At 66.1% G+C, this 115,343-nt stretch carries 87 protein-coding genes and 1 riboswitch (1 of these 88 running past the window's edge); of the genes, 36 read left to right on the top strand and 51 right to left on the bottom strand.

Going from position 1 to position 115,343, the window contains the following annotated elements; all coding sequences use genetic code 11:
- Nucleotides 1-1,160, bottom strand: the 5' portion of a protein-coding gene (locus MAY35_RS04210) for an AAA family ATPase (RefSeq protein ID WP_238419510.1). The gene continues 1,291 nt to the left of window position 1, outside the view; the window shows 1,160 of its 2,451 coding nt (coding positions 1-1,160); the start codon lies at nt 1,158-1,160; its stop codon lies beyond the left edge, outside the window.
- A 93-nt stretch (nt 1,161-1,253) separates the two neighbouring features.
- On the opposite strand from MAY35_RS04210, the gene MAY35_RS04205 reads away from it, so the two are divergent.
- Together MAY35_RS04205 and MAY35_RS04200 are read left to right on the top strand one after the other, a co-directional pair.
- Nucleotides 1,254-4,331, top strand: coding sequence for a DUF3427 domain-containing protein (locus MAY35_RS04205; protein ID WP_238419509.1), 3,078 nt, complete (start codon nt 1,254-1,256; stop codon nt 4,329-4,331).
- Nucleotides 4,332-4,482: 151 nt separating this feature from the next.
- Nucleotides 4,483-5,166: a hypothetical protein gene (locus tag MAY35_RS04200; RefSeq protein ID WP_238419507.1), complete on the top strand. Its 684-nt coding sequence runs from the start codon at nt 4,483-4,485 to the stop codon at nt 5,164-5,166.
- Between the two features lie 560 nt (nt 5,167-5,726).
- Here the strand turns inward: MAY35_RS04200 and MAY35_RS04195 are convergent.
- Nucleotides 5,727-7,523, bottom strand: a complete 1,797-nt coding sequence (locus MAY35_RS04195; RefSeq protein WP_238419505.1) for a DUF2075 domain-containing protein — start codon at nt 7,521-7,523, stop codon at nt 5,727-5,729.
- A gap of 426 nt (nt 7,524-7,949) precedes the next feature.
- Here MAY35_RS04195 and MAY35_RS04190 point away from each other — a divergent pair, with 426 nt between their 5' ends.
- The 4 genes from MAY35_RS04190 (at nt 7,950) to MAY35_RS04175 (ending at nt 17,033) form a co-directional block, all read left to right on the top strand.
- Nucleotides 7,950-10,583 carry a hypothetical protein gene (locus MAY35_RS04190; RefSeq protein ID WP_238419504.1) on the top strand — a complete coding sequence of 878 codons (2,634 nt, stop codon included), beginning with the start codon at nt 7,950-7,952 and terminating at the stop codon, nt 10,581-10,583.
- The gene (locus MAY35_RS04185; RefSeq protein WP_238419503.1) at nt 10,580-12,127 is read left to right on the top strand and encodes an AAA family ATPase; all 1,548 of its coding nucleotides are present in this window, start codon (nt 10,580-10,582) and stop codon (nt 12,125-12,127) included. The genes MAY35_RS04190 and MAY35_RS04185 overlap by 4 nt, the downstream gene beginning before the upstream one ends.
- 158 nt (nt 12,128-12,285) lie before the next feature.
- Nucleotides 12,286-14,427: a site-specific DNA-methyltransferase gene (locus MAY35_RS04180; RefSeq protein WP_238419502.1), complete on the top strand. Its 2,142-nt coding sequence runs from the start codon at nt 12,286-12,288 to the stop codon at nt 14,425-14,427.
- Nucleotides 14,424-17,033 carry a DEAD/DEAH box helicase gene (locus MAY35_RS04175; RefSeq protein WP_238419501.1) on the top strand — a complete coding sequence of 870 codons (2,610 nt, stop codon included), beginning with the start codon at nt 14,424-14,426 and terminating at the stop codon, nt 17,031-17,033. The genes MAY35_RS04180 and MAY35_RS04175 overlap by 4 nt, the downstream gene beginning before the upstream one ends.
- A gap of 51 nt (nt 17,034-17,084) precedes the next feature.
- Here MAY35_RS04175 and MAY35_RS23325 read toward each other — a convergent pair whose 3' ends face one another.
- The 4 genes from MAY35_RS23325 to MAY35_RS04155 form a co-directional block, all read right to left on the bottom strand.
- Entirely contained in the window at nt 17,085-19,994 is a 2,910-nt protein-coding gene (locus MAY35_RS23325; RefSeq protein WP_238419500.1) for an ATP-dependent DNA helicase, read from the bottom strand.
- Nucleotides 19,995-20,241: 247 nt separating this feature from the next.
- Complete coding sequence (locus tag MAY35_RS04165; protein ID WP_238419499.1) at nt 20,242-21,549, bottom strand: McrC family protein; 1,308 nt, start codon at nt 21,547-21,549, stop codon at nt 20,242-20,244.
- Complete coding sequence (locus MAY35_RS04160; protein ID WP_238419498.1) at nt 21,546-23,351, bottom strand: AAA family ATPase; 1,806 nt, start codon at nt 23,349-23,351, stop codon at nt 21,546-21,548. The genes MAY35_RS04165 and MAY35_RS04160 overlap by 4 nt, the downstream gene beginning before the upstream one ends.
- Before the next feature lie 304 nt (nt 23,352-23,655).
- Nucleotides 23,656-23,979 (bottom strand): hypothetical protein, encoded by a 324-nt coding sequence (locus MAY35_RS04155; protein WP_238419496.1) that lies wholly within the window; start codon nt 23,977-23,979, stop codon nt 23,656-23,658.
- 375 nt (nt 23,980-24,354) lie between these two features.
- On the opposite strand from MAY35_RS04155, the gene MAY35_RS04150 reads away from it, so the two are divergent.
- Nucleotides 24,355-24,957, top strand: a complete 603-nt coding sequence (locus MAY35_RS04150; RefSeq protein WP_238419494.1) for an EcsC family protein — start codon at nt 24,355-24,357, stop codon at nt 24,955-24,957.
- Between the two features lie 261 nt (nt 24,958-25,218).
- Here the strand turns inward: MAY35_RS04150 and MAY35_RS04145 are convergent, their stop codons facing one another.
- Entirely contained in the window at nt 25,219-26,034 is an 816-nt protein-coding gene (locus MAY35_RS04145; protein WP_238419493.1) for a hypothetical protein, read from the bottom strand.
- Nucleotides 26,035-26,560: 526 nt separating this feature from the next.
- On the opposite strand from MAY35_RS04145, the gene MAY35_RS04140 reads away from it, so the two are divergent.
- The 3 genes from MAY35_RS04140 to MAY35_RS04130 are packed head-to-tail and all read left to right on the top strand — an operon-like array spanning nt 26,561 to nt 32,976.
- Nucleotides 26,561-32,059: a DUF3320 domain-containing protein gene (locus MAY35_RS04140; RefSeq protein ID WP_238419492.1), complete on the top strand. Its 5,499-nt coding sequence runs from the start codon at nt 26,561-26,563 to the stop codon at nt 32,057-32,059.
- Nucleotides 32,059-32,598, top strand: coding sequence for a hypothetical protein (locus tag MAY35_RS04135; protein WP_238419491.1), 540 nt, complete (start codon nt 32,059-32,061; stop codon nt 32,596-32,598). The genes MAY35_RS04140 and MAY35_RS04135 overlap by 1 nt, the downstream gene beginning before the upstream one ends.
- Before the next feature lie 60 nt (nt 32,599-32,658).
- Nucleotides 32,659-32,976 (top strand): hypothetical protein, encoded by a 318-nt coding sequence (locus MAY35_RS04130; RefSeq protein WP_238419490.1) that lies wholly within the window; start codon nt 32,659-32,661, stop codon nt 32,974-32,976.
- A gap of 90 nt (nt 32,977-33,066) precedes the next feature.
- Here the strand turns inward: MAY35_RS04130 and MAY35_RS04125 are convergent, their stop codons facing one another.
- From MAY35_RS04125 to MAY35_RS04105, 5 genes are all read right to left on the bottom strand, one after another.
- On the bottom strand, nt 33,067-35,016 hold the full coding sequence (locus MAY35_RS04125) for an SIR2 family protein (RefSeq protein ID WP_238419489.1): 1,950 nt from the start codon (nt 35,014-35,016) through the stop codon (nt 33,067-33,069).
- 142 nt (nt 35,017-35,158) lie between these two features.
- Nucleotides 35,159-35,716, bottom strand: a complete 558-nt coding sequence (locus MAY35_RS04120) for a zinc ribbon domain-containing protein (protein ID WP_238419488.1) — start codon at nt 35,714-35,716, stop codon at nt 35,159-35,161.
- A 362-nt stretch (nt 35,717-36,078) separates the two neighbouring features.
- Nucleotides 36,079-39,423, bottom strand: a complete 3,345-nt coding sequence (locus tag MAY35_RS04115) for an ATP-binding protein (RefSeq protein WP_238419487.1) — start codon at nt 39,421-39,423, stop codon at nt 36,079-36,081.
- Nucleotides 39,420-40,298 (bottom strand): DUF4194 domain-containing protein, encoded by an 879-nt coding sequence (locus tag MAY35_RS04110; protein ID WP_238419486.1) that lies wholly within the window; start codon nt 40,296-40,298, stop codon nt 39,420-39,422. The genes MAY35_RS04115 and MAY35_RS04110 overlap by 4 nt, the downstream gene beginning before the upstream one ends.
- Nucleotides 40,295-41,809, bottom strand: a complete 1,515-nt coding sequence (locus MAY35_RS04105) for a DUF3375 domain-containing protein (RefSeq protein WP_238419484.1) — start codon at nt 41,807-41,809, stop codon at nt 40,295-40,297. Before MAY35_RS04105 ends, MAY35_RS04110 begins: the two co-directional genes overlap by 4 nt.
- Before the next feature lie 139 nt (nt 41,810-41,948).
- On the opposite strand from MAY35_RS04105, the gene MAY35_RS04100 reads away from it, so the two are divergent.
- Nucleotides 41,949-43,064: an alpha/beta hydrolase gene (locus MAY35_RS04100; RefSeq protein ID WP_238419483.1), complete on the top strand. Its 1,116-nt coding sequence runs from the start codon at nt 41,949-41,951 to the stop codon at nt 43,062-43,064.
- A 238-nt stretch (nt 43,065-43,302) separates the two neighbouring features.
- Here MAY35_RS04100 and MAY35_RS04095 read toward each other — a convergent pair whose 3' ends face one another.
- Nucleotides 43,303-43,989, bottom strand: a complete 687-nt coding sequence (locus MAY35_RS04095) for a ZIP family metal transporter (protein WP_238419482.1) — start codon at nt 43,987-43,989, stop codon at nt 43,303-43,305.
- Nucleotides 43,990-44,477: 488 nt separating this feature from the next.
- Between MAY35_RS04095 and MAY35_RS04090 the strand changes: the two genes are divergently transcribed.
- The 13 genes from MAY35_RS04090 (at nt 44,478) to MAY35_RS04030 (ending at nt 55,615) form a co-directional block, all read left to right on the top strand.
- On the top strand, nt 44,478-45,002 hold the full coding sequence (locus tag MAY35_RS04090; RefSeq protein WP_238419481.1) for an MSMEG_0572/Sll0783 family nitrogen starvation response protein: 525 nt from the start codon (nt 44,478-44,480) through the stop codon (nt 45,000-45,002).
- Between the two features lie 14 nt (nt 45,003-45,016).
- Nucleotides 45,017-45,916 carry a carbon-nitrogen hydrolase family protein gene (locus tag MAY35_RS04085; protein WP_238419480.1) on the top strand — a complete coding sequence of 300 codons (900 nt, stop codon included), beginning with the start codon at nt 45,017-45,019 and terminating at the stop codon, nt 45,914-45,916.
- On the top strand, nt 45,909-46,226 hold the full coding sequence (locus MAY35_RS04080) for an MSMEG_0570 family nitrogen starvation response protein (RefSeq protein ID WP_238419479.1): 318 nt from the start codon (nt 45,909-45,911) through the stop codon (nt 46,224-46,226). The genes MAY35_RS04085 and MAY35_RS04080 overlap by 8 nt, the downstream gene beginning before the upstream one ends.
- A complete protein-coding gene (locus MAY35_RS04075) occupies nt 46,223-47,494 on the top strand; it encodes an MSMEG_0569 family flavin-dependent oxidoreductase (protein WP_238419478.1) in 1,272 nt (423 codons plus the stop codon). The genes MAY35_RS04080 and MAY35_RS04075 overlap by 4 nt, the downstream gene beginning before the upstream one ends.
- 67 nt (nt 47,495-47,561) lie before the next feature.
- On the top strand, nt 47,562-48,617 hold the full coding sequence (locus MAY35_RS04070; RefSeq protein ID WP_238419477.1) for an MSMEG_0568 family radical SAM protein: 1,056 nt from the start codon (nt 47,562-47,564) through the stop codon (nt 48,615-48,617).
- 1 nt (nt 48,618) lies between these two features.
- Nucleotides 48,619-50,079: an MSMEG_0567/sll0787 family protein gene (locus MAY35_RS04065; protein WP_238419476.1), complete on the top strand. Its 1,461-nt coding sequence runs from the start codon at nt 48,619-48,621 to the stop codon at nt 50,077-50,079.
- A gap of 61 nt (nt 50,080-50,140) precedes the next feature.
- On the top strand, nt 50,141-50,989 hold the full coding sequence (locus MAY35_RS04060) for a carbon-nitrogen hydrolase family protein (protein ID WP_238419474.1): 849 nt from the start codon (nt 50,141-50,143) through the stop codon (nt 50,987-50,989).
- A complete protein-coding gene (locus tag MAY35_RS04055; protein WP_238419472.1) occupies nt 50,986-52,113 on the top strand; it encodes an MSMEG_0565 family glycosyltransferase in 1,128 nt (375 codons plus the stop codon). Before MAY35_RS04060 ends, MAY35_RS04055 begins: the two co-directional genes overlap by 4 nt.
- Entirely contained in the window at nt 52,110-53,069 is a 960-nt protein-coding gene (locus tag MAY35_RS04050; protein WP_238419471.1) for an EamA family transporter, read from the top strand. Before MAY35_RS04055 ends, MAY35_RS04050 begins: the two co-directional genes overlap by 4 nt.
- On the top strand, nt 53,066-53,476 hold the full coding sequence (locus tag MAY35_RS04045) for a nuclear transport factor 2 family protein (RefSeq protein WP_238419470.1): 411 nt from the start codon (nt 53,066-53,068) through the stop codon (nt 53,474-53,476). Before MAY35_RS04050 ends, MAY35_RS04045 begins: the two co-directional genes overlap by 4 nt.
- The gene (locus MAY35_RS04040) at nt 53,473-54,507 is read left to right on the top strand and encodes an LLM class F420-dependent oxidoreductase (RefSeq protein WP_238419469.1); all 1,035 of its coding nucleotides are present in this window, start codon (nt 53,473-53,475) and stop codon (nt 54,505-54,507) included. The genes MAY35_RS04045 and MAY35_RS04040 overlap by 4 nt, the downstream gene beginning before the upstream one ends.
- Nucleotides 54,507-54,971 (top strand): SRPBCC family protein, encoded by a 465-nt coding sequence (locus MAY35_RS04035; RefSeq protein WP_238419468.1) that lies wholly within the window; start codon nt 54,507-54,509, stop codon nt 54,969-54,971. The genes MAY35_RS04040 and MAY35_RS04035 overlap by 1 nt, the downstream gene beginning before the upstream one ends.
- Nucleotides 54,972-55,000: 29 nt before the next feature.
- Nucleotides 55,001-55,615: an FKBP-type peptidyl-prolyl cis-trans isomerase gene (locus MAY35_RS04030; RefSeq protein WP_238419467.1), complete on the top strand. Its 615-nt coding sequence runs from the start codon at nt 55,001-55,003 to the stop codon at nt 55,613-55,615.
- A gap of 304 nt (nt 55,616-55,919) precedes the next feature.
- Here the strand turns inward: MAY35_RS04030 and MAY35_RS04025 are convergent, their stop codons facing one another.
- The 3 genes from MAY35_RS04025 to MAY35_RS04015 all read right to left on the bottom strand — a co-directional run bounded on the left by MAY35_RS04025 (nt 55,920) and on the right by MAY35_RS04015 (nt 60,055).
- Complete coding sequence (locus tag MAY35_RS04025; RefSeq protein ID WP_238419466.1) at nt 55,920-57,335, bottom strand: cytochrome P450; 1,416 nt, start codon at nt 57,333-57,335, stop codon at nt 55,920-55,922.
- 100 nt (nt 57,336-57,435) lie between these two features.
- On the bottom strand, nt 57,436-58,716 hold the full coding sequence (locus MAY35_RS04020; protein WP_238419464.1) for a glycosyltransferase 87 family protein: 1,281 nt from the start codon (nt 58,714-58,716) through the stop codon (nt 57,436-57,438).
- A gap of 67 nt (nt 58,717-58,783) precedes the next feature.
- Entirely contained in the window at nt 58,784-60,055 is a 1,272-nt protein-coding gene (locus MAY35_RS04015; protein ID WP_238419463.1) for a reverse transcriptase family protein, read from the bottom strand.
- Nucleotides 60,056-60,464: 409 nt separating this feature from the next.
- Between MAY35_RS04015 and MAY35_RS23200 the strand changes: the two genes are divergently transcribed.
- Complete coding sequence (locus tag MAY35_RS23200) at nt 60,465-60,983, top strand: GNAT family N-acetyltransferase (protein WP_238419462.1); 519 nt, start codon at nt 60,465-60,467, stop codon at nt 60,981-60,983.
- A gap of 258 nt (nt 60,984-61,241) precedes the next feature.
- The gene (locus tag MAY35_RS04005; RefSeq protein ID WP_238419461.1) at nt 61,242-62,498 is read left to right on the top strand and encodes an HNH endonuclease signature motif containing protein; all 1,257 of its coding nucleotides are present in this window, start codon (nt 61,242-61,244) and stop codon (nt 62,496-62,498) included.
- A gap of 116 nt (nt 62,499-62,614) precedes the next feature.
- On the opposite strand, the gene MAY35_RS04000 is transcribed toward MAY35_RS04005, so the two are convergent.
- From MAY35_RS04000 to MAY35_RS03980, 5 genes are all read right to left on the bottom strand, one after another.
- The gene (locus tag MAY35_RS04000; protein WP_238419460.1) at nt 62,615-65,023 is read right to left on the bottom strand and encodes an excinuclease ABC subunit UvrA; all 2,409 of its coding nucleotides are present in this window, start codon (nt 65,021-65,023) and stop codon (nt 62,615-62,617) included.
- A 233-nt stretch (nt 65,024-65,256) separates the two neighbouring features.
- Complete coding sequence (locus tag MAY35_RS03995) at nt 65,257-65,667, bottom strand: VOC family protein (protein ID WP_238419459.1); 411 nt, start codon at nt 65,665-65,667, stop codon at nt 65,257-65,259.
- A 19-nt stretch (nt 65,668-65,686) separates the two neighbouring features.
- On the bottom strand, nt 65,687-66,118 hold the full coding sequence (locus tag MAY35_RS03990; RefSeq protein ID WP_238419458.1) for a helix-turn-helix transcriptional regulator: 432 nt from the start codon (nt 66,116-66,118) through the stop codon (nt 65,687-65,689).
- A gap of 25 nt (nt 66,119-66,143) precedes the next feature.
- Nucleotides 66,144-67,808 (bottom strand): phospho-sugar mutase, encoded by a 1,665-nt coding sequence (locus MAY35_RS03985; protein WP_238419799.1) that lies wholly within the window; start codon nt 67,806-67,808, stop codon nt 66,144-66,146.
- Nucleotides 67,809-67,885: 77 nt separating this feature from the next.
- Complete coding sequence (locus MAY35_RS03980; RefSeq protein ID WP_238419456.1) at nt 67,886-69,115, bottom strand: glucose-1-phosphate adenylyltransferase family protein; 1,230 nt, start codon at nt 69,113-69,115, stop codon at nt 67,886-67,888.
- A 99-nt stretch (nt 69,116-69,214) separates the two neighbouring features.
- On the opposite strand from MAY35_RS03980, the gene MAY35_RS03975 reads away from it, so the two are divergent.
- Entirely contained in the window at nt 69,215-70,336 is a 1,122-nt protein-coding gene (locus tag MAY35_RS03975) for an NAD(P)/FAD-dependent oxidoreductase (RefSeq protein WP_238419454.1), read from the top strand.
- Between the two features lie 34 nt (nt 70,337-70,370).
- Here MAY35_RS03975 and MAY35_RS03970 read toward each other — a convergent pair whose 3' ends face one another.
- The 4 genes from MAY35_RS03970 to MAY35_RS03955 form a co-directional block, all read right to left on the bottom strand.
- Nucleotides 70,371-71,387, bottom strand: a complete 1,017-nt coding sequence (locus MAY35_RS03970; RefSeq protein WP_238419453.1) for an oxygenase MpaB family protein — start codon at nt 71,385-71,387, stop codon at nt 70,371-70,373.
- A gap of 244 nt (nt 71,388-71,631) precedes the next feature.
- A complete protein-coding gene (locus MAY35_RS03965) occupies nt 71,632-72,288 on the bottom strand; it encodes a VOC family protein (RefSeq protein ID WP_308192433.1) in 657 nt (218 codons plus the stop codon).
- Nucleotides 72,285-72,608, bottom strand: a complete 324-nt coding sequence (locus MAY35_RS03960; protein ID WP_238419452.1) for a hypothetical protein — start codon at nt 72,606-72,608, stop codon at nt 72,285-72,287. The genes MAY35_RS03965 and MAY35_RS03960 overlap by 4 nt, the downstream gene beginning before the upstream one ends.
- Nucleotides 72,609-72,659: 51 nt before the next feature.
- Nucleotides 72,660-72,881 (bottom strand): DUF3263 domain-containing protein, encoded by a 222-nt coding sequence (locus MAY35_RS03955; RefSeq protein WP_238419451.1) that lies wholly within the window; start codon nt 72,879-72,881, stop codon nt 72,660-72,662.
- Here MAY35_RS03955 and MAY35_RS03950 point away from each other — a divergent pair.
- The gene (locus tag MAY35_RS03950) at nt 72,880-73,029 is read left to right on the top strand and encodes a hypothetical protein (protein ID WP_238419450.1); all 150 of its coding nucleotides are present in this window, start codon (nt 72,880-72,882) and stop codon (nt 73,027-73,029) included. The two genes, MAY35_RS03955 and MAY35_RS03950, sit on opposite strands and share 2 nt — an antisense overlap.
- A 58-nt stretch (nt 73,030-73,087) precedes the next feature.
- Here the strand turns inward: MAY35_RS03950 and MAY35_RS03945 are convergent, their stop codons facing one another.
- Together MAY35_RS03945 and MAY35_RS03940 are read right to left on the bottom strand one after the other, a co-directional pair.
- Nucleotides 73,088-74,245, bottom strand: coding sequence for a DUF475 domain-containing protein (locus MAY35_RS03945; RefSeq protein WP_238419449.1), 1,158 nt, complete (start codon nt 74,243-74,245; stop codon nt 73,088-73,090).
- Nucleotides 74,242-74,523, bottom strand: a complete 282-nt coding sequence (locus tag MAY35_RS03940; RefSeq protein WP_238419447.1) for a hypothetical protein — start codon at nt 74,521-74,523, stop codon at nt 74,242-74,244. The genes MAY35_RS03945 and MAY35_RS03940 overlap by 4 nt, the downstream gene beginning before the upstream one ends.
- 255 nt (nt 74,524-74,778) lie before the next feature.
- Here MAY35_RS03940 and MAY35_RS03935 point away from each other — a divergent pair, with 255 nt between their 5' ends.
- A complete protein-coding gene (locus tag MAY35_RS03935; protein WP_058250448.1) occupies nt 74,779-75,123 on the top strand; it encodes an RNA polymerase-binding protein RbpA in 345 nt (114 codons plus the stop codon).
- Nucleotides 75,124-75,219: 96 nt separating this feature from the next.
- Here MAY35_RS03935 and MAY35_RS03930 read toward each other — a convergent pair whose 3' ends face one another.
- The 5 genes from MAY35_RS03930 to MAY35_RS03910 form a co-directional block, all read right to left on the bottom strand.
- Nucleotides 75,220-76,038 carry a polyprenol monophosphomannose synthase gene (locus MAY35_RS03930; RefSeq protein WP_238419446.1) on the bottom strand — a complete coding sequence of 273 codons (819 nt, stop codon included), beginning with the start codon at nt 76,036-76,038 and terminating at the stop codon, nt 75,220-75,222.
- Nucleotides 76,022-77,692: an apolipoprotein N-acyltransferase gene (gene lnt / locus MAY35_RS03925; protein ID WP_238419445.1), complete on the bottom strand. Its 1,671-nt coding sequence runs from the start codon at nt 77,690-77,692 to the stop codon at nt 76,022-76,024. Before lnt ends, MAY35_RS03930 begins: the two co-directional genes overlap by 17 nt.
- Nucleotides 77,689-79,323, bottom strand: a complete 1,635-nt coding sequence (locus MAY35_RS03920) for an amidohydrolase (protein WP_238419444.1) — start codon at nt 79,321-79,323, stop codon at nt 77,689-77,691. The genes lnt and MAY35_RS03920 overlap by 4 nt, the downstream gene beginning before the upstream one ends.
- Nucleotides 79,324-79,359: 36 nt before the next feature.
- Nucleotides 79,360-79,863 carry an FxsA family protein gene (locus tag MAY35_RS03915; protein WP_238419443.1) on the bottom strand — a complete coding sequence of 168 codons (504 nt, stop codon included), beginning with the start codon at nt 79,861-79,863 and terminating at the stop codon, nt 79,360-79,362.
- Nucleotides 79,864-80,012: 149 nt separating this feature from the next.
- The gene (locus MAY35_RS03910; protein WP_238419442.1) at nt 80,013-83,780 is read right to left on the bottom strand and encodes a cobaltochelatase subunit CobN; all 3,768 of its coding nucleotides are present in this window, start codon (nt 83,778-83,780) and stop codon (nt 80,013-80,015) included.
- A gap of 68 nt (nt 83,781-83,848) precedes the next feature.
- A riboswitch (cobalamin riboswitch) is annotated at nt 83,849-83,930 on the bottom strand.
- A 60-nt stretch (nt 83,931-83,990) separates the two neighbouring features.
- Between MAY35_RS03910 and MAY35_RS03905 the strand changes: the two genes are divergently transcribed.
- From MAY35_RS03905 to cobJ, 3 genes are all read left to right on the top strand, one after another.
- Complete coding sequence (locus MAY35_RS03905; protein ID WP_238419440.1) at nt 83,991-85,166, top strand: nitrite/sulfite reductase; 1,176 nt, start codon at nt 83,991-83,993, stop codon at nt 85,164-85,166.
- Nucleotides 85,167-85,179: 13 nt separating this feature from the next.
- Complete coding sequence (locus MAY35_RS03900) at nt 85,180-85,803, top strand: precorrin-8X methylmutase (RefSeq protein ID WP_238419435.1); 624 nt, start codon at nt 85,180-85,182, stop codon at nt 85,801-85,803.
- Between the two features lie 85 nt (nt 85,804-85,888).
- Nucleotides 85,889-87,469: a precorrin-3B C(17)-methyltransferase gene (gene cobJ, locus MAY35_RS03895; protein WP_281063086.1), complete on the top strand. Its 1,581-nt coding sequence runs from the start codon at nt 85,889-85,891 to the stop codon at nt 87,467-87,469.
- Here cobJ and MAY35_RS03890 read toward each other — a convergent pair.
- Genes MAY35_RS03890 through MAY35_RS03875 form a run of 4 tightly spaced genes read right to left on the bottom strand, consistent with a single transcriptional unit; the run spans nt 87,458 to nt 91,024 of the window.
- Nucleotides 87,458-88,216 carry a cobalt-precorrin-6A reductase gene (locus MAY35_RS03890; protein WP_238419433.1) on the bottom strand — a complete coding sequence of 253 codons (759 nt, stop codon included), beginning with the start codon at nt 88,214-88,216 and terminating at the stop codon, nt 87,458-87,460. The genes cobJ and MAY35_RS03890 overlap by 12 nt on opposite strands.
- On the bottom strand, nt 88,213-88,989 hold the full coding sequence (gene cobM, locus MAY35_RS03885; RefSeq protein WP_238419431.1) for a precorrin-4 C(11)-methyltransferase: 777 nt from the start codon (nt 88,987-88,989) through the stop codon (nt 88,213-88,215). The genes MAY35_RS03890 and cobM overlap by 4 nt, the downstream gene beginning before the upstream one ends.
- A complete protein-coding gene (gene cbiE / locus MAY35_RS03880; protein ID WP_238419430.1) occupies nt 88,986-90,233 on the bottom strand; it encodes a precorrin-6y C5,15-methyltransferase (decarboxylating) subunit CbiE in 1,248 nt (415 codons plus the stop codon). The genes cobM and cbiE overlap by 4 nt, the downstream gene beginning before the upstream one ends.
- On the bottom strand, nt 90,230-91,024 hold the full coding sequence (locus tag MAY35_RS03875; protein WP_238419796.1) for an SDR family NAD(P)-dependent oxidoreductase: 795 nt from the start codon (nt 91,022-91,024) through the stop codon (nt 90,230-90,232). The genes cbiE and MAY35_RS03875 overlap by 4 nt, the downstream gene beginning before the upstream one ends.
- Nucleotides 91,025-91,088: 64 nt before the next feature.
- Here MAY35_RS03875 and MAY35_RS03870 point away from each other — a divergent pair, with 64 nt between their 5' ends.
- The gene (locus MAY35_RS03870; RefSeq protein ID WP_238419428.1) at nt 91,089-91,490 is read left to right on the top strand and encodes a PPOX class F420-dependent oxidoreductase; all 402 of its coding nucleotides are present in this window, start codon (nt 91,089-91,091) and stop codon (nt 91,488-91,490) included.
- A 46-nt stretch (nt 91,491-91,536) separates the two neighbouring features.
- Here the strand turns inward: MAY35_RS03870 and MAY35_RS03865 are convergent, their stop codons facing one another.
- Nucleotides 91,537-92,703, bottom strand: a complete 1,167-nt coding sequence (locus MAY35_RS03865; RefSeq protein WP_374237920.1) for a M24 family metallopeptidase — start codon at nt 92,701-92,703, stop codon at nt 91,537-91,539.
- 85 nt (nt 92,704-92,788) lie between these two features.
- Here MAY35_RS03865 and MAY35_RS03860 point away from each other — a divergent pair, with 85 nt between their 5' ends.
- Complete coding sequence (locus MAY35_RS03860) at nt 92,789-93,745, top strand: 5'-3' exonuclease (protein WP_238419792.1); 957 nt, start codon at nt 92,789-92,791, stop codon at nt 93,743-93,745.
- A gap of 33 nt (nt 93,746-93,778) precedes the next feature.
- On the opposite strand, the gene MAY35_RS03855 is transcribed toward MAY35_RS03860, so the two are convergent.
- From MAY35_RS03855 to dop, 11 genes are all read right to left on the bottom strand, one after another.
- Nucleotides 93,779-94,732 (bottom strand): DUF4333 domain-containing protein, encoded by a 954-nt coding sequence (locus MAY35_RS03855; RefSeq protein WP_238419427.1) that lies wholly within the window; start codon nt 94,730-94,732, stop codon nt 93,779-93,781.
- Between the two features lie 211 nt (nt 94,733-94,943).
- Nucleotides 94,944-97,790, bottom strand: a complete 2,847-nt coding sequence (locus MAY35_RS03850; protein WP_238419426.1) for an RNA helicase — start codon at nt 97,788-97,790, stop codon at nt 94,944-94,946.
- Nucleotides 97,787-98,773 (bottom strand): twin-arginine translocase subunit TatC, encoded by a 987-nt coding sequence (tatC, locus tag MAY35_RS03845; RefSeq protein ID WP_374237919.1) that lies wholly within the window; start codon nt 98,771-98,773, stop codon nt 97,787-97,789. Before tatC ends, MAY35_RS03850 begins: the two co-directional genes overlap by 4 nt.
- Nucleotides 98,774-98,793: 20 nt before the next feature.
- Nucleotides 98,794-99,057 carry a Sec-independent protein translocase subunit TatA gene (gene tatA / locus MAY35_RS03840; RefSeq protein WP_238419425.1) on the bottom strand — a complete coding sequence of 88 codons (264 nt, stop codon included), beginning with the start codon at nt 99,055-99,057 and terminating at the stop codon, nt 98,794-98,796.
- Between the two features lie 76 nt (nt 99,058-99,133).
- Complete coding sequence (locus MAY35_RS03835; RefSeq protein ID WP_238419424.1) at nt 99,134-100,105, bottom strand: YafY family protein; 972 nt, start codon at nt 100,103-100,105, stop codon at nt 99,134-99,136.
- On the bottom strand, nt 100,105-101,112 hold the full coding sequence (locus tag MAY35_RS03830) for a YafY family protein (RefSeq protein WP_238419422.1): 1,008 nt from the start codon (nt 101,110-101,112) through the stop codon (nt 100,105-100,107). The genes MAY35_RS03835 and MAY35_RS03830 overlap by 1 nt, the downstream gene beginning before the upstream one ends.
- A gap of 68 nt (nt 101,113-101,180) precedes the next feature.
- Nucleotides 101,181-102,539: a Pup--protein ligase gene (gene pafA / locus MAY35_RS03825; RefSeq protein ID WP_238419421.1), complete on the bottom strand. Its 1,359-nt coding sequence runs from the start codon at nt 102,537-102,539 to the stop codon at nt 101,181-101,183.
- A gap of 72 nt (nt 102,540-102,611) precedes the next feature.
- Nucleotides 102,612-103,403, bottom strand: a complete 792-nt coding sequence (gene prcA / locus MAY35_RS03820; RefSeq protein ID WP_238419420.1) for a proteasome subunit alpha — start codon at nt 103,401-103,403, stop codon at nt 102,612-102,614.
- Nucleotides 103,400-104,281, bottom strand: a complete 882-nt coding sequence (gene prcB, locus MAY35_RS03815; protein WP_238419419.1) for a proteasome subunit beta — start codon at nt 104,279-104,281, stop codon at nt 103,400-103,402. Before prcB ends, prcA begins: the two co-directional genes overlap by 4 nt.
- Nucleotides 104,278-104,469 (bottom strand): ubiquitin-like protein Pup, encoded by a 192-nt coding sequence (locus tag MAY35_RS03810; protein WP_004019064.1) that lies wholly within the window; start codon nt 104,467-104,469, stop codon nt 104,278-104,280. The genes prcB and MAY35_RS03810 overlap by 4 nt, the downstream gene beginning before the upstream one ends.
- 179 nt (nt 104,470-104,648) lie before the next feature.
- A complete protein-coding gene (gene dop, locus MAY35_RS03805) occupies nt 104,649-106,148 on the bottom strand; it encodes a depupylase/deamidase Dop (RefSeq protein WP_238419418.1) in 1,500 nt (499 codons plus the stop codon).
- A gap of 67 nt (nt 106,149-106,215) precedes the next feature.
- On the opposite strand from dop, the gene glgP reads away from it, so the two are divergent.
- Nucleotides 106,216-108,789 (top strand): alpha-glucan family phosphorylase, encoded by a 2,574-nt coding sequence (glgP, locus tag MAY35_RS03800; protein WP_238419417.1) that lies wholly within the window; start codon nt 106,216-106,218, stop codon nt 108,787-108,789.
- A gap of 44 nt (nt 108,790-108,833) precedes the next feature.
- Here the strand turns inward: glgP and MAY35_RS03795 are convergent, their stop codons facing one another.
- The 3 genes from MAY35_RS03795 to MAY35_RS03785 all read right to left on the bottom strand — a co-directional run bounded on the left by MAY35_RS03795 (nt 108,834) and on the right by MAY35_RS03785 (nt 114,290).
- Entirely contained in the window at nt 108,834-111,365 is a 2,532-nt protein-coding gene (locus tag MAY35_RS03795) for an FHA domain-containing protein (protein WP_238419788.1), read from the bottom strand.
- 117 nt (nt 111,366-111,482) lie between these two features.
- Nucleotides 111,483-113,279, bottom strand: coding sequence for a proteasome ATPase (arc, locus tag MAY35_RS03790; RefSeq protein WP_238419414.1), 1,797 nt, complete (start codon nt 113,277-113,279; stop codon nt 111,483-111,485).
- 180 nt (nt 113,280-113,459) lie between these two features.
- Complete coding sequence (locus tag MAY35_RS03785) at nt 113,460-114,290, bottom strand: tRNA (adenine-N1)-methyltransferase (RefSeq protein ID WP_238419411.1); 831 nt, start codon at nt 114,288-114,290, stop codon at nt 113,460-113,462.
- A gap of 157 nt (nt 114,291-114,447) precedes the next feature.
- On the opposite strand from MAY35_RS03785, the gene MAY35_RS03780 reads away from it, so the two are divergent.
- On the top strand, nt 114,448-115,343 hold an 896-nt coding region (locus tag MAY35_RS03780; protein WP_238419787.1), incomplete at its 3' end, for a RecB family exonuclease.

The following is a 115,343-nucleotide window of genomic DNA, read 5'->3' as shown; positions in this document are numbered from 1 at the left end:
TGTTCCCAGGCAACGGTCAAGACTCCCTCCCCACAGACTGGGCAGGCCGGAGCTTCATCGTCATGCGCGCTACGGAATTCGAGTGCACGCTGCAGCAAATCGGAGCGTTGCTCGGTGGTCCGCATCGCATCGTCCGCGAGGGTTCGCGCGCTGGCCAGCGAATCTCGCAGTCCGGCAGCGATCAGCCCGGCAGCATTGATGTCCGGCAGCTCCTTTTCCGCAATCGCCTCGAGGGCAGCCACTCTCGCGTGTTCGGATGAGTTCGTCCCTGCCACCAGTTCGGCGATCGCGTCGAGATCGGGAGTTCGGGAGCGCACGAGCTTCGTAAGCGCGGACACACGTTCATCATCTACACTGACAAGCTTCTTTTTGAGCGCCACCAACGCGTCTCTCGCAGTCTTACGCGGACGCCGACGCTCCGTGTACTCCGCGTTCAATCGCCTCTCAGCGTCCTGCACCTCATCGAGTGCGAGCAACTTGTCCAGCTCGTCGTAGAGTTTTGACGGCTCCCGCTCCAGCAGGCCGCCGATCTCGTCGTAGCTCAGAATCGGGCGATGAATTTCGATCGCCGTAGTCCAGCCAAGCGCATCGACGCCATCCTGGCGCTTCTCGCCCTCGCGCTGAGACCAATGCTGGGCGTCGTTGAGCTCGGCTCCACCTGACCACTGCGCGCCGATCGAAGTCTTGGGTCCGTTCTCTGTGGTGAAGTCGACGCGCACTTCACACGGGTCGCCCTGGTGCAGATTGCGCCAGGCGTCGACCCAAAGTTTGGCCTTGTGCTTCCAGCGGTAGCTCTGACCGGTGAGCGCGTACTCGAGGGCCTCGGCGAAACTCGACTTGCCGGATCCGTTTCGTCCGCTGATCACGGTAATGCCGGGGTAGGGCGTGATTGTCAGGCTCGCCTGCGGACCAATTCCGCGGAAGCCGGCAACACGGATCTCGCGCAGAAACGCACCAGCAGGTTCCTGCGCTTCCGGCGTGGAGTCGGGCCGTTGGTGTGTCACTGCCCCACCGCCGAGCTGCTCCGATAGTGCGTCCTCGCTGTCGAGGGCGGCAATCACCACGTACTTAGCTTCGTCACTCAGCTCGTCGTCGGCGTCGAGCAGCTCCCAGACGGTCTCGAGCAGAGACATCTCACGGATCGACTTTGACTCGGTCACCACACTCCCCTTCGACGGAACTAACGCCGACCTTCGCACACCGTAGAGACAGACTTACCGCTGTTGTCGTCACGTTGTGATCTACTCCGATTCGTGCATGATCCCTTAGTCTCCGGAATTTATGAGTCGGTTGTCACGCGACGCCTGCACGCCCGTCTCATTTTGAGCGAACTGTCCGCGGAGTTCCAGGCGGTGCCTGCGGACGACCAAGCTCACGTCTACGCACGCCACATCGCCGGTCTAGTCGAACGCCACCTCTCGCAAGTCGACGCGGCCGATCGACTCAGCGCCGCGAACGAGATCATCGCACGACTAGCCGACGGCGACCTGGACGCTGTAGTACAACGGGATCTCTTGGCTTCTCTGCAGCCTGCTCACCGTCAGGTTCCAGCCCGACCTGTCACCCCGCTGTCAGAGGTTGCGCTGCTTACCAATACGCGCGACGAGCCGAATATGGCGAGTGAGATCTCCCGCGAGCTTCAGAGCGCCGACCGCGTCGACCTGCTGTGCGCGTTCATTAGGTTTGCCGGTATCGCAGTCATCGGCCGAGAGCTCCAGGCCCTCCGCGATCGCGGTGTTCCGCTGCGGGTGATCACTACGACCTATCGCGGTGCCACCGAACGGCGCGCTATCGATGAACTGGTCACCAAGCACGGCGCTGACGTGCGGATCCGGTACGAGACGGCGTCGACGCGCCTGCACGCCAAAGCCTGGTTGTTTCGTCGTGACTCAGGATTCGGTACGGGTTACGTGGGGAGCTCGAACTTGTCGCGGTCGGCGATGGTCGACGGTCTCGAGTGGAATGTACGCATCTCGAACGTCAGCACGCCGGCGCTAGTGCGCAAGTTCGAGGCCACCTTCGACACGTACTGGAACGACCCGGCGTTCAAGCAATACGATCCGCGCACCGATGCAGATCGTCTGGACACCGCGCTTGCTGAAGCAGGCGGGTCCGGATCTGGCCGCGAAACCATCACCGTTTCCGGTTTGGACGTTCAGCCGTATCCACACCAGGAACGGATGTTAGAGGCGCTATCAGTAGCCCGCGAGGTGCATGGTCAGCATCGCAACCTGCTTGTCGCGGCGACCGGCACCGGAAAGACGGTCGTTGCTGCCCTCGACTACCGCCGGCTGTGCGCCGATAACGGCAAACAGCTCAGTCTGCTGTTTGTGGCGCACCGGAAAGAAATTTTGGAGCAGTCGCTGCGCAAGTATCGGGAGGTCGTCGGGGACGGCAGTTTCGGCGAGCTCTACGTCGACAGCTATCGCCCCACCGAGTGGAAGCATGTGTTCGCCAGCATCCAGTCGCTGTCGAGTCGCAGTGCCGATGACATCGACCCCGCATCCTTCGACGTCGTGGTCATCGACGAGTTTCATCACGCGGCAGCGTCGACGTACACCTCACTGCTGTCGCGGATCGACCCGACAGAACTACTCGGGCTGACCGCAACCCCCGAGCGATCCGATTCGCTCGACATACTGCACTGGTTTGGCGGTCGCTCCACCTACGAGCTGCGCCTATGGGATGCACTTGAGCAGGACCTGTTGTGCCCTTTCCACTACTTTGGCATCGCCGACAACACCGACCTCCGCAACATCAGTTGGTCGCGGGGAGACTACAATCGCTCCGATCTCGAGAACGTGTACACCGGCAACGATGCACGTACTCGCTTGATCCTGAACGCGGTGCGTGACTATGTGACGGACCCGGCCGCGATGCGCGCGCTCGGATTCTGTGTGTCGATCGCGCACGCCGAGTACATGGCCCGCGAGTTCTCGCGTCAAGGTGTTGCCGCCCAGGCAATTTCCGCGGGCACCGCAGGTGTTGAACGCGCACAAGCGTTCGCCAATCTCCGAAACGGGACGACGAAGTGCCTGTTTGCCGTGGATATCTTCAACGAGGGTCTCGACATCCCCGACGTCGACACGCTGCTAATGCTGCGACCTACACAGAGTGCGACGGTCTTCCTCCAGCAGCTGGGTCGCGGGCTGCGGCGAAGCACCGGTAAGGCGGTGCTGACCGTTCTCGACTTCATCGGGCACCAGCGGGCGGAGTTCAATTTCGCCCCGCGGTTCACTGCGCTGACCGGTGCGCGCGGTCGAAATCTGATCGACGAGATCGACGATGGCTTTCCGTTCCTACCTGGCGCAAGTCGACTTGTGCTGGACCGCCAATCTCAGCAGATCGTCCTCGACTCGGTAAAGCGTGCGCTGCCGTCCAATCGTCGGTCCGCGCTTGTGGCGTCCGTTCGAGAAGTCAACACCAGCAATCTCGCTGAGTACCTGCAAGTAACCGGAGGCGAACTTACCGACATCTACGCCGGCAGCGGAACGCGGGCGTGGACCCCGCTGCTACGCGACGCTGCGCTGCCCGCACCCGAACCAGGTCCGGACGAAGATGTGCTCATTCGACGAGTGCGCGCTCTCGCGCATGTTGACGACTACGAACGGGCCTCGTTGTACCGACGCCTGGTATCTGCCGGCGGTCCACGCTACGACTCATTGAGTCCCCGTGAACAGATGCTGACCCGCATGCTGTTCTTCACGCTCTGGTCAGACCTGGGCGGATTCACCAGCTACGAGGAGGGTTTCGACGTCCTTCGCGCGCATCCCGCGGTATGTGAAGAGATCGAGCAGCTACTTACCGTCGCCACCGACGGTATTCACCATGTCCCTCGCCCGGTCGCTGACGCTGCCGACGATCTGCCGCTCCTTACGCACGCCCAGTACCGCCGAGAAGAAGTGCTGGCAGCCATCGGCTTCGCCAACCTACAGCGCAAGGCGCGTGGACAAGCCGGCGGAGTGACTTGGAGCGGCGACACTGGTGCACTGTTCGTGAACCTGCACAAGGATGCGCGTGAGTTCAGTCCCACGACGATGTATCGCGACTACCCCATCTCGCGTACCGAGTTCCATTGGGAGTCACCAAACAACACCTCGATCGATTCCGACATGGGCCGCAGATTCGTGGAGCAACGCACCAACGGCTGCGACATTCTGCTCTTCGTCCGCGACCGGCCCGATGGCGATTTCGGAGCGGCGCCGTTCATCTACCTCGGCCCCGTGGACTACGTCGCGCATCAGGGCGAGCGCCCGATCGCGATCACGTGGCGCCTGCGGAGGGCAATGCCCGTGGATGTCTTCGAGAGTGGGTCGGTGGTGGCAAGTTGATCCCGACGCAAGTTGCCGTAGGAGTCGTTTCCTCTGCACTGCATGTACGGCTGGTGGCGATCGTTCGAGCACTTCTCATTTCGAGTCCTCCCCTGTCGCTACGTCCGCGGAACTTGCACGCGTTGAGCGACATGCTCGGGACAACTGGCACGTGACCACGAAGAGACCGGTCATCGGCAGCTACGACGACGGTACCTGGTCACTCGAGTACCGAGTCGACGCATCAAAACTGCACCGGCAGTCCGATAGCCAGCGACTGAAGTACGACCGGGCCCGCAGAGGTGGCTCTCGCGGAAACCTTGGTCCCATTCCACCTAAAGCCGAGCTGTTGATCCGGTCTATCGATCTTGATACCGACCGCAACCGTGACACCGAAATCGAGCCGCAACAAGCACCCTCGGCTCAAACTCAGACGGCAACGTCTACCCTTCGGCCGGTCAATGGCAACGTTGCAGAGGTCTTTGAAATCACCACAGACAGGTCGACCGCTGAACGACTGCGCCGCGAAGCCGACCTACAGGAACGCTACCGACAGCACCTCCTCGCCCGCGGCCACGAAGTCATGAGGTACGAAATCCGCACCCCGTCTGGAGCTGTGCTCGCCACGGATCTACACGACATCACCGACGACGATCTGATCGAAGTCAAATCATCGGTAGACCGCGAAACCATGAGGCTCGCTCTCGGGCAGATTCTCGACTACGCCCGCTTTGTCAACCCGAAACGTCGCACCCTCCTCGTGCCGGAAATGCCGCCCCACGAGATGGCTGACCTATTTTCGACACTTGCCATCCGAGTCGTTCGGCCGACGGAGGGAACGTTTTCAATTCTCTGAAGAGGTTGGTTATGCGTTCTTATCGGAATTGCTCCCGCCCGCATTCCCTAGCCGCCAAGGGAATTAGCGTGTCTGGCGACCCCGCATTTTTACCTCAGCCACAAGCTCGGACCACTTAGCGTCGCTCAGAGACACTATCGATTCCGCTTTCGGGTTTGATGCTCGACGAATTCCGTCCGAGATCGCCCTCGGGATCGGGTCGTCGTAAGCAGTCGGCACCTGCATCGCCTGCGCGACCAGCTCGGTATCGAACCGATAGGGATACTTCAACACCGACTCGGCTGTTTCGTCCGGCCAAAAGCATTCCGACTCGCACCTGAGCGGCGATGAGACCCGGAAGAGGTACACGTCGACCGCACTCGTCACCCACTCTTCAGGCTGGCACCGAGGGCCGCGCCGCAGACCGCTGGCACGGCCGCCGATGACGTGCCAATCGAAGCCAATCCCTCTTGTCCAGTCCTGTGGCTCTCGACGAAGTCCCCAGCGGCCATGCTGAATTCCGAATCGAAGGTTCTCCTGGACCGCCGGCGCGATACCCGAATACGTGGTCAGAATTCGAGTCAACGTCGTGATCCTTCAACCAGCGAACGCAGCATTTCCTGTGTCTCGGCGTCTGTGGAGTAGATCCGCATGCCGCGCATCCCACGGGTAAGAAGCACCTTGTAGGTGTTGCGGACGGCTCGATCGAACGCGGCTCGGTCGGCCGTCTTGACCTGTTTGTCGTAGCTCTTCTCGGGCTGCGCTACCCATCGATCCGTGCGCCAGACCAGATCTGGTCCGAAAATGACCGCACCATAGTCATACTCGAAACCCTGAGCGGTATAGACGCATCCGATCTGGTGGAAACCCGCTGGATCGGTGGCCCAGAGTTCCCGCCCGGGTGCACCCTCGTGCTTCGTGGTCTTTGGGTTATTCCAGGGCCGGCGCCAGCCGCCAATCGCGACGTCGTCCGCGAGCGGTTCTCCCTTTTCTGGCGTGCTCCACTGCCAGCAGTAGCCTGCGACCATTCGAGCGGAGTAGCCGTCGTCGAGCATCCGCCGAAGTTGACTCTCAACCACGGACGGCGTGTCATCGACGGACACGTCGAAGGCCTCGTCCCCCTCCCACCGAATAGGTCCGCCCGGTTTGAGTTCAAGCAGCCTCCGAACCCAGTAGTCGTACGCTTGGCTACCACCGCACCGGAACTGGCCATCCAGTCGAATAACCTTAGCGGTGCATCCCATTCGCTCGGCCGCTCGTTCAATCTCATCGACGCTACCTCGCTCCGACGGTTTGACGATCTGATCCTCGTCAAGCAGGAACACAGGTACGCGTGCCGCGTCGATCAACTCTTCGACCTGTGGGCGACCAGTGCGATTGATCGCGCGAGTGAACCGGTTGGTCGAGGTCTCGCGAATTCGGTGCGCTTCGTCGCAAATGAGGACTTCCAGATCGTTCGGTTCCGAATTAATGAAGTTGTTGTAGTAGGTGAAAAGCTTCTGGACTCGTGGCGCTCGAGCACCGGCGACTTTGCGGAGAGTCTTGGTGAACGCGGATGACCCCGTGGCGTGGACTACGGCCCTCCCCTGACGAGCAAGCTCGCCGAGCAAACTCAGAGCGATGACCGACTTTCCCGAGCCGGGACCGCCGACCACGATGATCACTTCTTTCGTGTTCTGTCGGGCCGCCGCCTGCACAGCGCGCATCACGAGCGAGTAAGCGATCTTCTGTTCGTCGAGAAGCACGAATTGCTCTCGGCGCTGGACCTCGTCAGCGGCCAGAGCCATAAGCTGCTTGCTCGGTCGGATCGCAGAGGAGATCAACTGGTCAGCGGCATCGGCGCCTGGCTTGTCGGCGATTCGCGAGCGAAGGAAATCGATCAACTCGTTGCGTCGCTGCCCCGTGAACATGCGGCCAGTGGGTGACTCTGGGTAGTCCCACAGCGCTCGGACGCTGTCGTCGGTCGCGTTGTGCAGGTAGGCGACGCCAGCGAGCTGCTCGGAACTACCGGCCAGCGCGGCAACAAAGTCCGCGATATGCGAACAGTAGCGACTGACCTGCTCAATAGGGTGAAGGCGTTCGCGGTCACCGTCGTAGAGGACGACGTCGTCCGTACCGTCCAGGACGCGTGCATTGGTCCACTGTTTCAGCTCGACGACGACATAGGAGGCCTCGCCGGTCTTCGGATGAACGCCGCACACGACGACGTCGGCACGCTTGCTGGTGAGCGGAAGCCGGTACTCGAGTAGTAGCTCGGCCTGTTCCAGGCCCGCATCCTCGAGGTCGCTGACCAGTACTGCAACGCTGCGCTCCCACGAGCGCACTTCGGCCTTCGACGCGTGGTAGCCGTACTCGAAGAAATGTTGCTCGGTCAACATAGGGACAAGGGCGTTGGCAGTGATCTGGGCGCGAACGCCCGACACTGAGGCTCGAAAAAGCGACACTGCGGCTCCAGGAAGACACGACGGACTTCCCGCTCGGGTTGGAGCCTTGTCACGGTGACGCGTCTGTCGGGCCGAAGCGGATTTCGGTGTTAACGATAGTGGCTAACGCCGACACAACTCGTGCGAGCACCCGGCGGTTCGAGGATCTGTCCGCTCGACGCCCAAATGGTCGCGGATGTCGTAACGATCGGTTAGCTTCCTGTCGACGTAAGTTCTGCCTGCGGGGGAACGGACAGCTTCGAAGATGAGAGATTGAAACAAATGGCGTTGCAAGTAGTCGGCGGAGGGTCGAGTGCCGTCGCGTCCTCGTCTCACGCTGCGTGTGCCCGCTTCCGCGGCACCGATCCACTGATCACAGGCTTGACCCGCCGCAATCTCGCAACCGCGGTCGGGTTTGACGACGCGTCCGGCGCGATCCCGCAGGCGCGGTGGATGCGCGCGATGACGTTCGAGCGGCTGGTGCGCAACGAGGACTTCGCCGGGCGAATCGCCACACGGACTGTCGGTGCGCTGAACCTCGACCGACCGAAGGAAGTTGTCACGGTCGACGCGCACGCCAACCCGGACACCACCGCCAAGGTGCTCATCGCAGCGCACGAACGAGCCGTCAACGAAGAGTCCGTCACCCTCGTCTATCAGCTCGCGGTCCCATTCGTCGGCTTCGAGGCCAACGACGCAACCAACGTGAAGCCGGACTTCGCGGTCGTCGGGCCATCAGTCGAAGACCCAGCCGCGTCGTGGCTGGTGATGGGCGACGCCAAGGACTATGAGCGGGTTCGCTCACAAATTGACGACGCTCGGATGCTCAAGGGGTTCCTACAGGTTGCCGTCGGCGCAGAATCCGCGCGCACCTGGTCTCGACTGCCCGAAGGTATGTCCGTCCACACCTTTGGGGTCCTTGCTGTGCCGCGCAATGCATTCCTACAACCGGAGCCGATCGTCGAGAACCTCCATGACTACGCCGAGGAGGTCAACCTCCGCATAGACGAGCGCCGACGTGAAGCGGCCCAGTCGGGTTACGCCGCTGGCCAAGACGTTAAGCCCTTCGTCGAGCACCTCGAGGCCACCTTCGACCCGGCCTCGTGTCCGACTTGCACGCTCTTCACTTACTGCCGCGACGAGTTACGTCGCTCGACCGAAGCTAACGATTTGTTGATCGAACTGGGCATAGGCCGACAGCTGCGGAGCGCAGCCGTCGGCCTCGTCGACGGAGTGACGGATGTCGGTCGCGTGCCCGCGTCGACGGCGGCGAACATCGAGGCAACGCTAAGCGGGGTCGCACAGCACTCCGGCCAGCTTCGCGTGGACCAGGCCGGCAAGCCGGGGACGATCAATGTAGTCCTCGCGAAGTCGGACGCTGCAGCGATCGGCCTCCACGGAATCGGCGTTCAACGGGTTACGACGAGCGGACGTGAGGACTGGCGGTTCACTGCCTTCACCGACCCGCAATCGTCCGACACTCGCCGTCGGGCGATGCGAATCATCGGCAAAGCGCTCAGTAGTTCAGTCGGCGACCAACGAAGGGCGGCCGGCCTCGGCCCCCTCGACTCAGTGCATCTAGTGATGCCCGACCAGGCAACCGCAGACGTGCTCGTCACGATTGCAGACAATCTAGCTGGCATCGAACTGAGCCGTTTGCGGTGGAGGCGAGACGAGCACGAGGGCCGACCCGCGCTGACCTACGACGGTGAACCGGCAACCATTCCACGCGCAATCACTGAAGCCGAACGCACGGCGATTGCGTTCCTTCTCGAGGACGACCGCTCGCGCGGGTTCTCCCTGCGCTGCCCCGTCATCGATGTTCGCGAAGTGCTCGCGCGCCACTTCGTGACTGGTGGTCCGACGGTCAACGCGGGCCGACTCGACTACCTAGTCGGTTGGGCCGAAGCAGAGGGCTCCCAGCCGATCGATCACAGGGCGTTCGCAGACGGGATAGAAGATTCCGAACACACTCCGGGCGCGCGCCTCACCAACTCGATGTCCGACGCAATCCACCAGGCCCTCGTCGGCAAGGGGCGGAAATCCGACGGGAGTGGAGCGGCAGACCCAGCGCAGTACGAGAGACTCGTACTCGAGGAATTGCAGTACAAAGCCCAAACTCTGGAGCGTGGTCTGGACGCTCTCGAGTCCATTGCGCCGTCAACCCTGCGTGCTGCATATCGCGCGATTGAGTCCGACGCTCAGGAAGTGTGGCGCCGACGTCTGACGCTGCACGCGTCAGATCTCGTCCGCTTCGGCCGTACATACCGTCCCTGGCGAAACTCGCTCGTCTCGATGCTTGAGAGCGACGGCAAGTGTGCGTCTCAGTTACTCCTACTGTGCAATCCGCAAGCGGCCCGCGACATGGCCGCGGACGCCGGCAATCGGTTCGTCGCATCTGCCACGGTCGTGTCTGCTGCGCCGCTCATTCTCGACGTCGACTCGCGGCGCATCGTCGACGGGTCGCGGATCGTGATGGTGACGCGTAACGGCATGGCCTGCGCGGAGATGACTGGCGTAATCCTTGACCCGCCCAGCGGTGGAAAGTTCAAGATCGACGGCCTGTCGATCGGCCCCCTCGCGACGGACGACCCAGACATCCCGACCAGATTGCGGTGGACCCCGCAGACGAAACCACATCTGGAAGTCGGCGACTCGCTCGTCGTCGCCGACTTCGCCTGGTTCGACAAGCTCACGGGCAACCGCAAACTTCCGGTGTGCAAGCCAAAGTCCGACACGACGTCAGCGCCCACTCCCGATTGCCGATACGACTCGTATGAGTCTGACCCGGTGGCCCATAGGTGGTGCTGTCGATCGCACGAGTTCAGCGAAGCCGAGTTCTCCGACCTGCTCGCGGAACGACGCGCGCGAGGCGAGCTGAACCCCGAGACGTGGCCGCCGGTGCGTGACGAAGACGCGTTCGAGGTAGCCGCCAGCGGTGCGTCCGAGGGAAACGCCTACGTAGCCGCGCCGGAGACAGTACCTGTCCACCAGACCATGGATGACCTCGAATGACCGCCCAGCAGATAGAAAAGTCGAGCCACTTCCAGGAACCGCTCGACGTTGCCACCAGCGCCAAGCATCACGAGGACGCAGCCGCACTCAATGAGCACGTCACCGACGAGGCCAGTGTCGAACTCGCTGCCATTCTGTCTGGCACGTCGACGAACGAACGGATCTTGTTGAAGGCCGCGGCCGGAGCGGGCAAGTCGTACGCGCTTAAACGACTGGTCGTGGAGGCAACTCAGCACGCTCCGGGTCAACGAGTCGCGATAACCGCATTCACGAACAAACAGGTTCGACCGCTCGCCGTCTCGCTCGCAGAGACCCTTGGCAAAGACGCTGTTGCGTTACTGGCGGGAAAGGATGCTTATTTCGACATCCCACAAGAGGTGCTCGACGCAGCGACCGTGGTGACGTCAACGGCTAACCTGTCATTGAATGTGCACGTCGTGATCGGGACGGTGGCACGGTTCGGCGCAATCTCAGAGCGTAAGAGACTCCTCGATCACCTCGGCTCAGCATCGGACGGAGCTTCCCCGTTCGATGTGCTGTTCGTCGACGAGGCGTGGCAAATCGCACACCACTTGTTCGACCAGATCACCAAACTCGCCCCGATCTGGGTCGGTGTGGGCGACGTGGGACAATTGCCGCCACTCGAGATCGGGCAGAACCCGTGGCGTGGCGATCCGGCCTATAACCCATACCGCGCGTGGCCGACCGAGTACGACGACGATGCCCGCACGTGGTCGCGCGAGCTCCCGACGGTGTGGCGTCCCGCGGCCGGCCACCTCGCACTGTGGCGCGCTTTCTACCCCGAATGGGAGGGCTCCCTCGACTGTGTCGCAGCCCCAGGCGACCGTTCGATCGATTTCGGACCGATGGACGACGGCGCAGCCGAGATCTGGAGGCAGGTCGGGACGGGCGTACCAACGCTACTCGAGGTAGACGGGCTACCCGATGCGGAAGCAGCTGACATCGACTTGCCTCTGATGAACTTCCTCGAGGCCCTGCTCGACGAATTCATCACCGCCGAGCCGACGCTGACGTCCGCCGTGTACGACCGGAACGTCTCGGGTAGGCCGACGGGCGGATGGGAGACGGTGGCTCTGCGCGGCCCTCATTCCGATCCTCTGATCACCATCTTGGCAACCCGTAATCAATCGGTGGACGATGCAACCGAAGTGGTTCTACGGTTGCAAGAGCGGCACAACCTGACCGACCGTGACGTCGTTGCTTCCACTGTCGATTCGTGGCAGGGCCAAACAAACGGCATCACGATCGCGGTACACCCCTTGAACGGCGCAGCCGAGCTGGACGTGTTCAACTCCGCGTTCGGCCGTCTTGCGGTCGCATGCACCCGTGCGACGCACGGGCTCCTCATGCTGGCTCGCCCCGGCCTCGACGAATTACTAGCCGAAGCTCCCGCTCGCCCAGGGACACCGTTCGGTGAGCCAGGGACGCGTCAACTCCCCCGGCAGACGCACGCGAGAATCCTCGCAACATTCGCACGCAGCGCAATCGACGTATCGGACGACGACTTAGCGCAGCCAGAGTAAACAAGCAGACGCCTAGACTGAGACCAGGGCTGCCTGGGAGTGCTCCGAACCGCCGCCCGTCCGCCAGGGCGCCCGCCGCGTACTTAGACGCAACACCGCATCCCGCTCGTTGCCCGGGCGGTAACAGTCGCCCTGACCACGTAGGAGAGAATCGAATCGTGTCACGTCTCAACGACCTCCTCCGCCAAGTCGCCAAAACCGATCCCCAACTGGCCAAGGATCTTCGACGCGAAACCGATGCGCTCGCGGATCGCCGGGCGTTCGGATTGAATTTCGAGCGGCATACTCCTGAGGCAGTCGAGCTGCCGGGTCGGCCAGTACGGAAGAACGACAAGGTTCGGATTCTCCCTGAGCGGGGCAAGATGCCGAAGAAGGAGAACGAGCGGTTATATCGGGTCACGAAGGTCTACTCGGAGGACGGTGAACGCTGGGCTGACGTCGCCGCCGTTGACGACGCCGGCAATGTGTGGTCCGTGATCGTCGACGACCTCGTCGTCGTCGCCGAGTTCCGTGATCCTATCTACCCAGGGCTTGTTTCCACCGGGAAGGTAGAACGCGGTGGCGACAAGCCGTTCCACACCGTGATCAACGCCGAGAATTACCACGCCCTTCAAACTCTGCTATTCACCCATCGCGGGAAAGTCGATTGCATCTACATCGATCCGCCCTATAACACTGGCGCGAAGGACTGGAAGTACAACAACGACTACGTCGAATCCGACGATCACTACCGCCATTCAAAATGGTTGGCAATGATGGAGCGACGACTATTTCTCGCCAAGGAGCTTCTCAACCCCAATGACTCGATTCTCATCGTCACCATCGATGAGAAGGAGTACCTTCGACTCGGCCTCCTTATTGGGCAAGTATTTCCCGAATCTTCAACTCAAATGGTGACTTCTGTTATAGCCCCATCTGGTCAACCGCGAGCGAATCAGATGTCGAGGGTAGAGGAGTATCTTTTCATTACATATATTGGAGATGCTTCGGTGGGGCGTGAAATCGTAGATGAGAACAGCGCTGGCGGAGCCACAGAGCGCCCCGTTGCTTGGGAGAACCTAATTCGTCGCGGTACGAGCGCGAGGCGCATCGATCGACCCAACCAGTTCTACCCCCTGATGATCGACACCGAAACCCGTCGAATAGTTGGTATAGGAGACGCTCTACTGCCTCCGAGTGCAGCGCGAGGCGATCTTGCTGCTCCTGAAGGTCTGAGCATGGTTTGGCCGATCCGCTCCGACGGCACTGAGGGCAGGTGGCGCATCTCTGCGGACGCCGCCCGACGGTTGCTCGAGCGAGGACTCTTGCGTCTAGGGCGGCAAAACCGTTCATCGGGTCAATGGGCTGTAAACTATGTTTTACAATCTGATGTAAGCCGAATTGAATCCGGCGAGATTCGTATTGACGGTTATTCGGAGGACGGGTCGGCGATCCTGGTCCGAACTGACGTCTCAGCCTCGCGCAGAGTTGTACCCAAGACCGTCTGGTCTAAAGATTCGCACAATGCTGGAAACTACGGAAGTTCCTTCCTTAGACAGCTTTTACCTGGGCGCTCCTTTCCATTTCCAAAGAGTTTATACGCGGTCGAGGACGCACTTGGTCTGTTCGTCGGAACGAAGCCGGAGGCAACTATCGTGGACTTCTTCGCGGGTTCGGGTACGACTTGCCATGCGGTGATGCGTCTAAATCGTCGTGACGGCGGGCGACGGCGGTCAATCTTGGTGACTAACAACGAGGTATCCGCCGACGAGCAGCGTACGTTGCGCGCACATGGGCATCGGCCAGGCGATCCAACCTGGGAATCGCTGGGAATTTATGAGTACATCACCAAACCGCGTATCGAACGAGCCGTCACAGGCAAGACGCCCGCCGGCGATTTACTCGAGGGTGACTACAAGTTCATCGACAAGTTCCCGATTTCAGACGGTCTCGAAGAGAATGTCGAGTTCTTTACCTTGACTTATGAGTCCGCAATGCGCCTCGCTAGCAACCGCGATTTTACGAAGATCGCTCCTTTGCTATGGCTTCGAGCTGGATCTCAGGGTCGACGTATCGACAGCGTCGCGTCTGGATGGGACGTTGCCGAAAAGTACGGTGTGATCGCGGACTTGGACCTTAGCGAGCCGTTCCTCAAGGCCGTTGAGTCTCAGGTGGGGCTGACTAACGCATTCATTGTCACTGACGAGGATCGTCTATTCGAAGCGTTGGTGCGGCAGCTGCCGGAACATGTAGAACCGGTTCGCCTGTACTCCTCTTACCTGCGCAACTTCGAGATTGAGGCCGGGAGGACCGCGCGTTGAAGTTTACTCTGAAGCCGTATCAGCGCACCGCACTCGAGGAAATGCTCGCGGCACTACAGGACGCCAATACAATCTGCGAACGCGAGGGGACCCCGACGTCAGTGTCGCTGGCTGCAACCACCGGCGCCGGAAAAACGGTCATAGCGGCGGCAGTAATCGAATCGTTGTTCTACGGCAACGACGACTACGACTTCGAGCCGGATGACGGCGCCGTCGTAATCTGGTTCTCGGACCAGCCAAGCCTCAATGAGCAGACACGGTTCCGTATTATGGAGGCGTCCGACAAGGTCGTGTCGACGGACCTGGTGACAATTGAGCCGCCATTCTCGCGACCGAAGCTCGAGGCCGGCAAGGTGTATTTCCTAAATACCCAGAAGCTCTCCAAGTCGTCGCTTCTGACCCGCGGTCACGAGTCCGTTGCTGAGCAAGATGTGTTTGAAGGCATGCACGCCTCCGTTCAGCCCGACATGCAGGGCTACACGATATGGCAGACGATCGCTAACACGATCGACGACTCGGAATTGACGCTATATCTGATCGTCGACGAGGCACACCGAGGTTTCGGCACAAAGGCAACCAAAGATAAGTCCACGATCGTCCAAAAGCTGATCAATGGACATGCAGGGTACCCGCCGATCCCAATTGTGTGGGGAATATCTGCCACTATTCGCGATTTCAAGGAAGCGATGGACGATGCTGATGTGTCGGGCGACCGTCGCTACCTACCGCCGGTAGAGGTCGATGGTTTCCAGGTGCAGGAGTCTGGACTCGTCAAGGATGTAGTCAAAGTTGACATTCCAGCTGAGGCGCAGGCGATCGACATGGTCTTGGTGCGTCGAGGCGCGAAGAAGCTCAAACACTCGTCCGAGCGGTGGCAGACCTACTGCGAGGCACAGGGAAGGCCCGACGTCGTCAAACCCCTGCTGGTCTTGCAAGCTCCTAACACGCCGGACCACGACAAGATCGGTGAGGCGCTCGACGTCATCTTCGACGTCATGCCCGAGCTCGGCTCGGCCTCAATCCGGCACGTCTTCGACAAACACATGATGCAAACATTTGGGGCCCACCAAGTCGATTGGATCGAGCCGCAGCTCGTCGAAGATCGCACGGACGTCCGGGTACTCATCGCAAAGGACGCAATCTCCACGGGATGGGACTGTCCACGCGCCGAGGTGTTGGTTTCATTTAGGCCTGCGAAGGACCACGATCACATCCAGCAGCTGCTAGGACGGATGGTGCGCACACCCCTCGCTCGGCGAGTTCCAGGCGACGACGAACTCAACTCGGTCGACTGCCTGTTGCCGTTCTTCGACCGAAAGACCGCCGGAGATGTAGTACGGCTGCTAACCGCCCAGATCGATGGCGTTCCCGAACCGACACGAAGAATCGTCCGCGAAGAGTGCCTTATGACGCCGAACAAGTCGGTCCCGGAAGCAGTCTGGCGTGTGTGGGACACCTTACCGTCCATGACAATTCCGCAGCGAGGCACGTCTCCTGTAAAGCGGCTCGCTACTCTCGCGTTTTCCCTATCGACCGATGGTGTAACGCCGGGTGCGCTGGCGGAGATGTCTGGCCAAATCCATGTGTTGCTCGATGAGGCGGCCGTCTCGTACAAGAGTCGAGTCGAGGCAGCAATTACTGAAGTCTTGGCAGTGCGGCTACAGGAGATCTCGGCGAAGTTCGGTGCCAAGGGCGTCGCGTACGCCGACATCGTCGAGGTGGCAGATGATCGGGCCATTCGCGCCGCGTTCGAGGACGCGTGCAAGGCGTTTGGCGCCGACATTGCGCACGGCTACGTCGACCACCTGACGACCGATGATGACAGCGACGACGCGCTCCGCGAAGCATTCGTTCGGACCGCTGCTCTCGCATGTGTGCCAGAGATTCGAGAAGCGGTCGACAAGAGATCCGACCAAATAGCTGAAGGTCTGTTTGTCGAACACGCTGATGCCATCCAGCACCTTCCAGACGATCGGCGGCAGGAATACCGCGAAATCCACGCGCTCGCCGCGACGCCCCAACGCGAACCGCTCGGTCGACCGCGAACCCGCATCGAAGACTACGTCGAGGAGAACGAGGACCGACAGCTCTTCCGAGCCGAGCTGGTGAAGTTGCACCTTATGTCCGACGAGAACGGCAATGCGCCGATCACCAAGCTGAACGAGTGGGAAGCCGAGATCGTCAAGCGCGAAATCGCGCGCGATGGTGCGCTCGGCTGGTATCGGAATCCGCCGCGCCAAACCGCCGACTCACTCGGAATTGCTTATCGCGATGAGACGACGGGAAATTGGCGATCGATGCACCCGGACTTCATCTTCTTTCACGATATCGACGGCAGGGCAAGGGCGTCGATTGTCGACCCGCATGGTCACTACCTCGATGATTCATTGGTCAAGCTTCAAGCTCTCGCGACGTTCGCCGAGAAGCATGGGTCCGCGTTTCATCGAATTGAGGCACTGAGCAAAGTCGGCAGCGTGATGAAGGTACTGAACCTCAAGGACGAGGGTGTTCGTGCCGGCATCATGGCCGGCGGTCACTCGGTCGACTGGTATTACAACAGCAAGTTCGCCACCAACTACTACGCTGAGAGTGCACTCGGGGGTTAAGTCCCAGTCAGTCTCAGAGTTACACGGCGCGGCTCGTTACTGGTGGGCGCATCACGGTTTCGCGGCGGCCGAGCAGACCTTCCGCACGTCGCACTGGCGGCACTTGCGGAGGCCCGGCCTCGGCTCAAAGTCGCGGCGGCGCAAGCTGTCCGCTGTAGCGATGATCAGTTCTTCGGCTTTGCCGATCGATTCCGCGTCTACCTGGACGTCGTATCGTTTCTCGGCACCGAGGTCCTGAATGAAAGCTGCTCCAACGTCGAGGCCTTCTCGGCGTCCAGCCTCGGTGTAGATCTGCAACTGAAGAGGGTCGACCTGCCCGCCGGTCGACGTCTTGTAATCCACGATCGCTAGGCGCCCGACCTTGCCGTCCTCGTTGTCATAGATGACGTCGGCGCGGCCTGAGATCACCGCACCATCGAGGTAAAGCTCGAACGGTCGCTCGGTCGCCCACGTGCGTAACAGGTCTGCCGAGTACTCGTTCACGTACCTCATCACGAGTCGGCGCGCCTTTGCGCGCATTTGCTTGTGGCCGGCCTTGTTCGCATAGGGAAGGAAGAACTCAGAGTTGAGCAGCTCGTCTATCTGCTGTCGTGTCGGCACCACGCCAGTCGCCTGTGTGCGCTCCGCCAGCACGCGCATCGTGTGGTGCACAGCGTTGCCGTAACCGAGCTCCTGCTGAATCGTCGGCATGAACCCGAGCTCGTTCTTGAGTAAGTAGCTGCGCGGGCATGTTTCATACAGTGCGAGTTCGCTATACGTGATCGCGAGGTCGGCATCCGACGCAGTTCCCTTGCCCGTCGCTGACGTCGGAACGCCGGCCTTGGCGTAGGCGTTTGCAACCTCGTCATAGTACGGAGAGGCGCTGCGATTCTTGCCAGCTCCTGTCAACGAGAAACTGGACAGCAGTACCGCGTCGCGAGCGCGCGTGATCGCGACGTAAAACAGGCGCCGCTCGTCGTCGTCGGTACCTTCGTACCGTTGCCGGTCGAAGCGACCGAGCAAATCGTGGGGGAAGTCTTGCGCGCGGCCGTTGCGGCTCGATGGAAACCGGGTCTTCACGAGCGATGGCAAGAACACGACCGGCCATTCGAGACCCTTAGACCCGTGCACAGTGCCTAAGGCGACCCCGTCGTCCAGGTGCCCTTCCTCGCCGGCGAAGTCGTCATAGCTTCCCACTGCATAGTTGGTGAGCAGAATCGCGAGGTTCTTGTAGAACCACAGCCCGCCGCTTCGGCCACCGACCTGCTCCCCCGCGTTGTTTGGGTCTTTGCGCGCTCGCCAGCTGACGCCCTCGTAGTCCGCGAGTACCGTCGTAAAGCGCGCGATTGTCCCGAGGCGGTTACGCGTCGTCTCGTCGGAGAGATCCCAGGCATTTGCACCGAGCAACTCCATCAGGCCATAGAAGTCACGAACGAGGCTCTCGTTGAAGTCGCTATCACAGGCTTTCCGCTTCCACGCCTCGAGGTGGACCGACAGCACTGACCGCTGATTGTCAGAGAGACCGAACGTCGTGGTGTAGCTGTCGAGCAGTCGCTCCAGTGTGATGATCTCCGGCTGGGCGTACTGTGCCGGCCGCCAGCCGATATCCCCGATCCAGGCGTACGTCTCGCCGAACACACGAGGTTCCGGCTGCGCGAACAGCCCTGATCGTCCGCCTGCCTGTACAGGGATCCCGGCCTTCTCGAGGGCGTCCATGATCGCTGGGTACGATGAACGACCTCGCACGAGTATCGCAATATCGCGGTATGCGAGTCCGCCCGAGTGGAAGTCGCGGATCTGCCGGGCGATCTCGCTCGCAGCGTCAGTCTCGTCTCCTGGGTCGCGAGCGAGCGCGACGCTCGGACCGTCCGCCGGTCGGTGCGGGAGCATTTGCTTGTTTATGCGGCCGGAAATCGTCTGCGCAAAGAGGTTCGCGACCTCGACAATGCCTGGCCGCGAGCGACGGTTGGTGAGGAGCTTGAACTGAGCCACGTCCGGATATCGGTCGACGAAGGTGACGATGTTCTGCACAGCTGAACCACGCCATTGGTAGATCGCTTGGTCATCGTCACCCACGACTACAACATCGGCGTTGCCGTTTGGCTTCGCGAGCAGTTCGACGAGCCGTTCTTGAGCTGGGTTCACGTCCTGGTACTCGTCGACGATCAAGTGCCGCAGAGGCGCACTGACTGCGGTATGGACCTCGGGGTCGGCGAGTGCCTCGACGGCCCGCGCAATCTGGGTCCCGAACGACATGAACTGGTAGCGGTCGAGAGCGGCGTAGTACGCCAGCGCGGCGTCCTTGAAGCTGCCCGCCGGGAGTGTGGCGACGTCGATCAGCTCGTTCTCGATGACGTCGATGCCCCGCTGGAACCTGTCAATGTTCTTGAATGTCCCGTCGGTTGGCGCGAGGTCCTTAATACCGATCAGACGGTTCTGTTGATACAGGAAGTTGGTGAGCTGGTTCGCGTCGAGTGGCGTGTAGGTCTCGTACCGCGGCACATAGGTCTGCAGCATGCGGAAGCAGTACGCGTGAATCGTGCCGACGAAGAGTCGCCCGAGTTGATCAGTTGCAGCAGAACCCATTCGGGCTGTCACGCGCTCCCGAATGCGGTCCTTCAGCTCCGCGGCCGCCTTTTCTGTAAACGTAAACGCGACGATCGACTCTGGGGGCTCGCCGTCAGCGAGGAGCGAAGCCACGCGCTGCGATACGACCTCCGTCTTGCCGGACCCGGCCGCCGCGATGATCTGGATGTGGCTCCCGTGGTGCGCCACCGCTTTCGCCGCATCACCTTCGAGTCTCGGTATATCCGCTGAGCTCGCTACCGGGCCGGTCGTCACCGGGCCTACGCGAGCTCCGGGTTTGACGGCAGCGGGGGGTGGCGTCACGACACGAGCAGTTTTCCGGGGTGTCGGCGCTGCAGCGAACGGCTTCGGGACGTGACGCGGCGGCTGCGAGGGAGACACCCACTTGAACTTCACGTCATCAACCTCCTCGTCGCCGCGGGCTCATCGTATCGGCTTCAGGTCCTTCGCTGAGGGTGGGAGTCTAGAAGTAAGGGCTGATCCCCCAGCGACGCCGTGCCTGATTATGAGTCTCGCAACGTTCTCGCGGCTGCCAATTCCCCACGCACAGCCGAAACGACCGGCACTCAGTGACGTGCGTACCTCATCTTGCTAGCGTTTTCATGATCCAGCCATCTCGATCTCTACGGACCCGGGTGCAGCCTCATCCCTGCGAGGAGGGACCGATGATCGCCCTCAACGCTGCCGCACACTGGGTCTCCTCTGTCGGTAGCCGCGCGAAGTGCACAGTGTTGTCCTGCGATGTCTTCCACGGTCCGAGGGCCTCTGCTCGAACGTCTAGAAGCTTCTCAGATGCTGCTGGGTACGCGAGAAGGCCAACGGGTGGTGGGACCCCTGCCTTCGAGTTTGTCGCTAGGTAGGCAGCCAGCTGGTAGAGGTCCCCTCGATCGGGATCTCGCCGGTCGTTCGTCAATCGCTTGTATTTTGCATCGATGATGGCCAAGGGGCTGCCGGCTGGGCCGACGGTTATGTCTGGGAGCAATCGACCGAGGCCGGACGTACCGTCTCGAGTCGATCGCAAGAGGTACGATTTGTCACCTCCGAGGTTGCCGTGTGCCACCGTCTCGGTCGCGAAGGCCTCCCGGGCGCAGGCGAGGACGAAGAGTTCCCACAGTTCTGCAACGTCGATGAGCATGCCTTCGATGTTGTCTCCCGCGGGGGTGTTCTGGATGCCTCCGAAATTAGCTATACGCCAGGATAGTTCAGCCGTTTGCCTGAAGGGAAGGCGAATAGGCGTGTATCGCACACGATCGAGCTCGCGTCGCTTTGGAAGACGAGGGCGATTACCAGTGCTGTAGCGCAAACGCATCACGATTTCCTCCACCCGGGACCCTCTCCAGTCGGGAGCCCACGAGTCGAGAAGACCGCCCAGCACATTGTCTGCAGCCACGATCGACCGGCTGACAGAGTTGTCTAAGGACTTTTGACGCTCCGTCCACGCGACCGACGCGACACCGCGGGCTGCGAAAGCAGCCGTGAGCCTCCCGTTGATGCGCCCCTTGACTGTTGTTCCGAAGGCGTCGACTTCGCGTCGAAACGACGGCAGGCCGTGCAGCGACGACTGAGTTACCGAGTTAACCCACAATCTTGCGATAACAGGCGCAACCAGCAAATCTGAGGACTCTTCGAGCCCTGCCGTCTGCTTGACCGCGACGACGCCCGTGACCGCCGTCATCCACCTACCGATCGTGTCGATTCCCAGTCGTGGGCTGATCTGGAGTATCCGATCGCCCCTCCGCAGTTGCCCGATGTAGCGGCCAGCACGCCAACCCGGACCGGACCGTTCGACAACCGATCCTGGATGTTCGTCAGGGTGGCGGTGAGCGAATGGCACGACGAAGGCGTCCGGTTGTGCCACCTTCGCGAGGTCGGCGAGCCACAAGTCGTCTTCTGCGGATAGAGCGGTCGTCGGTCCGTCGAGATCGAGAAACTCGATTGTCTTCAGGGTCATGGCTTTGTGAGGAACGCTTGCTCGAGGCGCTTCATCTCCTGGTCCCGATCTTCAACACTGGCCAGGTACTGTTCTAACAGCGGTTGGAGACTCAGGCTCCATAGACCTCTTAATGGAGGGCGAGGCTCATTCTTCGATGTCCACAGATAGGTGCCGGCGTTTGGCTTCTTGTTCAACGTTCCCAGCCAAAGAATTAAGAACTGGGTAATCTCCGCGAAATACGTATGACCGATCTGGAACTCGCTGCCTAAACCGCGAATTTTCGAAATCTCCGCGTTCAAGTTGCTCGCGCACTCGCAAAGTGCCGCGATCTCCTCCTCCAATGCGGCAAACGTCGTATTGGACAGGGCCTTGCTCGCGTGCTTGTGGTCCTCGTTCCAGCGGCTCTTCACTATCTCGGCGAGCGACTCTTTATCAAAACCGACTGCGCTCCAGAGGAATCTGCGCCGTAGAGCGAAGTCCAATGACTCGACTGATTGGTCAATGTCGTTCATCGTGCCAATCATGTAGAAATCGGCCGGTAACGAAATCTCGTCGATGCCGTTTTCGCCATGCGACGGGAGTCTTCGCGTCTCACCTCGCTTGTCACGTTCGAGAAGACTAAACAGTTCACCGAGCATCGCTGAGAGATCGGTCCGGTTGATCTCGTCGAGTATCAACACGATGGGCAGTGGATCACAGCCGACGGGTGGCACCTGACTTTTCAACTTTTCCAAAACGGTGAAAATCTCTCCCCTTTTCCAGGTGGTCTTACCATCCTCGAGATTTAATCCAACGACGAAATTGGAATAGTCCCATCCCGGGTGCAATTGCAGCTCGTGAATGTTTTCCTTGACAATATTGTCGACCTTTGCGGTATTGCTGAAGTATGTATGAGCTCCCCACCGCACCAGCGCTTCGTGACGTATAAGCGATTCGGCGATCTTTTTCGCCGAGTACGACTTCCCGGTGCCTGGTGGCCCGTACAGACAGAGGTTCTTTTTCCACCTCAGGGCTTCGAGCTGGCCGACATTGTCGTCGTCGCTGGGCCGCCAGACGGCCAGAAGTGGTGGTCCGTAGAACTCTACACGACCGGTAGAGCCGAGAATGCCCTTCTCCTCGAGGCTTCTGACAATCTGGCGTAGCTGTACGTCGGGGTGCGCCGTTTGGTCTGGCACGAACTCCGAGAAGGTCGACATAAGTTGGCGCCTGTGGTTTCCTGCCGCGACCGAGACGTAGTCGGTCGGAATCAGGAAATGCAACAACATGTTGCGAGCTGCTCCGACGCTACGGTCGGTTTCATCCGCGAACTCCGTGAGTCTGTCGGGATCCGCGACGATCTTCTCGAGCTCGGCCAGCCCAACCTGGTTCGCACGGTGCGCAAAATCTATCAAGTATCCGACGTGGAGATCCGGACGCTGGAGGTAGTTCTGCCCCGGTCGCCACGGGCCTCTCCTCAGCGCTTCGACTGCGTCGCTGTCTGGAAGGTCCTCGCCTAGAACGCGCTCGATCATGGAACATTTGCGCGACCAACCAACGACGCTCGTATGGGGCACCAGGTAGTACAACCAGAGCACCTCGGCAGCGACGACTCTCACATCGGCACTCGAAGAAGCGAGCTGCTTGTCGAGCTTGTCCGCGAACGAGCCGCTCCCCACCAGCGGCTGGTGATTGAAGACTTGGTCGAGCTCTGCAAGGTTGGCAGGACTCCATGCAGCACGTTCGGGGAAGAGAAGAGACCTGCCCCCGAACAGGCATCGCTCTTTCCACACACTGGTCGTGTCATAGACCGGCTGCACACTCGGGTTGCCGTAAGGATCCATAGGCCATCTCTACGTTCCCCTAGCTATGCAGTCAACAGTCCGCTTGATGTGTCGTGACGACTACCTGGCGCGTTCGAGGTCGCACCAGAAGAATCGTCCGTTCGGACGAAACTGGCCCGATCCAGCGCCCGCGCGAACTGTCTGCGCCTCCGACGCAGAGGCTGTGTGTCACAGAACTACCACAGCCGTGTCCTCGGTCGTTAGGTCTGAGGTACGCGGTGCATATTCTCAGGCTGTCGGGGTCCGATCCTGCAGACCAGCTCCTTCGAGTGAGGTTCCCTGCGATAGCGCACAAATTGTTGAGTCAGTACAGCGGCTTGGGGTATATCCGCAATCGAGCCGGGGCCTCGTGAGTTTCGACGTGTACTGAAATCGAATCTATACCGGCGAACGCACTGTCACTAATCAGATGCGCTTCAGTTCCCACAAGCTGATCCTGCTTGTTGTACACACCTACAACGACCTGCACGGGGGAACTTAGCGAGGCAGAAGCACCGATCACATCGCAGTTGACAGTAACGCCCACCTGGTAGTCGTCTCGGTCGAACGTTGCGTACAAGGCCTCGAACGACAAACCCATCTTCTGCTCTACCGCGGGGAGTCGCTCGATGCGCTCAGTGATCTCCATGGCAACTCTTTACCACGCGGCAGACCTAGTCATCTCGCCTTCGCAGGCATTAGCCGGGTGTCGTCTCAAAGTTGCAGGGTTCGATCCGAATTCGTGGGTGAATGGAGATGGCCGAACGAGGGTGCTGCGTCACCTTGTCGGGGTAGGCGAACTGGCTCCCGTTGCGCGGCGACTCAGGCGTGCCCTCGGTATGCCGCCATCCGGTGTGTAACAGGACAGGAAGCCCACGCGATTACGCGACGGGGCCCGGTTGTCGGGACCCCATGATTCGCTCGGCCTGCCGACGTCAGTTCTACATACCCCCGGAGAGACATGCGTAAGAACGCCGACCCATCGTCCACGACCACGCCTTCTGAGAGTGACTCGTCACGCGCATTGGAGCTCACCGAGAAGATCCTCGGCATGGCTGTCACGGGGGTCGGACCGTTCAAGTCAGCAGAGACGGTTGCCGAGGAAGTGCTCCGTACTCACAAGGATCCCGAGGTCGCGATCCAGAGGCTACTCGCGTCGCACCGACGAGTTGTGGGTGCGACCGGATTCGCAACCGGCGTCGGAGGACTCGTCACCATGCCGGTCACAATCCCTGCCGACGTGACCACGTTCTATGCGAACGCGGCCCGTATGTGCGCTGCTATCGCTCACATACGCGGATACGACATCACATCGGACGAGGTGAGGAGCGGGATTCTGATCTCGCTACTCGGTGCGAGCGCAGGTGCCGCGGTGGGGGCCGTCGGAATCGAGATCGGCCACAAGATCGCAATCGCCCAACTGACCAGGCTCCCGGGGTCCGTTCTCATCAAGATCAACAAGGCCGTAGGCTTCCGGCTCCTCACCAAGTTCGGAACCAAGGGTGCCGTCAATCTCGTAAGAGTGGTGCCGTTCGTCGGTGGTGGTATCGGTGCCGGCGTCAATGTCGTGACGCTCAACGGGATCCATCGCTACGCGAGCAATCTGTTCACCCCAGTCGGCCAGTAGCGGATACCGAACGAGTCAGAGACCGGACGCGGGTGATAGCTGCTGTGTGCTTCCGCGATCCGGTGCAGGACGAGCCACACAGCGGGCCCTTTCCGAGAACTGCCTCCGCGCTCGGCGACTGGGGCCCGCAGCTCAGTCCTCTACCAGATGCAGGACAGCCTTCGGTCTGCGAAGCAAGCTTCGTTGACTGCCCTGAACAACGAGACTCGTAGGAGAGGGGCGGCAGGGCGAAACAGAACTCGAATCCCCCGCCTCCGAGAGCTATTCGACCAGCCACGCTCGACTCTTCTCGATGGCGCGCTCGATCGCCTCCTGCCCAGGTTGCGACACCTGTGTCTCGATGAAGTCGTTGAGTAGTTCGGGTGCCGTCTCGCTACGCTGCGCAACGACAACCTCGTCCCAGGTCTCGTAGTCGCCTGGATCGTCAAACACGATCACGCCGACACCGTGATCGCTTGCAGCTTGCTTCAACGCAGTGAGGCGTTTCTCGTAGGCGGCGGCGAGAACGTTCCGGTGCTCGACCAGGACGTACGCATGGGTCGATGCGCGCCGGTGCGCCAGTGCTTCGAAAACTGCGATGGCATTCAGTTGAGCCATCGGCTTCACTTCGAAGGTCACCACCTCGAATTGCTGGTGAGGTACATGTTTGAACGTCTTCGTCCCAATGGCCACCAGGTCAGGACGCGTCCACGGCCCACCCGTCTTGCGGCGACCCTGAAACGCTGTTTCCTCGACGACAAAAGAGTGGAACCCTCGGTTCTCCGCCCATTCGTTTTGGAGCGTCTCTCGAATCGGCGCGTACAGAGCCGATTCCGCGACCGGAGGTCGGATCGTGGTCGCACCGGCTGCGGCGTCGATGGTGAGATCCTCTGCTATCGGAGCCCTGCGTAGGGCACCTCCCTGGCCAGGCGCCTTCAGCACAAGCTGCTTGTCGAGCAGCCCCTGTCGAGCTCGGCCGTAACGGTGCTTCGTCCAACCGAGTTGCCTCCGCGCTGTCGTGTTGCCGAGGGTGTCTCCGGCGTCTGGCAGCAGAACGAGCAGGCGATACTCATCAGTCGACAACTGGAGTTCGTACACAACAACTCCTCTCGCTTCGTCTGGCACCGCGCGCAGCTACTTCTTCAGGCAGCCTCAGTTGATCCTGCATTAGACGAGGGACCTGCGCTCGCAATTCCCATCAGCGGTCTCCGTCCGCGCCAGTCAGGCAGAGATCGCTGGTCAGGCCGGACGACGGGCCACCGCAGAGAGCACAACCAGTCGGTTAGCCCTTGGTGGCGAGCACCGGGGTGAGAAGGCGCAGCCGGGCGTTGTCGATCGAGCCCGACCCAATCGAGACGCCTTCCGCCCCGTATCGCAGACTGGTGCGACTGTCTCAATTCCAGGACGGCCGGGCGTCTCGCTTTCGTCCGTTCAGGTGATTGACATGCTCAGATTTGCTCTAGGTGGCCGGAAGTCGCTTACTGGCAATGCATTACGTCGGGGCCGATTCGATCCATTTGTCGGGGCTCGGTCATACTCTTTAGCGCGGGACCAAAGTCAGACAGTGGCTTCCCGCGGTCAGAGGAGACTGCCGTGGGGGCCGGCTCAGCGTAATGGGGATGAGATGGCCGTTGACGTCGGTAGTTCAGCAGACGAGTGCGAATCGTCCTCGGGCCTGGCGCCAGAGGACGACCTCGAGATGTCGCCCGCGATTGCACGGAAGCTCGACAGCACCCTGACTGCGTGGCGCGACAAGCTTCTGGCCATGGACAAGCGCCAACGGCTGCTCTACTTCAAGCACCTGAAGGCCGGAACGCTGGAGTTCGACCACGCGTCGCCACTCTCCACTCTGGCGACACTGGCGTCGACATCTGTCCCGGTCCGGCCGGCACCTGAGCCAGGAACGTCGCGGTCCGATCGCGCACTGTACGTCAAGGACAAGACCAACGAGACGCTACGGTCTTCACTTCGGCGCATCGACCAGCAGTCCAACCAGGCCTTCGCCGACAGGGGTGTGTGGACGCTGTACCTCGGCGTGCTCATGCTGCACTGGACAGATCCCAACGACACCTCCACAAAGATCGACAGCCCGGTACTGCTGATTCCCGTACGGGCCGAGAAGACCGGTGCCGACTCGCCATACGTGATCTCTCGGACGGACGATGACATCACCGTCAATCCAGTCCTTCAGCTGAAACTGTCGAACGAGTTCGGCGTCAAACTCCCCACCATCGATCCCGATGACGTCTCGTTGGAACGGTTCCGTGCTGATCTCGAGCAATCGATCTCACAGCATCCTCAGTGGCGTGTCGATTCGCGGATGGTGCTCGCGAACTTCACGTTCCAGAAGGAGGCGATGTACCAGGACCTCCTCGAGAACGCTGATCGTATCGCCGGCCACGATATGGTCCGGCTGCTCGCGCTGGGTCCCGACTCCCCCTCGTCGAGTGCCTACGGCTTCGACGAGCCTCCGCTAGAAGGTCTCGACGAGCGCAAGCCACCAGAGTCCATGTTCACCATCCTCGACGCCGACTCGAGCCAGCGCCGTTGCATCCTGTGTGCAGCCGACGGGCAAAGCTTCGTCATGGACGGTCCACCGGGAACCGGTAAGAGCCAGACGATCGCCAACATGGTCGCCGAGCTGATGGCGATCGGTAAGACCGTGCTGTTCGTCAGTGAGAAGGCCGCAGCGCTCGACGTGGTCCGCGACCGCTTGACCAACGAAGGACTGCAACACTTCCTGTTCGAGCTACACAGCCATGCAGCGACTCGAAAAGAAGTCGCCGCAGAGCTGTCCAGGACACTGCGCAAGCGGGTGCAGATCGACTCGACGTTCAGTGGCCAAGACGAACGAAACCTCGCCCGCGATCGACACCAGCTCACCGACTTCGCATCGGCGATGAACGAGATCGACCCAAAGCTGGGTTGGAGCCTCTTCACGGTCCTGGGCCGTCTCAGCGAGCTCGACCGCGGTATCGACGCATCGGTGCCATCGCATCGTCGTTGGGCCTCGGTATCCGAAGCCGACCTTGCAGAGATCCGCCAGCACGCGTCAACACTCGGACGCGTCTGGGATGCGGTTGCCGATGAAGATTCGTATCTGTGGCGGGATCTCAAGAGCGACCAGCTCGGTCCTGCCGAGGCACGCGAGTACGGCCGCTACGCGACCAGAGCCTTGGAGAGCGCTCGCCTCGTTCGTGAACGGGTAGCGGCGATCGATGCTGAGCTGGATCTTTCGATCGCATCCGACGTCGACGGCATTCAGGAACGTCTGAACCTGCTGGGTGCGTTGGACGATCGCCCAAGAGGTGTTCCGTTGTGGTTCGATTGCGAACGTCTCGATGCCCTTGACGAGCGACTGCGCGAGGCGCAAGCCGGCCTCAAGGCGATCGGGGCTCACATCGAAGCACTGGAAGCTGCCGGCATCCAGCGTTGGCGTGAGGTCCCCCACGATTTCACGGACGTCCTTACTCGCGGTGTCGAACACCCGCTGGTGCCCAGTACCTCAACTGCAAGTCAGTTGAACGTCCTAGTATCCACTCTCGACACGGTGACGTCGCACCTGGCGACGTTGAACCAGGACGCGGCAGACTTGGCGCAAGTCCTCGGCCTGCGGACGACGCCTTCGACCATCGAGGACGCGTCCGATGCGGCCCGGCTGGCCATGCTCGCAGCGGAGGCACACCGACCCGAGCCCGAGTGGCTCAACTCGGCTGTAATCGCTCGCGTCTCAGAGTGCCTCAACGTCATGGACGCGGTCGTCGAGCACGCCAACCGGCGGCAAGATGCACTTCGCGAGGTGTTCACGCCGGCGGTCCTGGAGCTCGACCTCCCGTCTCTCATCGTGCGGTTCCGGGAGACCCATAAGGGACTGAGACGCTTCTCGGGCGCGGCACGTGCAGATCGGAAACTGATCAAATCGGTGTCGGTGTCAGGGCGATGTGACAAAGAAGTGCTTACCCAGCTGGACGAAGCAGCCAGCTGGCAGCATGCCGTCGCCGACGTCCGCAAAGCCGAAGCGGTCCACGCCGGACAACTCGGCTCCCGGTATCAGGGACAGAGCACGGAGTTCGGGTCACTGCGAGCCGCCCTCGACAACGCCCGCGCAGCGATGAACCTCGCCGGCATGGACACCGACTCAACGGCCCTCGCCCAGCAGCTCTCCGCACACGCAACTCCGGATCCTCGTTTGATCCCGCTTGCTCAGCGCATCCAGTCGACGATCAGCTCACTACGCAGTGTTGTTCACAACCTCCCCAACGGGCTCGGTGACGTCGTCGACAACACAACTCCGGTTCAGACCATCGTCGACACAACGGCGGACGTCAGAACTACCGCAGACAGTGTGAGCAACGCCCTGTCACAGGTGAGTTCCGTCGCCGAACGAGACCTGACCGTGAACGCGGGCGCTCACCTGACGGCCAACGTCGCAGAGACTGTCGACCTGGAGGATCGTCACCGATCGCACTCGGATTCCGACAAGCAGGCGTTCGGGTCCCTCCTCACCGACGAGACGGATTTCGACCTGCTCGCGGCCGGAATCGACAACGCCAGGGCCGTACGTCGCCTCTACCCCGGCGAGATCGACCAAGCGTTGGCCCGGAGACTTGCAGAGAGCACAGCAACTCGTGCGGACTTGGCAGACCGTGTGCAGGACAACACGTCACGCGTGAACGAGATCCTCGACCTCTTCACCTCCGACCGCGCTGCCGAACTCAGAACCGAGTGCGAGGCAGGTATCGACGAGCAAATCGAGCTCATGCAGGACATGCTAGAGACCGCATCGTCGCAAATCGAAGACTGGTGTGCTGCGCATCGCGAGCTCACCTGGGCTCACTCGCTCGAACTCCAGTCCATCATCGGGGCTCTCAAACGCCTGCCGCGTATTCAATCTGACATCCAGGCCGCCATCGAGTACGTCATCCTCGAAGCCTGGGCGGATTCCCGTTGTGAGACGGATACACGACTCGAGGACTACAAGGCCTCATCTCGAGACGATTTGGTCCGTGAATTCCAAGAGCTCGACCGGGCGCTCATCGGTAACGCGAAGGCGAGAGTTGTGCAGCGGTGCAACGACCGTGCCCCAGTCAGTCTGGCGGGACGGGCCGCTCAGGTCATCAAACGCGAGGGCGAGAAGAAGAGCCGGCACAAGCCTGTTCGAGAGCTTCTTGCTGAGACCACGTCCCTGGTCCAGCAATTGAAGCCGTGCTTCATGATGAGCCCACTGTCGGTCTCGCAGTACCTGCCGTCGGACATCCGGTTCGACGTGGTGATCTTCGACGAGGCATCACAGGTTCTGCCGCAGGACGCCCTCAACTGTATCTACCGAGGCAACCAGTTGATCGTTGCCGGCGACCAAAAGCAGCTTCCACCAACCGATTTCTTCAGTGTTGCCGAAGACGAGGGCGACGAAGACAACGAAGCATCGGACTTCAAGTCGGTCCTCGACCTCGCGAAGGGCGCGGGCGGACTCCATTCGCTACCGCTGAAGTGGCACTACCGAAGTCGCCACGAGGACCTCATTGCATACTCGAACCACAGCTTTTATCAGGGCGACTTGCTGACCTTCCCGAGTGCGGTCTTTGAGGCGGATGACCTGGGTATCGCGCATATTCCGGTCGATGGCGTCTATCAGCGAGGTTCGAGCCGGGACAACCCGATCGAAGCCGCAAAGATCGTCGAACGGGTGGCCTGGTTCCGGACCAATCATCCCAGCGCATCGCTGGGCGTGGTCACATTCTCGGGCACCCAGGCGGACAGGATCACGCAGGAGATCGAAGCTCAGTCTGAGCAGAACCCTGCGCTCGAAGGTCTGCTCACCGACCACGATCGACTCGACGGCTTCTTCGTGAAGAGTCTCGAGAACGTTCAGGGCGATGAGCGCGACATCATCCTGTTCTCGATCGGGTATGGACCTGACGAGGTCGGCAAGTTCACCGCCAACTTCGGACCGCTCAACCGCGACGGCGGGTGGCGCCGCCTGAATGTCGCAGTCACCCGCGCACGTAAGCGGATCGAGATCGTCTCGTCGTTCACCGCCGGGCAGATGCCGCCGACCTCCAATCCCTCGCTCCTCCACCTCCAGCGCTACCTCGATTTCGCAGCGCGCGGGCACGCGGCCTTGGCCATCGACGTCAGCACCGGCGAGGGCGGCCCCGAGAGCGTCTTCGAGGAGCAGGTCCTTGCCAAGATCAGATCGTGGGGCTACGACGCAGTCCCCCAAGTCGGTGTCGCCGGTTACAGAATCGACATGGCGGTTCGGCATCCGGAGCGACCGGGCGAGTACGTACTCGGAATCGAATGCGACGGCGCGGCCTACCACTCCGCACAAACGGCTCGCGACCGCGACCGCCTGCGCCAGCAGGTGCTCGAGGGTCTCGGCTGGCGGATGCACAGGATCTGGGGATTGAGCTGGTGGCGTGACCGTTCGGCCCAGGAAGAGCGGCTGCGTCTGGCCATCGAGGATGCGATCAACGGCAGGAATGCGACGAGCACACCCACCTACAACCCGACAACTGAATCACGTTCCAGCGCATGGGAGTTCTCGGAAGTCCCCGAGACCGTGGAGCGCAACTGGACCCGTCCGTACTCTGAGTACACGGTGAGGCCTGCTCGGACGCGGGATCCGAAAACGCTTGAGGGAATCCAGGACATGACGGACTTCTTCCTCAACGCCATCCGTGTCGAGGCGCCAGTACACCGTGACCTCCTCAACGACCGGTTCAAGTCAGTGTGGGGCGCGGCTCGTGTGGGGCACCAGATTCGTAGTGCCATCGACAAAGCACTGAAGCGGGCACACCCGGCGGGTCCTGACAACAAAGGGTTCTTCCGTCTCGACAATCCGTCGCCCCTCGAAGTCCGAGTGCCCGACGACGGATGCGGAGAACGTAAGGCGAGCCAGGTCCCGTCCGAAGAGCTCGAACTCGCTTTGAAGCAGATCGTGCTTGATGCAGTGACGATCGACGAGCGCACGCTCGTCAAGCAGGCGGCTGGTGTCTTCGGTTGGCGCCGTGTGGGTGCTGACATCGAGGACGTACTGGGCCGGTCGATCAAGCTTCTCTTGAAGACTGGGGTCTTGCTCCTCGATGGGCATGGCGACCTCAGCGTGGCCAAGGAGGCGTGATGGGGCAACAGCAACAGCGGAACGTGGTGATCAAGGACGGAGACATCTCAGTGTTCGACCTTCGGGACCTGATACTCCGACTTCCCACAGCGCAACCGATCACAGACGCCTACGAATCCGACGCGACTGCGCGTGTCTGGTACAGCTCGCAGCAAGAACACCTCGCGGGGTGGCTCAGTGAGTACAACGGCCCGGGTGCGTACAACCGAGCAAACCCCTCTACCAGTTCCAAGCACTTCTATAACCACTTTCGATGTGCGCCAGGATTGGTCTGGCTCGCCGAGGCTCTGGGTGAGGACGAACTCGTGCTGAGGGCAGGGGTCGAGTCGCTACGAAGCGCCGGGCCGAACCCCTCGTCCCAATGTGCAGCATTCCGGAGAGTGGTTCCCTGGGCACGGATCATGGAGCTGCTGGCGCTGCAACCCGAAGAGCTCCAGCTGGACCAGTCGCTTGGGCAGAAGATCAAGTCGTTCATGAAGCGCGTGCGGCTGTGGTCTTCGGACGAGCAGCGTCAGGTGAGCCGCGCGGGGCAGCATTAGTTCAGCGTCTGGCGTCATTCCGTCGGTCGTATCGACCAGGAGCTCCGAACTGAGATGAGCATGAACTACGACCAGCTCCTTATCGAGTGGGCGCATACCTACAACGGTTACGAGCGTCTGGCCGCCGGCCCGGGCGAGCTGTTTGAACTCCTGGCTCCGCTGCGGCACGAGTTCGATCAACATGGGATGGTGCCGGATTGGGCAGGGATCGACCTGCTTCGAGGGTGGGCTTTCTATCTCGTTCGTGCGCATCGGCACAGCGGGGGCTACGAACCTTTCACGGTCGAGTATCCAGAGGTCTTTGCGTTAGCGGATGCCATCGATAAGCACTCTGCCGTCACTGATTCAGACCGACCACCGCCACGACCTGCCAACTGATCGAAACGTCGGACGTACTCAGGCACGACTCGATGTATCGCGTGTCTGGGCGCGATCGCGAGGACCGCTCCTGGGCGGCCACTGCATTCCTTACTGCGCGGCCTCCGACGACAGCTGCCTCCTCAAGCTCTCTACTTGGGATGCATCCTCGACATCTTCGGCAATCAACTTGATAAGCCGCTCGACGGCTTCCTGGGCGAAAACCGAGTCCCGGCGCACCATGTTGTACAGATTGACCGAAAGGCCGGCACGTGCGTTCCGTGGAATCACGTCCTGCACCGTGGGAGAGCTCGGCAAATCGCGGATTTCCCACCATGACGAGGTGCCCAATGCAAACCACGGATCCACCGGCTTGGGAGCACTCTCCGCGATACGGAACGGCGACAGCAACTCGGCCAGTTCGCCGCGTGCGTCCTCGTAGCTGGTCAGACGTTCGTGTCCGTGCTCGGCTCGGGTGACCGCCCACAGGAGTACCACGTACTTGTACGCGGCTCGTCGCCCATTCTTCGATGCTCGCATGAGTTGCTCTAGTTCCGTCAGTAGCGTTCGTGACTCGTCCCAGTGCGGGTCCGCACCGAGCTCAGCGAGCTTGTCGCGAAGTGGGCGGAGCTGCGTCCGTGGGCTCGATTGAACGTGAGAGAGGACTCCTCGAACCTCACTGGCGGCGGTCTGGTCACTGGACTGAAGCAGCCCGCGGAACCTCTCATCGAGCAGCCACGATTCGTCCTGTGCGGCATACATGGCCACGGCGTCGAGGAAGATCTCCATGGCTCGCACGCGGGCAACCATCCCGTCTGCATCGCAATGTAGCCAACGGAAGCGGGTGTTCCAGAGTTCGGCTCGTGCCGGCGACTCTGAGACATCGATGAACGTGCCGAACGAGTGATCGCGGCTCAAAAAGTCGTCGACCTCGATCGCCAATCTGATGACGTTGTCGTCGGACATGGATGTGCCGACGACAAGCACGTGCCGGGTCATCATCAAAGCCTGGAGAAGCGAGCCCGCGGGCCGGAAGTTTGCGTCATACCGCACGAAGCTTCGACGGGTGAGAACGACGGACTCAGGTCTACCGACTTCGCCGTGCATCTTGAGCACCCATGGTCGACGGGGTTGGACCGCTTCCCAGGGGATCACCGTCGGCCTCAGTTCACCTGTCGCCTCGACCGCATCCTCATACAGTTCGTCGTAGTTGGTGGTCACCACCTCGCGACAACGAAGTCCCGCCAGGAGGGAATGCGCCAGTGAGACCTTCTTGGCGCGTCTCACTATTCGTGCGATCTCGCTGCCCAAGTTGTCGCCCAACCGCAGAGAGATCAACTCCGCCTGGTCGAGCGGACTGTCTTTGAGATTCAGCAGTGCCTTGGCGTCAACGCCAGCCTTCGATCCCAGCTCTTCTAGGAGATCTTTCCAACCCGGAAGACCCGCAGACATGCTGACCCCTGCACCAAGGAACAGCGCGAGGTCGCCATCGCGTGCCCGGATACCGAGATCTTGCGCGAAGCGGAGCTGTTCAGGGGTGAGCTGCCAATGGACAGCGGTCGCTGTTCTCCGGAAATGTTGAACTGCGCTGTAGACGGACCGGTCAGGGGTCACCAGAGCCACATCGAGTGAGAGGTCGGCCGCCACGCTCCGCAGCAACGTGACGAGGTCTCTGATCACCAGGCCCTTGAGACCTCCCTTCCCTCCCCCGGCTGTGCCGAAGACGGGCATAGCCACCACGGGTGGACGTGGTCCCCTCGGCTCGAACGCGCGAGCTACGTCGGCCAGGACAGCTCGGAGGCGATCAGCCAACTGGGCGCCAACGGCTGCGGAGTGGTCGATGACGTTCACGAACCAGTTGTGCCCGCCCTGGGCGTCGCGACAAAAGGCCTTGTCCCAGGTCTCAGGCTTCGAGGGTGGCTCACCGCCGAAGAGCGGGTACCAGTGCGGTTCGACTCTGAAGTCTGCGTCGGTTGGCACCACGACTGCATCAGCGCCCAGGGCCTCAAGTCGTCCGTGTACGACGAAAAGATGGCCGGATTCGTTGGCGGCGTTGCTCATAGGTTCACTTAATCAGACACGTCGCGCGGCAGTTCAGCGTGTGTCTGGACTCTTTGGTTCAGTGGCGTAGCAGCCAAATGTCGTCAAGTGACCGCGACGCGTTGCAGGACGTCTGATGTGTCAAAGAAGCACGAGTCGGTGTCTACAGCCTCACGTCGATGGCCCGGGGACGATTCCCGAGACGCGCGAGGAGCTCGTCGCTGAACTCGATCGAGAGCGTCGGACTGTTGATGAACGACAGAGAGGCGTAGTTGCAGTAGCCGAAATGTTCGTGGGGCCAGTTCCCGATCAGATCGACGTGTCCGCACTTCGTGCAGGTCACGGTCGATTCTGCCCGCGATTCGTACCAGTCGAGTATGAGTGCACCCGCTGCGCTGCCGTCGAAGTGCTGGTGGCCGCACCGAGGACACGGCGGACCTTCGAAGCCACCGATGTTGTGAGACATCTGCCAGCCCTTCTTGATCCGCACGCCGAACAAGATGTACCGACCTCCGGCGACGGCGCCGGGTTCAATGCATTCCGGGTCCATGGCATCGGCGAATCGCGGGCCTTCGCGGAAAGTCCCATAGAACCTGTCCGGCTTCGCTGATGGCGCGATGATCTCCTGTGCGAACAGCCAATCGATTTGCGCATCAACAAGATTTAACGCTTGATTCCCGTCGGCGTCGAGGCTCATGAACTCGACCCAGTAGCCGGACATGTCATCAACCTAGTCGGCGCGCAGTCCCAAGCCCGGACGCAGATGCAAACTGCACCAACGCGTCCCCATGTGCGTTAGGTGCCCGCGGCTCGAGCGCATCTTGTGGGAACCACTAGTGGGTTGAGGGTGTAACCGCCCGAGGTCTGGTCGCCAGGTGGTTTCGACACGCCTCCTCGCTAGCGCTCGTCGACGGCTCAACCAGCAGAAGGGCCGATCTTGGACGGCTCAACCAGCAGTTGGGGCGGTCTTGGACGGCTGAGCTAGCGCAGAGACGCCTTAACGATGGCTCAACCAGCGAGTGGGTACCTCGCGGGCTGCTCAACTGCGCAGGGATGCTCGTCGAATCTTCAGCTAGTACAGCGCTAGACGGGCAGCTGACTCCCCGACCGCCGCAGCTCCGAGAACGCCTTGATCCCCGTTGATGTAGCGGTAGCCACCGGCCGCAACTCCGGCCCAGCCTCGGTCTTCGACACCATCACTACGTTGTCGACGTACGGCTGGATCGTGCTGGTGTTCTGCACGGTGGCGACGATGATCAGCTGGAACCCGAACTTACGGAACGCGCTCAATGCCTGCTGTGCGAACTGCGGGTCGGACTTGGAGAACGCCTCGTCGAGCATCAGCTGGGCGAAGATCGGCCGGTTGTCGTTGCCGTGGGGGCTGGCGAGGTTAAAGCTCAGCGCGCCAGCGAGACAGAACGCCATCAGCTTCTCCTGCTCGCCGCCGGAGTTGTCGCCGGCGTTCGAGTAGGTACGGATGGTCTCCCCCGACTCGGCGTCGTGCTCCTCGCAGTAGAAGTCGAACCGGTTGCGCACGTCAAGAGCGTCCCGCGTCCACTGGCGGTCCTCCGGGGTGTTGCCGGCGAGGCGTTCGCGCAGCAGAAGGATGTCGGAGTACTGCTCGAGGATGGCCTGCTCGTCGCCGAAGCTGACCGCCGTCGCGCGATTCGAGATCTGGCGGGCCTTCTCGGTCAGCTCCTCGACCGCGGCCAGCTTCTTACGGCCGGGTCGTAGCCGTAAACGGGTGCCTCGGTTGAACGCCACCGCGCCGAGGCCGGTGTTGACGCGCTCGATCTGCTCGACAATGCGTCGTTCCTCGGCGTCGGCCGCCATGTGCAGACCGAGGATCGCGCCCGGCGCCTGCTCGGTGATCAGACGGCGCATCCGCTCGTAGGCGGCGGGTAGCTCACGCTCGTCGATGCGGCGGCAGACGGCGACATAGTCGTGCAGACGTTCGTCGAAGTCGTCGCTGTCGTTCGGGATGGCGTCGGGGAACTCCTCGTCGTAGGTGTCGAGGATGCGGGCCAGCTCATCGCGGGAACGTCGAGCATCCGAGCGCATACGGTCGCGCTCGCGGCTCGCGGCCTTGACGATCTCCTGGCGGTACGGCTCCGGGTTGAGTACGTCGAGAGTTGCCGAGAGGTCCTCGCGGAAACCGTCGAGGGTCTTCTCCGCCTGGGCGGGGACGTCTTCGGGCTTCAACCGGTCGATGAGGTCGAGGAGCTGTGTACGACGGGAGTCCTGGCGGGCGATCTTGTCCTTGACCAGCGCGGCCTGCGAAATCGCGTTGCGCACCTGCTCCCACAGGTCTTCGGCCTTGCGCTGCAACGCCTCAACGTCGGGGTTTTCCTCGATCAGCAGGTCGTACTGATCGGTGAGCTGGTCGACGCGGTCATCCACGGAATCGACGTCGATCTCGTTCCACTGCGTGAACTGGTCGCACACACGGCGATACGCATCGCGACGCTTCTCCTTGGCGCTCCGCTCACGGTCGAGCTCGGCGCAATCCTGGCGGGCATCCTCGAACGCCCGCTCCTCGTAGTCGAGTTCGTCGCGCAGCGCGGCGATCTTCGACGCGACGTCGCCGACAAAGATGTACTGCGACCGGCGCAACTGCTGGCGGTCATCCTTCACCGCGAGCTTCGCCGAATCCTTGCGCAGACCCTGGTCGGTGACGGCCTTCGCGTACTGGGAGAACTCACCCGGGCTGTCGACGCACATGTGGTTGCCCAGCTTCGACAGGACCGTCATCGCCTCGGCGGCGCACGGGTGCGCGGAGTCGACAGGACGCAGCTTGGAGGCCAGGGTCCCCGGTTCCAGAACGGGCATCGGGCGGGAGTCGGCCTGGTGTAGCTGGATCCGGCCGCGCATGTCGTGCGAGTTCACGAACCGCAGGGCGGCGCGGAAGTGCTTGTCGGGGACCAACAGACGCAAGCCGACGTTGCGCAGGACCTTCTCCACGGCCAGACGCCAGCGCTCTTCGTCGGGGTCGAGCTCGACGAGTTCGGCGACGTACTTCAGCTCGGACTCGTCGATCTGGAGTCCGTGGGCGATGGCGCGGCGCATCTCGTGTTCGGTGCGCGGCAGCGCGGAGCCGGCGTTCTCGACGCGGCCGAGCTCCTCCATCGCGGCGTCGCGGCGGGTACGAGCAGCGACCTCGCTGGCCAGCGCCTCGGCATAGTGCGCGCGACCGGCGTCGAGCTGACCGTCGATCTTGGCCGCCTCCTCGGTGAGTTCCTCGCGGAGCAACCAGAATCCCTCGGCCCGGGTGGGCGGGGTGAATCCGAGCGCGGAGACCTTGTCCTCGTACGCGTTGCGTCGAGCGGTGACCTCGGTGCTGAGTTTCTGTGCACCACCGAGCTGTTCGCGCAGCGGGGCGAGATCGCCGGTGGAGGTGGCGATCCGGGACAGCAGCAGGCTGTGGTCCTGGCGGAGCTGGTCGTGCTGGGTGGTCAGCGCGGCGAGATCACCGTCGAGGCGGGTGATCTGGTCGTCGAGGTCGGCGACCTCGGGCTGCGCGTTGTGGATCCGCAGGTTGTTGACGTAGCTGCGGATGGTGGTGTTGTCGATGGTGTCGAGGACAGAGAAGGTGGCCGCCTCCCCCGCGTACCGCTCGTGCACCTCCTCGATGTTGCCGAGGATGGTGCGCTTGCGGCGCGCGACGTCGAGCAGTTCGCGTGCTTCGACGAGCGGATCGATCTGGTCGAGGGCGTCGGCGATCCCGACGATGCTGGTCGGGGCGTCGAGCATGAACTCCCGCACGAACTGCGCGAGCCCGCCGACGCTCTTGAGCGACTTGGCTTTTCCGAGGAGCTGCTGCGCGGCGTCGGAGCCACGGATCCCGATGAGCGAGTACAGCGTCGAGAGGTACTTGCCCTCGCCAGGTCCGCCGCGCCAGCCGCGGTCGCGGAACTTGGCCGAGTTGTAGTTGTTGGCGGCCCACTCGTTGCAGGCCTCGACGATGTCGGCGTCGCCGTCGTAGATGAAGTACGAGCTGTGCGCGTCGGTCATCTTGCCGGCGGCCAGCCATTTCAGCACCAGACCGGTGATGGCCTCGCCGGAGCTCGAGGTGTAGGTGACCGAGATGGCCGCCCACGCCGGCCCGGTGCCGCGCAGGTACATGATCTCGCGGTGGGCGTTGGTGCCGTCGCGCCGCTCACCCCAGGCGCCGCGCACGTACTTGCCGACTGTCCGCTTGCCGCTGGACGATCCAGCTGCCGTCGCATCACCGGAGGCGTTGAAGTTGCGTCGATGATCTGGCAGGAATGCCAGCGAGATGGCGTCGAGCAACGACGACTTGCCGCTACCCGACGAGCCGGTGATCAGAGAACCGTTGGAACTGAACGGGATCGAGTGATACCCGTCGAACACGCCCCAGTTGATCAGCTGCAACCGGGACAGGTGGTACTGGTCGACCTGCCCGCTCACCAGTCGTCTCCTTCATCGTCTCCGTACGCGTTGTCGAGGTCGGCCGCGTCGTCGCGCTCGGCCGGCTCGTCGGCGAGGTCCTCCGGCGGTATCTCGCCGGTGTCACCGGAGCCGATGAACTGCTCGAATTGCCGTTGTAGGTCGGTGATCACCGACGCCGTCATCACCGCGGAGATCACCGGGCTGACGATGAAGGTGTCGGCGTCGTCGCGCTGCTTGCGCAGGAACTCGAGCTCCTCCATCTTGTCGAGGGCGCGTTCGATGCGCTTGTCGAAGAGCGCGAGGTCGCGGTCGATGGTGTTGGTGACGCCGGCGAAGAGCTCGTGGATCTCCTCGCGGGTGATCAGCACCGGCTCGTCGCGTGCAGCGCGCACGTACTTGGCGAGGTGCAACGCCAGGATGGCGTCGTAGGTGTGAATCGTCTCCCGCTTGAGGATCTTTCGGCCCCACCGGGAGTCGTAGCCCGCCTGCTCGACGAACGCGACCTGCAGTTCGTCGACGATGCGCAACCGGAGGTCGAGTTCGGAGAGGCGTCCGCGCAGCACGTCCTGGTATTCGGCGACCCACGACCACAGCTGGGGCTGCCGGTCACCGCTGATGTAGCGACGGGTCAACAGGTTCTGCAGCGCCCAGCACGCGCGGTCGGGCAGCTCGCTGACGTCGCCGTCGAAGCGCGGTGCGCTCGGTGTATGCGAGGCCGCGCGGTTCGCGACGGTGGGCAGGTCATCGAAGCCGGCGAAGTCGTCGGTCTCTGGGGCGCCCTTCGTGGCTCGCTTCGCTCGCACCTCAGGGGGCAGAGAGCCAGCTTCGCTCTCTGGGGGCAGGTCGCCCTTCGTGGCTCGCTCCGCTCGCACCTCAGGGGGCAAGGATGTCATTCGGCGTCGACCTCCGCAGTCGGAATCGGTTCGGTGAAGGTGAGGTCAGGCACTTCGATGGCGTGGTCGTCTCCGATGAGGGACCGGAATCGCACGGTGGTCATGGGCACCTTCTCCCCTGCCGCTTGCTGTTTCGAAGCCCACGACCACAGGACGATGACGTGCGCGAGGTACGGCTCCTCGAGGCCTTCGATGACGTCGGCGAGGGCGACCGGCCCGGCGGCGACCGCGGCGTTCACCGTGTCGGTGAGTTCGGTCGTGTCTACCTGACCGGACAGCGACGCGAACGACGTGAGATCGGCGTCGACCGCCGCGGGCAGTGCGGGTGCGGACGGTACGTGCTCGCGGATCTCGAAGGCGAGCCGGCCGATCGAGTTCACCGTCGGCGCGGCCAGGGGTAGTTCGTAGCCGATGCGGCGGTCCGCGAGGGACGTCTTGAGCAGCTCGTTGGCGGTGGCGAGCGCGTCGTTGAGCTGCCGGGCGAGGCCGCGGCTCTGCTCGAGAGTGCCCGACGCGACGAAGCGTCGAATACGGCGTGCGCAGCGTTGCCGGGTACGGCCGACCTCGGCCATCTGCTGGGTGACGAGGCCGAAGAAGTTGTCCATCACCGACCGCAGGCCGGCATCCATGGTCGGGAAGTTGTCGACGATTGTCTCGATGTCGTGCTTGAGGCGTGCGCGACGCTCCGGATCCTGGATCATCTGCGAAAACGCCTGATACGACGCGGACTGCGGTGAGTCGAGAAGTGCCTCGTAGTCGTCGAAGAGTTGGCGCTGGCGGTCGCGGTAGGCGAGGTCGGAGTCGCCCGGGTCGTCGAGCAGGGCGGTGGTGATGCGGTCGAGCATCGTGCCGTACTGGCCGATGTCGGAGATGACCTGCTCCATCTGATAGCCGATGGTGCGGGCGGCGTCCTCGGCGATGCGCAGGTCGACGGGTGGTCGGCGTCCGGCATCGAGGTCGGCGAGTTCGGCGTCGAGATCGGACATCTGCGCCTCGATCTCGGAACGGATCTGATCGGGGTCGTTGCTAACCTGCCCGGCGACGCGGTGAAGTTCGGCCGCGATCCCAGTGATGGATCCACCGGTCGCGATGGAGTCCTCGCGGCGCTGACGTCGCATGAAGTCCAGAACCGAGCGCGCCTCGCTGGTGAGGTGGCACAGGTTGGGGGCGTTCGGGTCGGAGGGGTCGGTCACGCGGTGCAGCCAGCCCTGGCGGGCCCACATCTTGACGAGCTCGAGGCCGTTGGCCTGGTCGGTGAGTTCGAGGTCGGCGAGGTCGCGGTCGAGCCGCACCGTCAGCTCGGTTTCCGACAGTTTGGTGCCGTAGTCGAGGTGGCGTTCCATCAACGTCACGTAGAGAGCCGAGTTGGTGGCGGCGAACAGTCGGCCCACCGCCGACTTCTGGATCGTGCGGTTGGACTCCCACGCATCGGCCAGCGTGACCTGCGCGGACTCGGGACCGCTCGATGCGCCGGGGGCCTCGACCGGAGCCGGGAAGGCTGGAAACTCCATCGCCGCCTCACGGGGATCTCGGGGACTAGAGGACCCGGGTAGTCTGCCACGCGTCGTGGCCTCCGCCCCACCCGGTGGGTCGCGCGTCCAGCCGCACAGTGTCCAGCCGCACATCGGCACTCTCGTTACCCTGGGCGGCATGGTGATGGCTGATCGTCCGGAGGTCCAGACCGCGTCGGGGCCCGTGACCGCGCTGGCCGTCGTGGGGCTGGCGCAGAGCATGCTCAACGGGCTGGCACGGGTGCCGTTCCGCAAACCCTGGGCGGGGCCGTCGGGGCTGCTCGACAACCTCGGCCAGTCCGTCACCCGGCAGACGATCCGCGCGTTCATGGGCTACTCGATGGGACTGCCGATCGAGGAGTTCCGGTCGATGGAGAAGATCCTCGACGACGTGTGCCGCGTCGTGATGCCGCCGTTCGTCGAACTGACCGACGGTGTGGAACTGACCGACGACGTCGTCGGCGGCGTGCCCGGACTGTGGTGTCGAGCGAAGGCGAGCTCCGACGCTTACGTCGACGACTGTGACGACAAGCAGGAAATCGGCGCCACCATCCTGTATCTGCACGGCGGCGGATACATCGGCACGTCGCCGATCATGTACTCGGCCTTCGCCGCGTCGCTCGTGCGCATCACCGGTCACGAAGTGTTCATCGCCGACTACCGGATGGCGCCCGAATTCCCCTTCCCCGCAGGCGTTCACGACGCCGCGGACGTGTACCGAGGGCTGCTGGGCCGCGGCGTCGACCCCGACCACGTCATCGTCGCGGGCGACTCGGGCGGCGGTGGACTCGCCGCGTCGTTGGTCGCCTACCTGCGCGACCACGATCTCCCCCGCCCCGGCGCGCTGGCGTTGTTCTCCCCCGAGATCGACCTCGACCTCGACCACCCGTCGATCACCGAGAACGCCCAGTACGACATCCTGCCGTGGAACATCCCGGTGACCCCCTACCTGCACGGCGTGCAGCCGAACGATGCCCGGGTGTCGGCGGTCAACGGTGAACCCGACCCGTCGTGGTTCCCGCCGACCTTCCTTTGCTGGGGCGGCGACGAGATGTTCCGTGATGGGATCCGGGAGTTCGCCGCGCGGCTCGAGGCGTCGGAGGTGCCGACGCACGCCATCGAAGAACCCGGCATGTTCCACGTCTTCCCCATCCTCATGCCGTGGGCGGAGGCGTCGAAGCGAGTGTTTCGGGCGCTGAACGAGCTCGCGGACGGACACGTCGCCAGTGATCCAGAGGCTGCGCAGACCCACTAGGTTGTGGGTCGCGTTATGGGTGAGTGCTCGAGGGACCCTTCGTGACGGCCCTCCGCAAGCTCCGGGCCTCCTCAGGGAGCGGTGGGAGCTCAGCCTCCGCAAGCTCCGCGCCTCCTCAGGAAGCGGTGGGAGCTCGGCCTCCGCAAGCTCCGCGCCTCCTCAGGGAGCGGTGGGAGCTCGGCCTCCGCAAGCTCCGGGCCTCCTCAGGGAGCGAAGAGCGCGGGGGCAGCAGGAGGGCTCAGCCGAGGACAAACGCCAGCAAGAACCCGGCGGCGGTGGCCAAACCCACCCACCAACCGCCTTCGCGGTAGGCCTCCGGCATGAGCGACGTGGCGAGCACGCCGAGCGTCGCCCCGCCGGCGAAGGCCTGCACGATGCTGATCGCCGTCGGCGAGATCGCGTCCGACACCGCATAGCCCCCGACGGTCACCGCGACCAGGACGACGGCAGTGAACAGCCACAGCATCATGGCCGACCGGCCCGACGCGTCGTGTTCGCGACGCATCAACGACGCCCCGCTGACCGCCTCGGGAAGGTTGCCGACCGCGATCGCGACCACCAGCACGAGCGACCCACCCGCAGTGAGCGACACACCCAGAGCGGTGTTCTCCGGCACGCCGTCGAGAAAGACGCCGAGCATCAGCGCCGGGCCGATGGCGGCCGAGCCGAGTTTGGTCTCCACGACTCGATCGGCCACCACGTAGACCGCGGTGCCGCAGAACAGGGCGATCGATGCAAGCAGCGTGCCCGCTTGGACGTAGGCGGGTTCGAAGAGTTCGTTGGTGACCGCGGCGATCATCGTGCCGGCGCCGAAGGCCATGAGCGTTGCGAGGACCGGGTTCGGCAGATTCCACCGGATGCCGATCGCAGCGCCGATCGCGATGGGGACGGCGGTCGCCAGACCGTAGAGGACAGCGGTGAGCATCCTCCAAGAGTGTCACCACGCGCCGACGTTCGCGGGCCCTTCGAGGCTCGTCGCTATCGCTCCTCGCACCTCAGGGACCAACTGAGGGGCCGTCTCGGGGACCACATCCGCGATGTGCGATCTGCAATCGAACAGGTCACAGAATTGCGGATACCTCGGTGGACCGGTCTCGTGGGCGAGCGTTACGATGACTGTGTCCGACGAACCGGTCAGACCCCCGACCCGACCGGTTCGTCGGATTTCCAATTTCTGCGGGCCGATCCATGCCCGAGTGCCGCGAGCGCGAGTCGTGTTACGCGAACCGGCCGTTCATTTATTCCGTGGGTAACCAATCGGTAATCGACGACGAGTGAACTGTGTGTCGTAGCAATTATCGCTACTCGATCCCACCGGATTCGCCGGTCGAATCACTCAGGGCAACGACGCCCCGACCCCCTTCTCGCACGACGAGCCGCCATGCGGCGCGTCTCGCCATCCCAGGAGTTCCTGTGCCCTCTTTCGACGAAGCCATCACCGAGAACATCGCCGCGTCGCTCGCGGAGATCCCTCACCCCTCACTTCCCAAGGGCTCCAACATCTATGGCGGAACCAAGATCTTCCCCGACTACCAGGCCGAGAACGGCGAGAGCTACTTCACGCTGGTCCACGGCATCGCCCACGAGTCGTCGGTCTCCTTCGTCGCTGTCCTGCAGGCGACCCGTGCTCTGCGCAAGGGTTTCGAGTCGGCGATGTACTTCTACGGCCCCGGCGCCATCAATTGCCTTGCCACACGGGGATTTCCGACGACCGGCGATTCGGGATTCCCCGGCGAGCAGAACATCAACAACTCGCTCGAGACCTTCATCGCCGAGGGCGGCACGGTGTTCTGCTGCCGCTTCGGCCTCGCCCTGCACGGCGGCCGTGAAGAGGACCTGATCGAGGGCGTCATCCCGGCGCACCCGCTCGACGTCCAGGACGCGCTCATCCACTACGCCCGCAAGGGCGCGATCATCAACTCCACCTACATGGTCTGAGGACTCGAATCACCATGACCACCATCGGAACCGTCGCGGCCAACTTCACCCGCGATCTCGAGCAGAACTACGCGACCATCGAACACTACGTGGCCGAGGCACGGACGCGGGGCGTCGACTTCCTGGTGTTCCCCGAGGCGGCGATCGGTGGATACCTGTCGTCGCTGGGCAATCACGGCGACACCCGCAAGAACAACTCCCGGTCACTGCCGCCGGCGATCTCACTCGACGGGCCCGAGATCGCACGGGTCCAGTCCATCGTCGGAGACCTGGTGGTGGCCATCGGCTTCTGCGAACTCGGCGAGGACGGCGTGACCCGCTACAACGCGGCCGCCGTTCTCGACGGGAACCGGATCTACGGCAGCTATCGGAAAGTTCACCAACCGCTGGGCGAGAACATGTCGTACTCGTCGGGAGACGGTTACGGCGTCTTCGACACCCCGGTCGGGCGCATCGGGCTCCAGATCTGTTACGACAAGGCATTTCCCGAAGCTGCCCGCATCATGGCGCTCAAGGGTGCCGAGATCATCGCGAGCCTCTCCGCCTGGCCCGCAGCGCGCACCGCGACCGCGGAGAACCTCCAAGACGATCGCTGGACCTACCGGTTCAACCTCTTCGACACCGCCCGGGCACTGGAGAACCAGGTGTTCTGGGTCGCGGCCAACCAGAGCGGCACGTTCGGTTCGCTTCGCTACGTCGGCAACGCGAAGATCGTCGACCCGGGCGGAAACATCCTCGACACAACGCTTCTCGACGGCGGAATGGCAGTCGCCGAGGTGGACATCGCGGAGAGCTTCACCGCCATGCGGGCCGGCATGTTCCACCTGCGGGATCGGCGTCCCGAGGTCTACGGCATGCTCGCCGAGGCCGACTCCGCCGAAGACATCGCCTGGCGGGACCTCGCCCATGCCTGAGATGACAGTGCAGGTCCGGTGGCCCGATGGCGTTCTCCGCCAGTACTACTCCCCCAGTCTCGTACTGCACGACCATCTGGCCCCGGGGTCCTATCGAGTCGACGACTTCCGGTCTCGGGCGACCACCGCCCTCGACGAGGCCAGTGCGCGGGTCCGGGCCAAGTACGGCTTCGCCTGCACCTCAGCCGCAGCCTCGGCGGAAGAGATCGCCGTCGACGCCGGTCGCCACGCGGATTCGGCCGAGGTGGAGGTCATCTCGATGTATCCGCCACTGCCCGCACCCACCACTGCTTCCCAGGAGCACTCATGAACGCACACGTTCCCGTCGTCGTCATCGGCGGAGGTCAGGCCGGACTCTCGGTCAGCTGGTACCTGGGCGAGGCAGGCGTCGAACACCTCGTCGTCGAAGCCGACACCGCGGTGCACGCCTGGGCCGACAAGCGCTGGGACGAGTTCACCCTCGTCACCCCGAACTGGCACTGCCGGTTGCCGGGTTATTCCTACGACGGCCCCGACCCGGACGGGTTCATGACGCGCGACGAGGTGGTGGCCTGGCTGCACGGCTGGCTGGAGACCTTCGAGCCGCCGCTCGTCGAACACACACGGGTGACCCGCGTGCAGCGGCTGTCCGGTGACCGTTTCGAGCTGACGCTCGACGGCGGTGAGGGGGTTCGCACGCTCACCTGCGATCAGGTGGTCATCGCCACCGGCGGATATCCGCTGCCGGTGATTCCGCCCTTCGCGCCCTCCTTGGATTCGTCTGTGCACCAGATCCATTCCGAGGAGTACTTCAACCCGCAGCAGCTCGCCGACGGGGCTGTGCTGGTCGTCGGGTCCGGACAGTCCGGAACACAGATCGCCGAGGACCTGCACCTCGCCGGCCGTCAGGTCCACCTCGCGATCGGAAACGCCCCACGTGTCGCCCGTACCTACCGGGGACGGGACTGCATGACGTGGCTTGCCGACATGGGGCTCTACGACACCCCCACCCAGGAATACCCGGGCGGACGCGCGGCCCAGGAGAAGACCAACCACTACGTGACCGGCCGAGACGGTGGCCGGGACATCGACCTGCGCCGCTTCGCCGTCGAAGGCATGCAGCTCTACGGTGTGCTGACCGACGGCAAAGACTCGACGCTCCGGTTCGCGCCGACCCTCACCGATGCCCTCGACAAGGCCGACGCCGTCTACAACTCGATCTGCGGCGACATCGACCGGCACATCGACGCACACGGGATCGACGCACCCGCACCGTCGCGGTACGAGCCGGTATGGGCGCCCGAGAGCGACCCCACCGAACTCGATCTCGCAGCCGCCGGCATCACCTCCATCATCTGGGCCATCGGCTACCGGCCCGACTATCGATGGATCGAGGCCAGCGCCTTCGACGGGGGCGGCCGACCGATGCAGACCCGCGGGATCACCGAGGTTCCCGGGCTCAGCTTCATCGGCCTGCCGTGGATGCACACATGGGGATCCGGTCGGTTCCTGGGCATCGACCGGGACGCGAAACACGTCGCCGATCACATCATCGACGGCATCCGCAGCATGCGACCGCATCTGGTTGCTGCGCAGTAGTTCTGGGCCCTTCGAGGCTCGTCGCTAGCGCTCCTCACACCTCAGGGAGCGGAGATTAGGAGTACCCATGACGGTTTCCACCCGAGTCGATCTGGCGTTGCTCGGTATCCGGGGCGATCCCCCGCTGCAACGTAGTGGCGGAGCGGGGCCCAGCGACGACGGCCATCTGATGGTCGACGGACTGCACGCCGCAATCCCACGGAACCCGCAGAGTCCGTTCGTGTTCGACGGTGACCGTGTGCTCTACGACGGTGTCGACGTCGGCATCGAGGTCAGCGCGATCGGACGACCCCGGTTCTACGACCTGCAGACCGCGGACGGGGTGAGCTACGAGAAGATCGCGCGCCTGCACGGTCGCAACGTGCTGGCGACAACCGTCGTGCAGACCTGCATCCGCTACGCCGAGGACCAGCGGTGCCGCTTCTGCTCGATCGAGGAGTCGTTGCGGTCGGGATCGACTGTTGCGGTGAAGAAGCCCGACCAGCTGGCCGAGGTCGCTCGTGCGGCAGTCGATCTCGACGGCGTGACACAGATGGTCATGACCACCGGCACCAGCGCGGGAAAGGACCGCGGGGCGCGTCACCTCGCGCGGTGCGTCCGCGCGATCAGGGCAGCCGTGCCCGAACTGCCGATCCAGGTCCAGTGCGAGCCCCCGGCAGACCTCGCCGTGATCACCGAGTTGCGGGACGCCGGCGCCGATGCGATCGGTATCCACGTCGAATCGCTCGACGACGAGGTGCGTCGCCGGTGGATGCCGGGGAAGTCGTCGGTTCCGTTGTCGGAGTATAGCGAGGCGTGGGCCGAGGCGGTCCGGGTGTTCGGACCGAACCAGGTGTCGACCTACCTGCTCGTGGGTCTGGGCGAGGACACCGACGAGATGATCGCCGGCGCGAAAGAGCTCGCCGACATGGGGGTCTACCCGTTCATCGTGCCGTTTCGGCGCCACGCCGGAACCCTGGCGGTGGACGTCGACGACGCCCCGGCCCCGGATCCGGCGATCGTCGAGAAGATCAGCCGGGAGGTCGCCGGTCATCTGACCTTCATCGGGATGTCCGGCTCGGATCAGCGCGCCGGTTGTGCGGCGTGTGGGGCGTGCAGTCTGCTTCCGACAGTAGGGGGTTGAGATGTCACCAGTTTCCCGCACCGCGTTGTCCGAGTCGGTCGTCGGCGACCTGTCGATTCTGTCGGGACGGCGCCGGGTCGAGCCGCACTCCGAGTTTCTGATCACCGTCGCGGACACGTCCGCCCAGCACGGCGCCTACCGAGCGCTGCGGCATCGCGAATTCGTCGAACGGCAGCGGCTTTTCGAACGTTCCGACGTCGATGATCTCGACGCCGACCCCCGCACCACAGTGCTGGTGGCCACTCTCCCCGACGGGGGCGTCGCCGGCGGTGTGCGTGTCGCGCCCGCGCGGTGGTCGGGGGCCGTTCACGACGACATCGGGTGGTGGACGGGTAGTCGGCTCGTCGTCGCCGACCCAGGGCACGCTCCGGGTGTCGGACCCGCACTGATCCGGGCGGCGTGCGCGCACGTCGAACAACTGGGCGCGCTGCGGTTCGACGCCACCGTGCAGGACCGCTACGCATCGATGTTCGCCCGCCTCGGCTGGGAGGACCACGGCGCTGGTCCGCTGATCGAGGGCCGCTCTCACCGCGAGATGCGGTGGCCGATCGGTCGCATCCAGCAAACCGTGGACAGCACCAAAGCCGTTCTAGCAGAGGCGCTGGCACCGTTCCAGCGTCAGCCCGGTGGCTTGGGTGCGGCGGGTTTCCGCGGTGACGACGGTGTCCCGGTGCCGGGCACCGACGTGATCGCCGCCTGCGATGCGATCGTCCCCTCGATGATCGAGCGCGACCCCGAATGGGCGGGATGGTGCTCGGTGCTGGTCAACCTCAACGACCTCGGTGCCATGGGCGCGCGACCACTGGGCCTGCTCGACGCCGTGGGTGCGCCGACCACCTCCCATCTCACCCGGATCATCAAGGGCATCGCCTCGGCCGCCGCAGCATGGCGCACACCGGTTCTCGGCGGGCACACCCAGGTGGGGGTGCCGTCGGCCCTGTCGGTCACCGCGTTGGGGACGACGAGTCGTCCACTTCGCGCAGGCGGGGGCGCGGTCGGCGACACCGTCACCCTGCGTGCCGACCTCGGCGGATCCTGGCGGCCCGGCTACCACGACCGCCAGTGGGATTCGACGAGTTCGCGCAGCAGCGACGACCTCTGCGCCATGGGCGCGCACCTCGCCGAACTCGCGCCCGCGTCGGCGAAGGACGTCAGTATGGCCGGCATCGCGGGCACTCTCGGCATGCTCGCCGAGGCGTCAGGAACCGGGGCCGAGCTCGACGTGACCGCGGTGCCCCGACCCCGCGCGGCATCGATGGGCGCATGGCTGACCTGCTTCCCGGGTTACGCGATGCTCAGCACCGACCGCGCAGGCACCCGGCCGGCGGTCGCCGCGCCCGGCACGGTGACCGTCGCCGACTGTGGTCGTCTCACCGCCGAACCCGGTGTGCGGTTGCGGTGGCCAGACGGTGCGGTGACCGTGGCCGTGGCGTCGACCGTCACCGGGCTGGGCGCCGCATGAGACCGGCGAAGCTGAGCGCGCAATGGGTCGCGGCGCCGGAGACGACCGGTACAGTTCGGCCATGAGGACGGTCACCCTCGGTGCCCTGGCTGCGCACTTCGGTCGCGACGTGGAGCGCGGTGTCGACAAAGCCGTCGGCATCGTCGAAGCCGCGGCCCGCGACGGCGTCGACCTCCTCGTCTTCCCCGATGCCTCGCTCGGCGGATACCTCGGCGATCTGCAGCACCCCGATCCCGCCCAACTGCCGCCCGCACTCAGCAGCGATGGTCCGGAACTCGCCGCCATCGCCGCCGCCGCGGGCGAGATGACGGTCTGCATCGGCTACACCGAAGCCGTCGGCCATCAGCGATACAACACCGCCGTCTGCGTGTCCGGCGACGGCATCCTCGGCAGTCACCGTAAGGTCCACCAGCCTGCCGGCGAGTCTCTCGCCTACGCCGCCGGTGACGGTTTCAGCTCGTTCGACACCCCGGTCGGCCGGTTGGGCATGCTCATCGACTACGACAAGACATTCCCCGAGTCAGCACGGACCCTCGCCCTCGACGGGGCGCGCGTCATCGCCGCGCTGTCCGCGTGGCCGGCGAGTGTCACCGACCGCGCCGCACGACTCCCCGCCGATCGCCAGTCCCGTCTGTTCGACCTCTACGACTGTGCCCGGGCCGCCGAGAACCAGGTGTTCGTCGTGTCGTCGAATCAGACGGGGGTGATGGGGTCGCTGCGTTTCCTGGGTCAGGCCAAGGTCGTCGGACCGGGCGGGGACATCCTCGCGACGACGCGGTCCAAGGGTGGGATGGCCACGGCGACCGTCGATGTCGACGCCGACATCGACCGGGCGCGCCGGGTGCTGAGCCACCTCGCCGAACTGCGGCCCGACGCCTATCGGCCGTCGCTGTCGGCGGAACTACCATGACCGGGGTGAACTCCCCCACGCCGCGCGTCGCTCTACTCACGTACTCGACGAAACCCCGTGGCGGCGTGGTGCACACGCTCAACCTGGCCGAGGCGATGGCCCGTCGCGGAGTCGACGTCACGGTGTGGTCACTCGCGCGTGGCGGCGACGACGGTTTCTTCCGGGCGGTGGATCCGGCGGTTCGCGTGCGGCTCGTGCCGTTTCCCGACCGGGAGAACGAGACGATCACCGACCGGATCGTGCGGTCGATCGACACCCTGCGGGCCGCTTTCGAGCCCGAGGAGTTCGACATCGTCCACGCGCAGGACTGCATCAGCGCCAACGCCGTCGGTGACTGCATCCGCACGATCCACCACCTCGACCAGTTCACGACGCCCGTCCTCGTCGAGTGCCACGAGAAGGCCGTCGTCGCACCATATGCCCGGATCTGCGTGTCGCGTGCGGTAGCCGAGGAGGTGCGGCAAGGCTGGGGCCTGGACCCGACCGTGATCCCCAACGGCGTTGCCCACCAACGGTTCGCCGACGCCGCCTCGGACTCCCCGCCCGCCACCGACGCACGACGACGATGGTCGGAACAGCTCGGTGACTACGTGCTCGCGGTGGGCGGGATCGAACCCCGCAAGGGAAGCATCGACCTCCTCGAGGCGTATGCGGCACTGCGGGAGCGTCATCCGGATCTGACGCTGGTCTTCGCCGGTGGCGAGACCCTGTTCGACTACCGCGACTATCGCGCCGAGTTCGACCGTCGCCGAGCCGCCCTGGGCATCGAACCCGTGGTGCTCGGTAACGTCGCCGACAACGACCTGCCATCGCTCGTCGCCGCGTGTCTAACGTTCGCGTTCCCGTCGGTGAAGGAGGGATTCGGGCTCGCGGCGATGGAGGCGTTGGCCGCGGGCAGGCCGGTGGTCGCGCGGGACCTGCCGATCCTGCGAGAAGTGTTCGGCGACACCGTGACCTATGCCTCGACCGTGCCCGAACTCGCGACGGCACTCGAGAAGTCCCTGGAGCCCGATGACGACCGACGTCAGGCGGGGCAGGCGCTGTCTGCGTCACTCACCTGGGACGACGCCGCACGACGCCATCTCGAGTTCTACGCGCGTCACCCGCAGCCGGCACGCGGATGAGCGGCGACGCCCGATCGTCGGAGCGCGTCGGGATGGTTGCGGTGGCGCTCACCGCCATCCTGTGGGGTACTTCGGGCACGGTCGCCGCGCTCGCACCGGCGCTCAGCGCCGTCACCATCGGCGCGGTCGCGATGTGCGGCGGGGGGCTCCTGCAGGCTGCGGCCAACGTACGCGTGCTCCGCGCCTCGTGGAGCGCGCTGATCGCGCAGTGGCGGGTCGTCGTGGTGGGCGGTGTCTGCGTGATGGTCTACCCGCTGTGCTTCTTCGGCTCGATGCGCATCGGTGGCGTCGCACTCGGCACCGTGGTGTCGCTGGCGTCGGCGCCACTGGTGTCGGCGGTCATCGAGCGGATCGCCGACAACCGGCGACTCACCCGGCGATGGAGCGCCGCCTGCATGCTCGGCATCGTCGGTAGCGCCGCCCTCGCACTGTCGCGCAGCGAGTCGTCGCACGCGGACACGGTCTCCGGCGGTTATTCGGCCGCGCTCGGTGTCGGTCTCGGTCTGCTGGCGGGGCTGACGTACGCCGGATTCTCGTGGGCGATGCGCCGGCTGATGAACCGGTCCGTCCCGCGCGGCGCCGCGGCCGGCAGTGTCATGGGCCTCGGCGGACTGCTGCTGGTGCCGGTGGTCGCGGTCGGTGTGCCGACGATCGTCGAGCATCCGCACACCCTCGTCGTTCTCGGTTATCTCGTCGTGGTCCCACAGTTCCTCGGGTACGTGCTGTTCAGTCGCGGGCTCGGTCGCATCGACAGCTCCACGGCCACCACCATCACGTTGATCGAACCGGCCGTGGCGACAGCGTTGGCCGTCGTGGTGCTCGCCGAACCGATCACCGTCGTCGGATGGCTGGGCATCGCCGTACTGGCCACCGCGTTGGTCGTACTCCTGGCCCCGCGTCGCGGGACATCGGTTAGCGTCGAACCGAGATCCATCGACAGGGAGGTCGACGTATGAAGCAGTTCCGAGATGCCGTCGAGGCGCGCGACGAGCAGGCGATGAGATCGCTGCTCGCCGACGACGTCGTGTTCACCAGTCCGGTCGCGTTCAAGCCGTATCCGGGCAAGGCGATCACCGCGGCCATCCTGCGGGGCGTGCTGCGCGTCTTCGAGGACTTCCGCTACATCCGGGAGATCAACGACGCCGGCGGGCAGGACTCGGCACTCGTCTTCGAAGCCGTGGTGGGCGGCAAGAAGATCACCGGATGCGACTTCATCCACGTCAACGCCGAAGAAAAGATCGACGACCTGATGGTGATGGTCCGGCCGCTGTCGGGCGCCCAGGCCGTCGCCGAGGCGATGGGTGCCCAATTCGACCAGATCGCTGCCGAAGCTGCTGCCGAATCCGAAGGGGCGAATCAGTGAAACTCGGTCTGCAGCTCGGATATTGGGGTGCACAACCGCCTGCCCATCACGCCGAACTCGTCGCCGCGGCGGAATCGGCCGGCTTCGACAGCATCTTCACCGCCGAGGCGTGGGGATCCGATGCCTACACGCCTCTCGCCTGGCTGGGTTCATCGACCGAGCGTGTGCGCCTGGGGACTTCGGTGCTGCAGCTCTCGGCCCGTACGCCGACCGCCTGCGCGATGGCCGCACTCACCCTCGACCATCTGTCGGGCGGGCGGCACATCGTCGGACTGGGCGTCTCGGGACCGCAGGTCGTCGAAGGATGGTACGGGCAGAAGTTCGCCAAACCCCTTGCGCGCACACGCGAGTACATCGACATCATGCGTCAGGTGTGGGCACGAGAGGCGCCCGTCAGCAGCGCCGGCCCGCACTACCCGCTGCCGTTCGACGGTGAGGGCGCCTCGGGACTGGGCAAGACGCTCAAGCCGATCACGCACCCGCTGCGCAGCGACATCCCCGTGATGCTCGGCGCGGAAGGCCCCAAGAACGTCGCACTGGCGGCCGAGATCGCCGACGGGTGGCTGCCGCTGTTCTACACCCCGCGGATGGCGGACACCTACAACGGGTGGCTCGACGAGGGTTTCACCCGTCCCGGTGCGCGACGAAGCCGGGAGGACTTCGAGATCTGTGCCACCGCACAGATCGTGGTCACCGACGACAAAGAGGGCACCTACGCGGCCATCAAGCCATTCCTGGCCCTGTACATGGGCGGAATGGGTAGCGAAGACACCAATTTCCACGCCGAGGTGTACCGCCGGATGGGTTACGCCGACGTCGTCGACGAGGTCACCGCGCTCTTCCGCAGCAACCGGAAAGACGAGGCGGCACAGATCATTCCGGATGCCGTCGTCGAGGATTCGGCGATCGTGGGCGACCTCGACCACGTCCGCGAGCAGATCAAGGTGTGGGAGTCGTGCGGGGTCACCACGATGCTCGTGTCGCCCGGGAGCGTCGCCGAGGTCGAGCAGCTCGCCGGACTGATCCGCTGATGCTCTCCCCCGCCCGCGTCACCGTCATCGACTCGGTGGTCGCGTTCGACGCGCCGATCGACGTCGTCTTCGACTACCTCGCCGACCCGGCGAACCGTCCGGAGTGGCAGTCGAGTCTGCGTCGCATCGACGATCTTCGGCAGGTCGGTGACCGGGCGGGCGGGGTCGGCACCAGCTGGACCGACGTCACCGTCGTGCCGGGTGTGTCGCCGCGGATGGAGGTCACGGCCTGCGAACCGGGGCGAGTGTGGCGCGAGATCGGACGGTGGCGTTCGGTCGATGCGGTGCTGACGCTGACGTTCGAGGAGCGTGAAGGCGGTACCGACGTGCACGCCGAAGCGGTGCTGACGGTTCCGGCTGTCGGCGGGCTCGTGCTGAGTGCGACCCGGTGGCCGGCCGCGCGAGCCGTGCGAGCGGATCTCGACCGGGCGGCCCGCATTCTGGCCGGTCGCAGCTCTCGGTGACTTCGTGCGGCTCGGGTAGCGTTCCCTGGGTGAACATCAAGAACGCGATCCTCGTCCTGGGCGCCGCAGTGGTCCTGACCGTGGCCGGCTGCAGCTCTGATTCCGATTCCGGTTCCGGCACAACGGAACCGACCGCGACAGCGGCAACGGGAGGAGCCGACGCCGGTGGCTCCGACTCGGGCGCGGCGAGCTGCCCCACCGCACCCGCCAAGGCCGATGCCACACCGCAGTGGAGCGAGAAGGGTGCCACCGGCGGACTCCAGATGGTCGCGTCGACGGCGACCGAGGCGCCGAAGATCACCATCGAGACGCCGCTGAGCGTGACCGACACCCAGGTGAAGACGCTCGTCGAGGGCGATGGCGCCATCGTGCCGGAGACCGCATCGGTCAGCGTCTGCTACGTCGGGGTGAACGGCCGCACGGGTCAGACCTTCGACAGCGCGTACGAGAGCGGCACGCCGGTCGACTTCCCGCTCGACGGCGTCATCCCCGGATTCAGCAAGGCGATCGCCGGGCAGAAGGTGGGGTCCAAGGTGGGCGTCGCAATGACCTCCGCCGACGGTTACGCCTCCGGAAACCCCCAGGCGGGCATCGAGGTCGGTGACACGCTCGTCTTCGAGATCAGCATCCTCAACGCGTCGTAGGGGCTGACGTTTGGCGTTCGAGTGGACTGCACGGTCGACGCCAAACGACGCACGGTCGACGGAAACACCCGCACAGTCGACGGAAAAGGGTGCACGGTCGACGAGGGTCTGCGGGCGGCGAAGTCTGCTCCCTGAGGTGCGAGCGCAGCGAGCCTCGAAGGGTCCCAGCCGATATCACAGCTGGGGCCCTTCGTGGCTCGTCGCTTGCGCTCCTCACACCTCAGGGAGCGAAGCAATTGTCGCCTTCGCCCTCACACCTCGGGAAGCGGTGGTCGCCTTCGCTCGTCGGGGCTGAGGCAGCGGGTCAGATCTTTCGGTGCCGCAGGTTGATCGGCAGGCCGTCGGCCGGGGTCGGGCCGGTGCCGTAGGTCAGCTCGGGGCGGTAGCCGGCCGGGACGTCCCACTCGAAGCGCTGCAGCATCTGGTGGAGGATCGACTTGACCTCCATGCCACCGAAATACAGGCCGATGCACTTGTGTGCGCCACCGCCGAAAGGTGCCCACGCGAATCGGTGGACCTTGTCCTCGCGACGCTCGTCGGAGAAGCGCTCCGGATCGAAGTGGTTCGGGTTCGGCCACCATTCCTTGCGCAGCATGGTCGCCCACGGGTGGATGGCGAGCAGGGTGCCCTTCGGGATGTAGTGGCCGCAGACCTCGGTGTCCTCGATGGCCATGCGGAACAGCATGCCGACCGGGGCGTTGAGACGCAGCGTCTCCTTGAACGCGAGCTCCATGCTGGGGAGCTTGTCGACGTCGTCGTAGTCGATCGTCGGCTTGTCGAGCGCGAGCGATTCCTCGCGGAGGCGCTGCTGCCACTCGGGGTTACGGCCCAGGAAGTAGGTCAGCATCGACAGTGCGATGGTGCTGGTGTCGTGCGCGGCCATCATCACGAAGATCATGTGGTTGACGATGTCCTCGTCGGAGAAGGTCTCCCCCTCGTCGCTCTCGGCGTTGCACAACACGCTGAAGAGGTCGTCGCCGTCGTTGCCGCGACGCAGCGGGATCTCGGAGCGGAACCACTCCTGCAGCGCCTCGCGACCGCGGAGGCCCTGCGCCCAGGTCCAGTTGCCGACGTCCTTGCGGACCATCGCCTGGCCGCCGCGCACGGCAGCCTCGAAAGCGTGCTCGAGGCGGTGGGCCTCGGATTCGCTGACGTGCGCACCCATGAACACCTCGGTCGCCAGCGAGAGCGTGAGGTCCTTGGTCCGGGAGTACATGCGGAAGCCGTTGCCCACCTCCCAGTTGGCCAGGGTCTTCTCGATGTGCGGCGTCATGATGTCGAGGTAGCCGTTGAGCCGGGGCCGGCTGAACGCCTGCTGCATGATGCGGCGGTGCTGCATGTGCTCGTCGAAGTCCATGAGCATGACTCCGCGGCGGAAGAACGGGCCGATCATCGGCTCCCAGCCGAGTTCGCTGGAGAACGCCTTCTTGCGGTTCATCCAGACGGCCTCGATGGCATCCGGTCCGACGAGGGTGACCATGTTCATGCCGAGCGCACCCGACCACGACACCTGGCCGTACCTCTCGTAACGGTCCATCGCCGACTTCAGCGGGTCGACCAGGGCCTCCAGCGTGTTGCCGAGCCACGGGATCCCCGGGTCGCCCATCACCGGCTTGAGGTCCGAGCCCTCGGGTGGCTCGGCCAGAGGTCGCGCCGAGCTCGGGTACCGCCGGCTCGCCGCCGCCAGCACGGTTTGGATCTGCTTCTTCCGACTCGCCATCTGCTTGCCACTCCCCATTGATCCGATGTGCGTTACATCACTATGCACCATTGGAACGGATATTAGCGAATGTTTCAAGCGTGCGGGGTCGACGGGGTGTTCAGACGGGTTGTGTCCGCGTGTCGCGCAGACTTCGTGCGCCGATCAGACGCGGCGCGGAGACCCCCAGTGCCATGAGTACCACCAAGCCCCAGAGCAGGTACGACGATCCGATCAAGTGCTGCCACCACATCCAGGACAGCTCGGCGTCGTAGCGCTGCGGAACGAGTTGATGGGGCGCCGCGGCGAAGATGACCACACCCGACCCGACGAGCCACCACCACGCCGACGACGCCTCCGGCCGGGTGGCGAGATGGACGAGGACGAGGAGTAGCGGGACGATCCAGACCCAGCTGTGGTCCCATGCGACCGGCGAGCAGTACAGCGCCGCGCAGGCCACCGCGATCAGCGCCGCGAGATCGCCGGGGCCGGTCGTCGCGGTGTGGGCACTGCTTGGCGCCGCCGACAGCAGTCGCCAGGCCACCCAGGCGATCAGCAGCCCCACGACCATCGAGACGAGGAACCACGCGAGGTCGGAGTCGAGGCCGAGACGTCCGAGTTCGCCCTTGATCGACTGGTTGTTGGCGAAGTGCGGACTACCGATGCGGTCGGTGTCGAACAGGGTCGACGTCCAATAGGTGATCGAATGACTCGGCGTCAGCAGATATCCGAGACCGGCGTACCCGACCGCCGATACTGCGGCGACGGCGAGCGCACGCCAGTCCCGCCGCAGGAAGAAGTACAGCAGGAACACCGCGGGGGTGAGTTTGATGGAGATGGCGAGTCCGACGAGCAGCCCGTTCCACCAGCGGCCGCGGCCGAGCATCGTGTCGACGACGACCAGCGTCATCAGCACGATGTTGATCTGCCCGAAGTTGAGCGTGTCGCGAACCGGTTCGAGCCACAGCCCGATCGTCGTGGCGACTAGTGCCAGCCACCACACGTCGGCCGACGGACGGCTCACGAGGCGCGACATCACGATCCGGCACACCAGGAGAAGACAGCCGATGGAGATGGCGGTGAACAGGATCTGCCCCAGCCACAGGGGGACGATCGTGAACACCGAGAACAGGCCGGCGGCGAGGGGTGGATAGGTGAAGGGCAGGTAGGCCCCTTCGGCGAGACGTGGGAGGACGCCGTACAGGTCGCCGCCGTCGATCAGTACCCGCCCGCCCATGCGGTAGACGTCGAAGTCGATCCGGTACGGCGTCGGTGGCTGATTCGGGAGGACGACGATCGCCAGAATCGAACTGATGACGAACGCGGCGAGCGTGCCGCCTCGGGCCCGGGCCGATCCCAGGTAATGGTCCAGTGCACGATCGGTCTTCACTGCAGGTGTCACGAGCCCTCTCTTCCGAGCGGATCGTATCGCGGTGACCTCGCCTCTCGCGCCGCGCGTGCTCTGGCCGTCAGGCGTCCCAGTCCACCGCGTCCGCCATCGTCAGGAGCCGTCGGCGTCGCTCGTCACGCGTCGCGCCGACCCATGCGATCAGTCCGTACACGTGGGCCCGGAAGTCGGGGTGGTCGTCGTGGTTCTGCGACGACGCGCCATGCTGACGGGCGTTGTGGAGCAGGGCCCGCAGGTTGTCGTAGTCCGACCGGGCGACCTGGGGCCGGTCGTTCACCACCAGGCCGGCGAGGCGCTGCTGCTGATGCCGACGCATGATCCGGACCTTGTCGTCGTGCGCCGTGAAGTCCTCGGCCTCGGCGACGCGCAGGACGGTCCACAGCGCACGGTCGGCGTCCATGGAGTCGCCGGAGAGGGCGAGATCGTCACCGTAGCGGGTGTACCGGAGGCCGTGGCGTCGTGCGTAACCGTCGAGGCGGCGGTCCAACGGACGCATGACGAGGTTGGCGAGATGGGGTGACGTCGGTGCGCCCTGGGGCAGATGGCGTTCGCGCAGCAGTGCGGCGTGCCCGGTCTCGATATCGCGCAGTTCGTCGACAGGTGTTGTCGTGGTGCACAATTCGGCAAGGACGCGAGCGATGTGCGGTGGGTACCCGGCATCGCGGAACACCGCCCGGACGCGCCGGTCGGTGATCGATTCGAAGCAGTGACGCAGATCGACCCGCAGCACGACCGGGCGGTCGGTGTGGGGCCACGCGAATGCGGCGGCCGACGAGCCGGGTACGAATCCCCGCGCGGCCCGATGCGCCGGAATCTTCTCGACGAGCCGACGGAGCAGGCGCCGTTGGGTCTCGCGGAGCCGCGGCTTGGGCGCTTCCAGGAGTCGCACGCCGTCGCGCTTGGGACGCTGCCAGATCCGGTAGTGCCGCAACGGAGGATGCGCCGTGCGCAACCATCCCCCGCGGTCGGCGAACCACTCGAGTTCGGGGACGGTGAAGTCGAGCCAGTGCGCGAGCTGGGTGATGTCGTAGAGATCCGGCAGTTCGTCGGGAACCGTTCCGGGCGAGATCGGTTCACGAAGGATCAGCGGCTCGCGGACCGGCTCGGGCGGATGGGTCCACGGGGCGAGGGCCTCGGTCATGAGCTCGGCGGCATGACGCGGTTCGTGTGGGGACAGCTCGAACACGCGCTCTGCGACGTCGTCGACGAAGTGCGCGGGGATCACCGCACGCAGCGCGGCCACCACCTCCGGCCAGGTCCAGGCGGCGTAGGTGCGCGCGAATGCCGCGGCGGTCTCGGCCGCGTCGGCGGCGGTCAGGAAGGGATCGGTCATGCGGCGGCCGACCATCGCGGGCCGCGCCGGTGATGAACGACGGGTGTGGTGACCAGAACCGTGGTGCCGCGGCGCCGTGGAGCACGTGCAGCGTGCGGGCCGGCGTCGGACGCAGGAACCAACTGTGGACTGCACCCAGGGGTTACCCCTGAGACGGATCGAAACGATCCCCTCTCACCTCGCCCGTCGTTCATCTCGGACCATGCTGCCACGGGAGTGCGACAGAGGATGGAGAAGCAGACGGGAGCAAGTCACGGGTGTGCGACTACGGTGACGGCCCGCCGTCGGCGAACGTCTGTCCTGGAGTGGACGGCGTCGCTACTCTGACAGGTGCCCCGCTGCCCGCCCCGACGTCAGACCCGAGGGAACACGGCTTGCCCCGCATCCGGGTCTGGTAGATCAGGTCTCTGTGGGTAGCTATGAGATTCGGCCTGTCAAGGCGAGCGACCTCGAGCAGATCTCTGAAGCGCACACGGCCATCTGGAAGGCGACCTACACGGGCATGGTGGCGCAGGACAGGCTCGATGCACTTACTCCTGCACAGTCGGCTGCCCGCTGGCGTGAGACGGTCGGAGACTTCGAAAGCCAGGCTGCGCGCCGGGTTCAGCTCCGGTGCGCGACGTCCCTCGTCACGCAGGAGATGGTCGGCTTCGCAATCAGCGGCCCGGCTCGCGATCGCAACCCTCCCGCCGCGACTGAACTGTGGTCTCTGAATGTCGTTCCCCACCATCACGGCACTGGCGTGGCCTTGAACTTGATGACCTCAGTGCTCGGCGGAACCGGGATTGCAACCTACCTGTGGGTTGCACGCGACAATTCGCGAGCCGTGGCGTTCTATCTGAAACACGGTTTCGAACTCGACGGTGCCACACGTTACGACCCCGAGTGGAGCTGCCGCGAAGTACGCATGACCGTCGGCCAGGCATGAAGGCTCTGACATCCGACCGCTCGGCATGCCAATGGAGTCTTGGGCGAACCGCAAGCGACGAGACGCCGGATTCTCTGGCGGCTGGCTGTCGCCGAGAAGCGCAGGGTGACGACTGACAGGGCGCTTTCCGGGCCCGCTGCGATACTACTGTGACTGGTGTTCACCTCTGTTGACGATAAACGCACAGTCAACGAATGCTGCTACGGCACAATTCTTTTCGATCCAATAGGGCTGGGGATATACCGTGGCGTCGAACAAATGTTCGCGTACAGTGGAGTCATGCCAGAGCTCGCCGATCTCCTCGATCAGCTCATCGAGACCGCACCGCCCGCCGATGACCCCACGGGCAGAGTCACTTTCGACGCACTTACCACCCTGCGGTTGATCCGCAACGTTGTCGATCACCAGATCGTTGCTCACACAGCGCAACTCGATGCGCTGGGTGTCGCACGCAGAACCGGTAGTACCACCCGAAAGCTGCTGATCGAGATGGGCCATCCTCCGGCTGTGGCATCACGAATCATGCGGAGTGTCGATGCGCTCCACACCCTGCCCACACTCGCCCGCCACGCCGCTGACGGACGTCTGCCTGGCGAAGTCGTCGACGCCATCGCCCGCGGCATGACACACATCGACCGACGCTCGCCCTCAACGCCTGTCGACGAGAGGCGCGCTGCGCACGAGACCGAGCTGGTCGGTCACGCGCTGTCCGGTGCGACGCCGGCTGAGATCGAGCGCCGGGCCCGCACCATCGGCAACGCCATTGCCGACGTCACCGGTATCCCCACTGCCGACGACGCATCCCTGAACACTCTCAACGTCCACACCACCGACGACGGGCGAGTCGGCATCCGCGCCGACCTCACCCAGACCGTCGGCGAGAAGTTTCTGACGATGATCGACGAACGGGCCTGCCCACGTCCGGAGCCCGACGGCGCTGACGACCGGCGCACCGCTGAACAACGTCGCGCCGACGCTTTCGAGTTGCTTCTCGATCAGGCCGCCGTGGGTGCGAGCATCGACAGCGTCGGTTCCCCACGCACCCAACTCACGGTGACCATTCCCGCCACCGGCGCCGACCCGGCCACCTTGCCGTGGACGGGATCGGTCAGTCAGGCGACCGCCCAGCAGATGTCGTGTGATGGAACGCTCACCGAGATCATCCTCGACGGCGAAGGGGTGCCCCTTCAGATGGGACGCACCCACCGACTCTTCCCAGCACATCTGAGAAGGGCCGTGATCGTGCGAGACAGTTGCTGCGTCAAATGTGGTGCACCACCATCCCATACGCAGGTGCATCACATCGCGCACTGGGCTGACGGTGGCGCCACCGACCTCGACAACGGGTGTCTGCTCTGCCAGCGTTGCCACACCCAGGTCCACCACCACGGGTGGGACATCGTCACGGGATTCGACCGACATCCGTGGTTGGTCCCGCCGGCCACCATCGACCCACAGCGCCGACCGTTACCTGCCTACAACCGACGCACGATGCGACTCGACGACGCCGCCTGACCTCGGCACACACTGCGCAGAACCTTTCGCACCCGGGACTCCCGGGACCGCATCTGTTCCTTGACAACTCCACAGTGACGATCGCAAGGCAGCTGCCGCACACATGGGTCGGTGACCTACGCCCCCACGTACTCGGCGAGGTGTTTGCCGGTGAGGGTCGAACCGTCGGCCACGATGTCGGCGGGTGTGCCCTCGAAGACGATTCGGCCGCCGTCGTGGCCCGCACCCGGCCCCAGGTCGATGATCCAATCGGCGTGCGCCATCACCGCCTGATGGTGCTCGATGACGATCACCGACTTGCCGGAGTCGACCAGGCGGTCGAGTAGGCCGAGTAGCTGCTCGACATCCGCCAGATGGAGACCCGTGGTCGGCTCGTCGAGGATGTAGACATCGCCCTTCTCCCCCATGTGGCTCGCCAGCTTCAGCCGCTGGCGTTCACCGCCGGACAAGGTCGTCAGTGGCTGACCGACCTTGATGTACCCGAGACCCACGTCGACCATCCGATGCAGAATCTTGTGTGCGGCGGGCAGTTTGGCGTCACCGTCGGCGAAGAACTCCTCGGCCTGGGCGACCGACATCTCGAGGACCTCGCTGATGTTCCGACCGCCGAGCGTGTAGTCGAGGACCTCGGCCTGGAAACGCCGGCCCTCACACACCTCGCACGGCGCGGCGACCCCCGCCATCATCGCGAGGTCGGAGTACACCACGCCCGCTCCGTTGCAGTTCGGGCACGCCCCCTCCGAATTCGCGCTGAACAGAGCAGGCTTCACGCCGTTCGCCTTGGCGAAGGCCTTTCGGATCGGTTCGAGGAGACCGGTGTAAGTCGCCGGGTTGGACCGTCGCGAACCCTTGATGGCGCTCTGGTCGATGGAGACGACACCATCCTGCTTGGCCACCGTCGAGTTGATCAGCGAGCTCTTGCCGGAACCTGCGACACCGGTGAGCACGACCAGCACCCCGAGGGGGACGTCCACATCAACGTCCCGGAGGTTGTTCGCGTCGGCGCCCCGAACCTCCAGATGTCCTCTCGGAGTGCGTACCTCGTCTTTGACGGCGGCGCGGTCCTCGAGGTGGCGGCCGGTCAGGGTGTCCGCAGCCCGCAACTCGTCGACCGTTCCCTCGAACACGATCTCGCCTCCGTCGGTACCGGCGCCCGGTCCGATATCGACGACGCGGTCGGCGATCGCGATGACCTCCGGCTTGTGTTCGACCACGAGAACCGTGTTGCCCTTGTCCCGCAGGGCGCGCAGGAGGTCGTTCATCCGGGTGATGTCGTGGGGGTGCAGACCGATCGACGGCTCGTCGAAGACGTAGGTGACATCGGTCAGGGACGACCCGAGGTGGCGGATCAGCTTGGTGCGCTGCGCCTCTCCGCCGGACAACGTGCCGGCCGGACGTTCGAGCGAGAGGTATCCGAGGCCGATGTCGACGAAGGCGTCGAGGTGCTCCCGCAGCGCGGCGATCAGCGGGGCCGTCGACGGATCGTCGATCTCGGCCACCCACTGCGCGAGATCGCTGATCTGCATGGCACACGCGTCGGCGATGCTGACGCCATTGATCTTCGACGCCCTGGCCTCCGCGGTCAGCCGGGTGCCCTCACAGTCGGGACAGGTCGCGAAGGTGATCGCCCGGTCCACGAAGGCCCGGATGTGCGGCTGCATCGCCTCACGGTCCTTGCTCAGCATCGACTTCTGGATCTTCGGGATCAGGCCCTCGAACGTGATGTTGATGCCCTCGACCTTGATCTTGGTCGGCTCCTTGTAGAGCAGGTCGTTGAGTTGCTTCTTGGTGAACTTCGCGATCGGCTTGTCGGGATCGAAGAAGCCACAGCCGCGGTAGATCCGGCCGTACCAGCCGTCCATCGAGTAACCGGGGATGGTGAGCGCGCCCTCGTTCAGCGACTTCGACGCGTCGTACAACGCGGTGAGATCGAAATCGGAGACGTCGCCACGCCCCTCACATCGGGGACACATGCCACCCGTGACCGAGAAACTGCGACGTTCCTTGACCTGCTGGCCGCCCTTCTCGATGGTCACCGCACCCGCACCGCTGATGGAGGCGACGTTGAACGAGAATGCCTGGGGCGAACCGACGTACGGAGTTCCCAGGCGGCTGAACAGGATTCGCAGCATCGCGTTGGCGTCGGTGGCGGTGCCGACCGTCGACCGGACGTTGGCGCCCATGCGTTCCTGGTCGACGATGATGGCGGTCGTCAGACCTTCGAGTACATCGACGTCGGGCCGTGCCATCGAGGGCATGAACCCCTGGACGAAGGCGCTGTACGTCTCGTTGATGAGTCGCTGTGATTCGGCGGCGATCGTGCTGAAGACCAGCGAGCTCTTCCCGGATCCGGACACCCCGGTGAACACCGTCAGGCGCCGCTTGGGCAGATCGACGTCGACGTTCTTGAGGTTGTTCTCCCGCGCCCCGTGGACCCGGATCCGGTCGTGCGTGTCAGCGGGGTGTGCCTCGGACTTCGAGGTTGCTGCTCGGGAGGTAGGCGGGGTGCGCGTTGCTCGGCTCATCGTCTCTCCATCGGGGCGGCGACCGACGGTGCGGGGTCGGCGCGGTGAACGGGATTCGGATCCGCGTGGCGAACGTGCGGACCCCCGATCGATCTAACCAGGGCGCGGGTCGACCCGGTGTCGTGTTCCTCAGTGTCATGGTCCTCAGTGTCATGGTCCTGAGCGGCTTGTTCCTCGAGGACCACCGCGTCGAGGGCTTCGGGCGGCGGGCATCGACCGGGACCGCACACGTCTCAGCTCGCCTGATCGATGCGGATGAGGTTGCCCGCGGGATCGCGGACGGCGGCATCACGGACGCCGTACGGCTGGTCCATCGGCTCCTGCACGATGTCGACGCCACTGGCCTGCAGCTTCTCGAACAGCCCGTCGAGATCGTCGGTGGCGAGGGTGACGGCACCGTAGCTGCCCTTGGCGATCAACTCGAGGATGGTCTGGCGTTCCTCATCGGTGATGCCGGGATCGGCGGCCGGCGGGTGCAGGACGATCGACGTTCCCGGCTGCCCCGGCGGGCCGACGGTGAGCCATCGCATGCCCTCGTAGCCGACGTCCTTGCGGAGTTCGAATCCGAGGAGGTCGCGGTAGAAGCCGAGCGCGGCGTCGCCGTCTGTGTGCGGGAGGAAGGTGTACTGGATGGTGATGTTCATGGGATCAGGCTAGGCAGTGTCAGCGACGCTGTGCTTCTCGATTCCTGATCGGTCTCGTGATGTTCTTCGCCAGACACGCCGGAATCCCGTCCGTGGCATCGGCGGACTGCTCGCGGTAGACCGTCGGCGGCACCCCGACGAGCTCGGTGAAGCGTGTGCTGAAAGTTCCCAGCGACGAACATCCGACCTCGAAACAGACCTCGGTGACACTGAGATCACCGCGGCGCAGCAGGGTCATCGCACGTTCGATGCGGCGGGTCATCAGATACGAGTACGGGGATTCGCCGTAGGTCTGGCGGAACTTGCGGCTCAGATGCCCCGCGGACATGTTGACCCCGCGCGCGAGCGCCTCGACGTCGAGCGGCTGGGCGTACTCGCGATCGATGCGGTCGCGAACCTGCCGGAGTAGGGTCAGATCCCGTAGGCGCTGGTCGGAGTCGGTGCGTGGCACACACCGATCGTAGTGCCGCTCCCCCTCAGACTCCGAGCAAAGCGGCGACATCGGTGGACAGCATCTCGAGGCGTCGTGCCGCCTCGTCGTGCGGTATCGCACCGTCCGGACAGTCGAGAACCACCTCGAGATAGCACTTCAGTTTCGGTTCGGTGCCCGACGGCCGCACGATCACCCGGTCGTCGGCAGCGGTGCGGACCACCATCGCGTCCGTGGGCGGAAGATCGCCCGAACCCGAAGCCAGATCGACGATCTCGACGACCGGCGAACCGGCGAGGTCGCCGATCTCCGCGGTCCGGAGCCGACGCATCATCGACGCGATCCGGCCGGTGTCCTCGACCCGGATGCTCATCGGCGCGGTGGCGTGGAGTCCGTGCCGACGTGCCAGCGCGTCGAGTGCGTCGGTGAGGGTGCGGCCGTCCCGGGCCAGGGACTCGACGAGGTCGATGACGCGGACCATCGCCCCGATCCCGTCCTTGTCACGAACGCTCTGCGGATCGGTGCAGTAACCGATGGCCTCCTCGTATCCGAAGCGCAATCCCGGGGTTCGTGCGATCCACTTGAAACCGGTGAGTGTGGCCGCGAACCGCAGATCGTGATGGGCGGCGATCTTTTCCAGCAGCCGGCTCGACACGACCGAGCACGCGAGTGTGTCGCCGTCGCGCGTCGGGTCCTGTGCGGCCTGCTCCCCCAGCAACCATCCGATCTCGTCACCGGTGAGCTGCCGCCACCCGTTGTCGCCGGCGGGCGTCGCGACCGAACACCGGTCCGCGTCGGGATCGAGAGCGATCACGACGTCGGCGCGCACGTCCCGGGCGAGGTCGAGCGCGAGGTCGAGGGCGCCCGGCTCTTCCGGGTTCGGGAACGCGACGGTCGGAAAGTCCGGGTCGGGAGCGAATTGCGCTGCGACGGTGTGGACGTCGTCGATCCCGGCGGATCGCAGAACCTCACGGGCCAGCGTTCCGCCGACGCCGTGCAGCGGCGTCAGCACGACGCGGACCGGGCAGGCTCCGGAGCCGGCACGCAGACCCGCGGTGCGGAGGATGTAGTCCCGCACGATGTCGTCGCCGGCGTCGATGACCGCGTCGCGATCCCGGGGGACCTCGTCCGCGGCAGGCGCCTGCGCTATCCGGTCCGCGATGTCGGCGTCGGCGGGAGAGATGATCTGCACGCCCCGACCCGACTCGTCGGTGGCCCGGCCACCGAGGTAGACCTTGTACCCGTTGTCGGCAGGCGGATTGTGCGACGCGGTGATCATCACGCCCGCATCGCAGTCGAGTGCGCGGGTGGCGTAGGCCGTCAGCGGCGTCGGCAGTCGCCGCGGTAGCGCGAACACGGTGAAGCCCTGAGCGGCAAGCACTTCCGTGGTGGCGTCGAAGAAGGCGTCGGAACCGTGCCGGGCATCGCAGCCGACCACGACACGAGCGTCGTGTCCGACGGTGTCGCCGAGGTACCGGGCGAGACCCGCCGTGGCGCGGGTGACGACCGCGACGTTCATGCGGCTCTCCCCCGCGCCGACCTCGCCGCGCAGACCGGCGGTCCCGAAAGTCAGGGGCCCCTGGAAACGCGACCCGAGGTCGGCGACGGCACCGGGGTCGCCGCCTGCTGCGGCGTCGATCAGTTCGGTGAGCCGCGCACGGGTGTCGGGGTCGGGGTCGTGGTCCCGCCACAGCCGCGCGGTCTCGAGGATGCTCGCTGCGCTGCCGGCGCCGGTGTCACTCGGCCCGCTCGCTCCGCTCCCGGCGCCGGTACCGATTTCGGTACCCGTCAACGGATCCGCCGGCCCGGCTCGACGCGATCACCGAGTGCGACGCGGGCGTTCCGCTGGATCTGGGTGTCCATGCCGACGAGCGTGATCTTCTCCGTCGGCACCGGCCGCGTGCGGGGGTGTCCGCCCACCGTCGCACCCGGCCCCACGCGCACCCGCTCATCGAGCACCGACCACGCGATCGACGCACCCGCACCGATGACCGCGTCGGCGAAGACGACCGAGTCGGCGACGACCGCACCCTTCTCCACGACGACGCCGGGCCCGAGAACGCTGCGACGAACGGTCCCACGGATGTGCGCACCACTGCTGACCAGACTGTCTTCGATGACCGCGCCCGACTCCACCCGTGCGGCCGGGCGTTGGGGCTGCCGGGTGAGGATCGGCCGGTCGGTCCGGAAGACGTCGAGCGACCCGGCGATCAGGTCGCGGTGCGCCTGCAGATACGTCTCCGGCCGACCCGCGTCGATCCAGTAACCGGGCATCGCATGCGCCACCGTCTTGCCACGATCGACGAACCATGGCAGGAGATGCTCGCCGAAATCGCCGAGGCCCGTGTCGTCGTCGGCTGTCCCGGCCGACGTCTGGCTCGCCAGATACTCCAGGCCCTCGATGAGGACCGCTGGGTCGTAGACGAAGATCTCGGTGGCGATCGTGCGTGTGGTCGCACGGTCCGGCTTGTACCGGAACTCGCGGACCGTGCCGTCCCGACGACTCGTCACCGTGGCGTGCTGCGTCGCTTCATCGAGGGGACAAGTGGTGGTGACGACGGTGCACTCGGCCTCACGGCGGCGGTGGGTCTCGATGGCGTCCCGGAAGTCGAAGTCGTAGACGTGGTCGGCACTCATCACGATCACCTCGGCGGGCCGCTGATCGGCGATCCGGTGGCGGATGCGGTACAGCAGATCGGCGTTACCGGTGGCGAATCCGTCCTCGGTCTCCGGTGCGTCGGTCTCCTCGGGCATCACGATTCGCAGCCCGCCGCTCGTGCGATCCAGGTCCCACGGACGCCCGCCGGCGACGAGCTCGGCGATCGTCTCCGCCTCGTACTGCACGCACAGCCACACATCGTCGATGTGACTGTGGTGCAGATTCGACAACGGAAAGTCGATGAGCTGATAGTTCCCGGCGAACGGGAGTGCCGGCTTGGCCCGCCGATCCGTCAGCACCTCCATCCGGGAGCCACGCCCACCGGCCTGCACGATCGCGAGAACATCTGAATGCCGCATCACCCCAGTCTGCCGCACGGCACCGCACATTCTCGGATAGCTTGGCTCCAGTCCCAGAAACCCCGACGCCGTTCGTGCCGTGATTCGAGAGGACCACCCGTGACCAAGACCGACTGCCTCGTCGTGGGTGGCGGCATCGTGGGTCTCGCCGTCGCACGAGCCCACGCACTGCGGGGGCTCGAGGTCGTCGTGCTGGAGGCCGCGGAAACCGTTGGCACACAGACGACATCGAGGAGCTCCGAAGTTCTCCACGCTGGGATCTACTATCCCCGGGGCAGCCTGAAGGCTCGCTTCTGCGTGCACGGCCGCGAACTGCTGACGCGATACTGCGACGACCACGGCGTGAAGCGCAGGCAACCCGGCAAACTGATCGTGGCCACCGACGACGCGCAAGTCGATCATCTCAACCACTTGATGCGTCTGGGCACCACCAACGGGGTCAGCGGCCTCCGACACATCGGGCCCGCGGAACTACGGGAGCGGGAACCGGCCGTGGCTGGTGCCGGCGCACTGTTCTCGCCGGCGACGGGCATCGTCGACGTCGACGGCATCGTGCGCGCGTTCCGGCGCGATCTCGAAGCCGCCGGGGGTGCGATCGCGTTGCGCAGCAGGGTGATCGGCGGTCGTGTCGATCGCGATGGGTTCACCGTGGAGACCACCAACGGCGACGCGACCGGTCGCATCCTCGTCAACTGCGCCGGGCTCGGCGCGTGGGACGTTGCCCGGTCGCTCGCCGGATTCGACGGCCCCATCCCGCCGCGCAGGCTGGCCAAAGGCAACTACTTCGGCTTGTCCGGCGCGCCCGCGCCCTTCCGCCACCTGATCTACCCCGTGCCGTCCGACGGTGGCCTCGGAGTGCACTTCACGATGGACCTCACCGGCGCGGCCAGATTCGGTCCCGATGTGGAATGGCTCGACGAGACAAGCTCGCCCGACGCCATCGACCACTCCGTCGACACCTCACGGGTGCAGGCATTCGAACACGCCATTCGCACCTACTGGCCCGAGATGCCCACGGACGCCCTGGTTCCGGCCTACGCGGGGGTTCGTCCCAAGGTCACCGGCCGGGGCGAACCCCCGGGCGACTTCGTCATCGCGGGACCGGAGACGCACGGTGTCGACGGGTTGGTCAACCTCTTCGGCATCGAGTCCCCCGGAATCACGTCGTCGATGGCGATCGGGGAACACGTCGTCGGGTTGGTCGCGCCCCCGACGACGTGACCAACCCGACGAAGAATGTTGTGACGCGGCGCGATCAGCCCTTCGTCGACGAGTACTGGTAGGCGGCGCTGGCCTGCTCGCGCACCTTCATGGCCTGGATCGCGTCGTGGTGGCGACGCGCGTGATACGCGAGCGGGAAGTAGGTCAGCCGCTCGGGAAGCGTGCGGTAGGCGAACCGCAGGTTGCGATGAATCCGCTCGAGATGACGTTGTTCGGCGTCGGTCCAGGTCAGCCCGAGGATCTCGCGGACGCGAGGGTCCATCACGCCGACGGTGGTGAGGTAGTTGAAGTTCTGGAACGGCACCGATGCGGTGGCTGCCACCTTCTTGACCGCGGGACGCAGCGCCTTGGGCACCGACTTCGGGATAACGGGGGCCGCGCGCATCTGGTCGATCAGTTCCAGCGCGACGGGGTGGCGGACCAGCTTGTTCTCGATGAAATCGTCGAAGTACTCGTCGAACTCCTCGAGAGTCTCCGGGTAACCCTTCATCGGCACCTGGACGATCTTGGCGATCCGGCGGTTGTCGCGCAGGAGTTCTTTGCGTTCGTCGAGGGTGAAGTGACGGCCGAGAACCAGTGGCGCCGCGGTCTCGATCGTGGGAAACGCCGTGGCGATGACCCAGGCATACGCCTCGGGATTCAGCGCGCTGATGTGCTTGCCCTCGGCATTTCGCATCTGCAGCGGCTGATGGAGCTTGCGCAGGCGTTTGCCCTCCTCGAGCGCCTCCTGGCCCCCGTAGGTCCAGCGGAGCACCGAGTCGGCCGACCGGATGGCCCGTCCGACGGGGTCGGTGCGGAAGACCGAGTACTTGCCGACCACGTCGCCGATGACCGGGTGCATCACCTGCATGACGAAAGCCGCACCGTTGATCGGCAGGAAGGTGTACATGCCGGTGAGCTTTGCGGTGAGCGACTCCGGCGGGATCAGCTCGATCTCGTCGTCCCGATGATTCAGCAGCGGCTCGGCGGGTGCGGTCTTCTCGGCGACCGGCGCGTCCGGTTCGGCAGCAGTGAGATCGGTCGCTGTCGGTTCTTCGTGTACCGCGGTCATGGTGCCCCCAACGTCGTTCTCGGCAGAGTGTATTTCGACAACATTTGTAGTCAGATTAGCGCAGCAGGGTACGAAAACCCACCGTTTGCCGGTTTTCGGGTTCGGGGCGTTCGGAATCGATCGAGGGTGACGAGGGGGCCGGACCGTCAGTCGACGGGTCCGATGACCACCGTGCGGGTGGCAAGGTCGCGGTCGCGCACCGTGAAGATACGGGTGCCCTTCTTGCGACCGGTACGTACTTCGCTCAGGTCGACCCCGCCTCGGTCAGGCGCGCGTGGGAGGCGTCGACATCACTCGAACGCCACGCCACACCCCACAGCACGACCGACGGCTCGGTGGCCGACTGCGGGTTCGGGGTGGCGACCACCTCGACGATCAGGTCGTCGCGCCGGAAGAACAGCTGACGACTGTCTGCGACCGTCGCGCTCGGGGCGATCTGCTGATCGAGCCGAAAGTCGAGATCGAAGGTGCCCGCGAACAGTGCGACCGCGGCATCGCGGTCGTCGCAGGTGAACACGAGGTGGTCGAGTCCGGTGAGATCCCCACCGGTCTCGGCCGGAGCCTGTCGACCGGTCACCCCGAGTCGAGGCCGGTCGGCGATCAGTCCGAGCGGTGAGGTGCTCACCGGATGGTTGCGGCGCCTGAGCAGACGCCCGAAGGCCGCGACGTCATCGACGGTGAAGTACACGTCGTGCGCGGTGCGCATTTCCGACGATTCCCGTGCAGTGGGCCCGAGGTGGAGTGCGGTGTTGCCGACCGTCACGCCGGATCGTTGGTCTCCATCGGCGGGCGACACGACCACCGGCCGGCCCAGGAGCCGTCGGTACGCAGCGGCCGACGACGCCGGCTCGGCACACACGAGGTCGACGAGGACGAGGGGCCCGGAAGACGCAGGAGTCACCGCTTCTTCTTACCCTTCCGACGCCGCACAGACGGCGGCGGGACCCGACGGTGGATCAGTTGCGCCGAACTGGTGATGTGCCAAGCCCCACAACTGCATTCGTAGTACCGGAGGTCCGGGGCGGTGCCAACGAGGTGCCGCCGGAGGCGATCGATGCCGTCCCGCGCGTCCGCGGGCGAGGCGAACGGCAGCTTGTCGGGCGTTGGGCAGGCCGGGTAGTCGACGCCCCCACGGCGTCTGCGCCGCGGCTGATTCTGCGATGCGGTGCGTGCCTCGATCTCGCGGTAGAACGATTCGAGATCGTCGTCGGAGAAGGGCACCGCCCGATTATCCCCCGCGCCGGTGATCGGCCGAACTCGGCGTGGCAGGCGTCAGCGTGCCATCCACAGCCGACGACGGATGACCTCACGCATGCGGCGGAGCTCGGCAGCGCTCAGTGCTGCGGGCGGGTCGGCGTCGACCAGTCGGTTGACCTCCGAGAAGAAGTCTCGATCGGTCAGGCCGAACTCCTCGACGATCTGTCGCGAGGAGCCACCTCCCAGCGGATACCAGTCCGTCTCGAACCGGATCATCTGCTGCTGCTTGCTGTCCATGAACACCACCGAATCTGCGTTTCCGACCTACTACCCGGACGTGCTGTCGCGGACCCGTCTGGCTGTGGCCACCGCGGTGATGCACGTCACCGACGCCGTTATTTGTACACCGGTCGGACGACAGAAAACAGGCGGCAGCGCAGAGTGATTCCAAACATCCCGCCGACGTTCATCTCGGGTTCGGCAGCCGCGGGTTAGCGGGGTCCTCAGACGCCGACCCGGTTGTCCTGCCGAGCTCGCGCATCCCGCCGATTCGCGTGAATGCTGCTCGCCAGCGACGCTCCGATGAAGGCCACGCCGACGAGCCCGGTGATGACCTCGTTGATCTCGACCTCGATGCTGATCAGCAGGATCACGGCCAGGGCACCGATCGCCCAATGCGCACCGTGCTCCAGGTACCGGTACTCCCCCAGCGTTCCCTTACGGACCAGGTAGATGGTGATCGATCGCACGAACATCGCGCCGATGAAGCCCAGCCCGAGCGCGATGATGATCGGGTCCGAGGTGATCGCGAACGCGCCGATGACCCCGTCGAAGGAGAACGACGCATCGAGTACCTCGAGGTAGAGGAACAGGAAGAACCCGGCCTTTCCGGTCGCGACCGTGACGGGAGTCGGCCCGGCCCGGCCCGACTGTGTCCGTTCACCGGCATCCGAACCCTCACCTCCACCGGCGTCGTCTCCGCCCTCGGTGCCCTCGGGGGCATCCGACATGAACAGCGCGCTCAGTCCGTCGACCGTGAGGTAGGTGATCATGCCGAGGATCCCGGCGATCAGGACCGTGGCGCGGATCTCGTCGGGGGCGAGGTACTCGGCGGCGAGCACCAAGGCCCCCGCGGCGAGGACGACTGCCAGCTGGTCGAGTTTTCCGAGCGTGGCCAGGGGGCGTTCCAGCCAGGTCAGCCACGTCATCCGCCGTTCGGTGAGGACGAAGTTCAGGAACAGCAGCAGGAGGAACATCCCACCGAAGGCGGCGATCTGTGGGTGGGCGTCGGTCAGGATCGTCTCGTAGCTCGGCTGCCCGTCGGCGAAGTGTGTCTGGTCTTCCGGCGGCGGGTTCATCGCGAGGTCGAGCGCCTCGACGGGGTTGAGGTTCCCGGTCACCCAGACGATGAGCAGCGGGAACAGCAGACGCATGCCGAAGACGGCGATGAGCACGCCGACCGTGAGGAACATGCGCTGCCAGAACGCGCTCATCCGTTCCAGGATCGTCGCGTTGATGACGGCGTTGTCGAAGGACAGCGACACCTCGAGGACGCCGAGGATCGCGCACAGGGCGAGTCCGGTCCAGCCGAGGTAGAGGTAGGCGATCGCCATCGCGATCAGGGTGACGACCAGCGACGGGCCGAAGATCCGCGCGATCATCGGAGCTTCTCGGCATCACGGGCGAGGTCGAGAAGTGTCTCGGCCAGACCGGCGAGGACGTCGTGGTCGGCGCGTTCGGACACCGCCGTCCCGAGGTCCTCGGCGGCGCAGCGCAGTGCGAACATCCGGTCCCCGAAGTCGGCCGCCTCCGCCGACGAGAGGATGACGGCGTCGGCGGGAATGGATGTGCCCTCCAGCAGCGTTCTCTGTTCGTACGCGCGCTGCCTGCAGGAACGCTTGCAATACTTGCGCCGACGCCCCAGTTCGGAGTCGACCATCGTGCGGCCGCACCAGGCGCACGCGTATGGCCTACGGCGGTGAGGGGAGCCAGGTTCCACACCGAGACCGTACCGCGCAACCCCCTGACCGGAGCCGCGCGACAACACGGAACGTCGCCGATGGCGATGTCGCGCACGAAAGCGCGTAGAATGTCTCTGTTGACGACTCAGTCGTGCGTTCCGACGCACGCGGAGGAAGCAACAGAGATTTCCCGGCAGACCGAGAAATCCGACGAAGCTGAGAGGAATCCTTTCATGGCAGATCGAGTACTTCGGGGTAGCCGCCTCGGCGCGGTGAGCTACGAGACCGATCGCGACCACGACCTCGCGCCACGACGCATCGTCCAGTACCGCACCGACAACGGCGAGATCTTCGATGTGCCGTTCGCCGATGACGCGGAGGTCCCGTCGAAGTGGCCGTGCAAGAACGGTATGGAGGGCACCATCCTCGAGGGCGCCGAGCCCGAGGAGAAGAAGACCAAGCCGCCGCGCACGCACTGGGACATGCTGCTCGAACGACGCAGCGAGGAAGAGCTCGAGGTGCTGCTGAACGAGCGGCTCGACCTGCTCAAGCAGCGTCGCAAGGGCATCACCAACTGACACCGTCGCCCGCAAAGGCATCGACCCGGCAGGAGTTCCTGCCGGGTCGATTCTTGTCTGGGCCCGTTCCAACCCGTGTCCGGGTTATGCCGGACGCTACCGGGAGTTGACGAGGCCCCAGCGTTCGAGTCGGCTCTGCACACCCCAGCGGGCGACCATCGTGAACGCCTCCGACATCACGCCCCCGCTCATCTTGGAGACGCCGATCTCGCGCTCGGTGAACGTGATGGGCACTTCGCGTACGTCGAATCCGGCGCGCACGGTGCGCCAGGCGAGATCGATCTGGAAGCAGTAGCCGGCCGACTCGACGGAGTCGAGTTCGATCTTCTCCAGGACGATGCGCCGATACGCGCGGAAGCCTGCGGTGATGTCGTGCACGCGGGCGCCGAGCGCGAGCCGGGCATAGGTGTTGGCGCCGCGGGAGAGGAACTCCCTCCGCTTGGGCCAGTTGACGAGCTTGCCCCCCGGCACGTATCGGGAGCCGATGACGAGGTCCGCGCCGTCGTTGATGGCGTCGAACAGACGGTGCAGCTGCTCGGGGGCGTGGCTGCCGTCGGCATCCATCTCGACGATGACCGAGTAGTCGCGGCCGAGTCCCCAGGCGAAGCCTGCCAGGTAGGCCTTGCCGAGGCCGTCCTTCTCCACCCGGTGGAGGACGTGCACCCGTTCGGTCTCGTCCGCGCGCGCCAGTCCGTCGGCGATCTCGCCGGTCCCGTCCGGGCTCGAGTCGTCGACGACCAGCACATGGGCACCGGGCAGCACATCTTGCAGACGCGCGACGATGAGCGGCAGGTTGTCGCGCTCGTTGAACGTCGGTACGACGACCAGCGCGCCCGTACCGTCTCCACCGACCACGCGTTGCGGCGGGTCGTCGGGCAGCCGCTGCCCTGCCGTGGCGTCAATCCCCGATGCCATCGAGCTCCTTCGTTGTCCCGGTCGCCGGTGCGGCGGCCGTACGTGGTCTGAGTGAGAACCTAGTACGCGAGCGCAGCGCAAACAAAAGCCCGGCCAGTGCCGCGACGATCGCCACGACCTCCGGCCACGGGCCCAGACGGGTCGCGACGGTCGTGTCGCCGTGCAGCGGAAGTCGCGCGGTGAGGACATCGGCGGTGAACACGCCGGACTGTCGGGTGATCGATCCGTCCGGGTTGATGATCGCGCTCACACCGCTGGTGGCGGCCACGACGACCGACCGGCCGTGCTCGACGGCACGCACCTGTGACATGGCCAACTGCTGGTAGGTCATCTCGGTGCGCCCGAAGGTCGCGTTGTTGGTCGGCACGAACAGCATCTGCGCGCCTTCGCGCACCGACTGTCGGGCCGCGCGATCGAAAGCGATCTCCCAGCACGTGGCGACCCCGACGGTGACCTCGCCGGAACGTCCCGGCACCTCGACCACTGCCGGCCCGGTACCCGGGCGGAAGTCGCCCGCCATGTCGGCGTACGACGAGAAGAGCCGGAAGAACGACCGCCACGGCAGGTATTCGCCGAACGGCTGGACGATGTGTTTGTCGTAACGGTCGACCGGCCCCTGGCGGCCGTCCCACACCAACACCGAATTGGTGGGTCGGCCGTCGGGGTTGCGGATCAGCGTGCCGACCAGGATCGGCGCGTCGACCGCCTCGGACGCCGCGGTGATCTCCGCGGCCGCGTCGGCGTTGTCCAGCGGCGAGATGTCCGACGCGTTCTCGGGCCACAGAACGAAATCGGGCTGATTGGTGCGACCGGCGTCGATGGCCTTGCCGTAGGCGAGTGTGGCGCGCACATGGTTGTCGAGGACTGCGCGTCGCTGAGCGTTGAAATCGAGACCGAGTCGCGGGACGTTGCCCTGCACCGCGCCGATACGGGCCGACGACGTCGCGATGTTGCGGTCCACGGTGGCCGGGGTCAGGGCGATCGCAGCCATCGGGGCCAGGAGCGCGATGGCGACCGCGAGCGTGGCGACCCGCACGACCCCCGACGAGCCCTCCCCCGCCCGCGGTGGGTCGACGGACTCGGTGGGGGCATCGATGCCCGGAGCGCGCCGGTACGCGCGGACGAGGATCACGACCAGCCAGACGACCGACGATCCGAACAACGCGACCCCGGCGGAGAGCCCGGGCGCGCCCAGGACCGAGGCGAGGGGCAGCAGCGGACCGTCCACCTGACTGAACGCCGCCCTGCCCCAGGGGAATCCGCCGAACGGGAACGCGGATCGCAGTGCTTCGACGAGCACCCACGACAGCGTGAACCACACCGGCGGAACGGGCAGCCGCATCGTGAGCGTTGCGATGGCCCCGAACACCGCGAGATACACCGACAGCACCACCGCCAGGGCCAACCAGGGCAGGGGCCCGACGTAGACGCCGATCCACGGCAGCAGCGGCACGAAGAACGCGAGACCGAAGACGAACCCGACCCAGCCTCCCGTGCGGATGCGCGGAGAACCGACGAACAGGGCGGCGAACAACAGACCGAGTCCGACGACGGCCAGGAACCACCAGTTGCGCGGCGGGAAGGCGGCCCACATCGCCAGGCCGGCCACGACCGCGGTGCCGCTACGGACGAGCCACCTCGAGGAGAAGGTCATCCGGCGTCCCGGTCGTGGAGAACCCGCCCGCGATGCACGGTGCGCACGCAGCGTGGCAGTGCCGCGCCGAGCGAGACGTCCGGCAGTGCGGGCACACGGGAGCGAGGGTCGGTGGACCAGCGCTGGACCTTCTCATGGGAGCCGGCCACCACGAGGTCGTCGACCTCCCAGATCGCGTAGCTGGCGGGCGCACCGGGCGTGAGTGTGCCGGTGACGCCGTCGTTGACACCGCCCGCACGCCAGCCGCCCCGCGTCGTCGCCGCGAAGGCGCCGCGTGCGGAGATCGCGTTGGTCGGCTGGTGGTGATGCACCGCAGCCCGGATCGTCGACCACGGATCGATGGCCGTGACCGGCGCATCCGACGAGAATGACAGGGCGACACCGGTTTTCGCGAGCATGGCGAAATCGTTCAGGGTAGCCGCCCGGGCCGGGCCGAGCCGCGCGTCGTACAGGTCGCCCGGGCCTCCCCACTCGGCGTCGAAGAGCGGTTGCATGCTGGCGATGACACCGCAGCGAGCGAGAACGGCGGCGTCCTGCGCGGTGACCATCTCCGCGTGCTCCAGCCGATGCGCGCAGCGTGCGAGTGCCGGGGTGCCGAGCTCCTCGGCGAGTTCGGTCAGGGCTGTGACGACGACGCCGGTGGCCGCGTCGCCGATGACATGGAAACCCGCCTGGATGCCGGCGAGCGTGCACGCACGCAGGTGATCCCGGATCTGGGTGGCGTCGAGGTAGTTGATGCCGCAGGTGTGGGGATCGTCGGTGTAGGGCTCCGACAGCCAGGCGGTGTGGGATCCGATCGCCCCGTCGATGAACAGGTCACCGCCGAGCGCGTCGGCGCGGGTGATCGACATCAGCTCGCGGGCGTGGTCGGGGTCGGAGACGGCCTGGCCCCAGTAGCGCCGGATCTCGACGGGATGGTCGAGCTCGCCGAGTGCGAGGAAATCGTCCATGCCGCTGATGTCCGGTCCGCCGTTCTCGTGCACGGCGACGACCCCGTGGGCCGCGGCGAGATCGAGCGCGCGACGCTGGGCGCGTTCCCGGTGGGCGGCGGTCACGAGCAGTCGGGCGGCACCGCGGACCAGATGGTGGGCCTCTGCGACGAGCGGGTCCTCGGGGTGATGGCCGACGGCGTCGGCAAGATCCGGGATGAGGCGGCGCAATGCCGTGGACGCCACCGCGGAATGCTCGTCGACCCGCGCGAGGTAGACCGGCCGGTTTCCGACGATGGCGTCGAGCTCGGTGGTCGTCGGATACCGACCGTCGGCCTCCTCGGGTCCCTGCCAGGTCGAGTCGTCCCAACCCAGACCCCAGAGGAGCTCACCCGACTCGGCGTCGGAGCCGGCGGCGACCGCCTTCTCGACCAGCCGCAGACAGTGCGTGCGACTCGACGCCTCGTTGAGGGTCAAACCGTCGAGACCGAGGCCGGTCGAGGTCAGGTGAACGTGCGAGTCGACGAAGCCGGGGCTGACGAACATTCCGTCGAGGTCCACGATCTCGGCATCGGGGTGCAGTGCGCGTCCGACGTCGTCGGTCCCGACCCAGACGACGGTGCCATCGGTGACGGCCATCGCGGTCGCGTCGGGCGCGGCGGGTGAGTACACCGCACCGCCCAGGAGCAATTGGGTTGCCACGATCGTTCAGTGTGCCTTGCAGCCCGGCGGTCGACCTCAGTGACCCTGCGGGAGCCTGGGAACGCCCGGCTGTGCTCCGGGGCCGCCGTGCCCGGTGGTGTCGGATTCCACCACCGAACCCTCGACGACCGTCGCGCCACGTCCGTAGAGCCCGGTGGCGTACATGCCGGCGCGGTCCATCGCGGTGGCGACCCGCCGTTCGCCCGCGGCCAGCACGACGGGGCGCAGCACGCGTCGGGTGGGGGGGAACAGCAGGAGGATTCCGGCCGCGGTGGTGACAACCCCGGGCACGATCAGCAGCAGGGTCGACGCCGCGACGAGTGCGGTGTCGGCGAGCGGGGCGCGTGCGTCGACCTCGTTGCGGGCGGCCCGGCCGAGCTCACCGAACACCTTGCGGCCCTGCCACTGCAGGGTGAGCAGGCCGATGACGACGGCCGCGATGCTGATCAGCACCGCCCAACCGAAGCCGAGGGTCATGACCATCGCTACGAAAGCGGCGATCTCCAGCACTGCGTAGACAGCGAGGTAGCGGAGAGCCATGGTGCTTCACCTGTCCTTCGGTACCGATGCGGTACCCGTTGACGTCTGCGTTCTTCTGGTCAACGAACGAGATGCCGGATTTTCTCCCGAGGGCTTCGACAGGCTCAGCCGGCGGAACGAGACCGGCCAGCCGGCGGAACGAGTCGGGCTCAGCCGGCGGAGGTGTCCTCGCCCCGGCCCTCGATGTCTCCCTCGGTCTGCAGGTAGACACTGCGCAGCGCATCGAGCAGTTCGGCGGGTGGTTCGCGCCACATGTCGCGCTCGACGGCTTCGAGCAGACGCTCCGCGATGCCGTGCAGCGCCCACGGATTCGATTGCTGCATGAACTGCTGGTTGGTCTCGTCGAGCACGTAGGACTCGGTGAGCTTCTCGTACATCCAGTCGGCGACCACGTCCGTGGTCGCGTCGTAGCCGAAGAGATAGTCCACCGTGGCGGCCATCTCGAACGCACCCTTGTAGCCGTGGCGTTGCATCGCCGAGATCCACCGCGGGTTGACGACGCGGGCGCGGAAGACCCGCGAGGTCTCCTCGGACAGCGTGCGGGTGCGGACCGAATCGGGACGCGTGCTGTCACCGATGTAGGCCTCCGGCGACTTCCCGGTGAGCGCTCGCACCGTGGCCACCATCCCGCCGTGGTACTGGAAGTAGTCGTCGGAGTCGGCGATGTCGTGTTCGCGGGTGTCGGTGTTCTTCGCGGCGACGGCGATCCGCTTGTAGGCGGCGCGCATGTCGTCGACGGCCGGTACGCCGTCGAGGTCGCGGCCGTAGGCGTAACCACCCCATTCGGTGTAGACGCGGGCCAGGTCCTCGTCACTGCGCCACTCGCGCGAGTCGATCAGTTGGAGGATCCCGGCGCCGTACGTGCCGGGCTTCGAGCCGAAGACGCGGGTGATCGCTCGGCGCCGGTCACCGTGGTCGGTCATCGCGGCGCGCACATGGGCGGCGACGAAGTTCTGCTCGTCGGGTTCGTCCGCGGCGGCGGCCAGCGCGACGGCGTCGTCGAGCATCGTCACCACGTGCGGGAAGGCGTCCCGGAAGAACCCGGAGATGCGGACGGTGACGTCGATGCGCGGGCGTCCGAGTTCCTCGAGGCCGATGAGCTCCAGCGAGGACACACGGCGCGACATCTCATCCCAGACGGGCATGACGCCGAGCAGTGCGAGCACCTCCGCGACGTCGTCACCCGAGGTGCGCATCGCGCTCGTCCCCCACACCGAGAGCCCCACCGATGGCGGGTACTCGCCGTGGTCGGTGAGATAGCGCTCGAGCAGTGAATCGGCCATCGCTCGACCGGTTTCCCACGCGAGTCGCGACGGCACCGCCTTGGGGTCCACCGAGTAGAAGTTGCGGCCGGTGGGCAGCACGTTGATGAGTCCCCGCAGTGGCGAGCCGCTCGGCCCGGCCGGGATGAAGCCGCCGTTCAGTGCGTGCAGCACGCGGGGCACCTCGCCCGTGGTCTGACGCAGGCGCGGGACCACCTCGGTCGCGGCGAAGCGGAGCACGTCGCCCACCGCGTCGGGCAGGCCGCGGGTGGCCTCGGCGACGGCGGTCGCCGACCAGTCGTCCTTCGCGCACGCCGCGACGAGTTCGCGCGCCTGGACCTCGACCGCGTCGACGGTGTTGCGTTCGGCCGACCCGTCCTCGACGAGTCCGAGGGCCTCGCGCAGGCCCGGTAGCGCGGACGTCCCGCCCCACAACTGGCGGGCCCGCAGCATCGCGAGCACGAGGTCGACCTCGGCGTCGTCGCGCGGCGGTTCGCCCAGGACGTGCAGGCCGTCGCGGATCTGGACGTCTTTGATCTCGCAGAGCCAGCCGTCGACGTGCAACAGCATGTCGTCGAAGACCTCTTCGTCGGGGCGTTCGGTCAGCCCGAGGTCGGAGTCCATCTTCGCCGCGGTCAGCAGCGTCCAGATCTGCTGTCGGATGGCCGGCAGTTTCGCCGGGTCGAGTGCGGAGATGTTGGCGTGTTCGTCGAGCAGTTGCTCGAGACGTGCGATGTCGCCGTAGGATTCGGCCCTCGCCATCGGCGGGATCAGGTGATCGACCAGCACCGCATGCGCGCGCCGTTTGGCCTGGGTGCCCTCCCCCGGGTCGTTGACGAGGAACGGGTAGACCAGCGGCAGGTCGCCGAGCGCGGCGTCGGAACCGCAGTTCGCCGACATCCCCAGGTTCTTGCCGGGGAGCCACTCGAGGTTGCCGTGCTTGCCGACGTGCACGATCGCGTCGGCGCCGAAACCGGTGTCGTGGGCGGCCAGCCATCGGTACGAGGCCAGGTAGTGGTGCGACGGCGGCAGATCGGGATCGTGGTAGATCGCAACGGGGTTCTCGCCGAAGCCACGCGGCGGCTGCACCATGATCGCGACGTTGCCGAATGTCAGTGCCGCGATGACGATGTCGCCATCGGGATTGTGTGTGCGATCGACGAAGAGCTCGCCGGGCGCGGGACCCCAGTGCTCGGTGACGGCCTCGCGCAGACCCTCGGGCAGGGTGTCGAACCAGGTGCGATAGTCGTGGGCTGACAGCCGGATCGGATTGGCCGCCAGGGTCTCCTCGGTCAGCCAGTCGGCATCCTGACCGCCGGTGGCGATGATCTCGTGGATCAGCTTGTCCGAATCGTCTTCGGCGAGACCGGGAATGGCCTCGGGTCCCACCTCGGGCCCGATGTCGTAACCGGCGTCGCGCATCGCGGCGAGCAGGCGCAACAGGCTGCGCGGGGTGTCGAGGCCGACGGCGTTGCCGATCCGTGCGTGTTTGGTCGGATACGCCGACAGCATGACCGCGATCCGCTTGTCCGCGGCCGGTGTCCGACGCAGCCGGGCGTGGGCGGTGGCGATGCCCGCCACCCGCGCGCAACGCTCGAGATCCGGCTGGTACCAGGGCAATCCGTCGTCATCGAACTCCTTGAAGGAGAACGGCACGGTGATGATGCGGCCGTCGAACTCGGGCACGGCGACCTGTGTGGCGACGTCGAGCGGCGACAGGCCGTCGTCGCTGTCGTCCCAGTCCGCGCGCGACCCGGTGAGGCACAGGCCCTGCAGGATCGGGACGTCGAGTGCGGCGAGCCGTTCGATGTTCCACGCGTCGTCGTCGCCGCCGGCCGATGCGGTCGCCGGGGTGGCGCCGCCAGCGGCCAGCACGGTGACCACGAGGGCGTCGGCGGTGCCGAGCAGCTCGAGAAGGTCGTCGGGCGCGGTGCGCAGCGAGGCGCAGAAGATCGGCAGCGCTCGCGCGCCCTTCGCCTCGATGGCGTCGCAGAGCGCGTCGATGTAGCGGGTGTTGCCCGCCAGATGCTGGGCGCGGTAGTAGAGGACCGCGATGGTCGGGGCGTCGGAGTGGGGCCCTTCGAGGCTCGTCGCTTGCGCTCCTCGCACCTCAGGGATCGGGGAACGCCCGGCTTGCGCTCCTCGCACCTCAGGGATCGGAGAACGCCCTGCCTGCGCTCCTCGCACCTCAGGGATCGGGGTGCGTTCGAGCACTCCCCACGCGGGGGTCTGCTGCGGGGGTTCGAAGCCGTTGCCCGTGAGCAGGACGGTGTCGGACAGGAAGTGGTGCAGGTTGACCAGGTTCGCGACACCGCCCGCGGCGAGATAGTCGTGGGCCTGCGTGGCGACGCCCGCGGGCACCGTGGAGTGCGCCATGAGATCGGGGTCCGGCTGCTGCTCGCCGGAACACACGACGAGCGGCTTCCCGGTCGCCTCGACCGCGGCGAGCCCGTCTTCCCAGGCCCGCACGCCGCCCAGGATGCGCACGACGATCAGGTCGGCGTCCGCGGCCAGGCCGGCGATGTCGTCGATCAGGATGCGCGACGGGTTGGCCCCGCGGTACGCGACCGGGGCGAGTGCCGAACCGGGTTCCGGGTCGTGCGCGGCCGAGGCCGTCAGCAGATCTGTGTCCGAGGTCGAGAGCAGCAGAATCATCGTGTCTCCTCGCCGGGTTGTCGCGCCCGGGTGCGTGTCGTGCCGTGTGGCGGTGGAGTGCGAGGGACTGGTCTGACTTCCGGTTGCCCCGGCGTCGATGCCCGGGCCCCGATCACAGTGGCGCGACCGCGCCGGAATTCCACCGGCTTCAGCCCGCTCGCGGTGCGTTCAGCCTACGGCCACCGCCGGGACCGGTCGTAGGCTGGTGGGATGAACCAGCGAGTCCGGGACGCCGCCGACCGTTGCCCCGGGGTGTTCAGCACGCATGCGGCGGCCGATGGCGCCCTGGCCCGCATCCGGCTTCCGGGCGGTCGGATCCGGCCAGATCAGCTCGAGCTCCTGGCGCAGGCGGCCGCGGCGCACGCCGACGGTCACCTCGAACTGACGGTCCGCGGCAACGTGCAGCTACGCGGGATCACCGATGTCGATGCCGTCGCCGAGGCGGTGGTCGCCGCGGGCCTCGCCCCGAGCGCGAGCCACGACAAGGTGCGCAACATCGAGGTCAGTCCGCTGACCGGCCGGATCGGGGGCGTCGCTGACGCCCGCCCGCTGGCCGCGGCGCTCGACGACACACTGCGATCCGACCCCGCGTCGGCCACGCTCTCCGGCCGGTTCCTCTTCGGTATCGACGACGGCCGCGGCGACATCGTCGCCCGCCGCCCGGATGCCTGCGCACTCGTCCGCGGTGACGCACCGCTGACCGCCGACATCCTCGTCGGCGGTGATCCGATCGGATCGGCGTCCGGACCCGACGCGATCGTCACCGCACTGATGGCCGTCGCCGCAGGCCTGGGCCGGGTGTCGCCGGGCGCGTGGCGGGTGAAAGACCTCGGCGCAGCCGAACGGCTCGATCTCGAGACTCTCGCCGGGGCCGGGCTCGACCCCGTCGTCGGCTCGTCGGATCTGCTCGTCGACCCGTCAGCGGGCGAACCCACACCGGCCGACCCCATCGTGGGCTGGTTCGACCAGGACGACGGAGCGGTCCTGCTGGGCGCGGTCGTCGAGCTCGGGCGGCTGCCCGCGCGCCTCGCCGAGTTCATCGCCGCGGTGCAGGCGCCGGTAATCTTCACCCCGGACCGCGAGATCCTCATGTGCGATCTCGACGAGGGCGTCGCCGAGACCGTCGTGCGGGTGCTCGCCCCGATGGGTCTGATCTTCGACGCCGCCTCGCCCTGGGCGCGTCTGAGCTGCTGTGTCGGAGCGCCCGGCTGCGCCTCCGCGCACGCACCGGTCCGAGAGGACCTCGTGTCCCGGGCACGCGGCGGCGAACCGCTCGAGGAGCGCGAACACTGGGTGGGGTGTGAGCGGGGTTGTGGCTCCCCGGCCACGACGCATCTGTTCGTCGAGGCCACGCCCGAAGGCGGATACGAACGGCGGCGCCGTTAGGCTCGTCAGCACCATGACCGAGTACCTGCGCGACGGCGCTGCGATCTATCGCCAGTCTTTCGCCACGATCCGCGCCGAATCCGATCTCTCCGCGTTCGCCCCCGATGTCGCGACCGTCGTCGTGCGAATGATCCACGCGTGCGGGCAGACCGACCTCACCCGCGACGTGGTCGCCACAGCCGGTGTCGTCACGGCCGCACGCGGCGCGCTCGAAGCCGGCGCACCCATCCTGTGTGATGCGTCGATGGTCGCCTCCGGCGTCACTCGCAAGCGGCTCCCCGCCGACAACGAGGTGCTCTGTTATCTGTCGGAGCCGTCGCTGCCGTCGCTCGCCGAGCAGATGGGAACGACGCGGACCGCTGCCGCACTCGAGTTCTGGCGGCCCCGCCTCGAGGGTGCCGTCGTGGCGATCGGCAACGCCCCGACCGCTCTGTTCGCCCTGCTCGACATGATCGACGACGGCGCACCGAGGCCGGCCGCGATCGTCGGCGCCCCAGTCGGTTTCGTGGGTGCCGTCGAGTCCTGTGCAGCGCTCGCCGACCGCGACGACCTCGAGTTCATCACCGTCACCGGGCGGCGCGGCGGCTCGGCGATCACCGCCGCTGCCCTCAACGCGCTCGCCACCCCGCAGGAATGAGATCCGACCCGTGAATCCCGAACACTCCCCCAGCACAACGCATCACGCGAACGCCACGGCTCCGGCGGCCCCCGGCGCGGGCAAATTGTGCGGTATCGGGTTGGGCCCCGGCGACAGCGAGCTGATGACGGTCAAGGCCGCCCGGCTGATCAGCACCGCCGACGTCATCGCGTATCACTCTGCGCGCCATGGCAACAGCATCGCCCGATCGGTCGCCGAACCCTACCTGCGTGAGGGCCAGACCGAAGAACGCCTGATGTACCCGGTCACCACCGAGACCACCGATCACCCCGGTGGCTACCAGGGAGCCCTCGACGACTTCTACGCCGAGAGCGCGGAACGGCTGGCGGTGCACCTGCGTGCCGGCCGTGACGTGGTCCTCCTCGCCGAGGGCGACCCACTGTTCTACAGCTCCTACATGCACATGCACAAACGGTTGTCGCCGCACTTCGACGCTCAGATCGTGCCCGGTGTGACGTCGGTGAGCGCGGCCTCGGCAGCGACCGGCGTGCCCCTGGTGGAGGGCGAGGAGACGCTGACCGTCGTCCCGGGCACCGCGTCGAGGACGGAGCTGCTGTTCCGGTTCCGTTCCGCGGACGCGATCGTGGTGATGAAGCTGGGCCGGACCTTCGAGCGGGTGCGGGATGCGCTGCGCGAGGCGGGTCGACTCGACGAGGCGTTCTACGTCGAACGCGCGTCGACGACCGTCGAACGGGTCCTCCCCGCGGCCGAGGTGATTCCCAGTGAGGTGCCGTACTTCTCGATCGTGGTGGTGCCCGGCCGGCGCAACAATCCGAAGTTCGAGCCGCAGCCGGTGCCCGGTGAGGTCGTCGTCGTGGGTCTCGGCCCCGGACACGACAGCTGGACCACTCCGCAGGTGCGCACCGAACTGGCGACGGCCACCGACCTGGTCGGTTACACGACCTACCTCAAGCGGGTCACTCCCCGACCCGGACAGCGCGTGCACGCCAGCGACAACCGCGTCGAGGCCGAACGCGCGGAGTTCGCGCTCGACCTCGCCCGTCGCGGTGCCCGCGTCGCGGTGGTGTCGTCGGGTGATCCCGGTGTGTTCGCCATGGCCGCCGCCGTCGCCGAGGTGGCCGCGCAACCCCGCTGGCACGACGTCCCGGTGCGGGTGGTGCCAGGAGTGACCGCCGCGACCGCCGTCGCAGCCGCGGTCGGCGCACCGCTCGGGCACGACTTCGCGGTCATCTCCCTCTCGGACCGCCTGAAGCCGTGGTCGGTGATCGACCGTCGGATCCGTGCGGCGCTCGCCGCCGATCTGGTGATCGCGATCTACAACCCCGGGTCGGCCAGCCGCACGTGGCAGGTCGGGGCTCTCCAACACACTTTGACGCAGACGGTGTCCGATGACCGCGTGATCGTGCTCGGACGGGACGTCGGCGGGCCGGAGCAGTCCCTCACGACGACGACCGTCGCCGAGTTCGATCCCGCGGTCGTCGACATGCGCACGATGATCATCGTCGGATCGTCGGCGACGCGGGTCGTACCGCGGGCCGGGGGGACCCTGGTCTTCACACCCCGTAGCCACTCCCCCGTCGACGACCCTGCGTCCGACTCCCCTGCACCCATCACCCCTGCACCCGTCGAGACATCGCTCGCCGAGACCGAACGGGTCCCGTCCGAACAGGTGTCAGTCGAGTAGGCGCTCGAGCCACTCCCGGGCCGCTCCGACGTCGGACACCGCGGTCGAGTCCGGCTCCGCGGGTCTGTCGACCATGACGACGTCGATCCCGAGGTCCGCGGCGGCGGAGAGTTTTGCCTCGGTGAGCGCGCCGCCGCTGTTCTTGGTGACGAGCAGGTCGATGTCGTTGTCGCGCAACAGCGCCGACTCGGAGGCGTGGTCGTAGGGTCCACGCGACCGCAGCAGCGCATGATTCGGGGGCAGTGCCGCGGTGGGCGGGTCGACGACCCGGATCAGGAACCATGCGGTGTCGATGTCGGCGAACACGCCGACGTCCTGGCGGCCCGTGGTGAGCAGCACTCGCGTTCCTCTGCGGGCGACCTCCGCAGCGGCGGACGGCAGATCGGGTACCCGGATCCATCGATCGGCCGTGCCCGGACTCCAGGGTTCGCGGCGCAGTCGCAGCAACGGGATGCCCGCATCTTCGGTCGCGCGTGCGGCGTTGCGGGTGATGGTCGCGGCGAACGGATGGGTGGCGTCGACGACAGCGCGGATCTCGTTGTCGAGCAACCACTTCCGCAACCCCTCCGGGCCGCCGAATCCGCCGATCCGGACCGGCCCGACCGGAAGACGCGGGTTCTGCACCCGACCCGCCAGGGAGCTGATGACGTCGATCCCGGTGTCGTCGAGAGCGGATGCCAGAGCGCGCGCCTCACCGGTGCCACCCAGGATCAGCACACGTGTGCTCGCGCGGGGGTAGCCCGTCACGCCGTGCCGCCGCCGTCGGCCCGGAGTTTGGTCATGCGTGCGTGTGAGTAGAGATAGCTGTCGGTGGCCTCGGCCCGGCTGGGGTCCAGCACACGGCCTACGAAGATCACCGCCGTCTTGCGGATGTCGGCCGCGTGGAGGGTCTCCGGCAGCCTGCGCAACGGACAGCGGACGACGAGTTCGTCGTCCCGACTCGCGAAGGCGACTGTGGCAGTCGGACACTCGGCGCCGTAATACGGGGACAGCGCTTCGACGATCTGCTCGGCCCGATGGGCGGCGAGGTGTAGGGCGAGAGTCACTCCGGTCGCGGCCAGCGTGGCGAGGTCCTCCCCAGCCGGCATGTCGGTGGAGAGGGTCGAGACCCGGGTGATGAGAAGACTCTGCCCGACTCCCGGCACCGTCAGCTCCGTGTCGAGTGCAGCGGCGGCGGCAGCGAATGCCGGCACCCCGGGCACGATCTGATGGTCGATGCCTCGCGCGTCGAGTTCGCGCTGCTGTTCGGACATCGCCGAGTAGAGCGAGAGGTCGCCGCTGTGCAGCCGCGCGACATCGTGGCCGCGCCGATGGGCATCCTCGATATGGGCGATGATGTCGGACAACGGCATCCGCGCGGTGTCGATCAGTTCGGCGCCGTCCGGGCAGAGGTCCAGCATCTCGGTCGGGACGAGTGAACCCGCATACAGGCAGGTCGAGCACTTTCCCAGCACGCGCGCTCCGCGAAGGGTGATCAAGTCGGGTGCGCCCGGACCGGCCCCGATGAAGTAGACGGTCACGACGCCGCTCCGGTGTCCTCGATGGTGGTGTCGGGTTTCACGACGACCCACTGCACGATCGGCAGGGCGGGCCGCCAGGTGGTCATGGTGCCCAGCGGCGCTGCCGTCTCGATCGACAGGCGGCGCATCGTGCCGCCGCGCTCGTGGTGCCGTCGTGCCACGAGGGTCTGGTTCTCGACGGTGACCGCGTTGACCACCAGACGCCCCGCCGGTCGCAGGGATTCCCATGCGCCGGCGAGGATCTCGTCGTCGAGCCCGCCGCCGATGAACACCGCGTCGGGACGAGGTGCGCCGGACAACGCCTGGGGTGCCGGTCCCCGGACCGACAGACGCGACCCCACCCCGTGACTGCCGGCGTTGCGGATCAACCGGTCGGCACGCTCGGGGTCCCGTTCGAAGGCGACGGCCGTGCCGCGGTCGTCGGCGCGCAGCCACTCGATCGAGACACTGCCCGACCCGGACCCGATGTCCCAGAGCACCTGGGCGCCCGCGGGTTCCAACGCGCAGACGGTGAGCGCCCGGATCGTGGACTTGGTGATCTGGCCGTCGTGCTCGTAGGTGTCGTCGGCGCGGCCGGGCAACCGCGTGCGCCCGGGACCCGCGCACTCCACGGCGACGATGTTCAGTGGGTCGCCGGGCGGGTGCGGCCACGCGTCCGCCGTCGCGCGCCGGATCTGCTCGTCCGGACCACCCAACTGTTCGAGAACCGTCATCGTCGATGCTCCGAAGCCCGACTGCGACAGCACACGGGCGATCGCAGCGGGGGTCGCCTCGTCCCGGCTCAGGATCACCACGCGCGCTCCCCCGGTCACCTCGGACAGCACCTCCGACGGATCGTTACGGACGGTGCTGACCACACGGGTCGTCGCGAGATCCCAGCCGAGTCGTGCGCATGCCAGACTCACGCTCGAGACCGCCGGATACACGCGTACGCGTTCGGCACCCACGCGTGACACGATGCTCGCGCCGACACCGTGGAACATCGGGTCGCCGCTCGCCAGGACGTGCACCGTATGCGGCCGGGGCTCGTCGATGACCTCCGCGAGATGCGCCGACATCGGCGAACGCCACGGCCGCAGGTCGGCCGCCAGCTCTCCGCGAACGGCGGACAAGAGGTCGAGTTGCCTTGTGGCACCGTAGATCACGGTCGCCGTCCGCAACTCGTCGCGGACGGCCTCGCCGAGTCCGCGCCACCCGTCGGCGCCGATGCCCACCACCACGAAGTCCGGCGACAAGACGCTCATCGGGGCAGTCTCCGCCACACCGCACGAGGCATCAGCCGCATACCGACGAAGAGCGGCCGCAGTGCCCACGGGATCCACACCTCGCCGCGTCCCCTCCGGTAGGCGCGTGCAACGGCGTCGGCGACCTGTTCGGCGTTCACCGACAGCGGGGCGGGCTTGACCCCGGACGCCATCAGGTCCCGCGTCATGGCGCCGACGACGAAGCCGGGGCGGGCCAACAACAGCCGAGCACCGCTGCCGTGCAACGCATCCGCGAGGCCGCTCGCGAAGCCGTCGAGTCCGGCCTTGGTGGAGCCGTAGACGTAGTTCGCCCGGCGAACCCGGATGCCGGCGACCGACGAGAACACGATGAGGGTGCCGGAGCGCTGCGCGCGCAGGGCTGCCGCGAGCGGCGTCAGCACGCTGATGTGGGCGTAATAGTCGGTGTGCGCGATCTGCAGGGCGTGGCTGACATCGGTCTCCGCGCGGGCTTGGTCGCCGAGAATGCCGAAGGCGATGATGGCGACCCCGATCGGCCCGTACTGCTCGATGAGGTGGTCGACGAGTGCCGGGTGACCGTCGACGTCGTCGGCGTCGAACGCGACGGTGTGTACCGCGGAGGCCCCGGCAGCCAGCAACCGTTCGGTCTGTGCGACGAGGTCACCGGGACGTCGCGCGGCGAGCACCACGACGCGACCCGACGCGAGCCGGGCGGCGGTGGCGACGCCGATCTCGCTGCGCCCCCCGAAGAGGACCAGCGAACCCGTCGCCTCGGAACCCCGGTCTGAAGCCGCTCTGCTGCGCAACGCCATGGCGAGCAGTATCGCATCGGCCCCGGCACCGTTGCGCCCCGCCGTCGCCGCTAGCGTGGAGACCATGCCACGTACCGCTGCCGATGTCGGACCCGACGCGGTCGCGTTCCTCACCGAACGCCACCTCGGAACCCTCACCACGTTGCGCGCCGACGGCACGCCGCACGCCGTCGCCGTCGGATTCACCTGGGACCCCGAGGCCGGCCTGGCGCGGGTCATCACCTCCGATGGCAACCAGAAGGTGCGCAATGTCGAACGCGGCGGGTATGCAGCGGTCACGAACGTCGACGGGCCGCGCTGGATCACCCTCGAGGGAACAACAACCGTCCGCCGTGAGCCCGACCGCGTGCGCGAGGCCGAAGAGCGCTATGCGCGCCGCTACAAGCAGCCGAAGCCGAACCCACGACGTGTGGTGATCGAGATCAGCGTCGGACGGGTCCTGGGTTCACGGTCACTCCTGGGCTGAGCCGCCCGCTGGGCCGAACCCTTCTCTGGGCTGACCCTCGTGGCGGCTACAGCTGGATCAGCTCGTGCGGGCGGTTGTTGAGTGACTCGCAACCGTCGTCGGTCACCACGACGATGTCCTCGATACGGGCACCCCACCGTCCCGAGAAGTAGACCCCCGGCTCGACGCTGAATGCCATCCCGGCGCGCAGTGGGATGTCGTTGCCGTCGACGATGTAGGGCTCCTCGTGCACCGACAACCCGATACCGTGCCCCGTGCGATGGATGAAGTGGTCGGCGAGATCTCGGGACCGTAGGAGGTCGCGCGCGGCCGCGTCGATCGTGGAGGCCGGCACGCCCGGTCGGACCGCCGCGACGGCCGCCCGTTGGGCCTCGTGCAGCGCCGCGTAGGCGGTGGCGATGTCGGCCTGCGGCTCGCCGAAGCAGTAGGTGCGGGTCGAGTCGGAGTTGTAGCCCGGTTCCACGGGTCCGCCGATGTCGACGACCACGATGTCGGAGCGCTCGATGACCCGATCGGAGAACTCGTGATGCGGGTCGGCGCCGTTGGGGCCGGAGCCGACGATGATGAACGCCGCCTCGGTGTGGCCCTCGTCGAGTATCGCCCGGGAGATGTCCGCGGCGACCTCCCGTTCGGTCCGGCCGGGTGTCAACCAGTCCCCCATGCGTGCGTGGACACGGTCGATGGCCGCTCCCGCACGGCGGAGGGCGTCGATCTCGGCGGCGTCCTTGATCATTCGCAGTTCGCGCAGTACGGCGGTCGCCAGTTGCGGTGTGGCCCCGGTGTGTTCGGAGAGCGGGATCACGTGGAGTGCCGGCATCGAGTCGGACACGGCGATTCGCGGGCGTGCCGTCAGGCCCGCGAGCGCCAGGCCGTGCGCGTCGTCACCGTCGACCCAATCGGCGACCTCGATGCCCAGATCGCCGACCGCCGACATCGCCAGCGACGGCACCTCCAGTCGCGCGATGACCAACCTGGGTTCTCCCGCGGCGGGGATCACCAGCGCGGTGAGTCGCTCGAATGTCTCGGCTCGCGATCCCACGAGGTAGCGGAGATCGGGACCGGGCGCGACCACCAGCGCGTCGAGGCCCGCGTCGCGGGTGAGCTCGGCGGCACGACGCATACGGTCCCGGTAGACGTCGGCGGCGAACAGCGGCGGCGCGCTCGTACGGGCCGTTCCTGACGATGTGGCTGATGTCCCGGTCGCTGATGCCATGCGACGAACACTACCGGCGAGCGTGGACGTGGTGCTGACGCCTGACCGGTCGGGGTGACAGAGTGTGGGGGTGACGGATTCGTTGATGCTGCTCGACGGTGCGAGCCTGTGGTTCCGGTCGTTCTTCGCGTTGCCGGAGAAGATGACAAGCCCCGACGGACGTCCGGTGAACGCGGTCCGCGGGTTCGTCGACACCATCGCGAACCTGGTGCAGCGCGAACGTCCGACGCGGCTGGTGGTGTGCCTCGATCTGGATTGGCGGCCGGCGTTCCGGACCGATCTGATCCCGTCGTACAAGGGCCATCGCGTGGCGGTGCCGGCCGGCGGCACGGGGGCCGACGGTGATCCCATCGACGTCGAGGAGGTGCCCGACACACTCACCCCGCAGGTCGACATGATCATGGCGGTCCTGGCCGCCGCGGGGATCGCCACCTCCGGCGCGGTGGGCTGCGAGGCCGATGACGTCATCGGCACGCTCGCCTACGACGAGGCCGACGACCCGGTGATCGTGGTGAGCGGCGATCGCGACCTTCTCCAGGTGGTCGCCGACGACCCGGTCTCGGTGCGCGTCCTCTACGTCGGCCGCGGGCTGGCGAAAGCGGAGATGATGGGCCCCCGCGAGGTGGCCGAGAAGTACGGGGTGCCCGCCGAACGCGCCGGCATCGGCTACGCGGAGATGTCGATGTTGCGCGGCGACCCGTCCGACGGATTACCCGGTGTCGCCGGTATCGGCGAGAAGACCGCCGCCAAACTCATCACCGAATTCGGAAGTCTCGACGCGCTCGAGGCAGCCGCCGCGGACCCGTCGTCGAACGTCCCGACCCGTAGCCGCAAGGCGTTGCTGGCGTCAGCCGACTATCTGCAGGCGGCCCGGACCGTGGTGTCGGTGCGCACTGATGCCGAGACCATCGACAGCGGCCCCGACACACTCCCGCCGGCGCCCGCGGACCCGGCAGCACTCGCCGAGCTCGTCGAGGAACTCGGCATCGGCGCATCGGTGGGTCGCCTCGCGAAGGCCCTGTCCTGGCCGCAGGCCGGCTGAGGACCCTGTACTGGCGGCAGGCCGGCTGAGCACTCAGCTCGGTCGGGAGACCTCGTAGCGCCCGTCGTCGTCGATGAAGGTCACCTTCACCTGCTGGTCCTGGCCGCCGACCGTCACCGAGCAGGTGAACGAGGCCCCGGTCTCGACCCGCTGGCCGGAGGGGCACTTCACGTTGCTGACGTCACTGGCCTGGTAGTCCTCGCTCAGGATTTTCTGGACGCCGTCCTGGGCGGCCTGCTGGTCGAGGTTCTTGGGGGCCCAGCCGGGGAAGAGGAACGCCGTGATCAGAATGATCGCGGCGATCAGGATCAGTGCGCCGCCACCGGCGAACATCAAGGTCCGCGCCGTCTTGTTGGACTTGCCGGTCGCCATCCCGCTGAACTGGTCGCCGCCCATCGGCGAGCCGCCATAGGGGTTCTGGCCGTACTGATTCTGTGCCGGTTGATTCGGTGCGCCGTACTGACCGGCGCCGTACTGACCGGCACTGTACTGACCGGCGCCGGGCTGGCCGGGCGCCTGCTGACCGGGTGCACCGTAACCGGGCGCGGCCGGGTAGCCCTGCTGTCCGCCGGGTTGCCCGTACTGACCGGGCTGTCCGTACTGACCGGGTTGGGCTCCGGGGTAACCGACCTGGGTCGGCTGCGACTGCGCGGGCTGACCCGGGGACTGGACACCGGGCTGCTGGTACGGATTCTGCTGCTGCGGCCCCGGCTGCTGATAGGGATTCTGCTGATACGGGTTCGCCTGATACTGATCCGCCTGATACGAACCTTGTTGGGGCTGACCGGTTCCCGGATTGGGCGCCATTCTCGTCGGATCCGCCTGGGCCGGGTCCACTCGCGACGGGTCTGCTTGGGCCGGATCAGAACCGGGCGCCCCGCCCGGCAGGTTCACGATCTCGGTCTTGCCATCGGTACCGGACTGATCACCGGCGGGTTGGTGCGACGGATTGGGTTGGGACGGATCGGGGTTGTACGGGTTGCTCATGAGTCCCTCCCACTCGGCCGTCCACCCAAGAGCGGGTGTCGGCGAACTGACGTCGCGGCAGCGTCGGAGTCGAGTCACGCCGACACCGGATGCGGGATGAACGTTACCCCAGGGGCCTGCGAGTCTCAGGCAACATCGCACGTGGCCCGCGGGGGCGTCGTCCGGTGAACCGACATCGCGCGGGCGATGCGAACAGCCCCGTGCGGGGCTTTCAGCCCAGCTCGGCGGCGACGACCCCGCGCCGGATCGCCTTCACAGCCGCACGCGCCGTCGCGCCGAGGCGGGTGTCGGTGCCGACTCCGAGTCGAATCTGCTCGAGGAGGTCGACGACCTGCCTGTTCCACCGCACGAAGTCGCCCGGCGACAGCAGTTGCCCCCGCTCGCCGGCGAGTAACAGCGCCTCACCGAGGGTGCGCCCGGACGCCCAGGTCGCGACGGCGACGGAGAATCCCGTGTCCGGTTCACGGGTCGTGCTGACCCGGTGGCGGGACTCCACGGCGGTGACGCGGGACCAGATCTCGACGGTTGCGGCCATCGCCGTGCGCATCGAACTGTTCCCGGGGAGCACGTCGACGCCGCTGTAGCTGTCGCGCCGGCTCTCGTAGACGAGGGCGGCGACCACCGCGGCGAGATCGGCGGGCGAGAGGTCGTCCCACACCCCGGCGCGGATGCACTCCGTCACCACCAGGTCGCTCTCGCTGTAGATGCGGCCGAGCAACTTGCCCGACTCCGTCACGAGCATGGTGTGGCCGGTCGATTGCGCTGCTTCGGCCGCCCGCTCGAGATAGCCCAGTTCGCTGAGGACGCCGACGATGTGGTCGAACGTGACGCCGAGGGTGGAGGTCCGCTCGCCGATGCTCCGCTCGGCGTTCACGATGTCGCGAAGCAACCGGTTGCGGCGTTCGGCGAGCCGGAAGAGGTCGTCGCCGTTGGGCAGCTGATGGGCTGGATGGGACCGGAGTGTCCGGCGGAGCTGTGCGAGTTCTCCGTCATCAGCGGCGTCGGAGCGCTTCTTCTGCCGCCCGCGGGGCATCTCGATGCCCGTCGACCGTAGTGCCGAGGCCAGGTCGCGGCGACCCCGGCCGGTACGACGGTCGGCGTTCTTCGGCAGGCGCATGTTGCCCAGCACCTCGGGCGGGTTGACGAAGTCCCGCGTGCCGACGCGGCCACACCAGGCATCCTCGGTCAGCACGAGCGGCTTCGGATCCTGGGCCTGGGTCGCCGGTTCGATGATGACGGCCAGACCACGGTGACGCCCGACGGGCACTCCGATGACGTGGCCTCGTTTGAGGGCGGCGAGGTCGGCCGTGATCGCGTCGTGGGTGTCGACGCGCTTGCGGAACTTGAGGTCTCGTTCGCGCCGGCGGATGTCCTCACGCAATGTGATGTAGCCGAGGAACCCGGCATACGCGCCGTCGTCGACGGTGCCGTCGAGTGCGCCCGGTGTGGTGTCGGAGTCGGTGGCGTCGGAGTGGGTGCCGCCGGGTTCGAGGCCGCGCGCCGCTGCCGCCCGCGCCAGCTCACCGTCGAGTTTGCGCAGAGCTCGTTGGGACTCGTGGAGTTTGCGCGCCTGCCCGACCACCGACCGGTCCGCCTGGAACTGAGCGAACGAGCGGTGCAGCAACTCACGTGCACCGTCGAGACCGAGACGACCGAGCAGGTTGACCGCCATGTTGTACTCCGGCGAGAACGAACTGCGCAGCGGGAACGTACGCGCCCCGGCGAGACCGGCGACCTCCTCGGGCACGACCTCGGGCGTCCAGACGACGACGGCGTGACCCTCGACGTCGATTCCGCGGCGGCCCGCGCGACCGGTCAGCTGGGTGAACTCCCCCGGGGTGAGGTCCACGTGTGACTCGCCGTTGTACTTGACGAGTCGTTCGAGCACCACCGAGCGGGCCGGCATGTTGATGCCCAGCGCGAGCGTCTCGGTGGCGAACACCATCCGCACCAGACCACGGACGAACAACTCCTCGACGGTGTGCCGGAAGGTCGGCAGCATCCCCGCGTGGTGCGACGCCAGTCCGCGTCGCAGACCCTCGCGCCATTCGTGCACACCCAGGATGTCGAGGTCCGAGGGTGAGAGTTCGGTGAGGTGGCGGTCGACGACCTCGTCGACCTGGGCGACCTCGGCGGGAGTGAGCAGCGAGATGCCCGAGCGGAGACACTGTGCGAGGGCGGCGTCGCACCCGGCGCGGGAGAAGATGAATCCGATACCCGGGAGCAGACCCTCGCGGTCGAGCCTGGTGACGAGGTTCGGTCGCGACAGCTGGGGTCCGCGACCGTCACGGCGCCGCGGCCCACCACCGCGTCCGCGGCCTCGGCCGGCCTCCCGCTCGTCGTCGGCGACGAGGATCCGGTGCCTGATCTGCCGCTTCAGCTCGGGATTGACCCGGGGTCGGGCGCCCGCCTTGCGCGCGGGAGCGGTGTCGGCCGGGTCGAAGAGATCGAAGAGACGCTGGCCCACGAGCATGTGCTGGGAGAGCGGCACCGGACGGTGCTCGTCGACGATCACCGAGGTGTCCCCGCGGACGGTCTGGATCCAGTCGCCGAACTCCTCGGCATTGCTCACCGTCGCCGAGAGGCTGACGACCCGGACGGACGGTTCGAGGTGCAGGATGACCTCTTCCCACACCGCGCCGCGGAAGCGATCGGCCAGGAAGTGCACCTCGTCCATGACGACGTGTGAGAGTCCGTCCAGCGCGCGTGACTCGGCGTAGATCATGTTGCGGACGACCTCGGTGGTCATCACCACGACGGGGGCGTCGGGATTGATCGAGCTGTCGCCGGTGAGCAGCCCGACCGACTCGTGACCGTAGACAGCCACGAGGTCTGCGTATTTCTGGTTGCTCAGCGCCTTGATCGGTGTCGTGTAGAAGCATTTAGTGCCGCCGGCGAGAGCCAGGTGTACGGCGAACTCGCCGACGATGGTCTTGCCCGCCCCGGTCGGGGCACACACGAGAACGCCGTGACCGCCCTCGAGGGCCTCGCAGGCACTTCGCTGGAAGTCGTCGAGCCGGAACGTGAGCCGTGCCGCGAACGAGTCGAGTTGGCTCACAGGACGTCGTCGAAGGTCTCGCGCGCCCGCGTCGAGGTGCGGGTGGTGGTCGCGACACCGTTCGCCGGGGCCTTGATCGGTGAGGCCGGAGTGATCGGGCGGGTGGGCGGCAGCGGGCTCGCCTCGTCGTCGGAGAGGCCTTCCCAGCTCGTCGTCTTGCGAGCACGACGCTTGTCGTAGATGCGCGCGAATTGGATCGAGAACTCGAGAAGCACGGTCAGTGCGCCGGCGAGCGCCAGCATCGTGAACGGATCCTGGCCAGGGGTGACGATGGCCGCGAAGACGAACACCGTGAAGATGAGGCCGCGACGCCAGCTCTTGAGTCGCGCGTAGGTGAGGACCCCGACGACATTGAGCGCGATGATCAGCAGCGGGAGTTCGAAACTCACCCCGAATATCACCAGGACGTTCAGCATGAACCCGAAGTACTGGTCGCCGGCGAGAGCCGTGACCTGGACTTCGTTGCCCACGGTCAACAGGAAGTCGAAAGCCTTCGCGACGACCAGGTAGGCCAGCACGGCGCCGGAGACGAAGAGGACCGTCGCCATGGCCACGAACGCGATCCCGTTGCGGCGCTCGTTGTCGTGGAGACCGGGGGTAATGAACTGCCAGATCTGATAGATCCACACCGGGCACGCCATCACGATGCCCGCGGTGAGCGCGACCTTGAGCCGCAGCATGAACTGGTCGAACGGCCCGGTCGCGAGCAGGCGGCAGGAATCGTCTGCGGTCAGCGTGGCCCGAGCAGAGGAGGGCAGGTCACAGTACGGGCCCCGCAGCATGTCGCCGAGAGACGGAAGACCCAGGAACCCATGGCTGTACCAGACGAAACCGAAAATGGTCGTGACGACGATGGCCAGCATCGAAATGACCATCCGCGTGCGCAGCTCGTACAGATGCTCGACCAACGACATCGTGCCGTCGGGGTTGAGTTTGCGTTTACGGAGCCGCGGATCGAGTCGAGGGGGAATCGGAATGCGCACTCGGATTCTCCGACGCGCCCCTAAGCCGACTTCTTGACGTCGGCGTTCGGCTGAGCGGCCGGCTGGGTGTTGTCACCGGCGGGGAGCTCGCGCTGCGACGGATCCGTCGGCGCGGCCGCATTGGTGTCGGCGGCGTCGTCCTTCTGCATCTCCTTGACCTCGCTCTTGAAGATGCGTAGCGACTGTCCCAGACCTCGGGCAGCGTCCGGCAGCTTCTTCGAGCCGAACAGGATCAGCAGCACGACGATGACGATCGCCCAGTGCCACCATGACGTGAAGCCCATGAGATAACCCTTCAGATCGGATCAGACCGTGGTCAATGCTACCCGACATCGGCGTCGACGGTGGTGCGCGGCGGGCTCACCGGTAGCGCCCTCTCGCGGCGCCGGCGGACTCGGCAACCGCGGAGCTGATGGCCGGCGCGTCGAGCACGCGCACCGCTCCGCCGAACCCGAGCAGGAACCGGGTCAGCCATTCCGGCGATCCGTAGACGAGGCGTGCCCGCACAGGTAGGTCCGGGTCGGGGCGGTGCTCCACCGGCTCGGTCGGTTCGAGCGGGTAGTAGTCGAGAACCCACAGGTGATCCGGGTCGATCTCGATGTCGGCGGCGGGCAGGTCCGGGTCCTCGGCGACGAGGACGGACTGGTTGGAGGCCCCCGCGTCGGCCGGTGGGCGGCTCGGCTCGTCGAGCGTGGTCGCGGAGTCCACCCGGTCGAACCGGAACAGCCGGACGCCCTCGGCCATCCGGCACCAGGCCTCGAGATAGGTGTGCTGGTCCATGACCTGCAGCCGGATCGGATCGACCACACGGTCGGTGATGCTGTCTCGACCGGCTGAGTAGTAGCGCAGGCGCAGGGCCCGCGCCCGTCTCGTGGCCTCGCGGATGGTCGTGTACGTGGGGTTCTCCCCCGCCGACGAGGCAGCGGTGTCCGACGCAGCGGCCACCCCCGGCACCGTGGCCCCGACCGCTTCCTCGATCTTCGCGATCGCCCGACGCGCGGCGGCGACATCCACCACACCGGGTGTCTCCACGAGCGCGCGCAGCGCGACGAGCAGGGTGCTGGCCTCGACCGTCGTCAGACGCAGGGGCCGGTCCATCCCGGCGGTGAAGCCCACCGTGACGTAGCCCTCGCTGAACTCGAGTTCGATGAGGTCGTCCGGGTAGTAGCCGGGTAGACCGCACACGAACAACAACTCGAGGTCCTTGGTGAGCTGCGCCTGCGTGACACCCAGCTCGGCCGCCGCCTGGACGATCGAGATGCCGCGACGGGCCTGGAAGTACGGGACCATCGCGAGGAGGCGATTGAGACGTGACGGTTGTGCCGCACCCATCAGACGGTCACCCCGATCAGCCGGTCCAGACTCGCCACGACGAGTTCACGTAGTTCGGGCGGGTCGAGGACGACCGCGTCGCGACCCACCCCGAGAACCATGCGTGCGACCGTGGTCAGCGAGTGGATGTCGAGGGTCAGGACATCCCCCGGCTCGCCGTCGAATTCGCCGGGCTCGGTGGTCGTCGCCGCGCGGCGCAGTCCCACCGCCCGGTCGGCGGCGACCCAGATGCGCGCCATGCGCCCGTCGGATCCCGCTGCCGAGTCGACGGCGGTGGCGACGATCCGTTGGAGATCGGTTCCCGGCGGCACGACGACCGCTCCCGCTGCCCCGACCGCGGTGACCGACGAGATCCGGGACAGACGGAAGGTCCTGGTGGCGTCCCGGTCGCGATCATGGCCGACGACGTACCAGCGACCGCGATGTGAGACGACCCCCCAGGGTTCGACCCGTCGCGTGGTCGGTGCGGCGGTCGCCGACGCGCGGTGGGTGAACTCCACGGCGCGGTTGGCCTGGACCGCGCCGAGCAGGCCGGCGATGACCTCTTCGGGGCCGAGCGAGCGCGACGTCCCGCCGGACGTGATGCCGAGGTCGTCCTCCGAGCGCACGTCGAGTCCCGCGGCGCGGAGTTTGAGGATCGCGGTCTGGGACAACGTCGACACCTCGGGGGTGTCCCACAGCGCCGCTGCCATGGCGATGGCTGCGGCCTCGTCGGATTCCAGCGAGATCTCCGGCAACTCGTAGGAGTCGCGGTCGATGCGGTACCCCTCGGCACCGGCCACCATGGGCGACCGGCCGATCACGAGTGGGATACCGAGATCACGGAGTTCGTTCTTGTCCCGCTCGAACATCCGGTTGAACGCCTCGTCGGACTGCTTCTTGTCCGCGTGCCCACCGTCCGAGTACCCGGCGACGTTGCGTCGGATGTAGTCGGCGGTGACGTACTCCCGCGTCCACAGCAAGCAGATCACGAGGTTGAGCAGTCGCTCGACTTTGGGAGTTGCCACCGGGTCAGGTTAGAACGTGGCGGATCGCGCCGTGCGGAGGCACGCTGCCGCCACGCCTGTCCCCCATCTCACATGGACGCGATGAGGCGATCGACGCGCTCGTCGACACTGCGGAACGGGTCCTTGCACAGGACCGTTCGCTGGGCCTGATCGTTGAGCTTGAGGTGCACCCAGTCGACGGTGAAGTCGCGGCCGGCCTTCTGCGCCGCCGAGATGAAGTCGCCGCGCAGCTTGGCCCGGGTGGTCTGCGGCGGCTCGTCGACCGCGGTCTTGATCGCCTCGTCGGTGGTGGCGCGCGCCACGAGCCCCTTGCGCATGAGGACGTCGAACACGCCCCGGCCGCGCTTGATGTCGTGGAATGCGAGGTCGAGTTGCGCGATCTTCGGGTCGGAGAGCTCCATCGAGTACCTGTCCTGGTACCGCTGGAACAGCTTCCGTTTGATCACCCAGTCGATCTCGGTGTCGACCTTGGCGAAGTCGTCGCTCTCGACGGCGTCGAGCATGCGACCCCACAGATCGACGACCATGTCCATCTCGGGGTCCGGGCGACGGTTGGTGAGATGCTCGACGGCGCGCGCGTGGTACTCGCGCTGGATGTCGAGCGCCGACGCCTGACGACCGCCGGCGAGACGCACGGGCCGCCGGCCAGTGGGGTCGTGGCTGACCTCACGGATGGCGCGGATGGGGTTGTCGAGGGCGAAGTCGCGGAAGGCGACGCCCGCCTCGATCATCTCGAGAACCAGTGCCGCGGAGCCGACCTTGAGCATCGTCGTCATCTCGGACATGTTCGAGTCGCCGACGATGACGTGCAGGCGCCGGTACTTCTCGGCGTCGGCGTGCGGCTCGTCGCGGGTGTTGATGATCGGCCGGGACCTGGTGGTCGCCGACGAGACGCCCTCCCAGATGTGCTCGGCGCGCTGCGAGAGGCAGAACGTGGCCGCCTTGGGTGTCTGCAGGACCTTGCCCGCACCGCAGATGAGCTGCCGGGTCACGAGGAACGGGAGCAGCACGTCCGAGATCCGCGAGAACTCCCCCGCCCGCACGACGAGGTAGTTCTCGTGGCAACCGTAGGAGTTGCCTGCCGAGTCGGTGTTGTTCTTGAACAGGTAGATGTCCCCGCCGATGCCCTCATCGGCCAGTCGTTGCTCGGCGTCGACGAGCAGGTCCTCGAGAACCAGTTCGCCCGCGCGGTCGTGGTTGATGAGCTGGATGAGACTGTCGCACTCGGCAGTCGCGTATTCGGGGTGCGAACCCACATCCAGATAGAGGCGTGCGCCGTTCTGCAAGAAGACGTTCGACGACCGCCCCCACGACACGACGCGGCGGAAGAGGTAGCGCGCGACCTCGTCCGGACTCAGCCGGCGGTGGCCGTGGAAGGTGCACGTGACACCGAACTCGGTCTCGATGCCCATGATTCGTCGCTGCACTTGACCAACCCTACTCGCGCGGCCCGCGGCGAACCGGTGTGTCGAGACCGGTCGTCGCGAGCCGCGGCGTTCTCATCGTGCTTCGTCGGAGGAAGACTCGCCGGTGCCGTCTGCTGCACCGGTCCCGTCGGCCGGGGCGGTGTCAGCGGCTGCCGGCAACAACCCTTCGACCGTGGCCGTCGTCAGGCGCCGGAACGCTCGCCGCGGACGATTGTGGTCCAGGACGGCGACTTCGAGGTCGCCCGCCGTCAGCACGCGGCGTTCGGCCGGAGTGCCGCCACCGTTGTCGGCGGGGGTCGTCAGGGCGGTCACCGCGACCCCGATCGCCCGCCCGAGCTCCATGTCGGGTTCGTAGCTCTCCTTCAGGGCGGCCGCGATCGGCTCGGTCGCACCGCCCATCACGAGGAACCGGGTCTCGTCGGTGATCGATCCGTCGTACGAGATCCGGTACAGCTGAGAGCGTTTCGGCTTGCCCGGCCGGGCGACCTCGGCGACGCACAGCTCGACCTCGAACGGCTTGGCCTGTTCGGTGAACACACTGCCCAGGGCATTCGCGTATGTGTTGGCCAGTGACAAGCCGGACACGTCGGCGCGGTCGTAGCTGTACCCGCGCATGTCCGCGAGCTGGATGCCCGCCTTGCGCAGACTCTCGAACTCGTTGTACTTGCCCACCGCGGCGAAGCCGATGCGGTCGTAGATCTCGCTCGTCTTGCGCAGCGTGTTCGACGGATTCTCCGCGACGAACAGCACGCCGTCGGCATAGGTGAGGATCACGACGCTGCGACCACGGGCGATGCCCTTGCGGGCGAGCTCCGAACGATCGCGCATGATCTGTTCGGCGCTGGCGTAGTACGGGAACGTCATCGGGCACCTCCCTCGTGCTCGGCACTCCGGCGCTCGATGACGGCCCGTGCGGCCGCCTCGATGTCGGACGCCTCGACCTCGCGTGCACCTTCGGCACCCACGACGGCCGCCATCGGGAAGATCTTGCGCACCAGGTCGGGTCCACCGGTGGCCGAGTCGTCGTCGGCCGCGTCGTAGAGCGACTCGACGGCGATGGCGAGCGCCTCGTCGGCGCTCAGGTCCGGGCGGTAGAGCTTCTTCAGCGACGACTTGGCGAACACCGAGCCCGAACCGATGGCCGTGTAGCCACCGAACTCCTCGTGGCGGTCACCCGCGACGTCGAAGCTGAAGATCCGGCCGTGTTCGTTCGGGTCGTCATGGTCGATGTCGTATCCCACGAGAAGAGGGATCGCCGCCAGCCCCTGAAGGGCGGCGCCCAGATTTCCGCGCACCATCGACGCCAGGCGACTGACCTTGCCGTCGAGCGTGAGCGGAACACCCTCGATCTTCTCGTAGTGCTCGAGTTCGACGGTGAACAGCCGCACCATCTCGATCGCGATCCCCGCGGTCCCGGCGATTCCGGCCGCTGAGTACTCGTCGGTGATGTAGACCTTCTTGACGTCACGCGTGGCGATCAGGTTGCCCATGGTGGCGCGCCGGTCACCGGCGAGTACGACGCCTCCGGGGAACGACACGGCCACGATCGTGGTGCCGTGCGGGATGTCCGAGGCACCGCCGGTGCCGCCCGCGAACGATCCCACGCGATCAACCTGGGCCTGTGGCAGTTGCTCCGGTGCGTGCACACGGAGGAACTCGGTGAACGACGAGATGTCCGCACTCAGGGCGGGGGCCGAACGGGTATGGGACAGCGGGGGCAGTGAACCGAACCTGTCGCTCACTGGCCGCCCTTCTGCACGTAGGCACGGACGAAGTCCTCGGCGTTCTCCTCGAGCACGTCATCGATCTCGTCGAGCAGGTCGTCGGTGTCCTCGGCCAGCTTCTCGCGGCGTTCTTGTCCGGCGCCGGAATCGGGGCCGACGCCCTCGTCGTCGCCGCCGCCACCACGCTTGGTCTGTTCCTGCGCCATCTGCTGCCTCCTTGAAACCGATCGCCCCTTGGCGGGCTACCCGGGTCGGGAAACCCTTCAGGTGCCGGCTGTGCGCCGGACGGCCGTCCCGGTGACCCGACCTTGCGGAATCGTGTGCTCCCACACTACCTGTGGCGACGACAACTGTGGCGGAACGAGGCACAAGCCCCGGCACCGTGTCAGGTGGTGAGCTGGTCCACCAGTTCGGCCGCTGACGCCACCGAGTCGAGCAGTTGACCCACGTGCGCCTCGGTGCCGCGCAGCGGCTCGAGGGTCGGAATGCGGACGAGCGAGTCGCCGCCGAGATCGAAGATCACCGAATCCCAGCTCGCGGCCGCCACGTCCGCCCCGAAGCGCCGCAGGCACTCGCCGCGGAAGTAGGCGCGGGTGTCGCGGGGCGGTTCGGTGATCGCGGCCAGCACGTCGTTCTCGTCGACGAGGCGTTTCATCGAACCGCGCGCGACGAGACGGTTGTACAGACCCTTGTCGAGGCGCACATCGGAGTACTGCAGATCGATGAGCTGCAGGCGGGGCGCGGACCAGGTCAGGTTCTCGCGCTGCCGGAAGCCCTCGAGAATCCGCAGCTTGGCGGGCCAGTCGAGGATGTCGGCACATTCCATCGGGTCGCGTTCGAGGCGGTCGAGGACGTCCGCCCATGTCTGCAGCACGTGTGCGGCGCGCTCGTCGTCGGAGTGCTCGCGGTCGTGGAACCTCTGGCAGCGATCGAGGTACTCGCGCTGCAGTGCGAGCCCGGTGAGTTCGCGGCCATCGGTCAGCGCGACCGTGGCCGTCAGCGTCGGATCGTGACTGATGGCGTGCACGGCCTGTACCGGGCGGGCGAGTTCGATGTCGGAGAAGTCGGCGCCGGCCTCGATGAGATCGAGGACGAGGGCCGTGGTGCCGACCTTGAGATAGGTCGAGGTCTCGGCGAGGTTGGCGTCACCGATGATGACGTGGAGCCGTCGGTACCGTTCCGGGTCGGCGTGGGGCTCGTCGCGGGTGTTGATGATGCCGCGCTTGAGTGTCGTCTCGAGGCCGACCTCGACCTCGATGTAATCCGATCGCTGCGACAACTGGTAGCCGGCCTCGTCGCCGGACTGACCGATGCCCACCCGACCGGATCCGGTGATGACCTGCCGGGAGGCGAAGAACGTCGTGAGCCCGCCGATGACCGCGGTGAACGGGGTGTCGCGCGCCATGAGGTAGTTCTCGTGGGTGCCGTAGGAGGCGCCCTTGCCGTCGATGTTGTTCTTGTAGAGCTGCAGTTTGGGCGCGCCCGGCACACTCGCGACGTGACGAGCCGCGGCCTCCATCACCCGTTCGCCCGCCTTGTCCCAGATGACGGCGTCCAGGGGGTCGGTGACCTCCGGCGCGGAGTACTCGGGATGGGCGTGATCGACATAGAGCCGCGCGCCGTTGGTCAGGATCATGTTGGCCGCACCGATCTCGTCGGCGTCGATGATCGGGGCCGGCCCGGACCCGCGGCCGAGGTCGAAGCCACGGGCGTCACGCAGCGGTGATTCCACCTCGTAGTCCCAGCGGGTGCGCTTGGCGCGCGGCACCCCGGCGGCCGCCGCATAGGCCAGGACGGCCTGCGTGGAGGTCATGATCGGATTCGCGGTCGGGTCGCCGGGCGCGGAGATTCCGTACTCGACCTCGGTCCCGATGATTCGCTGCATCCTTCGAGGGTAGATGTTCACTTCCCGCCGGTCGCAACCGCCGCACGCCGTGAGTACCGTCGACGCCGTGAAAGCATTCCGCCGGTTCACCGTTCGGGTACCCCTCCCCGACGGGTTGGCAGCCCTGGGCCCGTTGTCGCGCAACCTGCGGTGGGTGTGGCACGCCCCCACGCAGGAGTTGTTCGCCGAGATCGACCCGATCCGCTGGTCGGAGACCGGCGATCCGCTGCGGGTGCTCGCCGACGCCGATCCGGCACGGCTCGCCGAACTGGCCGACGACGAGAACTTCGCCGACCGCGTGGCAGCCGCGCACGACGAACTCGAGCAGTACCTCGCTGATCCGCAGTGGTTCGGGCGACATGCCGCGGAGGGACATCCGGTCCCACCGGGGATCGCTTACTTCTCCATGGAGTTCGGTGTCTCCGAGGTCCTGCCGATCTACTCGGGCGGGCTCGGCATCCTGGCGGGTGACCATCTCAAGGCGGCTTCCGACCTCGGCCTGCCGCTGATCGGCGTCGGCCTGTTCTACCGGTCGGGCTACTTCCGGCAGGGCCTCGACCACGACGGGTGGCAGATCGAGCGATACCCGGTCAACGATTCCGACGCCCTACCGCTCGATCTGTTGACCGACGCCGGATCACCGGTCGTCGTCGAGATCGCCATGCCGGGTGGCCGCACGCTGGCGGCGCAGGTCTGGGTGGCGTCGGTGGGCCGGATCCCGTTGCTGCTGCTGGACTCCGACATCCCCCGCAACAGTGACCAGCCCGCGGACGGGGCCGGCGGCGACGACCTGCGCGCGGTGACCGACCGGCTCTACGGCGGCGATCAGGAGCACCGCATCGTGCAGGAGATCCTGCTCGGCGTCGGCGGCGTCCGCGCGCTCCGCGAGTACGTGCGCATCACCGGTCGCGCCGAGCCCACCGTGTTCCACATGAACGAGGGCCACGCGGGATTCCTGGGCGTGGAACGCATCCGAGAACTGGTGGCCGGCGGACTGGACTTCGACACCGCGGAGGCGGTCGTCCGCGCGTCGAACGTCTTCACCACCCACACCCCGGTCCCGGCCGGGATCGACCGCTTCCCCACCGATCTCGTCGCCCGCTATCTCGACGCCGACGACGCCGGCGGCTCCCGGCTGCTGCCCGGACTGTCGGCGGCGACCGTCGCCGAACTCGGCGACGAAGCCGACCCCGGCGTGTTCAACATGGCGCACATGGGCTTCCGGCTCGGCCAGCGCAGCAACGGGGTGTCGCAACTCCACGGCGCCGTGAGCCGCACGATGTTCGCCGACCTGTGGCCGGACTTCGACGCCGACGATGTGCCGATCGGTGCGGTGACCAACGGGGTCCACGGGCCCACGTGGGTCGCCCCGGTGTGGCGCGACTTCTCCGGTGGAGACGAGGACTCGGCGCCCGAGGCCTACGCGGCGCTGCCCGACGAGACCATCTGGGCGACCCATGAAGCGCTGCGTGCCGACCTCGTCGCGGAGGTGCGTCGCCGCGCCCATGCCAGCGGTCGGCAACGCGGATTCACCGACGCCGAACTCGGCTGGACCGCGGACCTGTTCGATCCCGGTGTGCTCACCATCGGCTTCGCCCGGCGGGCGGCCACCTACAAGCGACTCACGCTCATGCTGCGGGACCCGGAGCGGATGCGAGCGATCCTCACCGACGCCGAGCGGCCGGTCCAGTTGGTGATCGCGGGCAAGGCCCATCCCGCCGACGAGGGCGGTAAGTCACTCATCCAGCAGGTCGTGCGGTTCGCCGAGGACCCGGAACTGCGCGACCGTATCGTATTCCTACCCGACTACGACATCTCGATGGCACGCCACATCTACGCGGGATGCGATGTGTGGCTGAACAATCCGGTGCGTCCGATGGAGGCGTGCGGGACGTCGGGGATGAAGTCCGCGCTCAACGGCGGGCTCAATCTGTCGATCCTCGACGGGTGGTGGGACGAGATGGCCGACGGCGAGAACGGTTGGGCCATACCGTCCGCCGAGGGGATTTCCGACGAGCATCGACGTGACGATCTGGAGGCCGAGGCGCTGTACGCGCTCCTCGAGGAGACCGTGGTCCCGCTGTTCTACGACCGCGACGGCGGCGGTGTGCCGAGGCGATGGGTCGAGATGATGCGGCACACCCTCACGCGGCTGGGTCCGCAGGTTCTCGCGTCGCGGATGGTGCGCGACTACACGACCGCGCTGTACGGGCCCGCGGCCCGCGCCTACGAGGCTGCATGCGCGCACTCCTACGCCGACGCGCGCGACCTCGCCGCCTATCGCCGGTCGCTCGAGACGGGATGGTCGTCGGTCGTGGTCGCCGGCGTCGACGACGAGAGTCGCGACGACGGCCTGCACGTGACGGCACATGTCGGCCTCGGCGATCTGGGCCCCGACCAGGTGTCGGTCCAGGTCGTCGTGGGCCGGGTGACCGACGACGGCGAGATCATCGACCCCGCCGTCGAGGAGATGAGCCCCGGGCCGGACCGCGATGCGTCGGGACGGGTGCTGTTCACGAGGCTCGTCGCACCCCCCGTGTCGGGTCGGCTCGGCTACACCGTGCGGGTGCTGCCGCGCCACGAGCAGTTGTCGCACGAGGCCGAGCTCGGACTGGTGCGGTATCCCGTCACGGCCGGCTGAGGGGAACCGGGTCCGAGCCCAGCCCGGTGCTGTGACCGGGGCCGTCAGCGCTTCTTCAGGCGCAACCTCGAGTAGGTGAAGGCGAGCAGCAGCACGCTGATGACCGCGAGCACCCCGTAGGCGAGCGCGCTGTGCGCGACCGACGTCTCCCACAGCGAGATGCGCTGCGGCGCCGCGACGTTGATCGAGGCGAGATCGACGCTGCCGGCCGCGGCCACATATCCCCAGAACGACGGGAAGATCCACGACAGTTGTTCGAGTCCGATGCCGTCGAGCTTGAACAGACCACCACAGAACACCAGCTGCACCATCACGACGATGACCAAGGGCGGCATGACCTGTTCGTTGGACTTCACCGCCGACGAGATGGCAAGGCCGACAAGCGTGCTGACGCAGGCGAGGACGGCCACGGCGACCAGCAGCGCCAACGGCGGCGGCAGGATCGGACCACCGAAGTCCGGTAGTCCTCGCCCGGCGAAGGTGATGCCGACCATGATGACGGTCTGCAGGATCGCGGCGACGAAGAACACCACGATCTTCGCGAACAGGTATGCGCCCGGGCGCAATCCGACCGCGCGCTCTCGCTCGAAGATGTCGCGTTCGCCGACCAGGTCGCGGACCGTGAGCGCGGCACCCATGAACGCCGCGCCGACGACGAGGACGACGAGGATCTGGATCGCCTCGGCCCCGTCCTTGGGCGGCGGCGCGTTGGGGATCACCTCCAGTCGCGCGAACCCGCTGGATCCGGGGATGACGAGGGTGAGCAACCCGAGCACCACCGGCAGCAACACGAGGAAGACCAGGTATCCGACGTCGGCGAAGATCAGCCGGACCTGGCGTCGGGCGATGGTCGACGACTGTCGGGGGAAGCTGGTGTGCGGCACCGGTATCGGCGGGCCGGGTGGTCGTTGCGGTGGCGGCGGGTTGGGTGCACGACGGTGGCGTTCCAGGTAGCGCATGTGCGCGGCGTCGGGCTGGTCGGCCACGTAGGCGAAGATCTCGGCCCAATCGGAGGTGCCCATCTCCCCCTGCACCTGGGCGGGCGCGCCGCAGAACGACGTCTTGCCGCCCGGCGCGAGCAGCAGCACCTGATCACACATCGACAGATACGTCAGCGAGTGCGTCACCACCAGGACGACGCGTCCCGCATCGGCGAGCCGGCGCAGGGTCGCCATCACCTGTCGGTCGAGAGCGGGGTCGAGTCCGGAGGTCGGTTCGTCGAGGATGAGCAACGACGGGCCGGTCAGCAACTCCATCGCCACCGACGCACGCTTCTGCTGCCCGCCCGAGAGCTTTTCCACCCGGGTGTCGACGTGTTCGGTCAACTGCAGTTCGCTGAGCACGCCGTCGATGACGCGATCGCGGTCGGCGGTGGAGAGGTCCGGGGGCAGCCGGAGCTCCGCGGCGTAGCGCAACGCCTGTCGGAGGGTCAGCTTGTGGTGCAGGACGTCCTTCTGCGGAACCATCCCGATGCGGGTACGCAGGGCGTCGTATTCGGCATGGACGTTGCGGCTCTCGAACGTGACGAGACCGCTTGTCGGAGAATTCAATCCGGCCGCGATCTTGGAGACCGTGGACTTCCCCGCGCCGGAGGGGCCGATGACCGCGGTCAGGGTTCCGGGACTCGCACTGAAGTCGACGTCGGCGAGCAGGCGTTTGCCGCCGTCGACGACGAGACTGACCCCGTGGACGTGGAGTCCGTCGGCGACGGCAGCACTCTCCTGCCCGCGCATGAGAGTTCCGCCGGACACCACGAAGTCGCTGTTGCCGATCGTGACGACGTCGCCGTCGGTGAGCGGTGCGCTCGACACCCGCCGCCCGTTGACGAAGGTGCCGTTCACGCTGCCCAGGTCTTGCACGACGAGGGCACCGCCGCGGTTGGACACCTGTGCGTGATGCCGCGAGGCGAGCACGTCGCTGACGACGATGTCGTTGTCGGGGGTGCGACCGATGCGCTGCACGCCGCGCAGGGAAATCGACTCCCGCTCCGGCGGGGTCGGCGCCCCCGGCAGCCGGTAGACCGCGGACACATTCTGTTGCAATGCCTGCAGATGCGGCGCGTTGAGCAATTCGCGCGGCATCGGGTCCATGCCACCACCCGGACGCGCGTACCCCCCGGGCGCCCGCGCCGGCATCTGACCGGAGGCCGGCATGCCGGCCGACCGCGGACCCGACTGGGGGTGGCCCGATTGAGGGTGACCCGAGTACATCGGCCGCGACGCCGGCCGGGCCGGAATGCCATGGCCCGGACTGCCGGGCGGGCGACCGGCCTGCACCCCCGCGTCGACCACGAGGTCGACGACCGGTCCGGTGTTCACGTCACCGAGACGGACCTGGACGGGTCCGGTGACCATCATCTCGGCCACGCGTTGCCCGTGCGCGAAGAAACCGTTGGTGCTCCCGATGTCGACCAGGTACCAGGCCGCGCCGCGCCACTCGACGGCAAGATGACGACGCGACACCATCGGGTGATTGATGACGATGTCGTTGTCGGGCTCCCGGCCCAGAGTGAGGCGCGGTGAGTCGCCCAGTGGGTGGGGCGCCCCACCGTCGACGATCACCCGTCCCCGCGCCATCGGTGTGCTGTTCATCGACGACAACTCTAGTGCGTGAGCGCACCCCGCAGGCCGTTCTGTCGAGCAGACGGCCGACCCCTGAGGAGTCGGCCGTCTGTCCGAATGACACGCGGATGATTACAGGTATTGACCCGTGTTGGTCTCGGTGTCGATGGCCCGGCTGGCGCCGGAGCTCTTGCCGGTGACCAGCGTGCGGATGTAAACGATCCGCTCGCCCTTCTTGCCCGAGATCCGGGCCCAGTCGTCCGGGTTCGTCGTATTGGGCAGGTCTTCGTTCTCCGCGAACTCGTCGAGGATCGAATCGAAGAGGTGCTGCACCCGCAGACCCGGTGTGCCCGTGTCGAGCTGGGACTTGATCGCGTACTTCTTGGCACGGTCGACGACGTTCTGGATCATCGCGCCCGAGTTGAAGTCCTTGAAATACATGATCTCTTTGTCACCGTTGGCGTACGTGACCTCGAGGAACCGGTTGTCCTCGCTCTCGGCGTACATCCGCTCGACGACCTTCTCGATCATCGCGTTGACACACGCTGAGCGATCTCCGCCGAACTCGCCGATGTCATCGGCGTGGATCGGCAGTTCCTCGGTGAGGTACTTCGAGAAGATGTCGATCGCCGACTCGGCATCGGGACGCTCGATCTTGATCTTCACGTCGAGGCGGCCGGGACGCAGGATGGCCGGGTCGATCATGTCCTCGCGGTTGGAGGCACCGATGACGATGACGTTCTCGAGGCCCTCCACGCCGTCGATCTCGCTGAGCAGCTGGGGCACGACCGTGGTCTCGACGTCGGACGAGACACCCGAGCCGCGCGTACGGAAGATCGAGTCCATCTCGTCGAAGAACACGATGACTGGCGTGCCCTCCGAGGCCTTCTCACGGGCGCGCTGGAAGATCAGCCGGATGTGCCGCTCGGTCTCACCGACGAACTTGTTCAGCAGCTCCGGACCCTTGATGTTGAGGAAGTACGACTTGGCCTCCTGGGCGTCGTCGCCCCGGACCTGCGCGATCTTCTTCGCGAGGGAGTTGGCGACGGCCTTGGCGATGAGCGTCTTGCCGCAACCGGGAGGGCCGTAGAGCAGCACACCCTTGGGCGGGCGCAGCTGGTAATCGCGGAACAGGTCCTTGTGCAGGAACGGCAGTTCCACGGCGTCGCGGATCTGCTCGATCTGGCGGCCGAGGCCGCCGATGTCCTCGTACCCCACGTCCGGAACTTCTTCGAGGACGAGGTCCTCGACCTCGGCCTTGGGGACCCGTTCGAAGGCGAACCCGGCCTTGGTGTCGATGAGCAGCGAGTCGCCCGGGCGCAGCTTCCGCCGGAGCCCGTCCTCGCCGTCGACCTCGCCGAGCAGCGGCTCGGCCAGCCACACCACCCGCTCCTCGTCGGCGTGACCGACGACGAGAGCCCGCTTGCCGTCGCCGAGGATCTCGCGCAGGGTGCTGATCTCGCCCACCGTGTCGAACTCGCACGCCTCGACGATCGTCAGCGCCTCGTTGAGGCGCAGGGTCTGCCCCTTGGTCAGCGAGTCGGTGTCGATGTTCGGCGAACACGTGAGCCGCATCTTGCGGCCGGAGGTGAACACGTCGACCGTGCCGTCGGGGTGGACGTCGAGGAGTACGCCGTAACCGCTGGGCGGTTGTCCGAGGCGGTCGACCTCCTCGCGCAGGGCGACGAGTTGCTGCCGGGCTTCCTTGAGCGTGTCGAGCAGCTTCGCGTTGCGTGTGGTGAGGCTGTCGACCCGCTCCTGCAGATCCCTGGCGTCACCCGCCCGGCCAGCCGCACCCCGCGCGGAAGCGCCCGGGCCGCTGCGTGGCAGAGGCGGTGTATAGGCAGGGGTGAAGCCCTCGTCGGATGCACTGACGCTCTCGGGGACCCCGCGGTCCCCCGTGGCATCGTGGCGGTCAGATTCGGTCATTGCTGACTCCTCTCGCCGGCAATCACCCGATCCCTCGATCGGAATGCTCGCGCCGTATCCCTACGCTACCGGCAGCGACGCCCGAACGCCGTCCACCCCGCGATCCGCGGTGTTGACGGGATGTTAAATGTGCGTCTTCGCAACGTATTCGCGATGTTTCGCCGCTCGCCGCGGCCCGGATCAGCCCTTGCTCGGCCGGCGCTGCGGGCGCAGCGTCGTGGTGCCGTCGGCCAGGCGACGGGCAGTGATGAGAAAGGCCGTGTGGCCTTGCATTTTGTGTTCTGGACGCACCGCGAGGCCCACTGCACTCCACTCGCGCAGGAGCGTCTCCCAGGCCCGCGGTTCGGTCCAGCACTCCTGCTCGCGCAGCCGTTCCATCACCCGTGAGAGCTGGGTGACCGTGGCCACGTAGACGGTCAAGACCCCACCTGGTTTCAACACGGTGCGGACGACGTCGAGGAGTTCCCAGGGCGCGAGCATGTCCAGGATGACCCGGTCGAACTGCTCGTCGGCGTCCACATTGGCGAGGTCGTCGACGGTCAGATGCCAGTTCTCGGGTCGGCCTCCGAAGAACGTCTCCACGTTGCGCACCGCGTGCTCGGCGTGATCGTCGCGGATCTCGTACGACACCACCTGGCCCTCGGCACCGACCGCGCGCAACAGGGAACACGTCAGCGCGCCGGAGCCGGCGCCTGCCTCGAGCACCCGCGCGCCCGGGAAGATGTCGCCCTCGAGAACGATCTGCGCGGCGTCCTTGGGGTAGATGACCTGGGCGCCGCGCGGCATCGAAAGCACATAGTCGACGAGCAGGGGGCGCAATGCCAGGTACTGGGTCCCGCTGAGGGCCGAGACGATGCTCCCCTCGGGCGCACCGATCAGGTCGTCGTGGGCGATGGCGCCACGGTGGGTGTGGAACTGTTTGCCCTCCTCCAGCACAACGGTGAACTTGCGCCCCTTCGCATCGGTCAGCTGAACCCGGTCGCCGACGGCGAACGGTCCGGTGGTGGGCACAGGTGCTTCCTCTCGTGAACGATCCGAACGTGCCCGGCGTTGCGGCGCGGGCGGTTCGTGGGCCGTGTGGACGTTACCCGACGGTGCCGGCGCCCCCGGCGAGTGTCGGAACGGCGGGCTGTCGGGGCCGAGGCCTACCCTGCGAGGAGTGAGCACCATGATCGGCACCGAGGACACCTGCGGCACCGACGACACCCCCACCGACGCCGGGACAGCACACCGACCGGACTCCCCCGGTGCCGGCGCGCGTGGGATCGTCGGCCGGCCGCTCGCGCTGTCCCCGTCGCGAGCCGCCGACTTCAAACAGTGCCCGCTGCTCTACCGCTACCGCGCGATCGACCGCTTCCCCGAGACCCCGACGGCCGCGCAGACCCGCGGCACGGTCGTGCATGCGGCGTTGGAGCACCTCTTCGACATGCCTGCCGAGCTCCGGACGCAGGACTCGGCCGAACTGCTGGTGGAGGGTGCGTGGGCGGCGCTGTGCGAGAGCGACCCGACCCTCGCCGACGTGATCGGCGAGGGCAGTCAGGAGCAATTCCTCGCCGGCGCCCAGAAGCTGATCGCGACCTACTACACGATGGAGAACCCGACGGCCTTCGACGCCGACGCCGTCGAGGAACACGTCGAGATCGACACCGATGACATGCTGATGCGGGGATTCATCGACCGCATCGACGTCGCGCCCACCGGCGAGATCCGCGTCGTCGATTACAAGACCGGACGGTCGCCCGGCGAGGCGTACGAGGCGAAAGCCCTGTTCCAGATGAAGTTCTACGCGCTGGCGATCCTGCGCACGCGCGGCGTCGTCCCCGCCCGGTTGCAGCTGATGTACCTCTCCGACGGCCAGCAACTGGTCTATCACCCCGACCACGACGAGCTGATGCGCTTCGAGCGCACCCTGCGGGCCATCTGGCAGGCGATCCGGGCCGCCGTCGCCTCGGGTGACTTCCGGCCGAAACGTTCGTGGCTCTGCAAGTTCTGCGAGCACCGAGCGCGCTGCCCGGAATTCGGCGGCGAGGTTCCGCCCTACCCGGGCCCACCCCCTGGTTTCAC

The organism is Gordonia sp. 'Campus' (genome assembly GCF_022206305.1).
Taxonomy (GTDB): domain Bacteria; phylum Actinomycetota; class Actinomycetes; order Mycobacteriales; family Mycobacteriaceae; genus Gordonia.
Note: the sequence above shows the minus strand (reverse complement) of the source record. Positions and strands in the feature narration are given on the sequence as shown.

What these genes read in the sequence shown, in the direction of transcription:
- MAY35_RS03855 (WP_238419427.1), bottom strand. Translation starts at nt 94,732, where the DNA reads ATGAGCAACCCGTACAACCCCGATCCGTCCCAACCCAATCCGTCGCAC.
- MAY35_RS04065 (WP_238419476.1), top strand. Translation starts at nt 48,619, where the DNA reads ATGTCACCAGTTTCCCGCACCGCGTTGTCCGAGTCGGTCGTCGGCGAC.
- MAY35_RS03875 (WP_238419796.1), bottom strand. Translation starts at nt 91,024, where the DNA reads ATGGCGTTGCGCAGCAGAGCGGCTTCAGACCGGGGTTCCGAGGCGACG.
- MAY35_RS04120 (WP_238419488.1), bottom strand. Translation starts at nt 35,716, where the DNA reads ATGTCCGGCTACTGGGTCGAGTTCATGAGCCTCGACGCCGACGGGAAT.
- MAY35_RS04185 (WP_238419503.1), top strand. Translation starts at nt 10,580, where the DNA reads ATGACCGCCCAGCAGATAGAAAAGTCGAGCCACTTCCAGGAACCGCTC.
- MAY35_RS03970 (WP_238419453.1), bottom strand. Translation starts at nt 71,387, where the DNA reads ATGACCGCGGTACACGAAGAACCGACAGCGACCGATCTCACTGCTGCC.
- MAY35_RS04140 (WP_238419492.1), top strand. Translation starts at nt 26,561, where the DNA reads ATGGCCGTTGACGTCGGTAGTTCAGCAGACGAGTGCGAATCGTCCTCG.
- MAY35_RS04130 (WP_238419490.1), top strand. Translation starts at nt 32,659, where the DNA reads ATGAACTACGACCAGCTCCTTATCGAGTGGGCGCATACCTACAACGGT.
- MAY35_RS04070 (WP_238419477.1), top strand. Translation starts at nt 47,562, where the DNA reads ATGACGGTTTCCACCCGAGTCGATCTGGCGTTGCTCGGTATCCGGGGC.
- tatA (WP_238419425.1), bottom strand. Translation starts at nt 99,057, where the DNA reads ATGGGCTTCACGTCATGGTGGCACTGGGCGATCGTCATCGTCGTGCTG.
- arc (WP_238419414.1), bottom strand. Translation starts at nt 113,279, where the DNA reads ATGACCGAATCTGACCGCCACGATGCCACGGGGGACCGCGGGGTCCCC.
- MAY35_RS04100 (WP_238419483.1), top strand. Translation starts at nt 41,949, where the DNA reads ATGGTGATGGCTGATCGTCCGGAGGTCCAGACCGCGTCGGGGCCCGTG.
- MAY35_RS04095 (WP_238419482.1), bottom strand. Translation starts at nt 43,989, where the DNA reads ATGCTCACCGCTGTCCTCTACGGTCTGGCGACCGCCGTCCCCATCGCG.
- MAY35_RS03955 (WP_238419451.1), bottom strand. Translation starts at nt 72,881, where the DNA reads ATGGACAGCAAGCAGCAGCAGATGATCCGGTTCGAGACGGACTGGTAT.
- MAY35_RS03870 (WP_238419428.1), top strand. Translation starts at nt 91,089, where the DNA reads ATGCCACGTACCGCTGCCGATGTCGGACCCGACGCGGTCGCGTTCCTC.
- MAY35_RS04025 (WP_238419466.1), bottom strand. Translation starts at nt 57,335, where the DNA reads ATGGCGAGTCGGAAGAAGCAGATCCAAACCGTGCTGGCGGCGGCGAGC.
- MAY35_RS03810 (WP_004019064.1), bottom strand. Translation starts at nt 104,469, where the DNA reads ATGGCGCAGGAACAGACCAAGCGTGGTGGCGGCGGCGACGACGAGGGC.
- MAY35_RS04155 (WP_238419496.1), bottom strand. Translation starts at nt 23,979, where the DNA reads ATGGAGATCACTGAGCGCATCGAGCGACTCCCCGCGGTAGAGCAGAAG.
- MAY35_RS03900 (WP_238419435.1), top strand. Translation starts at nt 85,180, where the DNA reads ATGACCGAGTACCTGCGCGACGGCGCTGCGATCTATCGCCAGTCTTTC.
- MAY35_RS03865 (WP_374237920.1), bottom strand. Translation starts at nt 92,703, where the DNA reads ATGGCATCAGCGACCGGGACATCAGCCACATCGTCAGGAACGGCCCGT.
- MAY35_RS04160 (WP_238419498.1), bottom strand. Translation starts at nt 23,351, where the DNA reads ATGGATCCTTACGGCAACCCGAGTGTGCAGCCGGTCTATGACACGACC.
- cbiE (WP_238419430.1), bottom strand. Translation starts at nt 90,233, where the DNA reads ATGAGCGTCTTGTCGCCGGACTTCGTGGTGGTGGGCATCGGCGCCGAC.
- MAY35_RS04085 (WP_238419480.1), top strand. Translation starts at nt 45,017, where the DNA reads ATGACCACCATCGGAACCGTCGCGGCCAACTTCACCCGCGATCTCGAG.
- MAY35_RS04035 (WP_238419468.1), top strand. Translation starts at nt 54,507, where the DNA reads ATGCTCTCCCCCGCCCGCGTCACCGTCATCGACTCGGTGGTCGCGTTC.
- MAY35_RS04005 (WP_238419461.1), top strand. Translation starts at nt 61,242, where the DNA reads ATGTTCGCGTACAGTGGAGTCATGCCAGAGCTCGCCGATCTCCTCGAT.
- MAY35_RS04000 (WP_238419460.1), bottom strand. Translation starts at nt 65,023, where the DNA reads ATGAGCCGAGCAACGCGCACCCCGCCTACCTCCCGAGCAGCAACCTCG.
- MAY35_RS04060 (WP_238419474.1), top strand. Translation starts at nt 50,141, where the DNA reads ATGAGGACGGTCACCCTCGGTGCCCTGGCTGCGCACTTCGGTCGCGAC.
- MAY35_RS04105 (WP_238419484.1), bottom strand. Translation starts at nt 41,809, where the DNA reads ATGGAGTTTCCAGCCTTCCCGGCTCCGGTCGAGGCCCCCGGCGCATCG.
- MAY35_RS03905 (WP_238419440.1), top strand. Translation starts at nt 83,991, where the DNA reads ATGAACCAGCGAGTCCGGGACGCCGCCGACCGTTGCCCCGGGGTGTTC.
- MAY35_RS03915 (WP_238419443.1), bottom strand. Translation starts at nt 79,863, where the DNA reads ATGGCTCTCCGCTACCTCGCTGTCTACGCAGTGCTGGAGATCGCCGCT.
- MAY35_RS03910 (WP_238419442.1), bottom strand. Translation starts at nt 83,780, where the DNA reads ATGATTCTGCTGCTCTCGACCTCGGACACAGATCTGCTGACGGCCTCG.
- MAY35_RS04015 (WP_238419463.1), bottom strand. Translation starts at nt 60,055, where the DNA reads ATGACCGATCCCTTCCTGACCGCCGCCGACGCGGCCGAGACCGCCGCG.
- dop (WP_238419418.1), bottom strand. Translation starts at nt 106,148, where the DNA reads ATGCAGCGAATCATCGGGACCGAGGTCGAGTACGGAATCTCCGCGCCC.
- MAY35_RS03940 (WP_238419447.1), bottom strand. Translation starts at nt 74,523, where the DNA reads ATGGTCGACTCCGAACTGGGGCGTCGGCGCAAGTATTGCAAGCGTTCC.
- prcA (WP_238419420.1), bottom strand. Translation starts at nt 103,403, where the DNA reads ATGACGTTCCCGTACTACGCCAGCGCCGAACAGATCATGCGCGATCGT.
- MAY35_RS03835 (WP_238419424.1), bottom strand. Translation starts at nt 100,105, where the DNA reads ATGGGTGCGGCACAACCGTCACGTCTCAATCGCCTCCTCGCGATGGTC.
- MAY35_RS04045 (WP_238419470.1), top strand. Translation starts at nt 53,066, where the DNA reads ATGAAGCAGTTCCGAGATGCCGTCGAGGCGCGCGACGAGCAGGCGATG.
- MAY35_RS03995 (WP_238419459.1), bottom strand. Translation starts at nt 65,667, where the DNA reads ATGAACATCACCATCCAGTACACCTTCCTCCCGCACACAGACGGCGAC.
- MAY35_RS04080 (WP_238419479.1), top strand. Translation starts at nt 45,909, where the DNA reads ATGCCTGAGATGACAGTGCAGGTCCGGTGGCCCGATGGCGTTCTCCGC.
- MAY35_RS04075 (WP_238419478.1), top strand. Translation starts at nt 46,223, where the DNA reads ATGAACGCACACGTTCCCGTCGTCGTCATCGGCGGAGGTCAGGCCGGA.
- MAY35_RS03945 (WP_238419449.1), bottom strand. Translation starts at nt 74,245, where the DNA reads ATGATCGCGCGGATCTTCGGCCCGTCGCTGGTCGTCACCCTGATCGCG.
- MAY35_RS03935 (WP_058250448.1), top strand. Translation starts at nt 74,779, where the DNA reads ATGGCAGATCGAGTACTTCGGGGTAGCCGCCTCGGCGCGGTGAGCTAC.
- MAY35_RS03930 (WP_238419446.1), bottom strand. Translation starts at nt 76,038, where the DNA reads ATGGCATCGGGGATTGACGCCACGGCAGGGCAGCGGCTGCCCGACGAC.
- MAY35_RS03950 (WP_238419450.1), top strand. Translation starts at nt 72,880, where the DNA reads ATGAACACCACCGAATCTGCGTTTCCGACCTACTACCCGGACGTGCTG.
- MAY35_RS04125 (WP_238419489.1), bottom strand. Translation starts at nt 35,016, where the DNA reads ATGAGCAACGCCGCCAACGAATCCGGCCATCTTTTCGTCGTACACGGA.
- MAY35_RS04165 (WP_238419499.1), bottom strand. Translation starts at nt 21,549, where the DNA reads ATGACCCTGAAGACAATCGAGTTTCTCGATCTCGACGGACCGACGACC.
- MAY35_RS04135 (WP_238419491.1), top strand. Translation starts at nt 32,059, where the DNA reads ATGGGGCAACAGCAACAGCGGAACGTGGTGATCAAGGACGGAGACATC.
- MAY35_RS04110 (WP_238419486.1), bottom strand. Translation starts at nt 40,298, where the DNA reads ATGACATCCTTGCCCCCTGAGGTGCGAGCGGAGCGAGCCACGAAGGGC.
- lnt (WP_238419445.1), bottom strand. Translation starts at nt 77,692, where the DNA reads ATGACCTTCTCCTCGAGGTGGCTCGTCCGTAGCGGCACCGCGGTCGTG.
- MAY35_RS04195 (WP_238419505.1), bottom strand. Translation starts at nt 7,523, where the DNA reads ATGTTGACCGAGCAACATTTCTTCGAGTACGGCTACCACGCGTCGAAG.
- MAY35_RS03795 (WP_238419788.1), bottom strand. Translation starts at nt 111,365, where the DNA reads ATGGCGCGGGGACGGGTGATCGTCGACGGTGGGGCGCCCCACCCACTG.
- MAY35_RS04055 (WP_238419472.1), top strand. Translation starts at nt 50,986, where the DNA reads ATGACCGGGGTGAACTCCCCCACGCCGCGCGTCGCTCTACTCACGTAC.
- MAY35_RS03980 (WP_238419456.1), bottom strand. Translation starts at nt 69,115, where the DNA reads ATGCGGCATTCAGATGTTCTCGCGATCGTGCAGGCCGGTGGGCGTGGC.
- MAY35_RS04050 (WP_238419471.1), top strand. Translation starts at nt 52,110, where the DNA reads ATGAGCGGCGACGCCCGATCGTCGGAGCGCGTCGGGATGGTTGCGGTG.
- MAY35_RS03860 (WP_238419792.1), top strand. Translation starts at nt 92,789, where the DNA reads ATGCTGCTCGACGGTGCGAGCCTGTGGTTCCGGTCGTTCTTCGCGTTG.